Consider the following 115,343-nt stretch of genomic DNA (forward strand, 5'->3'; position numbering starts at 1 on the left):
TTGGCCAGATAACCTTTAAATTAACCTTTGAACAGGATGTTTAGTACAGAGGAGGTACTTAATATGGCACAACAAAACTTTTCTAACGATCCATTTGGCAACAACATGGACGACATTTTTAACCAACTCATGGGCCGCATGAACGGGCTCAACTCTGAAGCTCGCTATTTAGTCAACGGTCGTGAAATGACTCCCGAAGAATTTGCTCAGTATCGGCAAACGGGTAAACTACCGACTAGTAACCAAGCGACGGCCACTGGCCAACGCCCGGCCCAAGCTCAAAAACAAGCCGGCATTTTAGAAAAGCTTGGTCGCAATCTAACCCAAGCAGCTAAAGATGGTTTACTTGACCCAGTCATCGGCAGAAACAAAGAAATTCAAGAGACCGCGGAGATTCTCAGCCGGCGAACAAAAAATAATCCGATCCTTGTTGGTGACGCTGGTGTTGGTAAAACTGCCGTCGTTGAAGGATTAGCCCAAGCGATTGTCAGTGGCGACGTACCAGCAGCCATCAAGGACAAAGAAATATGGTCGATTGACCTGTCTTCACTGGAAGCCGGGACACAATATCGTGGTTCTTTTGAAGAAAATATTCAAAATTTGATTAAAGAAGTTAAGTCCGCTGGTAACGTGATTCTCTTCTTTGACGAAATCCATCAGATTTTGGGCACTGGCTCAACTGGCGGCGAGGATGGTGGCAAAGGTTTAGCTGACATCATCAAACCAGCATTAAGTCGCGGTGAATTGACCGTGATCGGAGCCACAACTCAAGACGAATATCGCAACACCATTATGAAAAATGCAGCCCTAGCACGGCGATTCAACGATGTGACAGTGAACGCACCTAGTGCCGCCGACACCGTCGCCATCTTAAAGGGAATTCGTGACCTCTATCAAAAGCACCACCAGGTTGACTTGCCTGACGATGTCTTACAGGCCGCTGTGGATTATGCAATTCAATATATTCCGCAACGCGCTTTGCCAGATAAAGCCATTGACTTGTTGGATATGACCGCCGCACATTTGGCTGCGCAACATCCCGTCACCGACAAAGTTAGTTTGGAAGCTGAATTAAAGCAAGCCGAAGCTGACAAGCAAAAAGCTGCCGAAGAAGAAGATTTCGAACAAGCCGCCACGGCCAAGGCCAAAGTAGACGACCTGACCAAGCAACTACAGCACGCGGATGGCGAAGCCAAACGACCAGTTGCAACCGTCAATGACGTGGCCGCCTCGGTCGAACGTTTAACTGGCATTCCGGTATCACAAATGGGTGCCAGTGACATTGAACGGTTAAAGACAATTAATGAACGGCTGAAGGGCAAGGTCATTGGTCAAGATGAAGCTGTCGACATGGTGGCCCGAGCAATCCGGAGAAACCGGGCGGGCTTTGACGAAGGCAACCGTCCAATTGGGAGCTTCCTGTTCGTTGGGCCAACCGGTGTCGGGAAGACTGAACTGGCCAAACAATTAGCATTAGATATGTTTGGCAGTAAAGACGCGATCATCCGATTAGACATGAGTGAATACACGGACACGACCGCTGTTTCCAAGTTGATCGGAACGACTGCTGGTTATGTCGGTTATGAAGATAACGCCAACACGCTGACGGAAAAGGTTCGTCGAAACCCATATTCGATTGTTTTGCTCGATGAAATTGAGAAATCTAACCCACAAGTCCTAACCTTATTGTTACAAGTGATGGACGACGGTCGGCTTACTGATGGTCAAGGTAACGTGGTGGACTTCAAAAACACGATCATTATCGCGACTTCCAATGCGGGCTTTGGTCGTGAAAGCCTGACTGATGACGCGAAACATGATGAGACTTTGATGGATAAATTAGCGCCGTTCTTCCGCCCAGAATTCCTGAACCGTTTTAACGGAATCGTGGAATTCAGCCACCTAACTAAAACCGACTTGCATCAAATCGTCGACCTAATGATCGATGACGTCAACCAAACATTGGCTAAGAAAGACATCACCTTAACAGTTACCGAAGCTGCGAAGAATTGGCTGATCGACCAAGGTTATGACGAAGCCATGGGTGCTCGCCCACTACGCCGCGTCATTGAACAGCAGATTCGCGATCAAGTCACTGATTTCTACTTGGATCACTTGGATGCTAAACACCTCGAAGCTGATTTGGTAGATGATCAGATTAAAATTCGTGACTTGGACAACTAGTCTTTTTAATAGCATCGTGTCAAATAGCCTGATTAACTCAAGCCGCCACTTTAGATAATTCAAAAACAAAAGACCACGGAAATGAAACGATTTCCGTGGCCTTTTGTTTTACATATTTTAGAAAATTACTGACGCTTGCGTAAGCCTAAAACGCCTGCTAAACCTGCTAAACTCGCCAAGATCGCTACCTCAATTGCGGCCCAACCTGTCATTTGATCAGCGCTTGTCTGAGGTAATTGCCGCATCGAATGCTTAGCCGCCGACTTTTGCTGAGCGTCCATCTTTGCGTGAGCCATGGTACCTGCTTTAGCAGCCTCCATCATTGACATTTTATTCGTTGACATGGATTGAGCCATGTTTGAAGAACTTTGCGTTGAACTTTGCGATTGCATTTTTGTTGCTTGACTATTACTTGGATTGCCACTAGTTGCCACTGAACCCGTGCCATTAGTGGCTGTCGTACCAGTTTTATCAGCTGAAGAGCCAGCCTGACTATCACTAGGTACAGTTGAAGCGCCATTTAGCGTAATTTGAATTGTCTTCGTTCCAAGAACATTCGTTAAATCTGCTTGACCATTTTTCGAGCCATATATTTTAACGATAGCGTTATAAGTCATCGTCCCATTAGCTTTCAACTGATCCAGCAATGCCTGACCTGATTTGCCTGTTGTATTACCATTTAAATCAACTTCATAGAAAAACTCGTCCGCATTCATTCCGATTGGTAACAAAGCAGCATTCTTATCTGAGCCATTATTTGACCATGGAGCGCCAGCAGCTGAATCCAGCAACAAGCGTGTTAACATGCCGTCGCCACCGAAAGCACTAAATGGAATGACTTGATTAACCCCAGCTGTAAATGGACCTGGGTAATTAGCGGCAGACAGATAACTAGCAGGCACGTCAATCATTGATTTAATGTGATCTGTTAGCCCGTTTAAATTGATGGTCACCGATTTGGTAGCAACCGGTGTTGATGTATCTCCTTTAGCAAATACCTTAACCGTTGCAGCATAGGTTGTCTTTCCATTGTCTTTCAGTTGATTTAATAATGATTGACCAGTCTTTCCAACTGTATTGCCATTTAAATCAACTTCATAGATAAATTCGTCAGCGTTTGCAGAAATTGGCAACAAAGCAGCATTTTTAGCCACTCCATTGTCTGACCATGGTGCGCCATCAGACGAATTCAACAATAATCGAGTCAACATCCCGTCACCACCAAAGGCGTTAAATGGGATTTGCTGGTTTACGCCAGCTGTGAAAGGACCAGGATATTGTGCATTGGCCAAATAACTTGCTGGTACATCAATAGTTGAGCTAATGTTATCGGTCAGAGTCGTCAAATTAACGGCCACTGACTTAGTCGCTGCTGGCGTCGCCAGATTATCTTTGGCAAAGATCTTTACAGTCGCGTTATAAGTCATTTGACCATTCGCTTTTAATTGGTCGAGTAAAGCCTGATTCGTTTTTCCTGTCGTGTTGCCATTTAGGTCAACCTCGTAAGTGTATTGATCCGAACTTGTTTCAATTGGTAACAAAGCGGAATTTTTAGCCACTCCATTGTCTGACCATGGTGCACCATCAGACGAATTCAACAATAATCGGGTCAACATCCCATCACCACCAAAGGCGTTAAATGGGATTTGCTGGTTTACGCCAGCTGTGAAAGGGCCAGGATATTGTGCGTTGGCCAAATAACTTGCTGGCACAGTAACGTTATCTTTAATATTAGTCGTTAATTGAGCAGCAGTTGGCACCGCCGATGTTGCTGCAGTTGCTGTACTTGTCGTTTGAGCTGGTGCCACACTGGCAGGTGAACTAGCTGCAGAAAAAGCTTTGACTGTTGGGGTAGATGAAGTCACATTGGCCGAGGTCGCCCCTACAGTGGCCGTTGATGAAGTAGGTGTTAACGCAACCGCTGCAGCACCAGAAGTTGGCGCTGCCGATGACGGTGTCACGATTTGTGTTTCGGTCACTGATTGCGCATCCGCATGGGCGGTTGTAATCTGACTACCAAATCCAGTATAGAAAGCAGCAACAGCAAGGCTGCTAAATAACCAGGCTTTACCTGCTTTATACATTTTAAAGCGAGTCGAAACGACTTGATTTGTAGACTGAACTTTATTTTTGATCATGAATTTTCCCTCCAGATTTGTGCCAAGACAACATTTTGGAATGATTTACTTCATTGAACAATGAACAGCATAGCAACTAGCTCTAAAGCATCTCTTATTCAATTCTTATTTAGTTCTTAAATCGACACTTACTGAGAAATTATTTAATCTTCCGTGGGATTTGCAAAAATAACCGTGGTTTTATCCTTAACAAAAATTTCCTCTAACCAAATGGACCTGCGAATTTATGATAATTTCGCAGGTCCATTTCAACTTTTAGACACCGTTTGAATAAGCAGCAACCAATATGAGCACAGCTTATTAACTAACTCACTCCTGTTGACTGTGGCAATGAAAAAACAAAAGTGCTGCCTCGATCAAGGATACTCGTTAACGTCACGTCTCCGCCTAATTGGCGAGCTAATTGCCGAGCAATATATAGTCCCAACCCGCTTCCGCCCGTCCGTGGATTGCGCGATTTCTCCACCCGATACAAACGCTTAAACACTTTGTCTTGATCGGCTGGCGCAATGCCAATGCCTTGATCAATAACGGCACAACGCCAAACATCATCTGACTTGGTAACTTTGATCGTTAAATCAGTTCCAACGGGCGAGTAATGGATCGCATTCGTGATTAAATTCTGTAAAACGCGTTCCACGGCTTGCCGATTGGATAGAATTCGTCCTGCATTCGGGTCAAGATCAACCTTTACATGGCGTTGTTCACGATGAAGCTGCGGTTTAAAACTGTCCATGATCATCACTAATAACTGATCGACATAAATCTGATCTGTTTGACGTACAGTTTCTGTTGGCTGATCCATCCAAGCCAGTGCCCGTAGATCATCTGTGAGTCCATTTAAACGTGTCACTTGTTGTTCAATCGAACGAAGATAATCTGATACCTCGCCATCTGACACAACCCCATCTAAAATTGCTTCAGTTTGAGATTGGATAGAGGTTAATGGTGTTTTAATATCGTGGGACAATTGAGCTACCATCGTCGTGCGTTCATCATTAATTTGCTTTAAATCGGCAAAGGTTTGTTGCAGTTGTTCAGCCATTTGATTTAAGTCATTCGCCAATTGACGCAACTCAGCAGGACGTTCAATTGTGGCTGAAGTCGTGAAGTCTTGCTCGGCAATTGCATGTGTTTGACGACTTAACTGACGAATACCACGAAAGGTTGGACGTAACATAATATAACTAACACTCAGCCCGATGATACTCGTGCCGACCATCACCACGACCAATTCAAGGGCTTCTCTACCCGTTAACAGCATACGTTGTACCGCCAACCACGCGATTACCGCTGATAATATGACCGGGGTAAAAAAGGCAATCATCAATACATTACGTAATTTCACGGGCCTGATCCTCCAATCGGTAACCTAATCCCCACACAGTTTTAATTGAGGGTACTGGACGATCGCCAGCGATTTGTTGCAATTTATCCCGCACATCATGCACATGCACATTAAGCGTATTAGCATCGTCAAAATAATCAACTTCCCAGACTTGATGATATAATTCGCTTTTTGAAAAGACACGATTGGGTTCACTCGCCAATAACCACAATAAGTCAAATTCTTTATTAGTTAGGCTCACTGGCGTCTGATACAGCATCGCTGTCCGCTGTTCAAACTGCATAATCAACGGTCCCAACTGAATCCTTGTTTGGTTAGCGCCTCTCCTAATTCGATTCAAAATGTTTTTAACCCGCAAAACCAGTTCACGAGGCGAAAATGGTTTAATTACATAATCATCCGCCCCTAAAGTCAGCGCATACAGCCGATCGCGCTCTTCGGTTTTAGCAGTAATAAATAAAAAGGGCTGTTCAGGCCGATAATCTAAGACCGCCTCCATAAAATCAAAGCCGTCCATTTCGGGCATCATGATATCCGTAATAATCAGGTCAATCATTCGTGATCTCACAATATTTAATGCCGTTTTTCCTTCATTAGCTGTCAAGACTTCGAAACCTTCACGCTCCAGATAACGTTTGGTCACGTCAACAATCGTTGCTTCATCATCAACCACTAAAATGGCACCCTTTACCATAATTTCCTCCGTCGCGTAAATTAGATAAACTGACCATAAACCCCACTTCATCAAAAAGGCAACCAGAAGGGCTTCGTAATGGTAGTAAAAAACCGTTTTGGCATCATCCAGAGCCAAAACGGTAAGAATTTATCCGGTTAAACCACTCTCTAAAATCCTTTTACTGTTCAGATTGGCGCCAGCGCTTTAAACCTTCCAACAGCAACGTTGGTATCAACAAGGCAACAAAGCTGATCAACCACTGTCCTGCTGTTAAACTAGTCAGAGCAAACATTCGTTGGAAGACCGGCACGATCGCAACCGCCAAAACCAGCAGAGCGGCCACGCCCAAAGCGATATTTAGGGAAGGATTACTCTTGATCGCCGCCCAGGTCAACGGTTCCCGTCGTTTGATTGGATAAATGTCGATCATGGAGCCAATCGCCAAGACGATAAATAACATCGTACTCCCGATGATCGCCTGGTTGCCAGCAAGGACAAATCGACCCAGTGCGTAAACCCCCAGTGTTAGCACTGTATAGATGCCAGCTCGCCAAGCCATTCTGCGACCCAGTCCATTGGCAAAGATACTCTGATCATTAGGGATTGGTGGTGCCTGCATCGCTGAGGCCTCACCAGGTTCACGAGCGAGGTAGAACCCAGGAATCCCGTCAGCTAGCACGTTAATCAGCAATAGTTGCTCCGCAATTAACGGGGCACCCCAACCAAACAGCACACTACCAAGCATTAAGAAAATCTGGGCAAAATTGACCCCAACTAAAAACTCAACCGCTTTTAGAATGTTTTGATAGATCGTTCGACCAGAGGCCACCGCGTCGATAATCGTGGCGAAGTTATCATCGGTTAAAATCATATCGGCGGCACCCTTCGCCACCTCAGTACCGGTAATCCCCATCGCGATCCCAACATCAGCCGCTTTTAGTGCAGGCGCGTCGTTAACACCATCGCCCGTCATCGCGACCACTTTGCCTTGAGTCTGCCAGGCATTGACGATACGAATCTTATCTTCTGGAGATACTCGCGCAAATACACTGACTTGATCGACTTTTTCCTGCAACTTGTCATCCGACCACTTGGCCAACTGCGCACCAGTCACCGTCAGGTCTCCTGGTTGATACAACCCAATCTGTTGAGCAATCGCCTGCGCTGTTTCCGGATGGTCACCAGTAATCATCACTGGTTTAATCCCCGCCGCCCGCGCTTTTTCGACAGCCGGCGCAGCTTCTGGTCGCGGCGGATCAATCAGTCCGATAAGTCCGCCAAACGTTAATTCCGTTTCCAACGCAGGTAAGTCATCACCTGGATCTTCATCAAATTGACGATACCCGACGGCTAACACACGCAGCGCATCTTTAGCGAATGCTTGGTGAATTTGGTCTAATTGATCACGTTGGGTGTCACTAAGCGTTATTGGCAATCGATCAAGTGCCCCTTTGACAATGAGTAAATAATGACCAGCCTCATCTTGGTGCAAGGTCGCCATCGATTTAACGTCAGAGGAAAAAGGTCGTTCAGCGACTCGCGGACGAGTTGCTTCTAATTGCCGTCGTGTGAGTTCTTGTTCGGCAAGCAAGCGCACAATGGCTAATTCCGTTGCATCACCGCTTGTCTGTTCGCCAGCTTCGGTTTGTTCAATCGTCGCGTTAGTGGATAGCCCAAAATATTTAATCAGTGCTAGACCACTATCGCTTAATGGCTGGTCGGTGACCGTTTCTGGTGTTTGACCAGGCACCCATAACCGCGTAATTGTCATCTTGTTTTGCGTTAATGTCCCAGTCTTATCAGACGCAATCACGTCCACGCTGCCGATCGTTTCCACAGCGTTCAGTTGGCGAATGATCGCGTTTTTTTTCGCCATCTTTTGCACACCAACCGCTAAACTAATCGTCACGATGACCGGTAATGTTTCTGGCACGGCAGCCACCGCAAGCGAGATGCCCATCATTAGATTATCAGCCGTTGAGCCCAGATTTTGCACCATACTCAGGCCAAAAATCAACGCCCCACCGGCCACGGCCACGCCCGTTAAAATCAAGGCTAACTTTGATAACCGCTTTTGTAACAAAGTTTCATGTGGTTTCGTGGCATTCAATAAATCAGCGATTTCCCCTAACTGGGTTCGCATCCCAATCGCGGTCACTAGCATAATACCAGCGCCACGCGTGACCGAAGTCCCGGAGAAAACGCGATTGATTTGATCACCAACTGATTGAACATCCGCACCATTACCCGTTACGGATTTTTCCACGGCTTCACTTTCACCTGTTAAAATTGCCTCGTCGACGGCTAAAGCGGTCATGGATTCTAAAATACCGTCGGCCGGCACTTGATCACCAGCCTTTAACAAGACAATATCCCCCACGACAATCTCAGCCGCCGGAATTTCTTGCTCACGTCCATCACGACGTACGCGAGCCGTGGGGACACTCATTTGCTTCAAGGCCGCTAACGCACGTTCTGCGCTACGCTCCTGGTACAAGCCAATGACCACGTTTAGTAAAACAATGGCACCAATCACGATCGGTTTGGTCCAACCACCGTCTAACACAACGGCCATGTAAGTCGATAACGCCACGGCAATTAGCAAAATTATCGTCGTAACTTCTGTTAATTGACGACCAATTTTCTGCCATAGACTCGGTGGCCGTTGTTCTTGTAACACGTTTTGACCCTCAGCGGCTTGCCGTTTAGTCACATCTGCTTGGCTAAGCCCAGTTTCAATAAACGTGCGTGAAGCTTGTGTTTGTGCAATCTGGTTCATCGCCTCAGTCCTTTCTGTACTGGCTTCGGTGGAATCGATCGCGACATAACCGCTTGTCATGCACGACTCGTACATCAATTTTAACAATTAATATTATTGTGGTGCAAAGAAAATGCTTATATAAGAAGAGTGAAACGAACTAGGTGATTCTGGGCTAGGCACAGAAATCAGACTTGGGTAGCTCGACAAAACATAGCACACCGTTCCCAACTCGCAATAATCACTCAGGCTGTACGGATTGCTACCTACTTTTCGAAAAATAAAGCTTACGCCTTGACGGTGACTATGCTATAAACAAAAGTGTACTCACGCATCCTCGTGAGCGGTTCAATTTTTAGGAGGTTTTCTTTTGACGCCAACACGCACTTTAAACGTCAACTTGATTCTTGCCATTTTAGCTACTGGGCTGATGTCTTTTGCCGGGGTAGTTGTCGAAACGGCCATGAATATTACTTTTCCTGTATTAATGAAACAATTTGCCATCACTACGGGAACAGTTCAATGGTTAACAACCGGTTATTTGTTAATTGTCGCAACTTTTGTACCAATTTCTGCGTTTCTAAAACAGCGCTTTAAAACGCGCCAACTTTTCCTGACCGCTAATTTACTCTTCTTAAGCGGTCTACTCTTAGATAGCGTCGCGCCAACCTTTTCCTTGTTGTTGACTGGTCGCCTGATCCAAGGGGTGGGGACCGGAATCGCGCTGCCATTGATGTTCAACATCATCTTGGAACAAGCGCCGTTGGATAAGATTGGTTTATTGATGGGAATTGGTACGCTGGTGACTGCTGTTGCACCAGCATTAGGGCCTACATATGGCGGCCTAATTGTCAGCAATTTACAATGGCGTGATATCTTTGTTTTCTTGATTCCCATCTTGCTACTGTCGCTTGTACTTGGCTTAACGGCCATTAAACAAGTCAGTCCGACTAAAAACGTCCGTTTAGATATGATCAGCTGGTTGTTGATTGCCATCGCATTTATCAGTTTGATTTTAGGCATCAGTCAACTAGCCTTAATTACAACGAAGCCATGGTTTACCATCGCTGGTCTCGTGGTCGGTATTTTCACCATTATCGGCTTCTTTTGGCACGTTCAACGGGTCAAGCAACCCTTAATTAATGTGGCTGTCTTCAAACAACCAGTCTTTAATTGGCATCTACTAGGATTCTTTTTGTTGCAGGCCACTTCACTGGGATTGTCCTTTTTATTACCTAATTTTCTTCAACTCGTCAATGATAAGACAGCGTTGGTCGCTGGCTTAATTGTGCTACCGGGTGCCGCCATTGGAGCGTTATTCGCACCTCTTAGCGGTAGTATTTTGGATCACTTTGGTCCTCGTCGCCCCATTTTAACTGGGGCCTTATTACAATTAATTGCCGTCACCGGACTCGCGGTGACCACCATGTCTTTAACCGCTAACCACCTACTATTATGGTACCTAGTCTTTATGTTTGGCACGGGACTGGCCTTTGGCAACATCATGACAACTGGCATCAGCGCGCTATCGGCTAGCCAACAGAGTGACGGCAATGCAATTTATAATACCGTCCAGCAATTCGCTGGCGCGGTGGGAACTGCGATTGCTTCGGCGATTGTCGCGTTAACACAGGCTTCACATCAAGTCAGCTTCACCTACCGAACGCAATTGGGAACCCATCGCGCTTTCATCGTATTGAGTGGGATTTTATTTATTAATTTCATCGTATTAGCCATTGGGCTGCATTTAAATCAACAACAACATACTAAAAAATAAACTAGCCGTAGTAAGAACCATTGCGGTTACTCGGACGTATTTATTGAATTGAAATAAACCCCTTGAATTATCACTAAAAGCTAACTCAAAGGGTCTATTTGCATTAAAAAGGATTTTTAATAATTATTACTGGATGCCATCAATTGCTTTTTTAAGTAATCGTTCCAATTCTTGGCCCTCTGTAGGCGTCAACCCTTGAGTCGCAAAATAATTTGCACGAGTGGCAATATCCTTGATCACCGGATACTGAGATACAGCCTTATCAGTTCCATAAACAGCCGATTTTCGCCGATCACTTGGATCACGTTCAATACGCAGCCAGCCACTAGCAACTAAATGGCGAACGGCTTTAGTTACAATACTTTGTTCGCGATCAATAGCAGCGATCAACTCACGTTGTGACACACCAGGTGTTTCTACCACAATCAAAATATAGTAATAATTACTGTCATTTAAATCTGAAAAATCATGTAGTTCACGATTTAGCCAATCACGAATTGCCCGGTTAAACATTGAAGCCCATTTTTCGATTTTATCCGTCGTTTGTACCATTACCTACGCCTCGCTTGTTCGATAATTCCGTAAATAACCAATGCAGACACAAGTTAAAATCACGGCTGCACCAAGTGTGACACCCATAGCCAATCGATAACCAATAATTAGTTGGCTTGGAATTAAAGATACCATAATGAGCAATGTGTTGGCCGCCGAACCACTAATTTGACGTAGCGCATTGGTCCAGGCAGTACCATACCCAATCTGAGACGGATCCAGGTCCTTTAGTGCTTCCGTCGCCGTAATAGACATAATCATCGAAACACCAATCATCCGCACGACGTAAACAATTGCTAACCAACCTAGCGAGGTTGTCGCAGTCATCATCAAAAACGGGAGCGATGAGACCAACAGAATTCCCAGACCCCATAGCAAAGGTCCGCGAACTCCATGCGTATCATAATATCGGCCAACAAGTGGCGCAGTGATGGCGTTAGCCACGGCCCCAGGCAACATGACTAGTCCAGCCATCAAACTGGAACTATGAACCACATTTTCGACATAAATCGGAATGAGAGCCTCCGTTCCCATTAAAATAGCAAAGATCAGCATAGTCATGAGTATCATGAGGGAAAAACTTGGCTTTTTAAATAGGCTAACATCTAATAGTGGCTTTTTGATACGCACTTGCCGTCTTAAAAAGTCCCAAGTAATAATGAACCCGGCCGACAACATCAAGGCCGCAACGCCAGGATGTTGACCAAAAACGGTCATGCTAGTCAGCATTAACCCAACACCCAACATTGAGCTAACAACCGAACGCGTATCAATATTAACTAGATGCGGTTCAGAATAATTGGGTAGCCAGCGCCAAGCCACCAAAAAGGCTAATACCATAACTGGCAGGATCAAGTAGAAAAGGAATTGCCAGGGGAAACGAGCCATAATCAACCCGCTGAGACTAGGGCCAATCGCTGGTCCTGCTGAAATAACAAGTGAAACATAGCCCATCACTGTTCCACGCCGCTCTGGCGGAAAAATCGTGATCATGCTCGTCATCACAAAAGTCGTAAGCACACCACCAGCCATCGCTTGAATCAGTCGACCAAGGAGTATAACCACAAAGTTAGTCGTCAAGGGACCAATAATCGTTCCTAGTATGAAGACTGCGACAATACTTAAAAATAGTTGCCGACTAGTATATTTTTCTGCAAGATTGGCTGATAAAGGTGTGGTTAACCCAATCATCAATACATACCCTGCCGTGAGCCACTGAGCCAAGTTTAACGAAACATGTAACGTTGTTGCCATAATCGGTAACGCCGTGATCATCAGCGTTTGATTTAAAAGAGCCGTAAAAGCGGTTAGGAGCAAAATTGTCGCCGTTAACAATCGTTGACGTTGTGTCATGATAAAATCTCACTTTCTTTCAAAATAAATGCATATGCATTTAAAATAGCAAGGATCATCGTACATGCACGTGCATATAAAGTCAATGAGATTCTTGAGAAATTTGAAACGTCCTGTTTAACTACAACATTTTCACCACGACTATCCACGAAATATATCTCATTTAATCATGTATGGCGAACACAAAAACACACACCTCTGCTGATACGAGGCGTGTGCCACATCGAAAGTACTATGGTAATTTCATTTAAAGTCGTCCAGTTATTGGCTGGATTCATCCCACCTATTCGGTAAAGTGATCATCAAAGAATGCGAGCGTTGCCGCCTGGGTGTGTGACATAAAGGCTTCACCATGCCGATTGCCAGTGACAAACTGAACGGTTGTTTCAATCTGCTGCTCGGTTAATTCTTGTTGCAAGCGTAGAATACCATCGGTTGGCACGATCTCATCTAACGAATTGGCGATAAACATCGGGCCTGCTGTTTTAGTAATTCGATTCAACAGTGAGGCTTTTTTCAACAAGTCTAAATCGCCGTTTACATAGTTCAACACAAACCATTTGTAATAGGGATCGTTACTACCATCCTGGTTGATGTCTCCAACTGGTGTGCCCGGTACGGGAGCATTTTTATTTGAAGCCACTACATCGGGATGCTTTTCAATCCAAGTATCTAAATCAATAATACCGGACCAAGAAGCGATTGGAATCCCTGTTTGAAGCGATAATTCAATGGCTAGGTTCCCACCGGCAGACATCCCCACCGCGCCAATCTTAGAACGATCAAATTGATAGTCGGACTGCTTAATCCAGTTAAAAACATTTAGAATGTCTTCAACTGGCGCTGGATACAGAACTTTTGGCGCTAATCGATAATTGGGAACGAAGACGATGTAGCCGTGTTTGGCAAAATCAGTCGCCCAATCAGTCTCTTCTTCCTTATAACCCAGCCACCAACCACCACCGTGAATATCGATAATCGCGCGCCGCTGATCGCTGGCTCGACTTGCATCTTGGTACACATCTAGCTGTAAACCATTCTTGGTGTCATAGACAACATCTTTTTCGACTTTAATTTCTGCCACGACAAATGCCTCCCTTGATTAATGCCCGCAGTATACCAGCGTCCTTTAACCAAAGGGTAATGATTGTACTCCGATAAAATTTACCAGGTTTATTTTATCGACTCAGCTGTTCAATGAACTCAAGTCACAACCGATTGGATTGCGACGAGTAAGAAAAATGATATCACACAAAATAACTCAGTTAAGTGTTAATACCACACCACAATCAGTTGTACTAGCCCTGGCTCTCGTTATGAAAATGTTGCGGCGCTGGGTCGGCTAGCTGGTTCAAAGTGACCATATCCGCAGTTTGGATTTCGAAATCCAATTCCGTATTCGCCTCGATATGCGCTAAACTGGTTGCCTTAGGTAGTGGTAAAACCTCGTTTTGAATACAAAAACGTAAGGCGAGTTGTGCCACACTGACACCGTATTTTTGTGCCAATGCGAGCACTGTCTCATTTTTCAACAAGTCACCGGTCGCTAGCGGTGAGTAGGCTTCAACCAATAACTCATTTTCTTTTGCGAACGTTGTGATTTTAGGTTCTGTAAAACCAACATAGTATTGAATCTGATCGACCATCGGTTTGACCGTCGCTTTAGCAAACAAATTTTCTAAATCATGAACGTTAAAGTTCGACACGCCAATCGCTTTAACGCGGCCGCTTTGATACAACGCTTCCATGGCATACCACGCCTCAAGGTTACCCGCGTCATCGCTTTGACCAATCTTAGACCACGGCCATGGTGCATGAATAAGATATAGGTCCAAATAGTCGACATCTAATGCGGCAAACGTCTCTTCGAAGGAGGCCATGACACCATCATAGGTCTTAATATCTGCCGGTAACTTTGATGTGACGAATAAATCTTGTCGATCAAGCTTAGCATCATGAATTGCCCGACCAACGCTAGCTTCATTCTGATAGTTTCGGGCGGTATCAATGTGCCGATACCCCACGGATAGTGCCTCACTGACTGCTTGATAAGCTAACTCACCATCTGGAATTTGCCACGTGCCAAAACCCACTTTGGGAATCTGATGCCCATTACTAAGCGTATAGGTATCCGTTAAAATTGCCATTTTAAACCCTCCACCATTAATTGCGATTGTGTGATGTCATCAAATACATCATTATTAGATATTGTAGTCTTTATTTTCTAAATTTAACGATTCATTTTAATCCAACATCTGCCCTGTCCATCAGCCGATCGTTCAACTAAGCTAAACTTTATTGGTTTATCAACTACGAACCCGTATACTAAAGGCATCATAATTAAGAATCAACGGGAGAGCGCGATGCTAAAAGTCAGTCATTTAACTAAAAAATTCGGCCAAAATCGAGGCGTGCGCGACGAATCATTTACGATTAATGATGGTCACATCATGGGGCTCATCGGGCAAAATGGGGCCGGTAAAACGACCACCTTTCGCATGATTCTCAATCTGTTACCTGCGGATTCAGGATCCGTATCATGGAATGGTCACCCACTGACACCAAGCGATTATGACACAGTGGGATTTCTGCCTGAGGAACGTGGTTTATATACGCGAATGACCATCCAAGAACAAGTGGTATATTTTGCGGCATTGCGTGGACAAGCAGCGGCAATTACCAAACAAAAACTACCGGAATGGATGCGTCGGTTTGACGTCAAAGGTAACTTAACCGACAAAATCAAAGACCTCTCTAAAGGAAATCAACAGAAAGTTCAACTGATTGCGACCCTGATTCACGAGCCAAAACTCATTATTTTGGATGAACCGTTTAGTGGCTTAGATCCGGTTAACGCCCAATTATTGGAAGATAGTATTTTAGAGATGAAACAGCGTGGGGCTTGCATTATTTTTTCTTCTCACGATATGGCTAATGTCGAGCGTGTCAGCGACACGCTGCTCATGTTGCGCAACGGTGAAACGGTGCTTCAGGGCACCCCAGTCAGTATCCGTGAGCAATTCGGCAACACAAGGGTGCGGTTACGCTCGCCACTCACACAAACCCAACTCACTGAATTTCCTGGCGTAACCCACGTCGCTGTTCAAGGCAACGCTTTTTATCTCACGTTGGCTAATGCTGAGGTGGGCAAGCAACTCTTTACGGCAGCGACCGCGGACGGTTACATTCCTGAATTCTCACAGGAGCCGCCCACTTTAGATGAAATCTTCCGGATCGAGGTAGGTGCAGAACATGAATAAATTAATGATTGTTGCTCGGCAAGTCATTCGCAAAAATCTAAAGTCACCTGCTTATATCATTTCGCTATTATTCCCCGTCATTCTGATTGCCATCATTGGCTTGATTGTGTTTATCAACCAACAAACGCAAAAGACGCCACAAATCGCTATCATCAGTGAGAATCAAACGTTTCGCAAAGCATTGATTGAATCTCCGACCCACGGAGACTACCATGTCAAACGACAATTGACCACCCGGTCCGCTGCGGAAAAACAGCTCGCTAATGAGAAATTGGATGGCTATTTAACGGTGACGGTAACTGATAAGAAAGTGTCAGCCACCTATCGTCAGCGCACGAATGGCAGCTCTTTAGAGTCGGCCACCTTGAAAAATAACTTAAATACGTTAAAAATCCGTCAAACAGCCGTCCGTTTGGGCTTAACCGGCCAACAATTACAAGAATTATTTACACCAAGCACTTATCATACCCAGAATGTCACTTATCAAAATGGGCATGTACGCCGTCAACGTTCAAACCAACAGGGTACTAATACTGCCGTTGCTTTTGTGGTCACCTTGTTGATTTACATGTTTATCAATTTGTATGCCAGCATGATTGCTCAAGAAACTGCGACCGAAAAAGGATCGCACATCATGGAAATTTTGGTCAGTTCCGTTAGTCCAGACATTCAATTCTTCGGTAAGATCACGGGTATGCTAGCGTTAATTGTGCTACAAGTCGTGGTCACTGGTTTGGCTAGTCTCGTCGGTATCCAAGTACTCCATCAAAATGTCGGGATGTTGAAGCAATTCTCCTTTAATCAAATTCAGCCCGGGATGATCACTGTCTTAATTGCCTACTTTTTAGTTGGTATCATGCTGTACACTGTGATTGCAGCCATGCTAGGGGCGATGGTTACGCGTCAAGAAGAAGTCGGCCAAGTACTATCGCCATTAACTACCGTTGGCATGATTGCCTATATCGTGTCGTTCATCGCGGTTAACAGCAACAGTTTATTGATTCGAATCGGCTCGTTTATCCCCTTTCTTTCCCAAAGTCTAATGCCGGTGCGCTATGCAGTTGGTAACGCCTCATTAGTTGAGGTGTGGATCAGTATTGGCATTGCTTTTATTGCTTTGATCGGGCTTACTTGGGTCGCCTTACGCGAATATCGCCGTCACGTCTTAGACTACAACACCCGCCGTCGTTGGTTTAACTTCCGACGATCAAGACGCACTTAATTGAATTAGCAGTATTATTAGCCACACAAAAGACCTGCTCGTCATGTGAGCAGGCCTTTTGTGATAGTTTATGAAGCATGAACAATTGGACTTTCAGCTAAAATTTCCCGAACTTCGTCAGTGCTCTTCGTTTCCATTAACTGGTTACGCAAATCAGCTGAGTGAGGCACATTGCGAATATAAATCTTGAAGAAACGTTTGAGTGACGGGAAGCGTGGATTGTCATAACGAGCAGAAAAATCATCAAATAGATCCAGCTGCGTTTCCAATAGCTGAATCAATTCAGCTGTGGAATGCGGTTGCGGATTTGCTTCAAATGCAAATGGATTGGTAAAAATTCCCCGACCGATCATGACGCCATCTAGTCCAGGATGGTCATTGGCTAATTCAGTAGCTTGCGTGCGGTCGGCCACATCACCATTGATGGCAAGAAGCGTTCGTGGCGCAATCTGATCGCGCATTTTGACCAATTCATCAATTAATTCATAATGGGCTGGCACCTTACTCATTTCTTGGCGCGTCCGCAAATGAATCGTCAGCATGGGGATGTCTTGTTCGAGTAAGAAAGGAATCCACGTCCTAAATTCATCGATTTTACTGAAACCCAAACGTGTTTTAACTGAGACCGGTAACCCCGCCGTCTTGGCAGCTGCGATCACCTCTGCGGCAGCCTGTGGGTGTCGGATTAAGTCACTGCCACCATGATTCTTAATTACCGTCGCATCTGGACAGCCTGTGTTGATATCAATAGCCTCGTATCCGCGCTGTTTAACAGCGGCGGCAGCTTTGACGAAGTCCTCACCCTCATCACCCCATAATTGAACAATTGGTGTAGACACTTCATCATCGGCCACGTATAACCGCCCTTGCGCCGAAAATTTTGCTTGTGCATGTGTAATACTCTTAGCATTGACAAACTCCGTATAAAAAACATCGGGAGCACCGGCTTGCGCAACCACCCGTCGAAACACTGCATTAGTCACTGCTTCCATAGGTGCTAACTGTAAAATTGGCCGCTGTTCCTTACGCGCCTGCGCCGCAATCGTCTGCCAGTAGTTTGTTTGAGTCACGAAAAGATCTCCTTACCTTTGTTTAGTAACACCGGGTATCTTACCACGATTTCGGGCAGATATGCACGTGATTACATTGGTATAGTATTGATGAGTTGCTGAGCCTTGGCCACACAAAGTTCAACAAACTTGGCCGTTGTTTGCGAAGGCATTTCTGCTAAACGATAAGCAACACTAAAATCTAGACTCAGTAATGATTCATCAAAGTTAAAAACATTGATCGGTAATTTTTGATCTAATGAGGCGATCATATTTTGAGAAACGATCACACAGCCCAGCTGCTTTAGTGCAAGTTGAATTGCCACGCGTGAATCACTCGCTTCAATCCGCGAATTAACGTGAATACCACTATCATGGAAACGATGATTAACCACTTCTTGGAATCGAGAGTCATCACCTATTGCAATAAAATTTTCACCGTTTAACTGGCTAATCGTTTGAATCGTGGCTGTTCGTTGAAACATTCCGGCTCGATATAAACGTGAATTTTGTGGGACTAATAATGATAATGGCATCACACCCAGTGGTTTAGATTCCAACTGAGGATGATAGATCGTCTTACCAATGAACACATCCAATTGCCCATCTAGTAACATACCTTCAGCTTTAGAAGTGGTCACCTCTCGTAAATCTGTGTGAATTTGCGGATAAACTTGATAAAAGTCGGGCAATAATTGAGGAAGCCAAGTGGCCGCTAAAGGCTGGTTAATCCCAATGCTGATGGATCCAAATTTAAATTCTCCTAATCGGTTCATTTCAGTTAACTTAGCTTGTTGTAACTGTTGTTCTCGCTGTAAATAGGATAGTAGTCGCTCACCTGCATAAGTTAAATGAACCGGGATTCGTTGCCGCTCCACTAATCGAACACCATATTCTTTTTCAGCATTGTTGAGTCGGCGGCTGATGTAAGATTGGCTAACATACAAACTTTGAGCAGCAGCCGTTAACGTATCAAATTGGTTAATCGCAGTCAGAAATTCGGTTAAGCGTTCTGTCATGATCTCATTCCTCCATGGTCTTTAACGCGTTATTCCCATTTTACCGCATTACAAATCATGACAATTTAGTCATGATCATTGACAAGAATTCGAATTTCACTTTTGTTGATAGCGGTTACATAATCGACACAAAGGATTGCTCATTACTTAACTTAGCCTCATTACGCAGAAAGGACCTTTCCTGATGACTGAAAAATTTACCACTCCCACTTGGGATGCAACTTATGACGTGATTGTACTTGGCTTTGGTGGTGCCGGCGCGACTGCCGCTCGATTTGCCGCCGATGCTGGCGCTAAAGTTTTATTGACTGATGCTGCACCTAATGGTCACGAAGGCGGTAACACACGATATTCCGCCCAATTAATTGGTACCGGTACTGATTTTGACGGGCTTAAACGATACTATCAGGCGCTCACCGCACCGATGGATCTTGACGAAGCGATGATTGACACATACGTGCAAGGAATGGTCGACATCCCTGATTATGTTCGCCGTTATTTAGATGTTGCACCGGTAAGCGGCGTTAAAGATCTGGCTCCAGTCGCTCCAATTCCGCTTGAACCCGCCGTGCATGAATATCCAGAATTCCCCGGTGTCCAATCTTATGACTTTACAACTGTCCATAAAGGCCTCTTTGACGCTGCACTTTGGCAAATTTTACGTCAAAAGGTACTAGATCGTTCTGATTCAATCGATGTGTGGTTAAATTCACCAGCTACACATTTAATCCAAGATCCAGAAAGTAAAGTGATTCTGGGTGTCTCAATCGAGCGAAACGGTCAAACACGTTATATTCAAGCTAAAAACGGCGTTGTGCTAGCTGTTGGCGGTTTCGAAAACGATCGTCAGGCGATTCAAGATTATCTAGGGGCAGATCATTTGGCCGTCTTAGGAAGTCTCTACAACAAAGGCGATGGTATTCGGATGGCCGAAGAAGTCGGTGCAGATATGTGGCATATGCATAATTACGAAGCATTGGGCTTTCTTCATGGACTGGCCTTCAAGCCAAAAGCGGGTGAACGAGCTCAATTATTACTTAATCCAGGGGAAGCCATGTACTCTGGCAGTGTCATCACTGTCGCTGACGATGGTAGCCGTTACTTTAAAGAGGACGAACTGAATCGTCATGGCCATATTTATGACCATGGCATGTGGCGCGTCCCACAAACCAATGTCCATCCGCACCTAGTCTTTGATCAGACCCAATTAGCGGATTTTAAGGCAGCTAAAGCCTTACCTTATCCGGCCTTTTTAGATGACCTGATTACGGCTGATTCATTAACCGAGTTAGCAACTAAGATTGAAGCCGATCCTACAATTCTTTCCGAAACAATAACTGACTTTAACACCGCTGCACAAACTGGCCATGACGTCGCCTTCCATCGGAATCCAACGACGATGCGTGCCTTCGGTCAAGGACCGTTTTATGCGGTCGAACTCACTCATGATGTGCTCAACACTCAGGGTGGTCCACGACGTAATGCACAAGCAGAAATCCTTGATGCCAATCGTCAGCCAATTCCACATCTCTACGGCGCTGGCGAATTAGGCGGCATCTCTGCCAATCAGTACCAAGGTGGTGGTAATTTAGCCGAATGCTTGATTTTCGGAAAAATTGCTGGTGAAAATGCCGCAAGGTCAAAATCAGACAGTGTTAACACGGTTGAATCGGCCGATACCGACGCAACCACTGGGGCTAGTCAGCATTCAACAGCGTCGGCAACCAACAATAACGACTTGATTACTGCTCAACTAGATCTTGGTCAGATTTCCCTTGGTCCAGATCAATATTTAGGTACCAGTGATAACGGTATCGGTGGTCAAATTATCGTTCGAATCACCTATAAAGCTGGTCAGTTAATCAATGTCGACGTTGTTTCGCAAAGCGAAACCAGTGAAGTCGGTGGTCGTGCAGTCAAAGAAATGCCGGATCGTATAGTTAGCGCGAATACGTATGAAGTTGACGCTGTATCCGGTGCCTCCGTTACTAGTCATGCGATTAAAGATGCCGTCAAAGATGCCATCGATAAAGCAACAAACACAGTTGCCTAATTGATCCCCTGAGGAGCCTTCTAGTTCTTTAAGAGATAACATAAAAATCAGCCGGCACTAACCAAATTGGCTAGTACCGGCTGATTTTAGTTGCTACTTCTTGCCCACGGCATCTTTCAACCCAGTCAACACATTGATAAACTCCTGTTGAACTGGGTTCGGCATGAATGCTTTGCGAATCACTAATGACATGTTAAAACGTTCGGGCAATGGATCAGTTAATGGCAACGCAACCACATCATCGCTGGGCTGAATGGCATCATCAACGAGTAAGCTCACACCGAGATTGGCACGCACGAGCCCCTTAATCAGCGACAAGACCGGTGTACTATAGACAACATTTGGTGTAAAGCCCGCGTAGTCACTGTACGCTTTAAGGGCTTGGGGATGAACGAATTTGCCAGTCATCGTCACAAAATTATCATTAGCGAGTTGTTCAAACGCAATGGCTGATTGGTCAGCTAACGGATGTTGCTTGCTGACAACAGCTCGAAATGGATGAGCAGCCAGCAACATGCTATCTAAATTAGCTTCATGCATTGGCCGTACTGAACCTAACAACGCGACGTCAATCTTCCCGGCCTCTAGTTCTTTTAACAGTTGATCAGAACCAACCTCCAGCGTTTCCAAATAATGAAGTAAGCCTTTGGAAAATAATTCCCCGGCAATCAGTGGAAACCACATTGTCCCGATAATCGGAGGCATGCCGAAACGAATTGTCGATTGTTCCGCTTGTTCGACTTCCAAGTAGGCCAAGTCTAAATCCTTTAAGATACGTTGTGCTCGTTGATATAAAAGTTGCCCTGCCCGAGTGATGACTAATTTATTATGGGCCCGATCACGCTGAACTAAGGGCGCCCCAAACTCATTTTCCAAACGCTGGATAGCCACTGTAATCGTTGGTTGACTCACCTTAAACTGACTGGCGACCACCGTATAATTTTTTTGCGTCACTAACGCCGAGAAGTAAGCCAAATCACGTGTATTCATGGGGCACCCCTTTGACCAAGCTAATTTTTTAACTAATGTAAGATTACCATATTTTCCAGACTAGCCGTGTTAACGATCCGGAAATTAAAAATCACCTATTTTCCATTTTCGGGAGATAGGTGATTCTCGATTGTTCGGAATAGCTAAACCGTTCGTATTGGTTACCTCAATTCATACCACATGAGGTTACTTTCAGTCGGTATCATCATGGCCTGATCCTAATCTTTAACTTCGTGAATGGCATCGATAACCGTGCCATCTCGATACTCAGCCAATGCCACAACCCGATCTGTAAATTGCAGTGGTTCAGGATGGCCGACTTTATCAGCTGCCATCTGTTGCAATTGTTCAATCGTGTAAACAGGCACACCCGGAATATTAGTTAATGCTTGCTGCAGATCTTGACGTTTAGGATTGATCGCAATCCCATATTCAGTAACCAACACGTCAATCGAGTCGCCCGGCGTAATCACCGTTGTCACATCTGGGACCACGGTCGCAATTCGGCCGCGAACCAGCGGTGCTGAAATAATCGTCAGTTTAGCGGTTGCGGCATCCTGATGTCCGCCAATGGCGCCACGGATCACGCCATCAGAACCCGTCATTACGTTGACGTTGAATTTGGTATCGATTTCTAGCGCACTCAAAATGACCACATCCAATTGATCAACCATGGCCCCCTTATTATCAGGGTCTGCGTACCAAGAGGCGTCAATTTCTTGTTGGTTAGGATTGGTGTGCATCGAGTCGGCCGCACCCTTATCGAAGTCTTGCACATCCATCACTTTGTCGATCAAACCTTCATTTAATAAATCAGTTGTTGGTTTGGTGATTCCGCCTAACGCAAAGGATGCTTTAATTTGATTATCTAACATTGATTGGCGCAAGTAACGAGTTACCGCCAATGCTGCACCGCCAGAACCGGTCTGGAATGAGAAGCCATCTTTGAAGTAGGGTGAATTCACAATAACATTGTTTACCGTTTCGGCAATCTTCAATTCCTTAGGGTCTTTGGTAAACCGCGTCGCACCTGAGCCAATCTTGTCGGGATCACCAACTTTATCAACTTGAACCACATAGTCCACCTGTGTCTGTTTGATCGAAGCCGGTGTGTTCGGATAAGGCATGAGATTATCCGTCAGCAAGACCACCTGATCCGCATATTGAGCATCCATTAACGCATAACCCAAGGAACCAAAGACCGCTTTACCGTCCATCCCATTCGCATTGCCTAATTTATCAGCATTAGGCACCCCGAGAAAGGCCACATCGATCTTAATATCACCGTGTTCAATGGCGCGTGCCCGATCACCGTGAGAACGGAAAATGACCGGGTTCTTCAAACCACCGTGTGACACGAAGTCGCCAAGTGAACCCCGCATTCCCGAACTGGTAATGTTCGTGACCGTTCCGGCCTTAATTGCTTCAATCACCATGTCGTTCATCACACCAGTCAATGACGAGGGAGCCAATGTTAAATTCTTAATCCCGGCATCAATAATCACCCGCATCACTTGGTTAAAGACAAAATCGCCATTACGAAAATGGTGATGAAAAGAGATCGTCATCCCATCTTTAACCGTTGCTTTAACCACGTCTTCAATCGAATCAACTAATTTATCGTCGCCGGTTTGAGCACGAACCTTAGGCGCTACCCGCTGAATTTCTGGATGACCAATCTCAGTCGTCTGGTAAGGTTGATATTGCAATTGCGTCATTAACTCATCTGGTAGGTCACGATTTACATTATTTTTCAAGGTCATTACCCTCCTCATCTACTAAGTGAGATGCTTTTGCCAAGCGCATCACCCGTTGAGCACGCAAAACAACGGGGCGGTCTACCATTTGTCCATTCATCGAGATAACACCAGAACCCTTCAACCGGGCTTCCTCAATCGCGTTAATCACATTACGGGCGTTCTCAATTTCAGCTTGAGTAGGTTGATAGACTTCATTAACCATCGCAATTTGCCGCGGGTTAACCAAGGATTTTCCATCAAAGCCAAGTTGATGAATATAGCGCGTTTCGCGATAGAAACCATCTGTGTCATCCATATTGGTAAAGACCGTGTCAAATGCAGCAATTCCAGCCGCCCGAGCAGCGTGGAGCACCATGTTTCGGGCAAATTCAAGTTCCGCGCCATCCGGATAGCGATGCGTTTTCATGTCCGTGGTGTAATCTTCAGCGGATAAGGCAATTCCAATCATGCGGTCAGATGCAGCAGCAATTTCTGGCGCATTGAGAACTCCCTTGGCACTTTCAATCGCGGCCATCAAATGAGTGGAACCCTCCTCACGACCAAATTCTTTTTCAGCCGCTAAGACATCTTCTTCCAGGCTGGTGATCATTTCAGCCGTTTCAGTCTTCGGCAAGCGAATAACGTCAATACCGGCCTTGACCATTGCACGAACATCATTTTGATAAAATGGTGTATCATCGCCGTTAATCCGCACAACCAGTTCTGCCTCTCCGTAATCTTGACTCTTCAGTGCTTCGTAAACTAAATCGCGAGCAGCGTCTTTTTCTGCTAATGAAACGGCATCTTCTAGATCAAACATGATCGAGTCTGCCCCATAAATCCCCGCATCTTTAACCATCGCGGGATTATTTCCTGGAACAAACATCATCGTTCTTCGTAAGCGTTCTTCTGTCTCCGCCATGTCTATAATACCTCCCAAGCAGGTTGATCCTGAATTGACAGAGCACGTTGTGCCGCCGCGATGGTGCGTGCCTTGATGACACAATCCAGCGCGCCTTTATCAACTGCCTTAACTTTCACATCCGTTAGCTCAAAGGCTTGTAACGTCTGTGTGATCACCTGGCGAATTTGTTTGCCAAATTGTTTTTCAACATCCGACTCTAAGTCAATCTGAATCCCATCATTACCTTTCGAAAGCATGATTTGAATGTCAGAGGATTCCACAGTTCCCGCCAACGCGGTTTGTTTAATTTCCATTAATATTCATTCCTTTCTGAATGCGAGCTTGTAGCTCATCAAGATGTTGCTCAATAAAGGTAAAGGTTGTTGCTGGTACAAACGATCGCACAGACTCAAGCGCATTTTCAGCAATTGCCTGACGCACGGCGGTGGCGGTAATCAGCTCACCACTCGCGGTGTGATTTCGTTCAACCACCTTGACCATCACCGCCGGCGGTAATTCTCGCTGGAGCACTTCATTATAGATGCTCGTCGTATGCGAGCGCGGTTCGCTGCCCACATAACGCGTTGAAATAGCCAGCTCCGGGGCAATCTGCTCACGAAATAAGCGAGCATCTAAAGTTGTCTGGTAGTCGATCTGTTGATCCGGCGTCGGCAAAAAATAAGCCGGAAAAGTGGCGTAGCTGACCATGTAATCACCGCCATTAATCACCTTGACCTTCCTCAAATCAGCAGTACCGGCTTTGACCAACTGAACGCGTTGGTCGGTACTAAATAGGGAAGCATCCGTGTTCACAACAAACACATAGACGAGATCATTTTCCTTAGCCGCTGTTTCGACTAAATAACGATGTCCGTTAGTAAATGGATTAGCGTTCATCACAATGCCAGCAACTTTTTTGGTCTGTTGATCAGCCACCCGCGGGATAGCTGCTAAAAAGTCACTAATACCTGTATCGCCGGTTTCTAACAAAGCGGCTACATCACTGTGAGCTAATTCTTTAAAACCCACATGTTGAAAACTCTGTTGATATTGGCGCTTAGTGAAGACAAATAGATGAAAAATCTGGGCTTGGGCTAAGCGATTGATCAACGCCGAAACAATCGTGTTAAAGCGCGCGCCGTTGGTCTCTCCCTCATTGCAAACGCCCACGTATTTCAAAACGTTACCTGCCGCTGAACCAGTCGCCACTAATCGATTATCTTCATAAATGCCTAAAGTAAAGTCAATTTGAGCCGTTTCGCTAGCATCAAAATCTGTAATGCCTAATGACGTTAAAAATGTCATCCATGTCTGCCGTACTTGTGGATCGTGCAAATGCAGATCCACAACCGTTGCTGCCATCGACGCACCATCTCCTTGCTCATCGTTCAAACAATCACATTAAATCGATAATTCAACATGACATTCAGTGAATTCTACAATCACAGTGTAATTCCTCTATCTAAATTTTGCAAATAATCGTTAATTATTTTTAATTCATAAAAACATTATCGCCTTATTTTTAAAATATACGAATCGACTTGTCATTTGTTAAAACTTGTGATGAAATGTATATAAACGAACAAAAAGCGTGAGGCATAATTTATGGATGACGTAAAACATCGGGCTTTACTGGCTAGCATTGCTCAGGATTATTACCTATCTAAATTACCGATTACCGATCTATCAAAAAAATACCAATTGAGCCGTTATTTACTCAGCAAAGCTTTGGACGAAGCGCTTGCAACGGGGCTGGTTAAAATCAGTATCGATGCACCAGTCTCCCGAAATTTGGAATTAGAATTACAATTCAAACGCCAATTTAAATTGGATCATATGTTTATCCTACGTGATAGCGAATCACCGGATAAGGATTCCGCTAATATCATTGACTTTGCCGCTAGCGAGATTCAAGAATTAATTCACCACAGTCATACAGTTGGGATGACTTGGGGCGGCACCGTTTGGAACATCATTGATCATTTTCAAGCTGAGGTTCAAGAAAATCTCGTCTTTACCCAGTTTATCGGGGATAATTTAAAACTCAACACGGCTGCTAGCACGGTCCCATTGGTCCAAAAAGCAGCCGCTAAATTCGACGCGCATTTTGTCACCATGCCAGCACCACTCTATATCCAAAATGACCAAGTCCGCGAACAATTGACTTCAGAGCCAGCCTTTCAAGAAGCCTTTACAGCCGCTGACCAGCTAGATCTCGTGTTTGCTGGTATTGGTACGTTAGCGTCAATCAATAGTATTCCTGTTTGGAAACAATACTTTGCTGATTTGTTTCCGGACGTCTCCAGTCAAGCCATTGCTGGCGTCTTATTTGGCCGGCCATACGACATTAACGGTCAATTACTTAACAGCCAAGATAAAACGATGGGCCAGTCGATGACCGATTTATTAGCCATTCCACGCCGAGTCGCCATCGTGAAAAGCAAATTCAAGAGCCGTGCACTGTTAGGTGCCTTACGTGGTGGCTTTTTAACGGATATCATCACGAATGAAGCAGTGGCCAATCGGGTGTTATTGGAAGCGACGGAATAAAATTTTATTTTTTAGTACGGGGCATAAGTCGGTAAGCGGAACCACTTGATTTATGCCCTATTTGCGTTGGAAATGCCAGTTAACGTCGGTTTTTGTCTGAGGTTAACTGATATCAAATTGCGAATGATTTTATATACATTTTATCTAAAAAGTAGTATTATTTGTATATAAATTTGAAAGGAGTCAATCATTAATTCAACTCAGCGACATCTTACCTATCTGTTGGACACGGCTAATCTGGCCCCGACCAGCGATTTGATTACCATTTTGACTGGTCTGGGAACCCAAGCCAGTTATATTCGCATTACCCTGTCAAAAATGAAGCAGTCTGGACAGATTACCTCACCGAAACGCGGCTACTATCAATTAGCCGCTGATGATCACACCTATCTGCAGGCGCTGGAAGAAAAGGTTGGTGAAATAAATCAGACTGATTTTCCCTTAACACTTTTTTTAACTAGTTTTGAAGCAAATCAAGCCACCCAGCGACAACAAACAACGACGCTATTGAAGCGTCTAGGGTTTGGTGCCATGGGTAATGGAACCTACTTAGCAATTGGCGACCGCCGATCAGTTGCAAACACCATTGATGCAAGCCATGTACATGCCTTGCTGACGACAACGTTAACGCCTGCCATCACGGTCACTGATCTCAATCAGTGGTGGGATTTAGCTGCTGTCAAAGTTGCTTTGCGAAACCTTGAGCAGCAACTAAATGAAATTTTCCCATCATTAACCATTTCCCTTACCGATAACTTGGCCCTTCTTCATCAGTACTTACAGCTCATTGATTTAGCGGGTAGCTACTATGTCATTGATCCAATGTTACCGAAAAAGTTAGTTGGCGATGATTGGTTAGGTTACCGCGTCTTACGCCGTCTGATTCAATTAGGACATAACATTGTTGCTCAGGCTGACCCTAAAGGACCGTATGCAGCTTATTTTGATTTTGACTTACTGACTCGAAAATTTTAGGAGGCTATTTCATATGCCAATGATCGATATTTATGCGACTCAAGGAACCTTTACCAATCCACAAGAACTCGCTCAGGCTGCTGCAACCTTGATGATGCAGGTCGAACAAGTTCCGTCCATTCCAATGTTCAAAAATAATACGGCTGGATTTGTTCATGAATTGCCTGATAATACATTTGCCAACGCAGCTGGTGACCAAAATTATGTCCGTGTTCAAGTGTTAACTAACCAAGGTGCTTTAGATCGCGACAAACAGTTGGAACTAACCCAGAAGCTGACTGATTTAGTTGCACAATTCGCTAATGATTCCAGTCTTAAAGCGCGGACTTGGGTGTTATTAACCGAAGCAGTCGCTGGCGGTTGGGGGCTAGCCGGTCACGCCTACACCAATGAAGAATTGGTGGCCAAAGCACGTGCTGATATTGCTGAATTGCAAGGTAAATAAACTTCATTTCAAAAAATGGTGACGAGCGTTTTCAACGCTCGTCGCCATTTTTATTATCTTACCTAAATTAAGTAACTTGATTATTTAAATGCTGCGAACGTCTGATCAATCTCCGCATATTCAGCATCTGAAAGCTGTATGTTTAACGCCTGAACGTTGCTTGTTACCTGGGCTGACTTACGGGCACCTGGAATAACGACAGCTACATCTGGATTCGCTAAGTACCACGCTAAGACAACTTGTGCGACTGTTGCTTCATGTTGTTCGGCTAAATTGCGCACGACAGACACCGCCGCCATCATTGATTTAAATTTGGTGGATGTGAACTGCCCGAACTTATCTGCATCCTGATCCGAATATTTCCCGGTCAATAATCCAGAGGCTAATGGGAAATACGGCACAAACGAAATATCTTGCTCGCGAAGGTAAGGGAATAGATCCTGTTCTGGTCCTCGATGAACCAAGCTATAGTTATCTTCCACAATGTCAACCTGACCATCTCGGTTGGCTTCCTTAATTTGGGCCAAGCTAAAGTTCGACACGCCAATCGCGCGGATCTTACCGGCCTGTTTTAATTTAGCCAAGGCGGCCACTGCCTCATCTTTAGGTGTCTGATCATCTGGAAAATGAATGTAAAAGATGTCTAAGTAGTCAGTCTGCAGTCGTTTTAACGCATCGTCCACCGCTTTAGTCAAAAAGTCCGGATTATTATTAGGCTTCAGATCATTTTCCGGATCTTGAGCCGCTTTGGTCGCTAACACGACTTGATCCCGATTATAATTTTTCAACACTGATCCAATAATCTCTTCTGAACGACCTAGACCGTACATATAAGCCGTATCCAGTAGTTGAATACCTTGATCCAAAGCCGTTTTCACCACCGCATCCCCATCTTCATCAACTAAATGCTGAAACAAGTTATGACCACCAACTTTATTCGTCCCTAAACCTAGCTTAGTGGTCGTCACAGAACTTTTCCCAATTGTCACTTTTGCTGCCATTTGGTTATCCTCCTTGTCTATTTACCATCCTAAATTCATCATAGAAGTTTCAAGACGAAAGTAAACCAATCTGTTCACTGCCATGATCAAATAAATGCACTAAACCGAGACTCAGAGCGAAACAAGCCGGGTGATGTCGAGCACTAGCTGAGTCTGACTGGTTGGCGTTCTTTGCCAATTAGGCAGACTGGGCTAGGCACAGACGTCAGGCTGGTGTAGCTCGACAAAGGACTCAGAGCGAAACAAGCTGGGTGTTACCGAGCCTGAGAAGTTGGCGTCCTTTGCCAATTGATCGGGCTGGGATAGGCACAGGTAACAGGCTTATGTAGCTCGACAAGAAAAGAAAAACAAGCCATTTTTTCAAATTCAAAAATGGCTTGTTTAACTGAATCATTAGAGGAAAATTTTTACCACAATCCTAATACTTTGGTCCAGAGTAGACCCCCGCCAAGCCAAACGATAATGTAAAAGACACCTAAGATGGCATTTAGACGCCACCAATCAGACTGTTTGACATAACCGGCCCCGAAAATAACGGTCGCTGGACCACTTGCATAGTGGGTGGTTGAACTAAATAACGGACCACATAAAGCTAACATGATTGCGGCTAACATTGCAGGCACATGCGCTGAAATAGCTACCGCCAACAAAGCCGCATACATCGCACTAACATGCGCGGTCCCACTGGCGAATAAATAATGAGTATAGAAGTAAAACAGGAATAAAACAACGAGTACTAGCAGCCAGCTGACACCATGAAGGGCAACTCCGATTGACTTGGATAACCATGGAATCAATCCCATCGCTGTCAATTGGTTCGCCAAGAAAATCAGAATCGAGAACCACAGTACTGTATTCCAGGCGCCAGTTTCTTTTAAGACATCCTGCACGGATAGAACACCCGTGATTAGTAGGAGCGTCACGGCAATGAAGGCCACCAACGTCGCGTCCAAACCAATGAAGCTAGAAATAACCCAGAGGAATAATGCAAGCACGAAAACACCACACATGATCTTTTCAGCTACGCTCATCGGCCCCATTTCCGCCAGTTCTTTTTCCGCCCACTCCTTTGCATTTGGCGTTTCCTTGACTTCTGGTGGATACAATTTATAGATAATCCATGGCACTGCAATTAAACTGATGATTCCTGGCACCAAGGCGGCCAAGAACCAGCCGACCCAGGTAATGTTAACGTGCGCGGCCTTGGCCATTGCCACAGCAACTAAGTTTGGCGCCATCGCGGTCATAAACATCCCCGACGTGATAATGTCCCCTTGAAATTCTGAGAACATCAAGAAAGAACCAATTTTTCGTTCAGTCCCATCTTTAGGATTTGAGCCAAAAGTAGTCGCCAACGAATCAATGATCGGAAAGACGATTCCCCCGGCACGAGCCGTATTACTTGGGGTTGCCGGTGCAGTGACTAAATCCACACCAATCAGCGCATAAGCGAGTCCAAGTGTCCGTCGACCAAACAAGCGCACGAAATTTAACGCAACTCGCCGACCAAAGCCGGTCTTAATGAAGCCACGAGAAAGAAAGTACGCCATGGCGATTAACCAGACCACATTCGTACCAAAGGCCGTCACGGCTTTTTCCATCGGGACGAGTCCCAACAGAACAGTCAAAGTCATGCCCAGCAAAGCTACCCCAGCGATCGGCAGTGGCTGCGTGATACACCCAACAATTGTCGCGACAAAAATAGCTAATACATGCCAGGCAGCCAGTGAGATTCCCGCTGGACGAACGGGTGCAATGAACCAAATAACTAAGCCAATAATAATCGGCCAAAGAAATTTTTTATAATTTACCTTTTCTAAACCCATAATTATTCCCCTTATTTTTCATCCGTCGGCGCAGTGAACGCTGTCACATCACGATAGCGCACTGTTTCACTTGATAAGGTCGCTAACATCACCCCAACTAGCAAAGATGCCAGACCTAGACCACTTAAGAATAGAAATGCCATGCTCACGCCTCCGTTTGGACTGATTATCGATCGATGTTCGTCATCTTCAGTGGATCGACCCATTCATCAAATTGCGCCGCGGAAACTTTCCCGGACTTCAAGGCCGCCTCGCGCAAAGTGGTCCCAGCCTGATCAGCCTCTTGGGCGATTTTTGCGCTGTCATGATAGCCGATATGTGGCGATAAAGCTGTCACCGTCATCAGGGAATTGTCGACAAGTTCTTGCATTCGTGTTTCATTGACGGTCAATCCATGAATCATCTTGTCTGCAAAGCCAATCATCGTGCCCCGCAACAGTTCTGCCGATTCAAGAAAGGCGTCGATGAGCACCGGTTTGTAAACGTTCATTTCGAAGTTTCCTTGTGAGGAGGCCATCGTCACCACCACATCATTGCCCATCACCCGCACGGCCGCCATCGTAATCGCCTCGGCTTGCGTTGGGTTAACTTTACCTGGCATGATTGAAGAACCTGGTTCATTGGCCGGAATATTTAATTCTGCATAAGCCGCCCGCGGACCACTAGCCAAGAAGCGGACATCATTGGCAATCTTCATTAAATCGGCCGCTAGTGTCTTCATGGCACCATGAACCACATCCAAATTGGAGTGATGCGCCAAACCATAGAATTTATTAGTATCCGCCGTGAAGGATTGTCCGTAAACGTGCTTCATTCGATTAGCAATATCATCGGCAAACCCTGGCGCGGCGTTTAAGCCGGTACCGACAGCCGTTCCACCCATCGCCAGTTCCAATAACGTATGGTCCAAAGACTTCAAATAATCACGGTCATGTTCCAATGCACTGACCCAACCACTGATTTCTTGACCAAACGTCAAGGGTGTCGCGTCTTGCAAATGGGTGCGACCAATCTTAACTGTTCGCCAATACTGATCCTGTTTTACCTTGAGTTCATCGATCAGATGTTGGGCTGCTTCCTCTAAATTGGCAATCGCCACACTTGCCGTAATGTTCATCGCTGTGGGAAAAATATCATTGGAGCTTTGCCCCTTGTTGACATCATCATTAGGTAAAATTTCAATTGTGGGATCTAACTTTGCCGCTTGATGAGCGACGACTTCATTAGTGTTCATGTTCGTTTGCGTGCCAGAACCAGTCTGGTACACTCGCAATGGAAAGTCCTTCCGCAGTTCTTCGTCATCGAGCGCCAATAACGTATCAATCGCACGCACAATCAATTGACCCTTTGCGGCCTCAATTTGGTCCAGTTCTAAGTTCGCTTCCGCAGCGGCTTTTTTGATTTGCAGTAACGCACGAATAATGGCAATCGGCATAAACTGCCCGGTTGGAAAGTTATTCCGGCTTCGTTCTGTCTGTGGTCCCCACAGCGCATCACTAGGAATTTCAACTGGTCCAATCGTATCTTCTTCTACACGAACATCTGACATTAGTAGTACCTCCATTTTATTGTGTGTTTATTAACAATTGCATATAAAAAAACAGGTTTGATCGTTTCTTGATTGTTCAATAGATCACGATATTTTTGTTATGCTTAAGATAGCGCGCGTTTAATCCGATAGTCAAACACTGCAGGACTGATTAAAAACATTAATATCATCACTGTTCGAACCAGACTTATCTATCTGTCGCTAAGTTTTTTAGTCGGACAAGGCGTCAGCCGCAATGGCCTGTAACGACTTGGCTGATGCAACCATTTTGGCTTGCTCCTCCGCAGACAACGGGACTTCTAAGACTTGGGCGACCCCTTGCGCATTAATTACAGCTGGTGTGCCAATGTATAAGTCATGGAGGCCATATTGACCATCGACCGGCGCGCCAATCGGCAGGACGATGTTTTCGTTATGTAGCACCGCGCGACTCAACCGCATCAGACTTGTCGCCACACCATAAAAAGTGGCGCCTTTTAGACCAATGATTGATCCGCCTTTCTTGCGAGTGGCAGTCTCTAAATCCGACAATTGTGCTTGACTAACGCCCTGTTTAGCAGCCACTGTCAGTAAAGGTTGTCCAGCAATCGTCGCTGCTTGGTAGGCTGCAAATTGACCATCACCATGTTCACCTAAGATATAGGCATCCACCGTACGCAAATCGACAGATAAACGGTTCGCCAATGCCACTTGCCATCGACTAGAGTCTAATGAAGTTCCTGAACCAATCACCCGTTCTCGTGGAAAACCTGATAATTTCTGGGTCGCCATCGTTAAAATATCGACTGGATTAGCAGCGACGATGAAAATACCAGCAAACCCACTCTCGACGACCGGGCCGACAATCGTTTTCAAAATACTTAGATTCTTATTAACCAAATCCAAGCGCGTTTCGCCCGGCTTACGCGGTACGCCGGCTGTAATAACCACTAAATCAGCATCAGCCGCATCTTGATAGGAACCCGGATGCACATTCAGTGGCCCAGTTAGCGGTTGAACATCCTCTAAATCTAAGGCATCCCCATTAACATGATCAGTTTGAATATCAACAATGACCAGCTCGTCAGCAATCTGCTGTTGCAACATTGCAAAGGCATATGAGGACCCAACCGCCCCATCGCCGATCAAAACAACTTTTTGATGTTTGGTTTGATTTGCCAAAGTAAACTTCCTTTCCATTCCATAGCTGTGGTTAAATGAATTTATGCACAAAGATAAATCGTAGAATTCACGGATGCGCAATGAACCTCAGTGGAAATGTTGGCAGCGCTAACATTACAACTCTGATGGTATAACCGTAACCGTTACATCAGATTATAGTCAAACAACGCAGTTCCCATTAAAATAATCTATGTGAATATTTTTTCAAACGGTCAAGGCCACCAAAGGGAGTTCGTGACAAAACTAGCATCTAAATTTTGTTTCCAGATAGTTAACATCCGGAACATAAGTCAAGTGACGCCACCAAAAACGACCTGCCAACGATGAATAATCCATCATCATTCGCAGGTCGTCGTTATCTCGGCACTTACTGACTTATGTCTCGCTCTCTTGGATGTTAAGTAATACACAGCCCAATACTTAGGCTAAGTTCCGCTTTAAAAAGGCCACTGTTTCATCGTACACGTCATCTAAATAACCTTTGGCGTGCCGTGAGCCAGTCAAGAACCGACTTGTAGAGGGAATTTGATGCGCGTTCAACGTTTCTGCCAAACTAATTACACCGGAAGTTGGCACAAATTCATTGAGTGAGTTAGCTAAATACATTGGCCCAGTTTGATCCGTCACATGTAAATATGGCGTCGCATCCTTAAATTGATCCGTTCGCCCGTTGAAGTAATTTGTTACGAACCATTTATAGAAGGAGTCATTCGCACCAGTTTGATCAATTTGAGCACTCGCCGCATTAAAATCTTGCGACGTATCCGGTTTAGCAACGACGGCTTCATGATGTTGTAACCAATCCTCAATGTCGATAATTCCAGAAAGTGAGACGATCGGAATCCCAAATTTAATGCCCATCTCAACCGTCATATTGCCACCAGCTGAAGAACCAACCGCAGCAATTTTACTTTTATCGAAGTCATAGTCACTGTGTTGCAGCCAATCGTAAACGTGGTCCATATCTGTCAAAGGATCTGGGTAATAGCCAGCTGGCGTGATTCGATAGTTGGGCACAACCACCAGGAAGCCCTCATTCGCTAATCGTGTCGCCCAATCGGCATCTTTTGCCTTGTCACCGCGGAACCAGCCACCACCGTGAATATCAATAATGCCACCAAGCAACGACTGATCTTCTGGATAATAAACATCTAATTTCAAATCTAAAGCCGTATCATAGACAACATCTGTTGTTTGAGAAATTTTTGCCATTTATCTCACCCATGCTTTCTGATCATTTCATCATCGTGATCCTAATCTAGGCTTAGCCTACCACCAGATGAGCCACGAAGGGTAACAACTTTACTCAAGGAAGTATCGGGTTATCTTTGCGCGAAGCACTTTTTTTCATCACACTAATACCCTTAGGCAGAAAATGCGATTACGACCTGAGTCAGGCACAAGCTTCCTCTCCCCTGCATTTTTTAGCGTAAATGGGTATACTAGACGAGTGAGTAACTAAGTCTTGTAGAAAAGAGAAGAAAATTAGTCATGATTACTTTAAAATCACCCCGTGAAATTGAAGGGATGCGCAAAGCTGGCGCCATTTTAGCCGGCATGCATATTGGTTTACGCGATATCATCAAACCAGGCATTTCTAGTTGGGAAATTGAACGCTATGCGCTCCGTTATTTAGACGACCATCACGCAAAACCAGAGGAAAAGGGCTTCGAGGGCTACGACTACGCAACCTGTGTCAGTGTGAACGAAGAAGTTTGTCACGCGTTCCCAAGAAAAGCGTTACTCCTAAAAAATGGCGATTTAGTTAAAGTCGATACGGTTATTAGCGTCGACGGCTACATGTCTGATTCTTGCTGGGCATTTGCCGTTGGTGACGTCAGTGATGAAGTCAAAAAACTGATGGATGTTACTAAGAAGGGACTCTATCTCGGCATTGATCAAGCTGTGGTTGGCAACCGAATCGGTGATATTGGTTGGGCAATTCAGCATTATGTCGAAGATGAAATGGGCTACGGAGATGTCCGCGAGTACGTCGGCCATGGAATTCAACCCACGATGCATGAAGACCCAATGGTGCCTGCTTATGGTGAACCGGGTAAGGGCCTCCGGTTACGTGAAGGTATGACGATTACCATTGAACCAATGGTCAACATTGGAGATTGGCGATGTGCACCAGTTGCCGATGATGGTTGGACCGTTCGCACGTTGGATGGCAGTTTGAGTTGTCAATATGAACACACGCTCGTTGTCACTAAAGATGGTCCCAAGATTTTAACCAGTCAAGATCCTGAATTTGACGCTAAATACTTATAAAATTTGTCATTTTACGCAATGCACACAAACGCCTTGGTTCACGAATTGATGGAACCAAGGCGTTTACACTAACTAATTTAAGGGGTGCTGGGTCATGTCAAATACTGGACTCAATCTGACCAACATTCAAGTTACGCAATCTCAACAAAATTTATGCCAACAAGGGCAGCAATTGCGTCAACAAGTCCCTTTTGCCCAGTTAGGTCGTTTTATCCCGCAACAACGAGACCCCACCCTGCTCATGTCACGCATCGCTGACATGCTAGTCCCCGAATTATTGCCGGAACGCTACCGGCGGATGGGTGTCTCATCGTTTACTTTTTTTCGGGGCACTGCTGAACTGATGGCCTATGACCTAAATCACCAAGCCAGTACCCACATCCCCGTGGTTATCTCTGGCGATGCCCATCTAGGCAACTTTGGCTTTTTTGCCTCGCCGGAACGCCGCTTAGTATTCGACCTTAACGATTTTGACGAAGCTGGCGTGAACTCGTGGGAACGCGATGTCAAACGGCTACTTGTCAGTGTCATTTTAGCTGGTCAAGAAAATGATTTTTCTGCCAAAAAGATCCACAAAGCGGTTCGTCATGTCGCTAAAAGTTATCGAAAAGGGATTCACTTTAGTTGCCAACGATCAACATTGGCTCGATTCTATCCGGCAAATGATGTGGAGAGCATTTTATCGGCGGCTCCGACCAGCAGCCCAGCTCGTCCACTCATACAAACGTTTATTGATAAAGCCCAGAAGCGTAACTCTGAACAAGTCGTTAACAAGTTCACTTCACTAACCGCCCATGGTCGACGCTTTATCGACAATGCCAAGATTACTCGTCATACCGATGATGACGTCACTCGCCATATCAACGATTATTTGGCGGCCTATCGAACCACGGTACGATCCGACGTGGCATTATTACTGTCACAATATGCGCTAACTGACGTCGCCCGTCACTGTGTCGGCGTCGGCAGCTTTGGCTCACGGTGCTATTTAGTCCTCCTCACCAGTAACGATGGTAGCCATTTAGTCTTACAAATCAAGGAAGCGCTGCCCACGCGCAAAACAGGTGCAGAACGTCAATTGAATCTGAGCGCGACTTTTGAAGAGAGTGAAGGTCAGCGAATTATTGAGTCGCAAAAAATTCTCCAATCTGCTTCCGACCCATTTCTCGGCTACTTTCAAAGTCGTCATCACAGCTTTTATGTTCGTCAATTTCGGGATATGAAAACATCCGTTGATCTGCATAGTCTAAATTGGCAGCAATTTCACCTCTACGCTGAAGCTTGTGGTCGGTTGCTGGCTATCGATCACTGTCAAACACCGACTGCGCCAATGATTGATGGATACATTGATAACGATAAAGCGTTCGATTTAGCGATGGTACAATGGGCAGAAGCTTATGTACCTCAGGTGGAAGCTGATTACGCCGCGTTCTTGCAGGAACATCCTAATCATTAGCCCAGATGTCTCTTTTGCCAGAGTAATTCCATGGTTAGCCAAACCAGTACCACCAACTTTATTTTCAAACGAAAAAGCCATCCCTTGAGATGGCTTTTGTCGAGCTACGTCAGCCTGATCCTTGTGCCTAGCAACTTGCTAGTGCTCAGGCTCAAAGCGGCTGACTGTGCTCTGAGTTATTTGCTGGTATTCATACCAATCAGCAGGTTAGTGCCGATTAAGCAAAACTTGTTTCACGTGAAACACGCATTATTTTTCTGGACTAATCCAAATTTCAAAACTGTGCGGGGTACTCGTCTCACCCTCCGTTGGATCAGTAAACAACTGATCCACCACCCAATCCATCTTCGGGCTATCAAAGTCAATGCGCTTATGTGGTTCGTTATTCTTACTCATTTGTGGCTCACTCCTTCAGTCTTGTCAGAGTTCTAGTCAACAAAAGTAATTATACAGGTTCAAACGACCGTTCGTCAGTAATCGTGCTCAAAGCATGGTAAAACTTTATAATTAGCGATTATGGTCATAAATAATTGATTAAAATGGTTAGGCAAGCGTATGGTAACAGTATGGCAATGCAGATGTTTGAAAGGAGCTGTAATTATGGCAAATAATGACATGCACATTGAGGGGGTCGACTTTGCTAATTTATCCAAAAACGAGTTGAATCTCTTTTTTGCGATTTTGACGCGAATGCACCACTTACGACGGACTTCCGTTGTTTTTAATTATGATGAACTACAATGGCTAACCGATGACACTGACACCGACTTCAACCAGCTACTCACGACTGTCATCGATCATATCAGTCAGACCAGTACGACTTACGATCTGGGTGATGGACCCGTGAAACATGACTTTTTCAGTAAAATTGGTCTAGTTAACGACCAGCAGATTGTCTCGGTTCAACTGAATCCTGATTTTGAATTTTTAGTTCAAATTGACGAGGCTCACTGGAAAAAATAAGTTTGATTATTGATTGCGATTAATATTTAACCTGTTGATTTTGTACCTAAGCGTGCATCAATCAACAGGTTATTTTTTATCAAAAGCAACCAGAATTTGCTTCATAAATTATGTCATAATAAATCCAAAGACAACCTCGGAGGAGGAACTGAAAATTGAGTAAAGAACGCTTAACCGCTTTCACAGATGCAGTTCTTGCCATCGCTATGACTATTTTGGTCTTAGAGCTTAAGCAACCTGAAACAGCAACTTGGGCCGCAATTTGGGCTCTCAGGCAGAGCTTTATTGCTTATTTCATTTCATTTACTGCCTTGCTGGTGATGTGGAATAACCAACATCACATTTTCCAACTTGTTCGTAAAATTAACGGTGGTGTCTTGTGGGCTAACGGATTCATGTTATTTAGTGCATCATTTTTCCCATATGCCAGCAAATTTGTCGATGAGCACTTTAACGCTTTCCCAGCCGAATTTTTCTATGGAATCGTTTTTATTTTGCTATCTATCGGCTACTTCACCTTGGAATGGGCCTTGGTTTTAGCGGATCCAGATAACAAAAAATTGCGTTACGCCATTTCACGTCCTGGTAAAATTACGGCTTACATTTTGATCCCATTGATCGGCATCGGGATCGGCCTTTGGTGGCCGCCAATGATTTTAATCAGTACTTTCTTTGCCATTTTAATCTGGTTTATTCCTGAGCGCCGGGTGGAAGAAGAACTCAATCATCTGGATCATGATTAGACTCACCGTTCAGCCGGGCTAATTGACCAGCAAACTCTGTCTTGTGTTGGGCAATTAGCCGAATTGAACTTTCACTATCATCAACGCGCTCACCGTGTTCACTTTCATCCAAACCAAGATATTCAGCTGCTGGTGTCACCCGCATTGAAATAAACCGCCGCAAGCTGATGACAACCGCTGTACTTGCCACCGCCACTAAAATAACCGTCAACCCAGTGCCTAACAACTGACGGCCAAATAACTGCCACCCACCACCATATAGTAAGCCATTATGCGAAATTACCGGATTGATCTGACGCTTGGCAAAAACACCAGTTAAAAGTGAACCGGTAATGCCGGCGACACCATGACAGCCGAAAGCATCTAACACATCGTCAATCCCAATTTTGGCTTTTAAATAATGAACAAAGCCATAACTTGCTAACGTGGCCAGCATTCCGATCCAAAAGGCCCCAGCCACCGTGACATAACCAGCGGCGGGTGTGATCCCAACCAGACCACACAACGTTCCTGTACAAATTCCGGTAAGCGATACTTTACCACCGCGTAATGACATTTCAAGGATCAGCCAAACAACCATGGCGGTCGCCGTGGCCACGGTTGTCGTTAACATAGCAGTCACAGCCACCTGATTAATGGCTAATGCACTGCCCGCATTGAATCCATACCAACCTATCCATAAGATCGCTGTCCCACACAATACCCACGGTAAATTATACGGCTGCGCCTCATCTGTTGATTGAGTCGTTTTTAGCCGCGGTCCCAGAAAAGCCGACAAGATATAAGCCGTTATCCCGGCATTAATATGGACAACTGTCCCACCAGCAAAATCAAGGACGCCTAGGCGAGCTAACCACCCATGCGTACTCCAGACCAGATGCACCATTGGGTAATACACCAATAAACTCCAGCAGATAATAAAAGCAAGCAGAAAGTTAAAACGAATTCGACCGACCACTGCACCAACAAATAACGCTGGCGTAATGATGGCAAACATCATTTCAAAGAGGAAATATAACCCTTCGGGAATGCCGGTCGCAGTGAGCTTAGTTAAAGAAACACCATGTAGAAAAAAGTGATTGACCCGACCAATTACACCAACAAAGTCGCCGTTAAATGCCAATTCATAGCCCACAGCAATAAATAATATAATTGCAATTCCACAGATAACAAATACCGACAGCATTGTATTCACAACGTTACGTTTGCTGACTAATCCGCCGTAGTAAAAGGCTAATCCCGGCGTCATGAATAACACTAAAATGGTTGCTAAAGCCATAAAGGCCGTATTGGCTGCATTCATCTAACCACCCTTTTCTAATTCTCTCTTTGCCTATGGTTGAGCAGTATAGGAGTCGTTTTACGACCTGTAAAGGCCAATTTTGTAATTGGTATAGGTGAATGTTAGCTTTTATGACACATGTTTAAGCTCATTACTCCTTCATTGGTTGTTAGGTTAGTTTTCCCGCCGAAATGGCTTTAGAAAAACTTATCAAGTTTGTCAAGAAACAAAGTGACTGCTAAATGAGCTATCTGACAAAAAATCCAAAATCAAAGCTTTATTCCCCGCGCCAAGTCGTCCGTTGCGGCTGGATCTCAGGTCAGCCTAACTCAAATGATGCTAAAAAAACGGGATCTGCGCCGTATTCACCTCGCTTACAGCGAAGTTTTCGACGCATATCCCGCCCATAAATCCAATAGATCATCACCGCTTTATCTTGTGTCAATTGCCTGACGCCGACGCCACTGAATCTGTGCGATAAGCCCACACCACCACAGCCAGATTAATTAGCACTAAACCTGTCGTCATTAAAAATACATATCGATAATCTAACACCCCAGCGACTCCAGAAGCCAACATTGGGCCAATCACCGAACCAATTGCTTGTGCGGACTGATTATAGCTAAAGATTCGGCTCACCGCCTCTTGCGGTGTATTGAGTGTCATCACTGTTTGTGTCACTGGCAGTAACGCGGCATCGGAAATTCCGACCAAAAAGCGCAGAATCCCTAGCATCATCACCGTTGTTACAAAGAACATCGGCAAGAAAACACACCCACAAAAGATCAAGCCGGCCACCAAAACCCGTTGCGGTCCAATCCGATCACCCAAAGCTCCTAGGCGTGGCGCAGCAATAAGCGTTGCAATCCCTGGTAAGGCGGCAATTACCCCGCTGGCCAAGGCAATATTTCCTTGAGCGTGCATGAGTTCTTTAACAAATAAACTGATGATCGGGTTAATAGAGGTTGTCGCCCCTTGAATGAGCATTGAAGAGATGATCATCGCCCACACGATCCGGACATGTTTGATCCCAGCAAAAGCACTAGTTTTTGTCCCAGCTGTGCTTGGATCTGCTGGTGTAAAGTCTTCCTTTACAAACAGTCCAGTGACGATTGATGCAATTAACATCAGCAAACCAAAGATGAAAAAAGGAATGCGAAACCCAAATAACCCAGCGATATATCCGCCAATAATCGGCCCAACCAGTTGGCCGCCCACCGCTCCGGTTGTCAACGTGCCCATCGTCTTGCCGCTTTGTTCCATTGGCACCTCACTGGCAATTAGCGCGTAGGCGTTATTAATGTACCCAGAAAATGCCCCCTGAATTAAACGCAGTCCAATTAAAATCCACACGTTAGTTGAAAAACCAGTCAGGGTTGCGGTAATTGTCATCCCCACGGCAGCCCGCATGAGCATTGGTTTGCGACCAGTTCGATCGGCCAATTTACCCCATAACGGCGAAACAACTGCTTGACTTAAAAACGTGACCGAAAAGGCTAGTCCTGCATAAAGTGTTAATTCCCACTTAGGATAGTGACCCATTTGACTAATAAATAACGGCAAAAACGGCAAGCTCATGCTGGCACCTGCACCGGTTACAAAGTTACCGATCCATAGTGCGTACATATTTTTTTGCCATTGTGCCAGTTGCTTGTGTTGCATGTTGTTTGCCACCTATTTTCCATTGATAATCATTACTATACCACGGGGCCCTTGTTCACTAATTCAAACCAACCTCGCCAACAGTTTGGCGGTTGATATAAATTTGCTTGTGAAAATAAATCCGTTTTCTTCATGTGTATTTTGATATGACGGGTTTAAAATGCAAAAAGAATGCGTTTACATTTTTCACAATAAAGTCTATGCTTAACCCATCTTATTCTGAAAGGAAGTTTTACTTGTGACTCAGCAGCACAAATTAAGGACCATTCACGGTTTAGTATTGATTAGCTCATTATTGTTAGTGTTTGTTCTCACCGCCTGTGGCAAGACAGCAGCGACAACAAATGACAAGGTAGCGACCCAAAAAACATGGACGGTCGCCACTTCCGGGACCTTATATCCAACTTCATATCACGAAAGTAAAGGCAGTGCGTTGACCGGATACGACGTTGCCGTTGTTAAGGCCGTTGCTAAAGGACTACATAAACAAGTTAAATTCAAGGAAATGGATGTTGATGGGATGCTAACGGCCGTTAATAACGGCACCGTTCAAATGGCCGCCAACGATTTCGGCATCAGTAAACAGCGTGAGAAGCAGTTTGCACTATCAACCCCTTATAAATATAGCTTTGATAGCATGATTGTACGAAAAGATGACGACTCAGGTATCCATCGTTTTGCTGACCTTAAAGGTAAAAAGGCCGCCGGTGAAGCAGGCACCAATTATCAAAAACTGGCCAGTCAATTGGGTGCTAAACAGGTCAACTACGATAATGTTTCCAATGACGTTTATTTGCGAGATGTCGCTAATGGCCGCACCGATGTGATTTTAAATGACTATTACCTGCAATCCATGGCCTTAAAGGCTTTGCCAAACTTACCATTAACCATCCCGAAGAATCTGTACTTCACCACTCAAGATGATAAAAACGGCACCGGCATTTTGATGAAAAAGAGTAATTCAAAGTTACAAAAAGAAGTTGATCGTGAAATCAAAAAGCTGAAAGCTGATGGCACGATTGCTAAGTTATCTAAAAAATTTTACGGCGGCCAGGATGTCTCTAAACGCCCAACCGTGAAAACAACCTACATCAGGATTAAGTGAGTTCGCTCATGAATCAATTACTATCCTGGCTAACGATCCCCAATTTTTTTAATGCTCATTTTGCTTGGCACGCGTTACCGTTTATTTTGGGCGGACTGCCACTCACCGTTGAGTTAACCGCGGTCAGTTTTACTGGTGCCCTTATTTGGGGGCTCATTTTAACGTTAGGTCAACTCAGTTCTCGGCGGATCATCCATTGGTTAACGCGCACCTACATTTCCTTTATGCGTGGCGTACCTGCCTTGGTGCTGCTATTTATTCTATACTTTGGCCTGCCATACACTGGCATTCAGCTTAATGCCTTCTTAGCGGCAGCAATTGCCTTCATTTTAAACGCCGCGGCCTTCGTTTCAGAAGTTTTTCGCTCAGCGTTTATGGGCGTTGCTGATGGGCAGTGGTCAGCCAGTTATTCATTAGGCTTCTCTTACACCAAAGCGATTCGCTACGTCATCTTACCGCAGGCCTTTCGAATCGCGATTCCTGCACTAGGAAACATCCTTCTAGACATGTTTAAAGGTACTTCGCTCGCGGCCATGGTCACTGTTTCGGAAATGTTCATGCGGGCCAAGATCGAAGGTGGCAAACAATTTGATTACATGACCGTGTATCTGTTAGTTGCCCTCATCTATTGGGCCTGCTGCTCTGGACTCACGGCTGGCCAGGCCTGGCTAGAAAAACGTTTGGCGATCCCGACAAGCAATTAATCGTTGGCGGCCAATACAATATATATCGTGTTTACAATCTAAATAAACGCAGGACGTAAGCCAATCGATGACAGCTTAATGCTGCTCACCTATCAACTTATATCCCGCGTTTATTTGTCTTAAACCAAATTTACTGGTTAATTTTCTGTTTCTCGCCATAATCGTTCAAACGTTTGAACGATCGTTGAGACGGTGAACCCATATTGTTTAACCACTTCAGGTCCTTTGCCACTCATGCCAAATTCATTGACACTAATGTTAGTGCCATGCAGACCCGTGAATTCACCCCAGCCAAAGGCGCTGCCCATTTCAATGGAGATCCGGCGAGATACATCTGGTGGCAACACACTTTCCCGGTATTCAACAGATTGGGCTCGGAATCGCTCCATACTTGGCATGGAGACAACTGCCAAATCATAGGATCGATCTCGCAACTGTGCTTGTGCTTCGATTGCCAAACTAACTTCAGATCCCGTGGCAATTAAGATACCATCAGGTGTCTGACTTTTTGCTGGGGAAATAACGTATGCCCCTTTTTCGACATTAGCCGCACTAGCATAGCTCAATTGAGGTAGTTTCTGCCGTGTCAAAACGAGAACGTTAGGCCGGTCATTAATTTTACTGATCGTTTGCCAGGCTCCCAACGTCTCCGAGGCATCAGCAGGCCGGAATACATTCACATTTGGAATGCTTCGCAAAGCCGCCAATTGTTCAACCGGTTCATGTGTTGGTCCATCTTCCCCAACTGCTAATGAATCGTGGGTAAAAATAAATGTAGTCGGCAATTTTTGAATGGCGGCCAATCGAATTGCGGCCTTCAAATAGTCACTAAAGACGAAAAAGGTGCTACCGAATACGCGACTGCCACCATGTAACATGATCCCGTTAAGCGCAGCGGCCATTCCGAACTCCCGGACACCAAAGAAAATATTACGCCCTTGTGGTGACAGTGCTGTAAAGTCCCCAACGTCGCTTAAAAGTGTCTTGTTTGAGGAGGAAAGATCAGCAGCGCCACCCCAAAAGTTTTCATTGTGTTTGGCGATCTGTTGGATCAAATCTGCGTTGATCACTCGCGTCGCTGTTGGTGTCGCGTATTTTCGTTCGTCAACCGTTACCCCTGTCATGTCTAATGTATTCACAGTTAGCCGCTGCGCTTGGTCAGGAAATCTGGTGGTGAAATCAGTGAACATTGTTTGCCAAGCATTGTACTGTGCCAGTTTATCGGCCATTTCGTCGTGATAAGTTTGATAAATTGAATCTGAAATTTCAAAAGGCTGGGAAGACCAATCATAAAAATGACGCATTTGGGTCAAATTAGCCTCACCAAGTGCGGCACCATGAACTTTATTGGTGCCGGCTTCGGGTGTCCCATAACCAATAACTGTTTTGACTTCGATTAACGTTGGCCGGTCATTTTTCTTGGCACGGATCAAGGCTTGGCTAATTGCCGCCAAATCATTACCATCAAGCACCTCTTCGTAATCCCACTGGGCCGCTTTAAAACGATCACGAACGCTATCAGTCGCACTTAACGCTAACGGGCCATCGAGAGAAACGTCATTAGAATCATACAATACAATCAATTTATTCAAGCGTTTATTCCCGGCCAAATTGATCGCCTCATGACTAATTCCCTCCATGAGATCTCCGTCACCAACGATGGCATAGGTGTAATGGTCAATCACGTTATAACCAGGACGGTTAACCATCGCTGCTAAGTGTTTTTCGGCCATCGCCATCCCAACAGCCATACCCAATCCTTGTCCAAGTGGACCCGTCGTTGCATCAATTCCTGGCGTTTCCGTCACTTCAGGGTGTCCCGGCGTAACCGAGCCAAGTTGACGAAATTGTTGCAAATCAGAAATTTCGACCCCAAAACCATTTAAGTGAAGCAAACTATAAAGCAATGCTGAACCGTGTCCGGCGCTTAAAACAAAGCGATCACGATTTATCCATTTAGGGTCATGCGGATTAAAATTCATTAATTTCTCCCACAGAACATAGGCCATTGGTGCAGCGTCAATCGGTAGTCCTGGGTGTCCACTATTCGCCTTTTCAATCATATCAACACTTAAAAAACGAATCGCATTAACTGCATCTTGATCTGAATCAGTAAAAATCATGATTAACTCTCTTCCTTTCAAAAATGGCCCGGCAAGAGGGACTTTACCGGGTCAATAACGCGAGTGACTATTTAGCAGCGGCTTTATCACGGCCGTTTAAGATCGCGCTAAGGACTAACACGACTGCCAAGAAGCCAAGAATCCCAATAACGATCGCAACCGTACCAAGATGACCGAGATTACCAAGCAAGATTCCTGGTACTAAATAATCTGTATCGGCGAACGTAGACGCTGCCAGTTTCAGCGTGCCCAAAACCGGTAGAATAAAGAGTGGCAACCAACTAATGATCAAACTATTCACGGATGCGCCGATAATTGCACCCCGACGGCCGCCGGTTGCGTTGCCATATATTGCCGCTGCGGCACCACAGAAGAAGTGACCGACCACACCGGGAATAATCACCGTGGTGTGTAATGCGATCATGATAAACATGCTGATTGTCCCAACAATAAAGCTGGTAAAGAAGCCAATTAACACAGCATTAGGTGCATATGGGAAAATAATTGGCACGTCCAAAGCCGGTTTTGAATTTGGAACCAAACGTTGCGCTATTCCCTGGAAAGCTGGCACAATTTCGGCTAAAATCATGCGAACCCCTTGCAGTACGACCACAAAGCCCGCTGCAAATGTTCCTGCCTGAACGAGTGAGTAAACCAAATAATTCGTTCCCGCACTCAACTTTGTTTCGACAAAATGAGGACCCGTGACGATGGCCAATGCCAAATAAACAACACCCATTAACAACGTAATCGACACTGTCGAGTCCCGTAAAAAGCTTAATCCCTTAGGCATCTCGATGTCTTCGGTACTTTTTTCTTTATTACCAAACCACTGTCCCATCAGGCCAGCCGTTGCATAACCGATGTTCCCAGTGTGCCCCATAGCAACCTGATCACCACCGGTGATTTTTCGCATGAAGGGTTGACATAAAGCTGGGGTGACTGTTAATAATGTCCCTTCAAATATGCCGCCTAGCAGAATCGTTTGCCACCCAGTACCTAACTTGGCGCTTACTAAAATCACAGCTGTCAGACAAGACATGTACAGCATTGCCTGGCCCGTTAAAAAGATGTACTTAAAGCGTGTGAACCGGGCAAGCAAAATATTTACGATCATACCGACCAACATAACTAGCGCCGTTGTTGAACCGTATTTCACTAGCGCAATGGCCACCACGGCTTCATTGCTTGGTACAACCCCTTGAACGTGGAGTGCAAACTGAAACATCTTAGCAAATGGTGTCAAAGAGGCACTTAAGATGCCAGCACCGCCTGTCAGGACTAAGAATCCTGCAAAGGTTTTGATTGTTCCTTGAACCACTTCTGTTGTTTTTTTCTTTTGTAATAACAAGCCTAGCATCGCAATCAATGCCACCAGAATTGCTGGTTGCGTCGCGATGGAGACGAATAAGTTCAGTACACTTTTCATAATTAATTTTCCCCACTAATCATGTTGGATCTGATTACGATCCAACACATCATTGACGTGATCTGTTGTTTCCTTTTTATCGATTAAGCTCTTCAACAAAACAACACGGTCTTTTGGAATACTACTCAAAGCATCGGCCAATGTCGATTCAACAAAAAAGTAATCAGCAGCGTCGGCAGTAGCACTACCGACATCTGAATGATCAACGGTAATGTTGTTTGCATCTACATCAACGTTTTCATCTTTTAAAATTTGCTGGACGTTCATTTGAACCATAAAGCTGCTACCAAGACCGCTTTGGCACACTGCTAGAATTTTCATTTTGATTCCTCCGTTGTGTCGTCGATAGTTGCAATGACTTTGATCAAATCATCAACCGACGTGGCTGTTTTCAAAGCATTAAGTGCTGTCTCATTAGTTAATAACATCATCAATTGTCGAATAACTTGCAAATGACTCTGATTATCAACCGCTGATAAGACAAACCAGAGTGTGACCGGATGATCCGCATTAACTAAATTGACCGACTCCGTTGTTTTGAGTAGTGCCAAAGAAATTCTATTCGACCCATTTTCAGGCCGAGTATGAGCTAACGCCACATGATCACCGATGTTAATGTAAGGGCCCTCTTCATCAACAACCTTGATCATGGCATCGACATATTTAGTCGTGACACTATTGTTTTCAACCAACGGCTTCGCAGCCAATCCAATGGCCTCCTGCCAGGTTAATGCCTCTCCAGAAATCAACTGAATTGTCTCTCGATTTAATAAATCGCTGAGCATTCCTTCGCCTCCAATAATTGATGGTGCACTTATCGTATCATTGATGAAAACGCTAACAAGTGCAATACTTACACTATTGATAGTGCAATTTATTCACCACAAAAGTAACGTTAGCTTGGGGAGATCGTGACAAATGATTAACTATACAAAAATTAAACACGGCAATGACCTTTTGAACTTTCTTATCGAGCAAAGCGACTATGCCACAATTGATGATTTAAAAGTTCAATTGAATCTATCGCGAAGAGGCGTCTTTTACGTTTTAAAACGCGTTAATGAAGCACTACTTGCAGATGATTTAGAACCTGTCACCAATATTCTAGGAGCCGGATATTACATTCAAAGTGAAACCAAAAAATCGTTGCTTGAGCACTTCTCAGATGCTCAAGCAACGATTGATCAACTATCGAAACATCAACGCTGCCAACTAATTATTTGGGAACTGATTAATCATCAAGCGCTCTCGTTAACTCACTTGGCGGCACGCTTTAATGTTTCAAAACACACGGTGATCTCTGACCTAAGACAGGTCCGGCAAACTTTAGCCACTCATCGCTTAGAAATTGTTCAAGGTACCACTGGGAAGTTTCTTGCTGGTTCGGAAATCACCCAACGAAATTGGGTTTTAGAAGCCTTGAACGATCGAAGCTCCATTCTATATAGTCAAATTGATATTAATCCGTCACGATTAATTGCAATTAACACAGAAATTCATAAATTAGAAAAAATAACCGGCAACTATTTCACCGATGATGCTTTATCCACACTCGATGAGTTTATTCTGTGGTTTTTAGATCGCATCAAGGATCCACAAAATCAACTACCAGATTCACCGTCGAGAAGAACTACCGTTGATTCCTCATCAATCGACTGGTCCATTAACTTTCTTGCCGCTAATGATGTCCAAAATTATAGCGAGGCTTATTTTCTGGGTCGCATTATTAACACGAGTCAATTTTACCGCGTGAATAAAACTGACGGCCTAATACAAAGAATTTTCCCGATTGCGCGCGAGATAATCGACCGATTCAATGCTGCCTCCAGCGCCAGCATTTCCCCTGATAAGCTTGAATTAACCTTATCCACTCATCTATTATCAGCTTTTTATCGGTCTAAATTTATGATTCCTTATCATCACCCGAACTTAGAGCAAATCACTGAAGGGTACCAAGAACTATTTTCTTTCACCAAATATGCAATTCGCCCATTTGAAAAATTTATTAATGGCCAACTTAGTGATGATGAAATCGCCTTAATTGCGCTCTATTTTGGTGGTGAACTCCGATCAATTGAAAATGAGCAAACTGTTCAAACGGATGTTTTAGTGGTCTGTTCAAGCGGTATTGGTACCTCATATATTCTACAACAGCAGTTAACCCAACGATTTCCAAACATTGCCTTCTCACAACCACTCAGTGTTTTCCAATTTAAAAATCACGACTTGGATCATATCAAACTCATTATTAGTACCATCAAATTGACCGTCCCTCTAGAAATTCCGGTAGTAACCGTATCTCCGCTGCCGAACCACCGCGATTGGGAAACGATCGGTAAGGCTCTAGTCAACGCTCATTTATCAGATATCAACTTTAATGAAGCCCGAATAAATGCTTTACTCGATATCATCAGTAACTACGCGCGAATCGAAGACTTTGATGGCCTAACGGGCGCACTGCATGGTTATCTTAATCAATCCAAACATCCACACCAAGCTGAAACTGATGAAACATTAAGCAGTCTGCAGCGCCTGCTGCCAACAGCCCACATTAAATATTCAACTGATGTTTTGTCTTGGCAGCAGGGTGTCAAAATTGCGCTTAGTCCCTTACTACATGATGGCCTTATCCATCCCCATTATTTAGAGCAAGTGATTAATCTAACTCAAAAAAACGGGCCCTATATGGTGCTAGGTGATGGTATTATGTTAGCTCATGCCACACAGAATGATGGTGTCAACGATTTAGGAATGAGTCTACTGCTTTGTCAGCATCCAATGACGATTCAAATTGAAGGTCATACCCCTGCGAAAAAGATTCAACTAATCATTGGTCTAGCACCAGTTGATGCAACATCACATCTGGCCGCACTTTCGCAGCTGCTTCAGAAAATTCAAGACGTGGCTTGGGTTAAGGCAATTAAAGCGACTCACTCAGTGGCCGAAATAAGTCATTTACTCGAAGTCGCCCAGATATAATCGGTTGCAGACTTTTGCACACAACACGTGCTTTTTGGAGTAAAATGTAACAGTTCTCACAAGTCATCACCACGCCCGTTTAGAGGCCTTAAAGGAGTTTGCATACATGAAAAAAGCGCTGATCTGGGGTAGCCTGTTAGTCGTTCTGGTTGTGACATTAGCTGGTTGTTCGTCGAAGCCCAAAACCAAGGCTAAACCAATGGTTAAAAATCCATACGAGAAAAGTGAAATGATCATGGGAACAATTTGTACCTTATCAATTTACGATAAGGGCAAAAAAGATGTGATCAATAAAGGTTTTAAAGAAATTCACCATATGGACGATGAATCAACGTTAACCCGAGGTGGTTCCCAGCTAGACAAAATTAACGATAATGCTGGGATCAAACCAGTTCGAGTACCCGATGATTTCTATCCGATGGTTAAAAAGGCCCTATCCGTTTCCGAGAATTCTGAAGGTAGTTTTGACATGGCCATTGGTGCCGTTACCAATTTATGGAAAATTGGTCTACCTGGTGCACGCGTTCCAGCGCAGTCAGAGATTGACGCTGCTTTACCCCTCGTTGATTATCATGATGTTCAACTTAACGATAAGGAGCAGACCGTTTATTTAACGAAAAAAGGGATGCGCCTTGACTTTGGTGGAATCGCCAAGGGCTATATCGCCGATCAAGTCAAAAAAGTCTTTAAGAAGAATGGTGTCACTTCCGCCATCATCAATCTTGGCGGCAATATCATTGTCATGGGTCACTCGCCAGAAGGTCACAATAAGCCGTGGACGGTTGGCATTCAAAACCCGGTTAAGCCTCGTGGCGATGCGGTTGGCACCATTAAAGAAAGTGACATGTCGATCGTGACGGCTGGAACCTACGAACAATATTTGATGTCTGGCGGCCATAAATACATTTATCTTTTTGATGCCAAGACCGGTTATCCTTATGAAAATAATTTAGCTAGTGTGACTATTGTTTCAAAGAAATCCATTGATGGAGATGCCCTATCAAATGCCGCTTTTGATAAGGGCTTAACCGGTGGGCTAGCGTATATGAATCAGAAGCAAGGCATACAAGCCATTTTCATCACGAACGAAAAGAAAATTTATGTAACTGATGGCCTAAAAAAACGGTTCAAGCTTGATGCCAGCACTGGCTACACGATGGGCAACTGACCAAATACTCATTAGCAACAAGCAGCATTTGAGACAAAGCTAAACAGTAAATTTCACTTTCCAACCAAAAACAAACGCTCAAAGTCAAAATTGGACCGCTTAAAAACGAGCTTCGCATGAATTCATCATCATGCGAAGCTCGTTTTTATGGCATCACTGCCTACTTATAGTCACGCAACGCTTTTAATTTCATATTTTAAGACTGCTTAATGTATTCAAACACTTGTTGACCAGCCTGGCGACCAAAGATTACGGTCTCAGCAATCGAGTTTCCGCCAATCCGGTTGTTTCCATGAAGACCGCCAACGACTTCCCCGCCGGCAAATAATCCAGTGATAACTTGACCGTTCTCATCAAGAACCTGTGTCTTATGGTTCGCCCTTACGCCACCCATTGTGTAGTGAACCGCTGGTGCAATGTGAATCGCGAAGAATGGTCCTTCGGTAATTTGTCGGTCCATCCCCGTCGTTCGTGACCATTGAGGATCCTCATTTTCATCCACAGCCGCATTCCAAGTGGCGACCGTGTCAGCCAATTGCTCGCTAGGAATTTCTAACGACTGCGCTAATTCAGTCAAACTATCGCCAGTGACCACTAAACCAATACTATCGTAGAATTCAATTGCCTTGACTCGGTCACGAATGCCTTGATCAAAGATCAAATAAGCGCTGTGCGCTGGCAATGCAGTTATGGCATTAGAAACGACTTTTCGCGTATCTAATTCATTGACAAAACGTTGTCCCGCTGCATTAACTAAGATCGCCCCTTCACCACGAACGGCTTCACCAATTAAAAAGGCATGGGGATTATCTTGCTGGACAGTGGGGTGCACCTGAATTTGGTCCATCTGCACAAGCGCCGCGCCTGCCGCCTGAGCCAACTTCAGGCCGTCACCAGTTGCGCCAGGTTGATTGGTTGTCTTGTAACCCTTCAAATCCGGACGGTAAGTTTCGATCATTGATTCGTTCGCACCAAACCCGCCCGTGGCCAAAATAACAGCGCCTGCATTAATCTGCGTTTGCGCGCCATCTGGTAAAGTAACCGTCACCCCATTGACAGTGTCAGCCTCATCTTTATTCAAACGAGTCACCGTCACTTCAGTAAAGAGTGGTAATTGCTGATCCTGAATTTGCTTGAGCAACTCGGTCACGAGAAATCCACCAATCGGCGCCATGCTCGCGGGGCGATGGGTCCGCATCTTACTCATTCCCCCAGTAATGGTAATATCTTCAAGCCGAATTCCATGATCAGCTAACCAATCAATGGCGAGTGCAGCATGTGTACTGAAATACTGGAGTAGATCTGGATCATTGAGATTGCCGCCGCCCTTGAGGGTCTCGTCATAAAATTCTTCATAACTATCGACAACTCCATGATGTAATTGAACGTTTGTCTCAGCTGCATTCATTCCGGACGAGGCCCGCGTTGTGTTGCCGCCAATTTTAGCCATTTTCTCTAAAATGACGGGCTTTAATCCCAGTTCGTGCGCCTGTAAAGCGCTAACCAAGCCAGTACTGCCAGAGCCGATGATCACCACATCATAATGTGATTGCAATGTGTCAATACTGCTTGGTTGAAACTGAAATTTTTCGGCCATGAGATTACCCCTTTTCACTTTTGCTTCAGCATATTTGTGCTTTAATTCACTTATTGTAATTGACGGCGTATCACCGTTCACACCCCACATCATACTGATTGACCCCGGCTATAGTCAAACGGTTGTGAAACAATTACTTTTATTTATAACTCACGACCTCAACAACCCTCTTACTCGGTTGTCGGCTCTTTTTTAACCACCATCACGTTTGCCGTGGCTCGATTGACGACATACCCAGTAACTGACCCTAAGACAGCCTGACTGAAAGCATCTAATCCAGTTGCTCCAATCACAATCAGATCAATTTGATGTGCTTGTGGATAATCAATCGCAATCGTTTTTTTAACGTTGCCTTGAACCAAATGATTTTCCACATTGCTGACGCCTTTTTCTGATAACTGAACGACCTTGGCCTCTAGATAGCGTTTGCCTTCCATAATCATATTGTTATCAAACCCTTTAACGGCTTCACTCACGTCGACTGCAGCTGATGCAAATGCTGGATTGTAGACCCGGATTAAGTGCAGGCGGCTGTCAAATTGCTGGGCGATGTCGGCAGCAACGGACAATGCTTGTTCAGAATTTTCGGACCCATCTAAAGGAACTAAAATTTGTTGTGGTTTGAAAGTCATCATCGTTTCCTCCAATCGTCTTTGTATGCGTTTCCATCATCAATATACTTTATTTTTAGATCAGATACCAAATCTTTCATTCGTTAGACTAGTTTTAACTAAATATGCGATAATGGAAGCGATTTCAAATAAAAGATTAGGAAGATTTTACGATGGAGTTTTCACCTTACTTAACGTTTCATGGTCAAGCCAATGCAGCGCAACACTTTTATCAACAAATTTTAGGCGGTTCGCTCATTGTCCAGACAGCTGGGCAATTGTTTGGCGAAGCCAGCGAAAAAAACGCTGATTTGGTTGTTCACAGTGTCTTAACGGTAAATGAACATTTCAAAATTTCAGCCTTGGATGTCATTCCAGGCGCCCCAGAAGTTCAACCTGGTCAAACTGTCTCAATGGGTCTTCACTTTGATGCTCTCGAAGCGGCCAACGAACTCTTCAGTCAATTAGCAACGCACGGCCACGTCATCATTGCCTTTACAGTCAAAGAATGGGGTGGCTCATTCGGAGTTGTCGACGATCAGTTCGGCGTTCGTTGGAATATTGATGCTTAAAAAACCACCGTCGCGATAAAGCCGAGACGGTGGTTTTTAAAACTTCAAATTGCCTGACTAATATAGTTCACTTACTTGCTTTTGAACAAACTCATGATTTAAGAATTCGTCATAATTCGTTTCGGCACGTTCAACAATCCCTCGGTCACTGACTTCAATTAGATGATCGGCGATTGTGGAAATAAATTCATGGTCATGGGACGTAAACACCACGGCACCTTTGAAGGCAATGAGACTGTCGTTCAAAGCGGTAATAGATTCCAAATCTAGATGGTTGGTGGGATCGTCCATCAACAAGACATTGGCTCGGCTCAACATCATTTTTGATAACATGGCCCGAACCTTTTCCCCACCTGACAAGACATTAACTTCCCGCAACACATCTTCTCCGGAAAATAACATTTTGCCTAGGAAGCCGCGAAGAAAGGTGTTGTCATCCTCACCTTTTGGTGCATATTGACGCAACCAATCTAAAATTGTTAAATGGCTATCCGCAAATTCACTATTGATGTCCTTGGGCAAATACGTTCTCGTGGTCGTCTGTCCCCAGGTCACTGTCCCTGTATCTGGTAATATTTCCCCGGAAATAATCTGCATCAATGTCGTCGTGGCCAAATCTGAACGACTTAATAACGCTGTTTTTTCATTTGGACGGAGTGTAAATGTAATCTGATCCAGTACTTTCACCCCGTCGATGGTCTTTGATACACCGTCTACTCGTAGCAGATCATTACCAATCTCCCGATCTGGCGTAAATTGGATGAAGGGATATTTTCGTGACGACGGTTTGATGTCATCTAGTGTAATCTTATCTAATTGCTTCTTCCGTGAAGTCGCCTGTTTGGACTTCGAAGCATTTGCACTGAAACGAGCAATGAAATCTTGTAGTTCCTTAATCTGCTCTTCTTTTTTCTGGTTGGCACTGTTCCGCAGTTTTGTTGCTAAGGCGCTACTTTCCATCCAAAAGTCGTAATTTCCAACGAACAATGTGATTTTACCAAAATCCACATCACACATGTGCGTACATACTTGATTTAAAAAATGGCGGTCATGAGAAACCACAATCACCGTATTCTGATAGTCTGCCAAAAAGTTTTCTAACCAACTGATCGACTGAACATCCAGACCATTTGTCGGTTCATCTAACAATAGAATATCAGGGTTACCGAATAACGCTTGGCCTAGGAGTACTTTAACCTTTTGCGGTTCGGTCAGCTCACTCATTTTTTGTTGATGCATGGCTTCATTAATGCCGAGTGCCTGCAACAGCTGATTAGCCTCAACCTCCGCGTTCCATCCATCCAGTTCTGCAAACTCTGCTTCTAATTCCGCCGCCTGCATCCCATCCTCATCGCTAAAATCAGCTTTGGCATACAAGGCCTCTTTTTCGCTCATGATCTCATATAACCGTTGATGACCACGAATAACGGTATTCATCACCGTTTCATCCTCAAAGGCAAAGTGGTTTTGGTTTAAACTGCTCATTCGTTCATTAGGCCCAAGGCTAACGGTCCCGGTTGTCGGCTTGAGCTCACCTTCAATGATCTTTAGGAAGGTGGACTTGCCAGCACCGTTTGCCCCGATCACGCCATAACAATTGCCCGGTGTAAATTTTAGATTAATATCACTATAGAGTTTATGAGTGCCAAACTGCATACTGACGTCGTTAACTGTTAACATAACTACCTCGTCTCTTTAATAAAAACCAGCCGCGCTAAACATCCGCACGGTTGGTTCTCTAACTGATGTTTACTTGTCGTCTTAGCCTATCATACTTTTGACTTTACGTCATCAGCGCGAGAGCAAAGCATAGTCAGCTTCATTAAGCCTCATTCAACTTCTTCAGTCGCATCACTTTGACGGTGATAGAATGCCATGACGCTTCTGGCTATGGGTTGCGCTATGAAACCTTCGACAATAAACGCAATTGTGAAATTACGTGGCCAGATTTGAAAGAAGTGATGAATCGGGGTCATCGTGATCTGTCGTGTGCCAATCCATGTACCGAGAACAGTTAAAAATAGGGACATCAAGAACACTTGGCACATGGCCCGAATTAGCATCGTCGCCTTAAATGGTGTGCCTGGTTCCAAAATCAAGTTTGCCAGCTGGCCACTCGGTTTATCTGTTAAGAAGACTAGCGCAATGACAAATAACCACAAGAGTGGAATTTGCTGTAGAACTCCCAGCCAATGACTCATTGAAAATCCAATCTCTAAACCGGTGATGAGCGGAGCGATGATGTTTACCGATAGAACTGAAATCACTAACATAAATAACGCTGTTTCTTTAAAACTGTGTGGTAACCGTTGTTGAAATTCCAAAATACAGACCTCATTCCTTAAATTTTAAGCAAAAAAATTCAGCACAAGGAGAGAGAAATCCTTGTGCTGAACCATTATACGCACGCTTATTAGGGTTTAAATGTACCATAATTTTGCGAGCCTTCGCTAGTGAAAATTCAATTTTTACCAAACCGGGTCAACTATTGCTGGTTGGCTGTTTGGACGATCGAAGTGAGATAATTGTTGGTATCAACTAGGGTTGCTCCAGACACAACATCCGCTTTTTTACCTTTGTTGTCGTTAACCGTGTTCGTTAAATCACTCGCTGTTTTACCCGCAGCAAATTGATCGATCGCCTTAATCGACTTCATCCGTGATTGAGTTGATTTAGCTTCTTTCTTCATCAGTGCTGAGTAGCCCTTATCATTGGCCTGCTTGGAAATAAGCATCTGACCACTCTTGTAACCTTCTTTACCAAACTTCGCGTTACTATTGGGTACACCAGTGAAGTCTTTGCTTCCTTTTTTAACAAATTGGAATTCGTCAATGCTCGTTGCGGCAATCTTGTCGCCACTCATCGCCACAGTAGTGACAGCAAATGCCTGTTTACCATGCGGCGCCGTGTCCATCTGCTTCAAAACAACGTTGTCATCATCTACTGTGGTCCCTTTAGTGGTATAACCTTTTTTGGCTGCATTAGCAATTGCTTTAACATAGCCATTCGTGCTGGCCAATGTGGCCCCTGAAATCACTTTCTTTTGCATGGCTTTATTTTTCTTGGTGGCACTTAGCAACTGACTAGCAGTTTTGCCTTTAACATAGTTTTCAATAGCTGTCATTGAATCAGCACGAGATTTAGTTGCTTTAGCGTTCGTCTTCATCAGATCAGAGTAGGCGGCATCGTTCGCATTCTTTGAAATTAGCATTTGTCCGCTCTTATAACCCTTGCCAAAGTCGCTATTGCTATTCGGTACACCTGTAAAGCCTTTACTACCCTTCTTCACAAACTGAAATTCATCAATTTTGGCAGCTAAGATTTTATCGCCCTTCATGGCCACCGTCGTTACAGCAAATGATTCGTTGTTATGTGGCGACCCCTCAAGTTGTTTCAGGACAACCTGATTGTTATCATCTGCATTAACTCCCGTCGTTGGAATCAAAAACAAGGAACTACCCATTGTTACTGCCGCTGCTAAAGCTGCTGCTTTCATACCTAGCCTTGCCATAATAAAACTCCCCTCATTTGTGAAAACAATTTCAAATTTAATACGAGTTCATTTTATCATCACAGGTTCGTTTTTCCTAGTCTTTTTGTAAGCGCTTACTAAAGCGAAGTCAGCAAGGATGGATCACAATTTCACCAAAGCAACGACTCGATCTCTTAGTTGCATATAAATTACTAGTAATCTATTATTAAAACGTCCCTGAAGCTACCAAACGATCTTGTTCCAGCAAGGAGATTTTAAGCATGACGGATTACTTTCAACAATTGCGTCAATCGATCCATACTTTGAACCAAACGCAAGATCAGTTCAAAGAGCACTTCTGGCAAACTGCCATGAATGAATTTAAAGACCAATTACCAGCTGCGACAATTGTAGAACTTGAACATTTGCATCTCAATCATTCAGAAATGCAACTGCTCGGTTATATTGACCAAGCCCCCGATCAAACACTAGCCTATCAAGTCTTAGTCACCCAGATTGATTTTTCCCAAGGGTTACTTTCTAGATACATCAAACGTTTAGAGACGGCGGGACTAATTAACCGATTTCATCCGGATGATAACAAAAAAGCCGTCTTCATTCGGATCACGGCACGTGGCCATTTGATTGCACCCCTTCATACGCAGATGCATGAGGCGGAACGGCAACGTTATCAGACCGTTTTAGCTCAATTTAACGAAGATCAACTTCAAATAGCGGTTAATGTCTTGTCAGCGATGGCTGACGTCAATCTATCCGACAGACAATCTTAATTGTTTTCAGCACCCAATCTAAATGTTCGCATTTTACTGATTAATTCTCCATAATGGGGGCACTAAGCATTATAGGAGGTTCATGATGACGACAATTTATGATTTTAAAGAAACCGAATTGAGCGGCCAACCGCTTGATCTTTCGGCCTATCGTGGCAAAGTTGTTTTAATTGTGAATACAGCAAGCAAATGTGGACTAGCCCCCCAATTAAAAGGGTTGGAAAAGCTATACCAAGATTATCAAGACCAGGGCTTGGTTGTGCTCGGTTTACCTTCAAATCAATTTCATCAGGAGTTAGCAGACGCTTCTGACATCAACGACTTTTGCCAAGTTCATTACGGGGTCACGTTTCCAATGACGCAAAAGATCCAGGTCAACGGTGACCAGACCGATCCGCTATTCGTTTATTTAAAGCAAGCTTCAGGTCATGGTCGAATCAAATGGAACTATACCAAATTTTTAATTGGTCGTGATGGTCACCTCATTAAACGATTTGCGCCAACCACGACCCCGGAAAATATGGAAGACAGTATTATCAACGCATTAGAGACCAATAAATAAAGCGATTTCCCTAAAAAGGAAATCGCTTTTTGATTGACTAGTCATGAAAGCTAATTCATTGCAATGGAAAACTGATCCGCGGCTCGTTGATCAACGGGCGTTACGCGTTGACGTAAAATTGTTTGCCACTGTGTATCTGGTAAGGTGGTGATGTCATTTAGATAGAGTTCTCGATGAGCGCCTTCTGTCTCGTCGATTGCAAATGGACTCTCCGTAACAAATGCCTTTAATTGTTGTACGGTGGTCGCATCAGGCAGACCAACATGTCCAATTTGCGCCTCTAGTCCTTCCTCAAACCGACCATATTTAATCTGTCCCACCACCGAATCGCTTTGTGCTAATTGATCAATGGCCTGTTCAACAGCCGCTGCTGGCATGAAGTTCGGATGTTTCATCAGCATCTGGTAGTCTCCATGAGGTTCACCAACGTTGCCTACCCAGCTAACATTCAGCGGATAGTGAACATAGTTACGGAAATCATTAATTTCGATATGATGCTGTGGTGCTTCGGTTAAATACTGTCCCAATGCTAGCATCGCTTTGGCTTGTGTCATGAACGCTTTACTATGTTCATCGCCTGTTCCTGACAACATAATATAATTCCGTTCGCCTAATTGGACGACAGATCCTTGCGTGACATCATGAGTATATTCTTCGGTTTCCATCTTTGACCAATCAAATAAAAACGCCATGTCGACATCTCCTCACACTCTTGATGAGGTCAATGTAACACATGACGTTTTTTTAACGTTGAAATAGTCCTTATAACATTCATCATCTTGCGATAGTTTCACGTGAAACACACTCAATAAGTACGAATTCGTGGCGGTTTGTAGTTTTCTATAAACGACCAAATTTCTGGCAGTGAATCAGAGAACAACAATTTATCCCGATCAGTTTGTGTTAAAAAGCCAGCAGCCACCATCTGATCAAACATGACCTTTAACGGGTCATAGAACCCGTCAACATTATAAAAAATGCACGGATTTTGGTTGGCACCAATTCTTGTCCATGAATATGCTTCTGAAATTTCCTCTAACGTACCTGGTCCACCCGGCAATGCAATACATGCCTCAGCTTGAGCCATCATCTGCTGTTTACGCTGTGTCATGCTTTCAACGATCGTCAGTTCAGTTAAATTAGTCGCTGCCGCCCCGCGCTTAAACAGCGCCTCGGGCATAATGCCATGAACACTTCCCCCATCAGCTAAGACCACCGCTGCCAAGCTACCCATTAGGCCAACTCGCCCGCCACCATAGACTAAATTTAGCTGATGATCGACCAGCCAATGGCCTAGTTTTTGTGTTGCCGCTTGATACACTAACTTGTTACCAGTGGAAGCCCCACAATACACTGCGACATATTTCATAATGTCTATTCCGCCTTCATTTAGTTATAAAAAAACTATCCGCCGCATAACGACAGATAGCTTTCTTGTTGAGTTAGTCTTTAGTCTCGGCCTCGGCGGCTAGATCTTTAGGATCAATTGACTTCAACCGATCCGCTAAGTCAAACATTGCCGTCCGAGAGCTAACATAGGTCTGATCATCAAACCCCAACAAGCTCTGGCAGTCCGTGACCTGTGAATAAACTTCATCACGCTTTGATTTAGCCATTGGTGTTAGACGGACGATCACTTGCCGTTCGTCAATCTTTGAACGGGTCCGTTTTACCCAGCCATTTTGTTCCAACCGCCGTAATAGTGGTGTTAAAGTACCACTATCAAGGTTCAAGCGAGACCCAATTTCATTCACCGTAAGCTTATCATGTTCCCACAAAGCGCAGAGCGCGATGTACTGGGGAAAGGTTAAATTATATGGCTTTAACGTTTCAATATAAAAGTGGTTGAATAATTTATTTGCGTTATAAACTGCCACACAGAGTTGTTCATCAATTAAGCGTGGCTTGACTTCTGGATTCGATGCCATTTTCGTGCCTCCGTATTTACTTGAGTACAATTTACTGAGTACTACTGTAATAGCTATACGTTAGCACATTCAGTCACTAAAAAGCCAGTCTTCTGACTAATCTGAAATCGTTCTAAGGAACAAGTTGTAAAATTCTGTCATGCCTTGTTATTAAAGGGTTTTCAGCCAATTAAAGATCGCAATAGAACCTTCAATTCCATTCTTAATTGTCAAAAAATGGGACCTAAGTCATGTGACTGCACTTGCCGACTTAGATCCCAGTTATATCACTATTTAATGTACGTATATTTGTAGTTCCATTGAGTCCCTGCCGTATTATGAATAATGCCATGCACATTCTTTTGCTGCAGATAAGCATAATTGGCTTGATACAGAGGTGTAAAACTTTGTACTTCATTGAGTCGCTGACTCGCACTCACCAAATCTTGCCAACGGCGATCTGGGGTATTCGCATCAGCTCCTTCCGCGCGACTAATCAGTTCATCGTACGTTTTATCTGACCATTTACCATAGTTATAGGCGGTGTTACTCTGGGGAATTTGCAGGAAAGTGATGGGGTCATTAAAATCACCACCCCAACCGGACAGGCTTACGTCAAAATCACCTTTTTGCCCCTGTTGGTTCGCTGCTTTGCTTGGAATAGATCGAATATTTAGCGTGAAGTTTGGTAACGTTTTTTCCAGTTGGCTCTTCAAGTATTGGGTCACCACGCTGCTTGAGGCATCGTCATCAGCAGCTAGGAGGGTCAAATGGACTTGCTTCTCACCAATTTCTTTCAATCCAGCTGCAAACTTTCTTCTGGCTAGGCTCGGATTATAAGTGACAGTGTCTGGAACTGCTTGTTCATCAGCAAAGTCACGTCCATTTTTCGGATCATGAGCTAGCCCACCTGGGACAAAACCAGTTGGTACCCGCGACCCGTCGCCTAACACCTTCTCCGTCAATTGTGGTCGATTAATGGCTAATGCAACGGCTTGACGAATATTTTGATTATTCGTGGCTTTATTATTAGTTTCATCCGGGTCATGAAAATTCCACTTCAAGTAATTGATTAAGGAATAGGGATACTCTTTGAATAATGAACTATTCCGATAATTCTTGACCTGTTGATTCGACAGCAACGTTAAGCTCAACTTTTTTTGCTGAAAGATTTCAACGCCGGTGGTCGGATTGCCAAGCACCTGATAGGTAATCTTATGCAGCCTAACCGCTTTTCTGTCCCAGTATTGATTGTTTTTAACAAATTGCCAGTGATTACCAGTGCCATTCCAGTTAACTAATTTAAACGGTCCGCTATAAGCCATGTACTGAGCCTTAGTTGCGTACTTTTTACCGTATTTCTCAACGACCCGTTGATTCTGCGGGGCAAACAACGGATAGGCCATCAATAGCTTGAAATATGCAATCGGCCGGTCAAGTTGCACAACTACGGTCTGAGAATTCGGCGCGCTAATGCCCAATTTTTTTGGCGATATCCGCCCTTGATTAACAGCAGTCGCATTTTTTATCCCATCAAACAAATAGGCGTATTGTGACTTGGTCGCCGGCGTTAAGGTTCGCCGCCACGAATAAACGAAGTCCTTCGCTGTTAAAGCATCTCCGTTGCTCCACTTCAAACCGGGGCGCAGGTGAAATGTGTACATTTTACCATCCGAACTTACTTGAACCGATTTTGCTAATCCTGGTGTGAGTTTCCCTTGTTTGCCTAATCGATAGAAACTTTCATAAATATTCCCGGTTTGACCGTAACCCGTCGCCTTCGCTAAATCAATCGTGTCCAATGGCGCTTGTGCTGCTAATCGTAAGGTTTGTTGATCACTGGCACTAGTCTTTTTTTGACCACAAGCAGTTAATACAAGCGTCAATAAACCGAAGATGGCTACTATCAGAAGCGTGCGTGTTTTAAATGGTTGTCTTCTCATCTTATTTTTCCCCTCTAGACGTTCTTGAAATTCAAGTGTGGGCGCTAGTCATTAAAATGAAGACAACAAAAAACGGCCTTTGCCCACACGCGGACAAAAGCCGTTACACAATTTTTCACTGAATTTATCGACGAAAGTAATTTAATCATCGTTAATCATTGAAAAATTCCATCGTGTTAACAGACCTGGTTTGCCGCGATTATGATCGTTTGGCTTGATAAACAGGTGTAACAACAACAGAATTGTGACAATGACATCATGATTAAACACTCCTTTCAAAAATTAAACTGCTTCAAAGTTAACATGTGCATAGCGTACCCGATTACTCATTATTCGTCAATTAAAATCTCATCTAGCGTTTCGACGGTCATTCCGTTTAACCTACACTAAGTTAATAATCCCCATAATGACTGGTACCACGATAATAAATAACGTGGAAGTCGCGACGACGATGTTAGTCGCAAATTTAACATCACTGTGATAAGTATTAGCTAGAATAGGCAATACTGCCAATGCCGGTGTTGCTGATTGAATAATCAACGTCTTTTGAAATACACCGACCATCGGAACTCCGGCATGTAACCCAACAAAGATGATCAGCGCCATAATAATTGGCGATAACACGAAACGACCAAGTAACGTCAAAATGACATGACCATCAAATGACATATTTTTCAAACCAAAATTACGCAACATAATGCCGATATAAATCAAGGACAGTGGCGTCACCAGTCCACCAATGGCGGTTAACGTAGTGGTAATAAAACTTGGTAAACTAGTTGCTGCTTGTGGCCAGAAAAAGATAAATGGCAATGCGACGATAAAGCCCCATAGTGGCACTGGTAATAAGTGATGCCAATCAAATTGGGCTTTTTTACCACTAGTGGTTGGATCATCAGCGGCGATAATCCACACCCCAACGGTCCAGATGACGACGGTGTTCACAATATAATAAACCAAAAGATACGGTACCGAGGGTTGACCGAATAAGGCCACATTCAATGGCAAGCCAATAAAGACCGTGTTTGCCCCGTTCATTGCCGTCATCATTAAACCCCGCCGCCCCTTGGGTACTCGGAACAGCCGCGTTAAAAACCAGGCCAATACATAGCCAATGACAACCGCTAGGATAACGTACAGCAAACCAGTTGACAGTGTAGCCAGCTGTGCCGGTTTAAAACGTTCGAGCATCGCCATGAAGATGGAAGCCGGCAATCCGATGTTCATAATTACCTTTGATAACGCGCCGGAAAACTTGTCATCAAACCAGCCACGTCCTTGCGCCCAATAACCGACTGCAATCATTAATACAATCGATAAAACACTCTGAATCGACGTCCAAAATACTGCCATTTCCAATCACTTTCGTTTCTATATAAATTTTGTCGGCCTTGTGAGTTCACAATTTCTTGACTTGATTATGTTAACACGAAAACGCTTTAAATACTTAAAAACAGACTCCCTATTTTTAATAAAATAAAACATCTGTTTTAGAAACGTCAATTTTCCCGCAATTTATTTGAAAACTAGTAAACTTTGCCCGCTCAATGTTTAAGGCGGCTCATTAAACGGCAATTTTGTGAAAAGTGTTAATTATGTATGAAAGCGTTTTTATGAAAGCTACACGACTGTAACGGTTCGTATCCATTGATATTATTGACTTTGTGAATGTTTAAAAACCCTATTGATAATTGTAAGTATAGAAGTTATAGTTTACTTGTGAATGAGTTACTTAATGTTCGCACAATTTTTGAAAGAAGGTTCTTCAGTTATGGCTGAACGTAGTTATGATTTTTTGATGCCAAGTGTCAACTTCTTTGGCCCTGGTGTGATTAGTAAAATTGGTGAACGTGCTAAGATGTTGGGAATGAAAAAGCCCGTCATCGTCACTGATAAATTCCTAGAGGGTTTAAAAGATGGTGCCGTTGAACAAACTTTGACTTCCCTGAAAGAAGCTGGGGTGGACTACGTCGTTTACAACGGCGTAGAACCTAACCCTAAAATCCGTAACATCCAAGAAGTAAAGAAGTTATTCGAAGAATCCGGTGCTGACTCCATTATTACGGTCGGTGGTGGTTCTGCTCACGACACCGGTAAAGGCGCTGGGATTATCTTAACGAACGGCGACGACATCACTAAGTTGGCTGGTATCGAAACGCTTGACAATGCACTGCCTCCATTGATTGCTGTCAACACGACTGCCGGCACTGGTTCAGAACTGACCCGTCACGCGGTAATCACTAACGAAGAAACTCACTTGAAGTTTGTTGTGGTTTCTTGGCGCAACATTCCATTGGTTTCCTTCAACGATCCTAGTTTGATGTTGGATGTGCCAAAGGGCTTAACGGCTGCTACAGGGATGGACGCTTTCGTACAAGCAATCGAACCTTACGTTTCAGTGGATCACAACCCGATCACAGACTCACAATGTATTGAAGCAATCAAGTTGATCGAAACTTCCTTGCGTGAAGCCGTCGCTAACGGTCACAACCTAGAAGCTCGGACCAAGATGGTTGAAGCAGAAATGCTCGCCGGTATGGCCTTCAACAATGCTAACTTAGGTTACGTCCACGCCATGGCTCACCAACTCGGTGGTCAATACGACGCGCCACACGGTGTCTGCTGTGCCCTATTATTGCCATATGTTGAACAATACAACATCATCGCTGACCCAGAGCGGTTTGCTGAATTAGCTGAAATTATGGGTGAAAATACAGAAGGTCTGTCCACTCGTGACGCCGCCGAATTATCCATCAAAGCCATGAAGCAAATGTCACAAGATGTTGGTATTCCAAAGTCAATCAAGGAAATCGGTGCTAAACCAGAAGACTTTGAATTGATGGCTGAAAATGCTTTGAAAGATGGTAACGCCTTCTCCAACCCTCGTAAAGGGACCAAGGAAGACATTATCAAGATCTTCCAAGCTGCTTATGATGCAGAATAAGGATTGAAACCAAAAAATCACTCAGAAGATTGGCTCATGCAATTTTGCAGGGCCGATCTTTTTGAATCTAAGAACATATCAGGTAGAAAATCAGTTCAAAACAAACTACTACTGCCGATTGCAGTTGGCCAATTTGCGGCCATTAATTAAGTGCCGTTGGTCCTGAAGAACCACAAAAATCCGCTAAGCAACCTCGTTCAAGAGGTCTGCTTAGCGGATTTTTGCTTGTTGCTAGTTCATTTACACATTACCACAGATACTCAACCGGATTCTTAATCAGCCGGTTATAAACGTCACGAACGATGGCCATCTGTTCATCCGTTAATGCTGGTGCATCCGATGCACTAACATTACGCGCAATTTGGCCTGGGTTGGAAGCACCGGGAATCACGGTTGTTACCGCATCAAACATCAAGATCCACCGCAATGCCGTTTGAGCTAACTGCTCCGTCCCCAAACGTTGCTTGAGCTCATCAGCAGCTTTAACGCCAGTCAGATAATCTACACCAGAGAATGTTTCACCCTTATCAAAGGCGGATCCATCGCGATTATAGGAACGATGATCTTCAGCACCAAATTTCGTTTCAGCCGAATATTTCCCGGACAATAATCCAGAGGCCAGTGGCACTCGTGCTAAAATACCCACATTTTTAGCTTGTGCTAACTTGAAAAATAAATCGGCCGGCTTTAATCGAAACATGTTGAAGATAATTTCAACAGTCGAGATATCATAATCTAATGCTTTGATCGCTTCTTCGGTCTTCTCAACACTGACACCATAATTGCGAATTTTACCGATTTGTTTGAGACGATCCAGTTCAAACCAAACCTCCGGATTGTAATAGACTGCTGTCGGCGGACAGTGCAGCAACACATTATCAAGCGCATCTACTTGCAGGTTTTGTAAACTTGCGTCGACAAAGGCATCAATATTGGCCGGCGTATAGCCAGCTGCCACATGGGGATCGAGCTTACGGCCAATTTTGGTTGAAACGTGCACTTTGTCCGTCTTCCCTTTTAAAAAGGTCCCAATGGCCTTTTCGCTAAGTCCATCTTGATAAATATCCGCCGTATCAAAGAAATTAACCCCAGCATCATAAGCCGCCGCTAACGTTGCTTGGGCATCCTGTTCATCAAAAGGGGCGCCCCACTTACCGCCCAGTTGCCACGTACCTAACGAAACGTCACTAATTTTAAATCCTGTTTTTCCTAATGTACGATATTTCATCAAAAGCTCCTTTTATAATTCCTGCTTCTATCGTTAATGCTATTTCTCAAAAGTAGTCTCGTCTTTATTGACAACCTTGTCCATCCTAACAAGCTAATTTATTGCAAACAAGTACGCACCTTGAGGTAACTACGAAATGTTAAAGCAACCCGACTTGTGTTTTATGAATAAGTTTAATAATATTAATATATAAGAAGCGATGGCTATTATGGTTAAAATCAAAAGATTCATTCTGGCATTGGTCTGGATTATCGCAATTCTGGAACTAATTCTCTTTTTGGCTCAAAACGCAACTTTTATCCCGGTTGCCTCCACCTTCTTCATGGCAACTTGTGTCACGATTCTTTTTAAGACTTCCGATTCGGTTTAAATGTCATGATCTAAAAACAATTTAACCGACCTGCTATCAACCAGTTTATTCCTTGAGTTAAGGCAATTCGCCGACGGTAACTCAAGGAATTTTTTAGTGCCGTTCTTTACCCCACAGCTGACCCAACTGGCTGTTATCTCACCACTTTGGACCATGCGAAAGATAGCCCAACAGCTCACTCATTTTGGCCACCGGAACATCCTCTCCTGCGAGCAACCAGCTTTTCCATATGGAAAACGTGCCAAGACTGATCCAAGACCAAAATTACGTTATCACCACTCTGCTGGGGATCATTTAATGGTCTGGATGACCAAAAATCATCCGCAAATTTACCGTTTCATCATAGGCCGTTTAGTTAAGCATGTTTTAAAGCAGACTAATCAATAATTGACACACAAAAACCAAGCATGCGCTCCTGTACCCACGAGCTCATGCTTGGTTTATTTGAATCGAAACAATTCACCTTAACACTCTGATTCAAGCGGATGTTTCACATGAAACATTTCGCTTACATCGCCTTTAATCCAAAACTTCGCGACTCCAACACCGTCAACAAGGCGGCCACTGTATCTAAAGCTGTGAAGAGTGGGACCGCATTTTCAATTGCGGCTTGGCGAATTTGTTGACCATCTAACTGAGTGCGTTGACTAGGTTGGGTAGTGTTAATCACCATTTGTAAATCACCATGGTGTAAAGCGGTCACCGGATTGTCTGCCGAGTCAGCTACTTTACCAAGGCGCTGGATCGTTAACCCAGCATCGGTGAGAGCTTGGGCAGTTCCGGCAGTGGCAACCAGCTCGTACCCCAACTCGTTAAAACGTTGCGCTAATTCAATCGCCGCCGGTTTATCCGGATCTGCCACTGTAAACAAAATCTTGCCCGTCGTTGGAATATGAATTTTTGCTGCTTCAAAGGCTTTATACAGGGCTTTGTCAAAGGTAGTATCCGCCCCCCATAACTTCACCAGTTGATTTCATTTCTGGCCCCAATAATGAATCAACCGCTGGCAGCTTCGTGAATGAGAAAACGGGCGCTTTCACAAATACTTGTTGTGCTTGAGGTAATACCCCGGTTGTAAAGCCCATTTCTGCTAACCGTTCACCCATCATCACTCGCGTTGCTAACTGAGCAATCGGCGTGTGCGTGACTTTAGAGATAAACGGTACGGTTCGCGATGCCCGTGGATTCACTTCGATGACGTACGCGCGATTTTGGTGAATCACAAACTGAACGTTCATCACCCCACGAATGTGTAACGCTTTAGCTAGTGCGATGGCCGCATCTGCCATTGCCGCTTGCACTACTGGACTCAACTGTTGGGCTGGATAAACGGCCATCGAGTCACCCGAATGCACACCAGCTCGCTCAATGTGTTCCATAATGCCAGGAATGACAACCGTTTCACCGTCAGATAGCACGTCTAGCTCCGCTTCTGATCCAGTCAGATACGAGTCAATTAAGACCGGGTGATCCTGAGATACCTTGACTGCCCGACCCATGTAATCCGTGAGTTCACTGGCATTTGTGACAATTTCCATGGCGCGACCACCAAGCACATATGACGGCCGCACTAAGACGGGATACCCGATCTGGGCGGCGGCTTGCAGCGCCCCCGTCACCGTAGTCGCTGTTTGCCCCAATGGTTGCGGCAAAGCCAGTTGCTTAATCACTTGGTCGAAGTCTTCCCGATCCTCTGCCCGATTTAAATCGGTGACGCTAGTGCCCAAGATATTAACGCCTCGTTTGGCTAACGGTGCCGCCAGATTAATGGCTGTCTGCCCACCAAACTGAACAATCACACCTACCGGCTGTTCCAAATCAATCACATTTAGCACATCTTCAACCGTCAGTGGCTCAAAGTAAAGCTTATCTGAGACAGAAAAATCCGTTGAAACAGTCTCTAGATTGGAGTTCATGACAATTGCTTCATAACCAGCGGCTTGTAAAGCTTTGACCGCATGGACGGTCGCATAGTCAAACTCTACCCCCTGGCCAATCCGAATTGGACCCGAACCGAGCACCAACACGGAGGGTTTAGTAGAAACCTTTGCTTCATTGACTTGCTCGTAAGTCCCATAGTAATACGGCGTTTGTGAAACAAACTCGCCAGCAGCCGTATCGACCATCTTATAAACTGGTTTAATACCTGCCGACAATCGTTGTTGACGCACCGCTAGCGCTGTCTTCTGCCACAAACGAGCAATGGTTTTGTCAGCGACGCCATTTTGTTTAGCCTCTTTTAGGATGGTTAAATCATTTGGATGTTGCTGCAGCGCGGTTTCTAAGGCAACCAGGTGAGCTAACTTGTCCAAGAAAAAAACATCAATACCCGTTTGTTCATGCAACGTTTCAATCGTTTGACCGCGTCGTAATAATTCCAGTAATTGGAACAAGCGATCATCGCGCGCTGGCATCAAACCCTGCAGTAAATCATCGTTACTAACCGAAACATAATCAGGAGTCGCGCCTAATTCTAATGAGCGAATCGCTTTATTCAGTGCCTCTTCTAGGTTCCGCCCAATGGCCATCACCTCGCCAGTGGCCTTCATCTGGGTGCCAAGATGTCGGTCCGCTGTTGGAAATTTATCAAACGGCCAACGAGGAATTTTAACCACGACGTAATCCAAGGCCGGTTCAAACGCGGCCGTTGTACTACCAGTTACTGGATTAGTTACTTCGGCTAGTGTCAGCCCAACAGCGATTTTAGCCGCCATCTTAGCAATCGGATACCCAGTGGCCTTCGAAGCTAAGGCCGATGAGCGAGAAACCCGCGGATTCACTTCAATAATGTCGTAGTGAAAACTGTTGGGATCCAGAGCCATTTGGATATTGACACCACCTTCAATGTTTAACGCTCGGATAATCTTCAAGGCGGCATCACGCATCATTTGATAATCACGGTCAGATAATGTTTGGACTGGAGCGACGACCAGTGAATCGCCGGTGTGAATGCCTACCGGATCAATATTTTCCATTGAGGCAACAATCAACGCCGTATCTTGTGCATCGCGCATCACTTCAAACTCGATTTCTTTAAAACCGGCGATTGAACGTTCAATTAACACTTGTGTCACTGGCGATAAACTCAACCCATTAGCCGTAATTTCGCGTAATTGTGCTTCCGTCTGGGCAATTCCGCCACCGGTGCCACCCAAGGTGTAGGCAGGTCGCACGATCACCGGGTAGCCGATTTCGTTAGCAAAATGCACCGCCGCCGCAACAGTCGTCGCAATCGTTGACTCTGGGACGGGTTCACCCAATTTTTTCATCAAAGCTTTAAATTGTTCCCGATCTTCTGCTGCTTCAATGGCTGACAAGGGTGTGCCTAATAACTCGATGTTTAATTCTGCTAAAATACCGGATTCCGACAGCTCTTTAGCTAAATTCAAGCCCGTCTGTCCACCTAACGTGGGTAAAATCGCATCAGGGTGTTCACGTCGTAAAATACGCATTAAAAATTCAGCCGTCAGTGGTTCGATGTACACTCGATCAGCGACCTCCTGATCAGTCATAATTGTCGCTGGATTAGAATTAACCAACACCACCTCGTAACCTTCCTCACGTAAGGCCATGGTCGCCTGCGTACCTGAATAGTCGAATTCTGCTGCTTGACCAATCACAATTGGACCGGAACCGATGACGAGAATTTTGTGCAAGTCTATCCGTTTAGGCATGTAATTGCTCCTTTTCTTTGACTACGCTGGCAAGAAAGTCATCAAATAATGCGCTAGCATCGTGAGGACCAGGTGTGGCATCGGGATGAAATTGCACTGAGAACGCCGGTCGATTTCTTAACCGCAATCCCTCAACTGTGTGATCGTTAATTTCTTCATGTGTAACGACTAGCTCGGTACCAGCCAGTGACGCTTGAGCTACCGCATAACCATGATTTTGTGCCGTAAATGCCAACTGTCCGTCCAGCAATCGTTTAACCGCATGATTGAAGCCACGGTGCCCAAATTTCATTTTGTATGTTTCTGCACCATTAGCTAACGCAAACAACTGATGTCCTAGGCAAATGCCCATCAGTGGTAATTGGGCCTGCAAACGACGAATCAACGGTAGACTAGTTAACATTGAGGTCGGATCACCTGGCCCATTAGACAATAAAACGCCATCTGGCCTATCGGCGAGCACTCTTTCAGCAATAACATCCGCTGGATAAACCGTCACTTTTACGCCACGACGAACAAGCGCATCTACAATAGATGCTTTCGTGCCAAAATCAATCACTGCAATCGTCAAATCGGTGGTTATTGTCGACTGATTCGGTGATAAAACTGGTTGGTGAGTGGCGACTTGATTCCTCGGCAAAGACAGCGACTGTAACTGGCTTTTAATCGCCGGTGTAACTTCATCTACCAGCATGGCTTTCATACTACCTTGGTCCCGTAATTCTTTAGTTAAAGCCCGCGTATCAATATCTGTTAACCCCGGCAAACCGTGTTCCGCTGCCCAAGCTGGTAACGTCGCCGACATTCGCCAGTTACTGGGCCGATGCGCAAGTTCGTGGACAATCACTGCACTAGCACTCGGTGTGGGTGCCTCATTATCATCGGCACAGATACCATAATTGCCAATCAACGGATAGGTAAAGACCAGAATCTGTCCAATATAGGACGGATCCGTGATTGACTCTTGATAGCCGGTCATCCCAGTATTAAAGACTAACTCGCCGGCAACACTGGTCGTCGCTCCAAAAGCGGTTCCCGTATAAACTGATCCATTCTCCAAAATCAAATGCCGTTGCATCGCGTCCTCCTAATCTGCTCGATAAACTAGCTTTCCATCAACAATAGTTGCCACCGTCATCCCGTAAACGATTTCATCAATAAACGGTGTATTCATGCCTTTAGACGCGAACTCGTCCGTTTGAATAGGATGGGCATGTTCTAAATCAAATAACGCTAAGTCAGCTTGTTGCCCCACCTGAATCGTTGTTGGTGCCGTTAAGTTAAAAGCCTTTACTGGTGCTTGATTTAACCAACGTTGGACTTGAGCTAATGTTGCAATGCCGGGACGCACCAAATGGGTATATAGCAACGGAAAGCATGTTTCTAATCCAGTGATACCAAAGGCTGCCGATATTAAATCCCCTGCTTTATCCGCTACCGTATGAGGAGCATGATCTGTCGCTACCATGTCGATGGTGCCATCCAATAATCCCGCCACTACGGCTGCGCGATCAGTTGGCGTGCGTAATGGCGGATTCATTTTTAAGTTCACATCTTTTCGAGCGTGAATCGCAGTCGTGTCTAGTAGCAAATGATGTGGTGTCACTTCTGCAGTGACGTGAACCCCATGCAGTTTAGCTAACCGCACGAGTTCCACGCTGCCCTTGGTCGACAAATGTGCCACGTGATAATGGGCACCGGTCGCTTGCGCTAATACCAAGTCCCTAGCTAATTGACTCGTTTCGGCCAAGGGGTCAATCCCAGCAACCCGCAATTGATCAGCAATGGATTGATCAACGACGCCATGGCCCATTAAGTCGTTATCTTCAAGATGAGCTGATAGCACACGTTTAGCTTTTACCGCCGCTTTCATAGCTGCTAGCATCGTGGCTGCAGATTGAACGCCTTTACCATCATTTGAAAAGGCGACCGCACCAGCCTGCGCGAGACCAACCAAGTCGTTAATGGATTGATCGGTTAGTTCAGCAGAAACCGCTGCGTATTGTTCGATGTGAACCAGCCCTTTTTCATGATTATGAATTACCATCTCGTGGAGTGTCGCTGCCGTATTTGGTACTGGCTGCACATTGGGCATTGCTAACACCGTCGTAAAACCGCCGCGTGCCGCTGCCTTAGAACCAGTGGTAATGGTTTCCTTGTCCGTTTGTCCTGGGTCACGAAAATGGACGTGAACATCAACCAAACCAGGCATAACCAGTGCCCCCCGTGCATCGATAACTTCGTCTCCAGATACTGCCAGTGACGAACCAATAGCCGCGATCCGTTCATCTTCAATTAAGATATCGATTAATTGCCCAGGCTGTTCGACCATCTGAGCATGCTTAATTAGTAGTCGTGTCATGTTAATCCTCCATCAGCATTGTTAGCATGGCCATTCGTGCAAAGACACCGTTTGTCATCTGTTTAAAAATACGTGATTTGGGGGCTTCAACTAAGTCACTAGTCATTTCAACGCCGCGATTAACGGGAGCGGGGTGCATGATGATCGCTCGATCCTTTAAATGATCATAACGAGCATTTGTTAACCCAAATTGACGATGATAATCCGCCTGATCAAAGTGCTCGTTGCTTAAGGCGGTCATCCGTTCATGTTGGACCCGCAATAGCATGACAATATCGACATCGGCTAACTGATCATCCAAGTCAACATACTGACCAAATTGGTCGAAGTCACTGGTATACCATGCTAACGGGCCACTGAAGGTGACGCTTGCACCAAGCCGTTGTAAGATCTCTGCATTAGAACGAGCAACTCGCGAATGAGCTAAGTCACCGACAATTCGCACCTTAAGTCCTCGAATATGCCCGAATTCTTGTTGAATCGTCATCAAATCCAGTAGGCTTTGCGAGGGATGCTGCCCAGAACCATCACCAGCGTTGATTAGTTTCGGCAACAACGGCGACTGTTCCACCAGCAACGGTTGGTACCACTCTGTCTGGGCATGACGGATCACGGCAACTTCAACACCAATGGCTCCCAGGGTCTTCAGCGTGTCTGAAAAGCTTTCCCCTTTTGCCGTTGAACTAGTTGCTGGATTGACAAAAATACGCTGCCAGCCTAAGCGAAGTTCTGCCATCTGAAAGCTGGTTTGTGTTCGCGTGGAATTTTCGAAAAATAAGTTTGCTACATAATGGGGTTCCCGTGCAATTGGACGGACCCCTGTCTGATAATCCAAAGCGAGTTGAATTAATCGAGTTAGTTGCTCATCCGTTAAATCATTGAGATTTGTTAAGTGATCCATCCTCGCACTCCTTTTGACCAAAATCAGCGCCACAATAAAATGCCTTCAGAAAATTCCGAGAATTCTCTAAAGGCATTTGCTTTAACAATTAAGTTCAGTGAGGCAACTTCAGCAATTTTGCTGGACTAAGCCCCCGCACATGCGCCTTTTAAGTCTCTCGGACTTAATTAAAGGTCAATTTGATTGAAATAAGTGTATCACTTAGTCGGTAGAAAACAAGTAATTTTTAACAATTAGTCAGCAAAAAGCGAACTTCAACGAACATTATTTTTAAATAAGTTGGAAAACACATATAAATACGAATTATAATTTAAATACATAACTCTTAATTCGTATTTTTTCATCCAACCACCCCTTAAAGTGTAAACTCAGTCTAAATGAGGAGGTTTTAAAGATGAAAATTGGTGGCAGCTTGAACGAGTACTATCGAAGCGTACGGCTATTCTCAGCATTATCTGTTTAGCACGCTTTCTAATCCCTGGCTGTGTTCATTTTTTGATCGTAACTGTACCGGAGGCATTGCTTAACATTATGAAGGGGCTCAATGATGGTTGGCAAAATGGCCATTAACAATTATTCCCCAGGAAATAGCGGCCCCTATAATTCATGTTGATATTCAATACGACTCTGCCCATTGGCAAGAGCAATCACTTTCAACTGATCCGGAATCTGTTCTTGTAATTCGGTGACATGACTAATGATCCCAATCATTCGGTTCTGACCTTCGATACTCTGTAACGCTTCCATGGCCATCTGTAGGGCTTCTTCATCCAGCGATCCGAACCCTTCATCCACAAATAATGCTTCCATCGCAATCCCGCCAGACTCACGCTGGATCACTTCTCCAAGGGCTAAAGCCAACGATAATGCTGCGATAAAACTCTCACCGCCGGATAATGTATGAACACTGCGAACCTTACCAGCTTGATCATCAAAAACATCAATCTCCAGCCCGGTATCGGTCGCATGGGAGCCAGCATTAGGATCTAACCGAAATTGATAGCGGCCACCCGTTAAACGGCCTAAGCGACCGTTGGCGACTTGTAGCACTTTTTGCAGATAAGTCTGCAAGATATACCGCTCTAAGCTCAGTTTCAAATCGCCCTTCCCGTTGGCAGTATTAGCCAATTGTGTCATGTCGACCAATTGCTGTTGAGCGGCCTGATGCTCGGCTAATGTCTGGGTGATTTTGTCTGCCACTTGCTGATTTTGTTTGACGACCTGTTCATATTCATAATAAGCCTGCTGTGCCTCATCACGTTGCTCGGTTTGACGGCGTTGTGTCTCAGTCAATTGCGCGAGGTCAGGTAGGCTTTGGTCACCAATTTGCTGAGCCAGCGTCACCAACTGACTTTTAACCGAAGTTTCCTCATCTAAATAAGCCTGATACTGCTGTTTTAAGGTGCCTAAGGTCGAAATTTCTTCCGCCAAGGCGGCAAACTTAATTTCGGTCATCTTTTCATCTTCACTAACCAATGCCTGTTTGAATGTGGTTATCGCGATCGTTTGCTCATTTTCTTGTGAATTCAAATCCATCGTGAGTGAATCGTGATTGGCTTGTAACCGAGTTACAGCTTGTTGCGCACTATTTTGAGCTGCTTGTAATGCCTGTTGATCCTTCAAAAATGCTGCACTAGCTGCCTCAAGTTGGGTCATATGCCGGTCAAGTGCCGTTAAATCAGCAAATCGTTCAGGGAGCGATTGTTTTCGATCTCCCAACTGTGCCTGTAAGCGAACCAGCTGCTGCGCTTGAGTTTGCGCCTTTTCCTGCAGCTCAGTCAAAGCGGATTGCAGCTGTTCAACAAGTTGCTTTTCGCTGGCTAAGGTGGTCTCAGTGGACCCTTTCTCTGCAAGCGCCTGACTTAATTGTGTCTGTACTTGGGTTAACTGGTCAAGTTGCTGCTTCAACCAAGCGACTACTTGATCAACTGTCATGGGACTTGAAACGGTCTGATTAGCCGCAACGTCAGCTAGCCACCGTTGTGTAGTGGTCTGCAGCTCAGCTTGAGCTTGCTGCCAATGATCGGTCTGGGTTTCAAGCTCGGCTGTTAAACTTGCCACTGCCGATAAAGCCACTTGTCGTTGCTGTTCGGCCTGTTTCACCTCAGCTTCAGTAATCGCAGTTTCGGTTAAAACGGCCACTTTAGGATGGTCGGTAGCCCCACACACAGGACACGGCTCACCGGGAACTAGCTTGGCGCTCAGTCGTTTGATTTGAGTGACTGTCCAAGCGTGATCAGCATTTTGATAAGCCTTTTCCGCTCCGGTTTGTACCTGCTTGGCATGTGCCAAACGCTGCCGTAATTCATCAAGATGCTGTTGTTGAGCAGACACCGCTTGTTGGTGTTGTTCAAGCGTGGCCCATTGTTGCTGCCACATTGTGACCTGCTGCCGTTTGGCTTGCACCGTCGTTAATTCGTTGCTTTGCTCGTTAAGTTGGTTCAACATCTGCGATAATCGTGTCACCTGTTGTTGTGCTTCGGTTAACTGACGTTGTCGTTTGGCGACAGCAGTGGTCGTTGCCTCAGTTAAAACTTGTTGTGTCTTGACTTGATCGCTTAACGATCGAACTTGCTCATACAGTGGGCGGACGGAAGCTAATTGCGTTAATTCCTGTTGCCGCGTTTGTTCTTCGCCTTGACGAGCTTTCATTTCAGCTAATTTTGCGGTGGCTTCAGTTAATTTCGTCGTGCTTGCCGTCAAATCAGCATTGGTGGTCGCCAATCGCTGTCGCGTCTGTTCGACGAGTTGGGCTGTTTCTCGCCGTTTGTTTTGCAATGGAACCACCGTTGTCGCCCAATCAATCCGAGCGATTCTATTGGCTAGATCAGCCATCATCGGTGCCTGTTGGGCTAAACTTGCCTGGTGCTGACTAGCACGCTCACGTGCTGTCATTAACGTTTGCAAACTTTCAGCTGCTTTCAGCGTTGCCACAGTTTTGGCAAGCTGCGATTGACTCAACTCTAAGGCAGCTTTTCGTTGCTGCAACGCCGGGGTCATCTGCTCAATCTGCCTCGTTAAGACCGTCAAAACATCCTGAACGGGCGCATCCTTTGCTGGTGCTGATTCGGTGACCCATTCAATCATCTGTGTCATGGTAGTCAGTTTTGTGCTCTGCTCACTAGCGGCCTGTTTCATTTCTCGCAAACGGTCGTTTAACTGATTAGCCCACCGCGCGTACAGATCTGTACCAAATAAATCCGCTAATAAAGCTTGTTTTTCATTACTGTTAGCTGCTAAAAATTGCCGAAATTGTCCCTGTGGCAATAAAACAATTTGGGTAAACTGCGCAGGTGTTAAATGTAGGAGATCATATAATTTGGCTTCGACCGTATTTTTCTTAGTCCAGCTTTGTTCTTTACCGTTGTGGTCTGTGACAGTTAGATCAACACTCGCATTTTGGATTGTCGTGCCGGTGCCCCTTTTTTTGGCCACAGTTTGCTTTGGTGATCGTGTAATCACATATTGTTGATGCTGATGTTCAAAGATTAAGGTAACTGCTGTCGGTTCACTATCTGCGGCAAAATCGGATCGCATCGCTTCCGGATCGCGATCACCGCCAGAAGACTGGCCGAATAAAGCAAAGCACATCGCGTCAAAAATCGTTGTCTTACCACTACCCGTTTTCCCACTAATGAGAAAGAGTGGAACTTCATTGAAATCTTCAAAGTCAACAACTTGGTCGCGATACGGGCCAAAATTAACTAAATGCAATTGTAAGGGTCGCATCTTTATTCCTCCCCATCTTGGGCAGCACTTAAACTAGCTTTGGCCCACGCCAATTGCTGCTTATTTAGTTTCATGTCATTAACCTGTTCAAAAAAATGCTCGAATAACGTCAATGGGTCAAGTTCTGGATCAATGGTCACGACAGTCGGCAAATCCTCATACCCATTCAATCGCTCCAAACTAACAATATGTGGATAAACAGCTCGTAGCTGATTCATAACATCTGGAATAATCGCGCGATCTGTTAACGTGATACCATAGTAAGCATCACGATCCAAAGTGTTGTAATACGTATCATCAGTCAAATGAGCAAACGAATCCGTCAATGTCACCACCTCCCGAAATGGCTTGATGGGGATGTAGATTGGTTCGGATTTGTCAGTGTCAACAAGCCAAACCCCTTTTTGTTCACCAGCTTCTGACAATGAAAACTTCACTGGTGAGCCACTGTACCGAATTTTCGGTTGGTTTAACGCGTGATGGTTATGCAGATGGCCTAAGGCAACATAGTCAAAGGGCGCCAAAATATCTAATGGCACTGCATTCAAGCCGCCTACAACGACGCGCGTTTCAGAGTCCGTTTGACTACTACCCGCCGCAAAAAAGTGCGCCACAAGTATGTGCTTCTTGCTGGCATCAAAAGCGGCAACTTGCTTCTTGACGATCAAACGCATGGCTTGTTCAACCGTTCGCAGCTGATCATCACCAAAGTAGTTGCGCGCCTGCCAAGGTTCAAAATATGGCAATAAGAAAAATTGCGTGTCCCCTAACTCGATTGGGGTAAAAGCACCAGCTAACTCCGTATTTAAATAGTACTGCGTATTGGCGTACCACTCACTGCCCACATGTAGTCGTGTCGCACTATCGTGATTGCCGCTGATCGCTAATAGTGGCAGCTGATGGTGCAAATTCAAATCAACCAGCATCCGATTTAATTCCGCCACGTTAGCTTCACTTGGCAGTGCGCGATCATATAAATCACCAGCGATCACAATCGCATCTACGGCTTGATCCTTGGCGATCGTTAAAATCTGTTGATACGCATCCGCCTGCTCCTCCACCAGATCAAACCCATGTAGCTTTTTACCAATGTGCCAATCCGCCGTGTGTAAAAATTTCATCTTTCAACCTCGTCTAAGCATTAGGATCGCTATTGGATCTAAGTTTACACCATGTTTTTTAGAAAAAACGATCCGCAAGCCGACCAAAAAGCCGACGCACAAAATTTGCGTCGGCTTTTGCATGATCGTTCACTTTATTTGTGCGTCAGTGGAATTAACATTTCTCCACTAACCGAAGTGGCTTGCTGGTCAGTCATCACCGCGGTGTTAGGGCCACCAACATAAGCGTAATCTGTCAGCGTCGGTAACACTTTTCCAAAAGCAAGACCTTCAAGGGTATTAAACAAACTCATTTGATCTGGTGCGGTCGCCGTCACCACTAAGTAATCCCCCGCTGGAAACTGAATCGCCCGCAAGTCGGCATTATCAACCTGTACATCTGCTGCCGTCTGACGCCCAGCATAATAATGAAATTCGTTATTGATGGCTTCGTTCACCGCAAATACTTTCTCATTAATTGCCGTCTGCCCCAAGGCGACGAAAGCCGCTTGGTCGCCCACCTGTTGCCAAAAAGCGGCTTTTTGTGCCCCTAGTTGTGCATATTCGCCCGATAAAATGGTTCCTAAACCTAAAACAGTGAATGCTGGTTTTGTCTCAATTTTAAAATCTGCCATCTTTTCCATACCTCCATTACTTGAATATCATTATAATAGTGGTTAATCATGTCAAAAAATGACACCTTTTGAATTCTTTTAAGAAAGTGACGCAAACAGATGAATAAAACTAGCCGCATTAATACCATGATGCGCTACATCAACAATCGACAATTCTTTACCATTCGCGAATTGACCGAAGCCTTCAATATCTCACGCAGTACCGCGATTCGCGATTTGCGAGAAATCAGTGAGTTAGGTATGCCATTGACTGCGCAGGCTGGTCGTGAAGGCGGCTACTCGGTCTTACATAACCAACTTTTACCGGCAGTCCAATTCAATCAAGAGGAATTAAAAGCCATCTTCGTTAGCTTTATGGCGTCAACCAATAATCAACTCCCTTATTTGCAAAACCGTAAAAGTTTAACTGAGAAATTACTAGCCATCGCCTCGCAAAGCCAGCAAGATGAACTATTGGCCCTACAGGATCTATTGCCTTTCAGTAACCTGACCGCTAATCATGAAACAATACTGGAATTAACTGACTTTGCGCCGACAATGCTAGTAACACTCCTTAATGCCGCCCTAGTTAGTCGTCAACAACTCCTCAACCGCAAATCCCAGATGCAACCCATCGATTGCTTCATCGATCATTTCTTTATTCAAGCCGATCAATGGCAAGTCTTAGTTCTCAATCTAGGAAATGAACATCCGTTGACGATTCCGATTAATCAAATTACGCGAGTCACTGTACCGTCTAACCTCAATGCTAATCTAACTGTGCAACACGTTCATGCACTCATTAAACAGCACGAACCACAACCCAATGTTCAAGTAACCTTAGGGCCTCACGCAGTCGTCAAATACAAGCGACTAAGTGATCAAACTGGCCACATTAACTATTTAGATCCGTTTCAGCAATCGGCTACTTTGACCACCTTTGTCGCATTAACTGATCCTAGCGCGATCCAAGAATTTTGCGAATGGCTACTTTATCTTGGAACAGATGCCATCCCAACTCGTTTACCAGCCATTTTAAAATCAGCCTTGCGCACCCAGCTCACTAAATTTCAACAGAATGTTCATTAACGCCGTGGCCAGGTGAGCCGATATTGCGCTAACACCGTCGGAATCTCTGCGGCAATTTTGACACATGCCAATGGATCACCAAAGGTGGCCGCGCCGACCTGCACCGCACTGGCTCCCGCCAGCATCATTTCAACCGCATCCTGACCATTCATCACTCCACCGACCCCGACAATTGGTAAATCAAGGACTTCATGAACTTGGTGAATCATCCGAATCGCTAGCGGATGAATGGCTTGGCCAGACAAACCACCTGTACCATAAGCCAAATGGGGCTTTTGGGTGGCTAAATCAATTTCCATTCCCATTAGTGTATTAATCATCACCAATCCAGCTGCACCACCAGCAGAGGCCGCTTGAGCAATTGGAACAATGTCTGTCACATTAGGTGTCAATTTGACAAACACTGGTTTGGCAACTGCTTGCACGACACGCTGGGTCAACTCACGGACAGTTTGTGGATCAGTACCAAAGGCCATTCCTTCATTAGCCACATTGGGACAAGAAATATTCACTTCGATAAATGCCACATTCGCCGCACTGGCCAGTTGTTTGGCAACATCCACATACTCCGCAATATCAGCGCCGGCCACGCTGCCGCCGATTGGCAAATTTGGATAGTTAGTTGCCAGCCACGGAAGTTTTTCGTGCATGACAACATCAATCCCAGGATTCTTTAACCCAACTGCATTGAGCCAACCGGCAGAAGTTTGAGCAGTGGTTGGCCACGGATTACCCGTTCGTGGTGCACGGGTCGTTGATTTAATGACCAAGGCGCCAAGTTGATTTAGGTCGAAATGCTGACTCATTTCTTCGCCGTAACCAGCTGTTCCACTGGCAGCCATAACTGGATTACGTAATGAAACACCTGCTAATTCAATGCCCGTTTGCAACATATGTTAGTCCTCCTCCGCTTGACTTACATTAACAGCCGGTCGCCAATGCCATGGATTCTGATGCCAAGCTTTAGCAGAGGCTAAGGCTGTCGCCGATAAAACAGTATGTTGCTGCAGATACTTTAAGAGTTGTGGATAGGTAATTACTGGTGCCAGTGGCAGTTGTTGCTCCGCAAAATTGGTGGTCGCATCAGGTAAGGCGTAACTGAAAACCGCCGCTACGCCAAGGACCTTTGCACCAGTGGCTTCAACAGGCGCCACCGTCTTCAAGACACTACCACCAGTTGAAATCAAATCGTCAATCAGCACAACTTGATCATCCGCCGTTAGGGTTCCTTCAATTTGTTTACCAGCACCATGATCCTTGGCTTTTGCACGGATGTAGACGAGTGGTAAGTTGAGGACGTCGGCTACCCAAGCTGCATGAGGGATGCCTGCAGTCGCCACCCCGCCAATCGCGGTAACTGTTGGATAGTGTTTTTGAATCAGCATCACTAGCCCGGCGACAATGTGATGCCGCAACCGGGGCTCACTAATTGTCATTCGTAAATCAGTATAAATGGGCGACAACATCCCACTTGCATAACGATATGGCTTCGTTGGCGTTACACTAACCGCGTTTATTTTGAGTAATTCACTGATAATTTGAGCTTGCAATGATTCATTCATGACTGGTCCACTCCTTTACAATTTGTCGATAAGCAACCGCCGGATTAAGCGCTTGTGTAATTGGTCGCCCAACTACGATGGCACTACTGCCAGCTTGTGCTGCCTGCGCTGGGGTCATCACCCGCTGTTGGTCGCCTGCACTAGTTCCCACCGGCCGAACACCTGGCGTGACAAGGAGAAAGCTGGCAGGTAAAGTCGCTCGTAAAGCCGCAACTTCTTGTGGAGAACAGATCACCCCAGCCGCACCACTTTTAGCGGCTAACCGAGCCAAACTCACAACCTGATCGGACATGGATAAGCTGACATGTTGTTCATTGGCCAACATCGCTGGTGAAATCGAGGTTAATTCCGTCACCGCTAATAATTTAGGTGGTTCTACACCAGCTTGCTTCGCGCCAGCGGCTAACCCATTAACAGCGGCTTTGATCATCGTTTGACCACCGAGAGCGTGCACCGTCAGATATTGAACGTTGAGTTTCCCCAGTTGAAACGCCGCTTTTTCAACGGTATTGGGAATATCATGTAACTTGAGATCCAGAAAAATGGGATATCCCTGTTGCTGTAACCAAGTAATTACCTCAACACCAGCCGCATAAAACAATTCCATTCCCACTTTGATGGTCGGCTTATCTTGTGAATCCAACTGCTGTACGATTTGCTTTGCTGCCACCAGATTTGTGACATCTAGCGCTACCATGACTGATCCCAACACTACCCTCATTTCCGCCGCTTGGACACAAGACCTCAGGTTGAAACAAACTGATGATGGTTTGTTTTGCTCGACAAAGAACTCAGAGCGAAGCCAGCTAGGGTGTTACCGAGCACTAGCGGAGCCTGCGCAGTTGGCGTTACTTGCCAATTGATCGGGCTGGGCTAGGCACAGGTAACAAGCTGGTGTAGCTCGACAAAAAACCAATGGTCTTCTGCCCGGCTAACCGTTCAGTCTCCCATTGGTGTCATAATCATGGATGATGATCAAGCTAGCTTTTCAAACTCACAGGATTGAATTAAAGCGGCATGTATTTGATTGATTTAATCATACTGAAGTTTTGGGTTCTGTCAACGCTAATTATTTTGATCACAACGAAAAAACTTATTTAGTTGATAAATAGCAAGCTTAATTTGGGGCAAAACGGAGTAAATGCTTCTTCTTCACCGATCAAAATCAATTTTTGTTCGGTTTTACGCACCATCGATTTGACAATTTATGATTGCAATTGTCCTTTCTGCGTGGCATGATAAACGACAAGAAAAATAACGAATGCCTGTGAGCATTCATTTTGGAGGGTACAACCATGAGTCAAATTTCGCTTGAATCAACAGCTGCAATATCAAATCAGCAACGCTGGACTTTAGCATCCACCAGTGCTGGATTTGCCTTAGAGAACATGGATGTGATGTTACTCTCCTTTGCCCTTAGTTCCATCATCGCTGACCTGCACTTATCAGCAGGTCAAGCTGGCTTGATTTCTTCCATCACTAATGTGGGCATGTTAGTGGGTGGTCTCATATTCGGATTAATTGGTGATCGTTATGGCAGGGTGAAAACCTTCTCATATACGATCTTTATTTTTGCCTTCGCGACGACGGCAATGGCGTTTGCCAACTCAATCAACTTAATTTACCTGTGTCGTTTTCTGACTGGTATCGGTGCCGGCGGTGAATACGGTGTTGGCATCGCATTAATTTCAGAACGCTTCGCCAGCAACCAAATTGGTCGAAAAACTTCTGTGGCCGCGATTGGTGGGCAGATTGGAGCTGTGTTTGCTGCAATTTTAGCTGCGATCATCTTACCACGTTTAGGTTGGCACGCCCTCTTCTTAATCGGCTTAATTCCTGTTGGGTTAACTTACTTTGTACGGCGTCATGTGCATGAAACGCCAGCCTTCATTCAAGCCCACCAAACTAAGTCGACGACCCACTTCACAATCGCGCCATTGTTCAACTCACCACGCATCGCTTATCAAACTATTGCTTTAACCGTAATGTCAGTGGTTCAAATTGCCGGCTACTTTGGCTTAATGAATTGGCTACCAGCAATTATGCAAAAACAGTTGCATGTTTCCGTAGCTGGCTCTTCCATTTGGATGTTAGCGACGATCGGCGGCATGGTTATTGGTATGATGACATTCGGTCAAATTTTGGATCACTTTGGTCCCCAAGTTGCTTTTGGCCTCTTTTTAACCGGTGCAGCGCTGTCTGTCTATATTTTTACACTAGCTACTAATATTGCGACCATGCTGTTAGCTGGCGCTCTGATTGGTTTCTTTTCAAATGGCATGTTCGGAGGCTATGGTGCCGTGATTAGCCACCTCTACCCAACCGATGTGCGTTCCACCGCTAATAACGTGATTGTAAATATCGGTCGGGCCATCGGGGGCTTCTCATCATTGGCAATTGGTGTGTTAATGGAACACTTCTCCGTCAATGTCGTCATGATGTGCTTAGCCGGCATGTACCTCGTGAGCTTAGCCGTTATGTTAACCATTCCGACACTTCGTCATTTCAAACAAGGCAGGGCGGTAGCAAAAAGATTAAGGTTTCACGTGAAACAAGACTCTACCAAATCATTTCATTAGAAAACAGGGCCTTCTCAAATTGAGAGGGCCCTGTTTCTTACTGATTGCCGTTTTTTAAAACTTTATTCCATATTGCTGTGCGTATTAGCAGCAGATCCGTTCGATACATGATCACGTTGACTCAGCTTAAGGCAAAGCACATCAAGCGTAATGTGCACACTTTGGTCAAATAGCGTACTCAATAGTTGAATCGATTTAACGCCATCGCCCGCTTTAGTTGCGCCTGGTACAACGATTGTCGCATCAGCTAATTCACCCAACGGAGAATCAGCACGGCTCGTCACACCAACAATCGTCACACCGTCTGCCTTGGCCTTTTCAGTCAATTCGACAATACTACTCGTCTTACCAGAACCTGAAACAGACACTAGCACATCACCAGGTTGAATCGACGGGGTAATGGTTTCCCCAATCACATAAACAGTGTAGCCAATGTGCATCAAGCGCATCGCAAAGCCCTTAGCCATCAACCCTGACCGGCCGGCACCTAGGACAAAGATACGCTTATCCTTCGTAATCAGTTTTTCAGCTTGGTCAATTTGCGTCTCATCAACTAGACTCATCACTTCATTAATTTCTTTCATAACTGGTTCAATTAATGTCATTTGATCACCTCCATAAATTCTTTAGCAGCAGCTACTGGATCATCGGCACCGGCAATCTTGCCACCAACAATGGCAGTTTCAACAATTCCTTGTTCAGCCAGCTTGGCAGCCTGACTTACATCAATACCGCCAGCCACGGCAATATGTTCGACATTGGGAAAAGCAGCGTGGAATTGTGCCACTGATGCCACTGCATCAAAGTTGCCCCCCGTATCTTTTGAGTGATGAAGACCAAAAATGGCGTGGTTAAGGTGGGTCAACCGGGCGATCTGGTCATCAGAAACCTCAAGTAAATCAATAAACGTCTGTCGACCTAACTTTTCAGATAACGCGTACACCTGCTCAATCGTATCAATTGAAGCACTCGCCATCACAGTCAAGATATCTGCCGGCAGCTCAAATCCCTTAGTAAACTCATAAACGCCCTCGTCAATCGTCTTCAGATCAATCAATAATTCCGATTGCGTTAAGGCCACGCCACGTTCATTTAGTGTCTGTAAACCAAAATCCTTTGGAATCGATGTCCCTAATTCTACGATATCGACCACACCATCCAATGCGTGTGCCAAATGGACTGCTTGATCTAGTGATACCCGATCAATCGCCGCTTGTAATTTCATGCGTCTTCCTTAACTCCTTCCTTGGCATAAAACGAAGCCAAACCTGCCGGATCAGGGTAACCATCATTGTCGCCGGGTGTTTGTACCTGAAGCGCCCCGACAGCATTTCCACGTAAGATAGCAGACTTCATTGGCTTGCCTTCCAATAGGGCCGTAATAACGCCGAGGGCAAAGCCATCGCCTGCACCAACCGTGTCGACCACATGATCCACCTTAAATCCATCAACCGTATAGCTTTCACCATCAGCCGTTTTGACAAAGGCTCCGTTTGCCCCGACTTTCACAATCACTGTCTGAGTGCGTGCACCCTTTAAGTAAAAATCAGCAATTGCTTCTGGGTCATCGCTGCCCATTAATATCTTACCTTCTTCCACACCAGGAAGCACGATATTAGCTGATCCAGCGAGCTCATTGATTGTTTTGATCATCGTCTCTTGGTCTTCCCACAAAGATGGCCGCAAATTAGGATCAAACGTAACGAGAATGTCTTTAGCCACCAATCGATCCATTAACCGTCGAAACGATTGGCGTGAAGTTAATGACAAAGCAGGAAAAATACCTGACATATGGGCGATTTTCACATCACTCAAATCAACATCATCAATCACAGCCTCTTTGAGGTTAGCCGCTGCCGAATTTGTTCGGTAGTTAAAGGTCTTGGGATCTCCTTTTGAAACCAATTGTTTGAGCTGATGACCCGTCCAATGGTTGGGATCTTGAGAAATATAGCGGGCCCCGACCTGATGATCAGAAATCGTCTTAATCACGTAATCGCCCATTGGATCAGTCCCAACTTGAGAAATATAATCCACCGAATGACCGAGACGTTTAACTCCGATGGCAACATTCAATTCAGCGCCACCCAAGATCTTCTTGTAATTGATTGTATCTGCTAATGAGGCGTCCATATCAGTTGAGGCAAACGTCACAACGGGTTCGCCAATTGTAATCACATCACTCATGTGTTGTTAACTCCTTATCATTTTCGCTTAGCCAAAGAAATAAAAGACGAGTAATTCATTAATAATCGAAACCGCCCACATAATCGGAATCCCGTGTTTGAGGAAATCCTTTGACTGAACTTTCATGTAATCTAGACCCCAAACATTCCATGATTGGGTAATATCCGTCGAAACCGCCATCAACGTTGGTACATACAATAACGGTAATAGAAAGGCATCGTTAAACAAACCTGTTCCTGACAACACCGCTGCGGTTGCTGCACCAGCACCCCAGACATGCAATGGTCCTCTAAACAGCGCCAATGGTGCTAAAACACCCAACGCTAACGCCAAAATCAAGTGGTTGCTTGGCAAAATGGCCTCAAACAGCGGCTTAAAGCGAACGGCGTTAATTGAGGCCGCGCCGCTAAACATGATCAGTGCCATCAAGAACATGATTAAACCAGCGATATCGCCGATGGCTTGTTTAATTGAACTATCCAAAAAGCTGACGAATTTTTTGTATGACTTGGCATTTCCGGTGATAAAAATTGCTAATAACGTCGACAAAGTTAAGGCCGGAATGGCATCCCACTTGAACAACATATTCATCAACACCGGGATGATCGGGATCACAAACGCTAATTTGGGAACAGCTTTGACTTCAGCAGCATCGTTATTCTCCGCTCCAATGGCTCGTAAGTTAGCTTCTGCTTGGCTAGGATTAATTTTCTTGCGGTTCCAAATCAGGAAAATCACTACGGCGATTAACTGAATGGCAGCGGCGATACACCCAAAGACGAGGTATTTACCGCCATATTCTGCTTTAGGGAAAAAGGCTTTGATCTGGTTAAAAAGTACCACGTTAATGTACATCGGTGCACCGATGGCCAACGAAAATGCTGACAAAGCAATATCTCTTGGCATCCCAACCGAGAGCATGATTGGCAACAAAATAACCCCGATCGCAATCACAGAACCAACCCCATAGGCACTAACGAAGATAAAGGCGGTTACCAGAATCACAAGAATCGCCGCTAACAAGGGACGTTTCTTACCAACTTTGTTTGTCTCTTGGGAAATAGCCGGCGCAATGCCACTATCCACCAAGACACGCCCAAACCAAGAACCAAAGACAATATAGATAATTGTTGGACCGTACTTTAATGCTGGTTCAGCAAAGACCTTCTGAATTGCGGTATTGAACGGGACCAATCCAATGACAGACCATAAAATGGCCATCACGAAGAACCCGATCATTAAGTTGCCGCCCTTTAGGATGTAATAAATAAATCCACCAAAGGTGACCAATAATAAAATGGCAATAATTGTTGATGTCATCAGCTCTCACCTACTTCAGTTCGTAATAATGCTAATTGCTGTTTAATTGCTTCATCTGATTTCATGGGAAATTCTAGGGCAAATGGAACGTTACTTGGCATGATTTTCAAAAGTGCTCGCCAGTCGTAAAGGCCGGTATCTAAATCGTCAGTCGTCACCAAACTACCATCAACTTCGGCTGTATTTTTCAAATGAATATAATGGATAAATGGTGCTAAGGCTTCTGCACTCGCCGTTGCGTCTCCGTGAGTAAATGCCCAATTACCTAAGTCATATACATATCCAAGACTAGTCAACCCCGCTTCATGAGCAGCAGTCAGAAATGTCGTAATGGCTGATACAGTACCTGATACTGGCGTTTGATCATTTTCAACGTTTAGTTCGATCTGGTCGAGTGGCAACTCAGCAAAGGCCGTTGTCAAATCGCCGGTAAAACGGTCAAAATGACCGGTATTAAATTTGATTTTCGAAATCCCCATCGTTTGGCCTTCAGCAAAGTAATCCGGTAGTTTAGGATTAACGGTGCCGTCATCCAAAAACAATTGATCAGGCACACTAAGATTGACGATCAGTCCATGAGCCTTGGCCTTTTCGCCAACCTGTGGTAGTTCTGTTGCTAAATCTGTAAAGTATTCTCGTCGAACTTCAATGCCATCCGCGCCCAGTGCTGCCACGCGATCGACTAGATCAACCTGCGAAACGCCGCGTTTAACATCTTGTTCAAATACCCACGTATTTAAAATGACTGTCATATTCGATTCCCTCCAAGATAATTGTAATTAATGATCCAAAGATGGTGTAAACCAGCTAAAGCTTGGTAAACGTTTGCCAATACTTTCGAAGGCTATGGTAAACGCTTTCCCAAATAAACGCAAGCTTTAAATTTCGAGTCTCAAGGCGCCATTCGTGAATTTTATTACGTCATCGGCTAAAATGTCGGTAAACGTTTGCCAAAAAGACTGAAATATATCGTTTTCATTTGTCTTCCATTTTGAAACTTAGAATTCACAAGTGAATCGAAAAAAATTAACTTTCGGTTAGCCGTTGCCAAATACACGCTTTGTCCACTATAGTTAAGAAAACTAACCTTAAGAGGTAACACGAATGGCGCAAAAAAAAGCCGCAACGATGAAAAACGTTGCCGCACTGGCGAATGTGTCAATTGCAACTGTCTCACGGTTCTTAAATGGCAATCTAGACCGCATGTCCAAAACAACGGCTAGCCACATTCAAGATGCGATTAACCAATTAAATTATGTGCCTAATTCTGCCGCCCGCCAAATGATCACACATTCGAGTAATATGGTGGCTGTGGTGGTCGCCAATATTGATGACTATTTCTCGACCGAGCTATTCAAGGGCGTTAGCGATATTCTTGAAGCTAATCACTATACCGGTGTACTATTTGATACCAATTCAAACCGGCAACGCGAAGCTGACTTAATTAAAACTGTGAATGAGCACACGTATGACGGCCTGATTCTTCAGCCTTTCACTAATGACGTGGTTCAAGTTCAAAATCTAATGCGCCGCAACATTCCTGTCGTCATCGTGGACCGAGAGTTGGAACGATCACCGTGGACACAGGTTGTTACCGATAATTTTGCCGTTGCTCAGAAAGCGACCCGTTATTTTTATTCCCGTGGCTATACCCACGTGGTTGTCCTGACTTCTAAAATTGGTCAAGCATCCACTCGCCGGGAACGCTACGCAGGCATCAAGTCAGTGGCTGCCAACGTCGATGTTCTAGAAGTATCGGAAGAATCTTACAATCATACTCAAATACACCAGCAGCTCGTTGAATTAATCGCCAATTCTACTGAAAAGACGCTGGTCTTTGCCCTCAAGGAACGTTGGTTATTAGAATTTATTCCGAGTCTCATTTTTCAGGGCTATCTCGATAATGAGCATGCCACGGCCACGGCCTTTTCTGATACAGCCACGGCCAAAGATATTGAACCACGCCTCAAACTCATTTCACAAAACCCCTATTTAATGGGTGCCAGCGCCGCAGAAGTGTTAGTCGACACACTGACCGGTAAGGACGATCATCCGCAGGGTAAATTAGTGATTCCGGCGCATTTAAAGTAAATTAAATCACGATCAATCCAACGACCTGGTTCCGCCTCTCTTTCAGCAAAACAGTTTTACGTGAAACAAAATAAATAGTTTTAAAAGTCCTCGGCGACTTTGAATTCACATGAGGGATTCAAAGTCGCCAAGGACTTTTTTTGATCTTATTAAAACCTACCGTTATCCTGAAAATCATCTTTAACAGTAATAACGTTAAAATTTCAGGTTCTTTTTACCAAGCAGGCAGCGTATTGCCCTTATAGTACTTTTGAATGTTCTTCTTAGTCGCTTCTGTCTGATACGCCTTAACAATTTTCTTATACGTGGCGTTATTCTTATCCTTCTTTAAAGTCGAGACAACGTTGATGTACTGCCCACCCGTCTTTAAATGCTCTGCGTAGAGTGCCTGCTTCAGTGACAATTTTGCTGCCGAAGCATAATTGCCGTTAACAACGGCAGCATCGGCACTCGTTAATGATCGTGCAGTTTGGGCCGCATCCACAGTGGTAATCTTTAGGTTCAAGCGATTCTTGATAATATTCTTAGGCGTGGCCAAATTCGTCTTATTTAATTTAATTAGTCCGGCACGCTGCAATAAAATCAAAGCGCGTTCTTCGTTGGCCGCATCATTCGGAATTGCGATCTGTGCGCCTTGCTTCAAGTCAGCCAATTTCTTCGCTTTCGATGAATACAACGCTAACGGCTGAAAATAAGTGTTGCCAATCGCCACAATGTTCGTCTTGTGGGCTTGATTCCACTGACGTTGAAAATTGTAACTTTGAAATGCATTGATATCGATACTATGATCGCTCAGCGCCGCGTTAGGTTGAGTATAGTCGGTAAAATTAACCACTTTCAAAGTAATGTGGTCTTTTTTGGCCAGTGTCTTAGCGACATCTTTCCAGATGGACGCATCCTCATCACCGACCACCCCGACTTTGACTGTTTTAGCCTGGTTAGCGCCGCACCCGGCCAAGGTAAACAATAGAATTCCCAACACACTGATGAAACTCAATAATTTCCATTTCTTCTTCATACCAAATATCCTCCTTTGATCACAATCCCTCAAAATGACTTAGGGCCTACGTCAGCGAACGTTAGCATAGACAACCGGCCGCGTGGTTCAACGAAAAAAGCGCTCCTTAAAGAAATCCCTTTAAGAAGCGCTACCGCACGTTACCATTCTAATTTCACTGAAATTCACACTCCAGTGCTCACTAACCGCTAAACCAGCCGGTGTGCGAATTAAAGGTCGCCACCCATCACAATTTCACCAATGCTCAATCGTGCCGATCACAGGCCATCTTCATTGAACGTCAGTCTCCTCATTTCACCACGCCTGAGGCTCGCTAAATACTGGCAAATCCAACTACTCTCCTGATCAGATCGTTTTACTATTCGAATAGACGTAATATACGACGTTTATAATTAAAAGTCAATGAGAATCCATCGCAGGTTAGTTTTGCGCCTGATAAAAGCTAGTTACTAATGAAAATACTTGTTGAGGCGCCTCCAAGGGCAACCAGTGACCAGCATCAGTAGTCTTAAACGTAAACCCACCACTAATGTATTTCTTAGAAGCCACCATTTGACTTTCACTTAAATACAGGTCATTCGAGCCATAAATACCAAGTACAGGAACTGGTGTCGGTTGGATTTTAGGCGCATTAGCGGCCGGTTTTAAGTTAGCACGATGCAGGTTTAACGCTGCTGTAAATCGTCCTGGCCGCCGCAAATCACGCAACCAGTTCACATCTAATTCAGGATTTTCTTGCGTAAAGACCCTGAAAGCAGCCCAATCGTTCTGAGAGAACATTTGCTCTGCCATTCCCTCAAATTGAAAAGCCATCGTATACCATCCCTTCATCCTCTGTTCGAAGCCTCCGTCTAAGGCATAAGCATATGGATGGCCCACACTCAAAGCAACATAAGTCGAAAATTCTTGCGGGAAAAAGCTGACTAGCATCCAACCAATGTTGGCCCCCCAATCATGAGCAATCAACTTTATCGGATCAGTAATCGATAACCGGTTCTTTAGTTCTAATAGATCTTGCATAATCATCTTGATCTGATAATTCTTCACACCATTCAGTAATTCAGATTCGCCAAAGCCTCTTAAATCAGGGGCAATTACGCGATACCCATTCTTTACAAATAATGGAATTAGATGCCGCCATACATCTGCGGAGTCTGGAAATCCGTGTAACAACATTATCGGTTCTCCGTGACCCTCGTCATAATAAGCCAGTTTTACTGAAGTAAGTTGGATAAATTTCCGTTGCATTTTAAATACCCTCCCTTTTTGTGAAGAGTATAGCGACTAATTTTTCCTACTGGCAATGACTCAAAAGTCAGTTTTTGTTCCTGACCAATTTTTTAAACTATTTTTGGTGAACGTAATTAGCATGTCAAATTGATGAATCAAATCTTGCTCATCTTGATCGAAATCGTTTAAAATCCACTTTTTAATCACGCCGTGCCAACCATTGGCATAAAAGTCAGCATAAAAAGTAACGGCTGTACGCTGTGGATCAACGGATAGTTCTTGGAAGAGCTTGATAAATAACTGATGCATGTGTTCAGAAAATAATTGATCCCATAAATTAGCATCCTCTATAATTGCGTGTTTATAAAAGTTGCCGCGCTGACGATAGGTTCGAAAAAGCGCTAATGATTGAGCCTGCCAGTTATCCATCGTTGTTCGCTGCGAGCCAAAATATTGTGTCAAATCATTTTCATAAACGGTTGCCAATAGCTCGTATTTGTCGTCAAAATAGTAATAGAATAATTTTCGCTGATTCCCCATGGCGGCGCACAGATGACTTATCCGTGTTTTTGAGAATCCGCTTTCGGTGACTAATTGAATGAACTGAGTCCTAATTTTTTCTCTTGTTTCCACGCTTTTCACGTTCCTCCGATCGCATTAAAACCTAAAATGGCATTATCCCCACCAACATAGAGATAATGCCATTCAATACTGAAACCGACTACGAATTAGTTATCAATGACCAGTTCAGTTTATCATTACCCGCTCTAAAATTCGGGCAATTTGGTCTGATCGGGCCAATTCAAAACGAGTCGTTTCCAACTCATTAAATTGTTGAACCAGCAACAACGCCTCCAGGTAAACGGTTAATTGACGCTTTAAGTAACGTTGATTTGCTTCATCGGCCGGCTTGGCATTGCCACCTAGTACCGCTAACGCAAATTTAGTCGGATCAACTTGGATTTTATCGTGATCACTGTGCATGTTCTGGCGCTCCTTCAATCGTTGGTTGTGCGTTCGATTCGTCAGTCATAACCTCAGAAGTTGTTGCCTGCTGGTTCTTTTGTAACCTCTCCTCCAACTGACGCATTACTTTTTCGTGTTCTGATTCATTTAACTTAACTTTGAAGAAGAAAATAACTGCCGCAATGACCAGCAAAATCATCGGAACATAAAACATAAATGTGTTGAAACGTTGGACACCAGCGGCACTGATGTCGCTTGGTTTTGCATTACCGGTCATGCCAACGACGACGGCCACGATCCCCACAACCCCGTTCGAAAAGGCGCCGGCTAATTTATCAATTAATGGTCGCACGGATAATGTCACCGACTCATTGCGTGAGCCACTCTTCAGCTGCCCATATTCCACACTATCGGTAATTGCCATCAAGGTTGCTAAGAAAATGAGTGGATACGGGAAGAATAATAAAGCAACGGCCGTCAAAACTAGGGGCAGGTTGGCTCCAGCGAAAACAAAGAGCACATAACCGATCAACATCATCCCAATACCACCGATATAAATTGCTTTACGGTGAATCGCTAATTCTAAGCTTGGGAAAAGTGCGACAGAGATGACGCCTAAAATACACGTAATCACCCCAACCCATGTGTAAGCGGTGACGTCACCCAAACGATAACGGAAGTAATACATAATCAGTGAGTTCGTCACCACGTAACTAAACGCAAATAAGAAATATGATAATGCAATCCACAATAATTGATCGTTACGACCGATGACTTTGAAAACTTCAGAAAACTTCGTGTGTTTAACATTAGCGCGAATCAAGTTGTGTTGTTCATTGGTGTTCAATACCGTCAGCAAGGCCCCACCGGCACATAAAAGGGCCACTACAATCGCATAACCTAGCCAACCAGCTTGAGTCTGTTGACCATTTTTGGCACCGGAAAACAGCTTGGAAAACAGTGCGATCGTTGGTGTGATAATGACAATCACCCCTTGCGCACCAAGGGTTGAACCAAAACGACCAGCGGTACCAAAACGCGTCCGTTCCTTGCTTTCAATACTTAATGCTGGCAGCATTGACCAAAACGCAATATCACTGAAGGAATAAAAAATATCCAAAATTAAAAATGTGATTCCGAATAAAACCAAGTAAAACATCGGATTACTGGTTGCTAAGCCACCATAATCAGAAAAGATTAAGATTAAACCAATGGAGGCGATGACTGATCCCAACAAGATCCACGGCTTGAATTTACCAAAGCGGGTCTGGGTATTGTCGACGACCCCGCCGATAATCGGATCAAACATAATTTCGCCGATCCGAATACAGACAATTAAAGTCGTCACGATGCCCACCATCGCTGCGTCACCTTTGTTCGTAAACAACTGACTCGTTACAAACATCATAAAATAAATACTTAGCGTATTATAAAACGCATCATGACCAAATGCGCCGACCGCATAAGACACAAACTTTTTCACAAGAATTTCCTCCTGGTACCACAATGGGATAAGCGTCCTCATCACCTGTGTGTATTTAGTGATAAGCACAATCACCTAATCTCGTAATTAAATTAAGCAATTTTACAAAACTGCATTTCGTTTCTGCCATATTATAAATGTAACCGATTTCATTTTGCAACCCATTTTCGGGAAAACGTGTATTAGCTCACCTATGAACAAAAGCAATAACATTGGCATTACCAGACGCGCCAAATAGCGTCTTGTCCTCCTTTTACGTCCCAGTACTATTGGACTTTATTCCTTGGAATATCCGAAAAAAAGTCGATCTTGTGAAATTTAATTTATTGGCCGTCAATCAGTTCCATCAAAATCCTATGTGTTTTCATGTATTTCCACTACTGACGACTGATTCCACACCAAACCAGTCAAGTGAGCTTATGGCTAGCGAAAGAGAGAGCACCTTCCAAAGTACGGAAGATGCTCTCTCAATTCGGCGTTATGGCTCACGCTCGTGTGTCACTCATTATTAAATTGTGCCAAGCGCGGCTTTAATTAATGGTATTGCAGCACCCGTAGACACTGGACGAGCCCGCACGATTCCTAATTGGACATAATCGTGATCTTCTGGAAAAGCGGTAATCTGGCGAATTCGTTGATTGATCGTAGTCAAAACGCTGGGATCAAGATATCTAACCAAATCTCCGGCTAACACAATTCGATTATCAACAAACATATGGAGATTGTTGATGACTTCAGCCAGATCATCCAAGTATTGTTGCCAACGTACACTTGCAGCAGGTTCACCGGTTGCAACTTGGTGCATAAACGCTTGGATCGTCTCACCTGGCTGAAGCAACGCGCTTAAAGCACTGTACGTTTCTAGACACCCTTTTCGACCACAGTAACATTGTTTACCAGTCTGTGAATTCAAAGTAATGTGTTCCATTGTCCCGCTGCGACCGTTTTGACCTGTATATATATTATCGTCAATCACGATAGCCGTTCCTAAATGCTCACCAATTGACAGATAAACTGCATCCCGGTGATCCTCCGACAAAGTTTGCTCCGCCAGCGCAACGCAATCCGCATCATGATATAGGGTAACCGGCAAGCCAATGACCTGCTCAAACTGTTGACTGGTCAGCCCTGTACAGTTCAGTATTTTCCCGTAAAGAACCGTCTTTCCATCAGGCGAAATCAACCCTTGAACCCCAATTCCAATCCCAACAACCTTTGATCGATCAACTTTTTGATCGACGAGAAATTGTTGAATCCAGCTGGCCAATTGATTGAAATAAGCATCAGTAATGCCAAATTTGATTGGCAGCCGCGTCGTCCCCAAATCCTCATACAGGATATTTAGTAGCGTCAGGGTCACATGATCTGAAAAAATCTCTAACCCGAGTGCAAAACGATGTTCCCGATTAGGTGAGTACACGACCGCTCGTCGGCCAACCTGTGAAGAAAACTTTCCATCAGTTACGATCAACTCATCAGCTAGTAGTTGATGTAAGGTCTGCGTCACTGTCGGCAGACTAAGTTGCATTTGTCGGGCAATTTCTTGTTTAGATATTTTTTTTGAGTTGTAAATCAGCTGGTACATGGCTGCTGAATGCGGTGTACCAGTGGTAATGGCATCTGTCATATTGTCCCCTCACTCCGTTTTCACTACTCAAAAACTACCATTATGAAAAAATAAAAGCAATTTTAGAAAACGGTTTCAAAAAAGTGTTGACATCTTCCAGCTAACGATTTACATTGTTGGTGTATTAAATAAAGTGATTTTGTAAAACTATTTGAATTAAATATCCAATTAGTCCAATGTTACTTTTAAAATCGTTTACCTGAGGAGGATAAACATGGGTATTTTAGATCGTATGGCACTCACCGATAAGAAAATTTACGTTACCGGTGGCGCTCAAGGCCTGGGTAAAGCCATGGCAACTGGGTTAGCTGAAGCAGGAGCTGATGTCGCTATTGTTGATATCAACGGTGACAAGGCGCAAACGACAGCGACTGAAATTGCTGAAGCAACTGGCCGTAAAGCAATTGCAGTAAAGGCTGATGTAACTGACCCTGATGAAGTTCAAGGGATGGTCGACACGGTTGTTTCACAATTAGGCGGTTTAGACGCGGCCTTTAACAACGCCGGGATGTGTTTAAATATTCCTGCCGAAGAAATGTCGTATCAAGACTGGTTAAAAGTCGTTAACTTGAACTTAAACGCTGTCTTCCTTTGCTCGACTGCTGCTGGTCGCTACATGATTAAGCAAGGTAAAGGCTCAATTGTTAATACGGCTTCAATGTCAGCTCACATTGTTAACCGTCCACAACCACAAGTCTCTTATAACGCGACTAAAGCCGGCGTTATTCAAATGTCTAAATCACTGGCCATTGAATGGGCTAAAAAAGGCGTGCGGGTTAACACCATCAGTCCTGGTTACATGGGAACTGATCTAACTTTGAGTTCACCTGATCTCAAGCCACTGATCAAGACGTGGAATGACTGGGCACCATTAGGTCGTTTGGGTCGTCCAGATGAATTACAAGGAATTGCTGTTTATCTAGCTGGTGACACTAGCAGCTTCTCAACTGGGGACGACTACCTGGTTGACGGCGCCTTCACTGCTTGGTAAACCTAAGTTAATCGTTACTGAGGCGAGTTATTGCGGCTGCAATAATCCGCCTCTGTCTATCCTTAACAGTCAGAAAGGACGTCGACCCATGAATTATTTAATTGGGACTGATATTGGAACCTCAGGGACTAAAAGTATCTTAATGGATACGGAAGGCCACTTGATTGCACAAGATTTGGAAGAATACGATGTCTTAACGCCTAAACCACTTTGGGCAGAACAATGGCCTGATGTCTGGGTTAAAGGAGTAAAGGATTCAATTCGCGCCGTCGTTAAGGCAGCTAAGTTAAACCCTGAAGATATCAAAGGAATTGGAATTAGCGGTTTGTATGGGGGCTCCGGTGTGCCACTTGACGAGCATATGAAGCCCGTTCGTCCGGATCTAATCTGGATGGATCGTCGTGCGCAAGCCGAAACAGACTGGGTAAAGTCACACATTAGCCCAGAACGTTTAACAGAAATCACCGGTAATGATGTTGCCGATCCTTACTACGGCTACACCAAAATTCTCTGGATTAAGAATCACGAACCAGAAAATTGGCAAAAAATTCGTTTATTCTTGCCACCGAATAACTATGCAATTTATGAATTAACTGGTCAAATTTCAATTGACCATTCTGCCGCCGGTAATCTAGGTGGGTTGTATGACATTAACACCAACACTTGGTCACAAGAGATGTTGGATGCAATGGGAATTCCCGCCAGCATGATGCCTGATTCAATCGTTGACTCAACTACCATCGTCGGTGGTCTCACTGCTGAAGCAGCAGCTGATCTGGGCTTAAAACCTGGCACACCAATCGTTCCTGGCGGTGTCGACGTTGGCGCTGCTAACATCGGCATGGGCGTCTTCGAACCTGGTCGTTACGTGGCCGCAATTGGTTCTTCAATGAACGCTGCGCTAGTGAGTGAAACACCGATTAAAGGCCAAGGACTGATCGTTTGGCCATATCCTTATGATTCCAAGCATCTCGTCTATAACTTCTCCGGTTCAGCAACTGCTGGTGCCATTACGAAGTGGTTCCGCAACAATTTAGGTGAAAAAGAAGTCCAAGATCAAGCAGCCGGTGGTGTAAACGCCTATGTCGCATTGGATGAGCTTTCAAAAGATATCTCGGTCGGTAGCGATGGCTTGATCGTTCTGCCTTACTTTATGGGTGAACGTGCACCTGTATGGAATTCAGATGCTAAAGGATTAATCTTTGGTCTCTCACTCGTTCATACCAAAGCTCACTTATATCATGCTTTCCAAGAAGCCGTTTGTTATGCCTTGCGTCACAGTATCGAAAGTACTGGTCGCGATCTAGGTGACTATATCGTCATTGCAGGTGGCGTAACTAATTCCAAACGGTGGGTACAGATGTTTGCCGATGTCACCGGCTACGCGGTTCGCACCCCCATTGAAGATGCTGAAGCCAACTTAGGCGATGTTATGTTGGCTGGTCTAGGAACGGATACCCTAACCGTCGATGACGTGCAAAAATGGCAAGTTCTTGGGCCCAAGGTTGAGCCAGACCCTAAACGTCACGAAGCTTACAATAAATATTATGCATTGTATCGCAAGCTGTATCAAGATCTCGAAGGCGACATGCACACGCTGACTGAGATCACGACTGAAACAGATGCTTTGCTGAAACCACAATCGGTTAATTAGTTGTTGTCTAGGTCAAATAGCTTTCGCACACATTCCTAGTTGACCCTAGTTAAGACATAAATTTTAATCAATCCAGCTTAAAAACACACCCGTTATCGGTAAATTTTCACTGATAACGGGTGTGTTCGTTCTTTTAGTGGTTTAATTAAGCTAATCGTTACACTTCTTTCAGGAGGTCAGACAAGCAGTGGTTAAACAAGGTCACTACGCAAAAAGTAGTCGTCAAAAGCGATTACGTCATTTAAACCAGCGCCTTACCAAGCAAAATAGTCGGACAATACCCGATACCCAACTGAGCGACTTTCTAGCAGTTCGTTGGCACTTAACTCATCACCAGCCAGCTGTCATCGAACAGACGATGCTACATTTCTTACGCACCTGGCTTGAACAAACTACTCAACAATCAACCTTGCCTTGGAATCTAACGGTCGCAACCAAAGCAACCTTAGCTCAATTTAACCGCACTGTCCCTTGGCAATTCTACTTAGTGTTAGATCAGCAATGGGCGCATTTTCAAGCATTCATTCAAAAGGAACTTCCTGCCGTACCATTAAGCGAGCGACGGCGAGTGTCTAAATTACTCACGGCGTCTAAATGGCATCAACAATTAGCCCAACAATTAGCCGTTAATAACTTATTATTATTATTTAATGGTGACCAACAACGCTTGGCAAATGTGACTCAAACGCAAATTGAACAATTGACCAACAGTTTACTGACTGACGATCAGGTGAATTGGTCACAAGTGACAGCACTGTTTGCTGGAACGCCGTTTGCCATTCCGGTTGATGCCGATGCAGAGAGCAAAAGTTGGCTTAAATCGTTGATGTCACTGGCTAGTTAATCTTTGGCCAACATCAGATGAGCGAACTGTTCTCCACTCATCCACGAAAAGACTTGCTTAATCGCGGTTGTATCAAACGTTTGTGCTAAATCGTTAAACGTCATCTTCGTCCCCACTAATTGCTCCTCGGCCGCCGATAAATCCGCCACTTCAGTGAAAAAATCGCCAAAAATCATCGCCCGTGTAAGTCGGTTCTGGTCTACCTCAAAATTAATTGCGACGGTGCCCTGATCATAGTGATGGCGTACATAATTGCTAAAGTGCGGTTGCCGACCGTAATTCCATAAATCATTACCGTACCGTTCGGCTTTAATCGCCATAATCTGTGTCCACTGTTCATCAGTAAAGCTAATGGTCGGAATTGGATCGCCGAGTTTCACGTGAAACACTTGTGCGAGGAATCGTTGTCGAAAGTCACCCGCACTTAAATCTTGTTGAGTAACCGGTAATAACGACTTAATGTCGGTGATCCGGCTCGCTACTGAATGGAAACCTTTTGATTCGAACTTGGAACGTAATGGCGTCAACAATTGACTCGCCATTGTCGGATTACAATTGACTCGCCATTGTCGGATTGGCTTTAAAAATAATCGTGCCACCAACACTGAAACGTTGTCCGACTTGAAAACCAGCCATCCCGGACACTTTTCGTTCAGCGATCGTTACATCGTTGCGGCCGGTTAATGCTACATTCGGTAAGCCAAGGTCAGTTAATGTTTGAATGAGTGGCTGTGCATAATGAGCAAAATTCAATCTAAAACCCATACTAGCAGCCTCCACAATATTAAAAGTATACACAAAACTACCTTCGTCCATATAGACGGCCCCGCCACCTGATGAACGACGGATCAGTTCGACACCGGCATCACGCAAAGCGGTTAAATTAACTTCCGTGTAAGCGTCCTGCAGGCGACCAATGACCACCGCCGGGCGATTAGTCGCTAACAGCAACGTATCTTCACTAAAAGGATTTTGCTGTGCTAAATAAGAAGTAATTGCCTCGACATCTGCGGCACTAGTTAATGCTTTACCTTGATACGTCAAATCGATTAATTTCATAGGTCCACCCTCACCTTATTGACAATCCAACTGATCGTTGTCTTCATTGTAAGCCAATCCATGAACATCTCACATTAAATCAATGTCGCAGCATGCTGAATCATTGTAAGGAGAAAAATATGTTAGCAACTGAACGACAAGCCTGGCGTTTTTTTAATCACGGTTTACTGACGACGGCACCTACGGCAATGGCCGTTACCCAGCAAAGTGTTGGTATCCAAGGACAGGCCCAGCGGATGGCCGAACTTAACCTTGCCCTCCGCAGCCCTACATTAACCCAGGCCGATTTGCAGACTGCCTACGCTAATCAAGCACTTGTCCGTTCCTGGGGTCAACGCTGGACAGTTCACTTGATGACGCCAGCTGATTGGAATCTGGTGATCAACGCTCGGGCTAGCGAACATCTCCCCAATAATTACTACCTCGGCCGGCGCGAAGCTGTTTTGCGCGCAGTCACTGAGATCAGCACTATCCTGGTTGAACAGCCAATGATTGATCGACCGACGACCTTAGCCATTCTGGCTCGCCACAAGCTGAACGCTGAGGATTTATACGCCGTGTTACAAACATTAACTGCGACGGGCGTCGGTTACCTAGATGCTGGGATGCCTACGCAAAAATTTCATTTTATTGCCGCCGGTGAACACTATCAACCCCTCGCGCAATCCAGTGCGATCAAGCAACTAATTCTCCGCTATCTTGATGGATTTGCACCAGCAACCATCCAAGATTTTGCCAAGTGGTCTGGCATTAAAAATCAGCAAGATTCGTCCAATTTGGCAAGCCATGTTACCTGAACTTACCCGTGTTTCACTAAATGGCACCGATTATTTTAGCCACCATGCAGTCTCATCGGCAAAACTCGCCGCGTGGATGGAACAAATGACCTGTAGCGTTATCATTGCTGCTCGTTTTGATTCCTTAATGACCGGCTACGTAAACAAAGATTGGCTTATGGATACTGAATCATGTGGTCCAAAAACGGACTCTTGATGGCCCCTGTGATTATTCATGGTCGTGTTGTCGGTAAATGGGAAATAGCCGTTACCAAAACATCGGTCAGTTTTACCGTCCAATCTTGGCAAACCATCCATCAAACTGAACGACAACAGCTTGAACAACGTTTTGCTGTCATCGCGAATTTTTTAGCCAGACAATTGCACGAAATCAACTACGAGAAAATTTGAACAATCAATCAGGTAAAAGAGCGTCAAAAAGGAACCTCATCTGAAGGTTCCTTTTTGCTGCTGATTTACGCTGGATATTGTTTCAAAAAAGCGCGAATCACACGCCAAACTGCCGGATCCTTGGTTGATAATCCAACCGGTAAATACTGTTGTAAGTCTTGTTGAATAAACCCTTCATTCAAGCGGAACCATTCATCCTCATCGACTGCATCCTGAAATGTATTGTGATAATATGGATCGTCAATATTTAACAACGCATCGCGAATGCTTGTTTTTTGTTGAGCCGAAAGTGCCATGACAACCCCCTAAGTGCTTGATGACATTACTCTCCTTAAAGACATCCTAACATCGTTTATCTGATCATGACAAAGGAACTCAGGCTGGTGGAGCTCGACAAATACAAATCAGAGCGAAACAAGCCGGGTGATGTCGAGCACTAGCTGAAGCTGACTAGTTGGCTCTCTTTGCCAATTAGGCTGGCTGGGCTAGGCACAGACATCAGGACTGTGTAACTCGACAAAGAACCCAGGGCAACTAATGCCTAGTAAATTTTAACCGCAGCAAGCGCATGGCGTTGGCGATTACGACCAAAATACTCAGTTCATGTACGAGCATGCCACTGGCCATGTTGATCTTGCCCAGGCTCAGGCCAATCATCAATAGCACAACCGTGCCAATGGCGATCACGATGTTTTCAGTGGTATTTAATACTGTTCGTTTAGATAAATATTGCGCGTCAGCTAATTTGCTAAACTTGCCATCCGTCAACACGACGTCAGATGTTTCAATCGCTGTATCGGTGCCACTTCCCATCGCGATCCCAACATTAGCTAACGTCAACGCTGGGCTATCATTAATGCCGTCACCAACAAAAAGGGTCTGGTGCCCAGCCGTTGTTTGAGCAGTGAGGTAGGCCGCCTTTTGTTCAGGCAACATCTGTGCTTGAACATTGTCGATGCCTAACTGATCGGCAACTGTCTGCGCCGTCACTTGATCATCACCAGTCACCATTGTGAGCTTGCGAATACCCCGGCGTTTTAATAAACGTAATGTTGCGGCAACGTCAGGCCGAACAGCATCTTTAATCCCCAGTAACACCATCAGTTGTTGATCAACAAGCATCAAAACAACTGTCTCGCCTTGTTCGCGCATGTGCGCTAAATCATGTCGTTGTTGTGGCGTTAACTTCACCTGGCCAGTAAGAATCCGCGGGCTGCCGACGACAATGGTCTGACCCTCAAATTCAGCGGTAACGCCGACACCGGCAACCGTTGTGACTGACAAGGGTTGTTTAGGAATTTTGATCCCGCGTTTGTTGACATCGTTTAAAATCGCTTGGGCCAGTGGATGTGTCGTTTGTGCTTCCATCGCTGCCAATAAACCTAACCAACGATCATCTTCACCATAGAACCGCCGATCGACAACATCTGGATGGCCAATTGTTAAGGTACCCGTCTTATCAAACAAAGCAGTGTCCACTTTAGCAAGGGCATTCATAACCGTACCACCCTTCAGCAAGATGCCTGCTTGCGCGCCACGGCCAATCCCAGCAACATTAGATACCGGTGCACCAATCACTAAAGCACCAGGACAAGCTAAGACTAAAATCGTAATCGCCAAACGAAGATCCTGGAAAATCACGAAAACGAAGATCGCAATAATCAGCACCAACGGCGTGTAATATTGCGCAAATCGATCGATAAAACGGGCCACTGGCGCTTTGGTGTCCTGTGCTTCTTCGACTAATTCGATGATCTTACTAAATGTTGAGTCCTCACCAGACTTCGTCGCCGTCATGGTGAATGCCGTTTGCTCATTCATCGTGCCCATGTACACAGGATCGCCAACGTATTTAACAGCTGGTACAGATTCACCGGTGATCATCGCCTCGTTAATGGCTGTTGTCCCTGTTGAAACAGCCCCATCAACTGGCACTTGATCACCTGGGCGGACCAGCAGCTGATCACCTGGGTCAATCTCATCTACTTCAACTTTCTCCGTCTCGCCATCAGCCACTAGTTTTACAGCCGTCGTCGGCGCCATTTGCGTCAACGATTTTATCGCTCGTCGCGTTTTATTAAGCGTTCGTTGTTCCAAATAGGTACCGAACACAAATAGAAAAGTGACCATGGCGGCTTCTTCCAGTTCTCCGATCAAGAAAGCGCCGACGACCGCAATACTCACAAGTAATTCAATACTAATGGTTCGCGCTTGCAATGCACCGATCGCTTTTAATACTGTGGGTAATCCTGCAACAATACTCGTCACGATAAATAAAACGGTGGTTAACTGCGCCATGTGCAAGATATACTGACTAATTAAGCCGGCGATTAAGGTAACCGCTGCAATGGCCGTCAGAGTCGTCCAATTCTGGTTCATCCACCGTTGAACTTTACTCATGATCGTCATCCTCATCTTCGTCCCCAACCAAACCAGCTAATCCCCACCGCCCTAGGCGTGCTTGTAACTGCTGTCTAGTTGAAATTAATTGCCGTTGCACGGTTACTAAAGTGTGTTCAAGTAACGGCTGTTCATCGCGCTGCGCTAATTTCACACCACGATCGATAAACATTAATTGCGTCTGCACATCGGCCACTAGTTGCTCAAACATTGCTTGTACTGCAAGATATTTGTCCTCACCATGAGTTTCAACCATGGCGTATTCACTTAATTCAGCGAGCGCCGAAGCTGGCTTACCACCCTCAGCCAGCACGGCTTGGCCCAAGGAATCAATTTGCTGTTCAGCAACAGTATGGATGTTGCTTAAAAATTTTTGGTCAGCTAAAACATTTTCCCCAGTGATATACCAACCAAATTGCCGAATTTTCATTGATTCCATTACCAGATTAGCGATAATGTGGTCAGTCATCGCGGCGGCTGTCGGATGGTGGTGATCATAATTAGCTTGTGTTTGTTCTGTCTGATACAAATCTCCAATTGATGTCATGGTCTGCCTCCTATGCTGATACCTTTACCCCTTTAACGTCGTAACCAAGTCGTTCAATCGTCTCGGTTAAGCTCGCCTCAGAGACGCTACCGTCCGTCGTAACTTTGACTTTACTAGCGTTGAAGAGCACCTTGACCATTTCAACGCCAGACACACGGCCAACCGCTTTTTCAATTTTTGTTAAACAACTGGGACAGGTTAATGCATCTAATGCCACGACCATTTTCATGTTAATGATCCCCCTTTTAATTGAATGATTTAAGCATAAGGGCTGGTGGCAAGCCACAACTTGACGAGGATCAAGTTGTGACAATTTATTTATGGCATAATGAAGTTAATCAATTCTATAGGAAGGCAGGTAGTGAGTTATGACGGTCGTTTCGCCACACCATTGCGCGCAACTTGTGCCAATTTTTAAGACCCTTTCAACCCAACAACTTCAATTAATCGATCAGATCGTTCATCATCACCACTTTGCGACTGGCGATTTTCTCTATCAAGAAGGCGATCCAACGACGGCATTGACAATTGTTGCCAGTGGTCAAGCCAAAGCCTTCCAAACAACCGTGGCAGGTAAAGAACATCTCCTTTACTTGTTACAAACTGGCGATATTGATGGTGAAGCAGCCCTCTTCAGCGACGACAGGCACTATTCAGTCTCTGCCCAAGCGCTGACGCCAACGGCGGTTTGCTCAATTGAACGTCGTGAATTTCAGAACCTCTTACTAAAATACCCGCCAATCAATCTTCAAGTTTTAAAGGCTTTGGGGCATAAACTGCTAGGCGTTGAAACACGAGCAACCAAGGCGAATACGGCCTCCGTTGCTGACCGACTAGCAGACTATCTCACTGAAACAGCGGCCTCATTAGATACCAATCAATTTCAGTTACCGCTCAAGCAAAAAGACTTAGCGACTTTTATCGGCACCACCCCAGAGACAGTCAGTCGTTTGCTGGCCCAACTCGTTAAAGCCGGCGCTATTAGTCGCCCGAAAACTAACCAAATCAAAATTATCGACGCAGATAAATTGTTGTTAGAATAATCAGCCAATCACTTGATCCAAGACCAGCCATTTATTCCCCAGGAAATAACACCCGGCCTTAAATTCTAAATGAGCCCAAAAAAGAGCATCGCTAAAACGATGCTCTTTTTGCATTCAAATGAAACTTATTTAATAACTTGGGCTAATGCTGCGGCAACCTTTGCCTTGTCCGCTTCAACCAAGGCAACTCGACTCGCGATCACATTCGTATCCATTGTGATTTCACGGGTTAAGCCTGGTGTCGGCAATTTTGGTTCGAAAAAGGCCTTAAATTCAGCCAATCGAGCTGGTGTATGAAACACACCGGCAATGACCGTAATGTACGTCGAAAACTCCATATCACCGCCAACAGTATCTTCAAGCCATTGCCAATCTTGCCGAATCCAATCCCACGCTGCCTGTTCGCCGGCCTGATTTGCCAAAACACCGCGGAACCAACCGCGCAAATCCTGAGGCTTGATCGTATCGGCATCTTCAAAATGACTAATGAGTGCCCCAATCAGTGTCTGATCCTTAGTGCTGGTTAGTGCAGACATCAAATCTAGCTTGTAACTAGCATCTGGTGTTGATTTGTAAGCTGCTAGCAATTGATCAAAGAGCGCTGAGGAACCGAAATGCTGGACTTCATTTCTTAAAATATAAACACGCGTATCAGCCGGTAAGCTGGCAAGATCGCTTTGATGACTGCTAAATAAATCATGAGCAGCACTGATCGCCGTTGGATCTTCGGCATAGAGCGTCGCGTTTAACACGTATGGTCGAGTTAATTGGTCATCGTTTGATTCATTCGCCACCGGTAACCAGCCCAAACGCTTAACTTGGTCAGCGCTCAATTGGTCGAAGAGTGTCTTTAACGACCGTTCTTCAACTGAGTCAGGTGTCACAAACTTTTTGAGGTTATTGGCAACCGTGTATAAAGCCGCATTTACCACCGCTGAATGACTTGCCGAAAATTGAGTTAATAACGGAATCACCTCGGCGTAGGAGAGCTGTTGCCCTTCCGCTAGTAGACGCAGATTTTGAAGTAAGGCCAACTGATCAATCGCTGGAAGCGTCTCAACGTTAGCTAAAATATCTTTCATCAACGTATCATCATATTTGACGATAAAATGTGAACTATTCCCTAAGTTCAACCGGAATGGCACATTGGCTGTCGCTCGCAATGATTCGTAATCACCTAAGACAAGTTGTTGCTCGCTCATAATCGTCGGTGCGGCCTCATAGTTACTATTAAGTGGAATCTGCCATTGCCGGCCAACTTCTTGACCATCGCCAATAAAGAATTGTTGTTGTGATAACGTTAACTGACCATCAATAACGCCAGCGGTAACCACAGGATAGCCAGGTTGTTCGAGCCATGAATTCATAATTGACCCGATATCCATTCCCGAAGCTTCACCCAAGGCAGCCCATAAATCAGCCCCCGTCGCATTGCCAAAATGATGGGCAGCAAAGTAGTTCTTCAAGCCAACACGTAAGGCATCGTCGCCGACTAGCGCCCGCATCATCACAAGCATCCGTGCACCTTTTGCGTAAACGATGGCGGCATCAAAGAGCGCATCGATTTCTGCCGGATTATTAACCTGCACGTGGACAGATTGCACGCCATCCGTTGCATCACGTTGTAGCGCAGCGGGCACATCCGATGTTTGGAACATTTCCCAGACATGCCAGTCCGGTTCCAAATGATCCACCGCAACATACTCCATCATGTTAGCAAAACTTTCATTTAACCATAGATCATCCCACCACTGCATCGTCACTAAATCACCAAACCATTGGTGAGCCAATTCGTGGGCAATGACCGTTGCCACTAATTGCTTCATATCCAAAGCGGTATTTTCAGGATCAAGCAACAAGTAGGCTTCTCGGTAGGTCACTAACCCCCAGTTTTCCATCGCACCAGCCGAAAAATCAGGCAGTGCCAATTGCCAGGAATGTGGTAACGGATAAGGCGTTTGATAAAAGTCTTCATAGAATTCAATCGAACGTTTGGCAATATCAAGCGCAAAATCCAATTCATGTGGTTGATGCGCTTTAGTGGCAAACACGCCGACTTGAACACCACTCTTAGTAGTCGTCTGCTTACTTTGCAAATCACCAAAGGCAAAGGCCACTAGATAAGTCGACATTCTAACCGTCTCATCAAAGTAGTGAATGCCATTTTCAACGTGATTTTCTGGCATATTGCTCAAGACAATTTCGCCCGGTTGCTCATCAAATTTGATTGCCAAAGCAAAGGTTGCCTTGGCTTCTGGTTCATCAATTGACGGAAACGCTTGACGCGCGAATGTCGTTTCAAACTGAGTCCCAATAATCTGCTTCTTAACGCCATCTACTTCGTAATAAGATGGGTAAATGCCCATCATTGAATCAGTCAATTTAGCCGTATAGTCGATGGTTAAGGTTACATCACCGTTGCTAGGTAACGTGATCCGAATCGCTTCATTTTCGTCATCCACAGTGAACGGAACGGTTTGCCCATCTGCTTGGACTTGACTGATTGCTAATCCTTTTTGATGCACATTGATCGCTGTCGTGGTCGCCTGACCCGTAATCTTGGTCTGTCCACTAAATGACTTAGTCTCTCGATTGATGTCTAGATAAAGATCATAATGCGATGGTTGAAATGCTTGATAAAAACGCGCTAACTCTGCCATAGAATTCTCCTCGTTTTGTTAGATTAAAGCCATTATACGCTAAAAAAGGCTAACCTTAAGAATTAACAACCAAATGTCATGACAAACTTTACCGTAAAGGCTGATCTTCACGAAGACGCCCCGTGTTACGGCGCACCAATAAGAAATTAATCAGCACTAAAATTGACGTTGAAATGAACACGCCAGAATAGCCCGCAAAATTGGTGACTGTCGATCCGATCAGGGGGCCAATGACGTTGCCGGTCGCTTGAAAGCTTTGATTCCAACTAAAGACCTGCCCCATCGTATCCGCAGATGAATACTTTGCCATAATCGTTTGCACACTCGGAATTAGCGTGGCATCTGAAATGCCAATCAATAACCGTAATCCACCTAATTCCCAGACATTGCGGACAAATGCCATGGGGAGAAAGACTAACATCGAAAAAAGTAACCCAACCGTTAGAATCCAGTGGGTACCGATTCGATCACCTAAGGCGCCAAAACGAGGTGCAGCAATGATGGTTGCGACACCGTTGATTGCTTCAATGACACCGGCTGCGATTGCCACGTGACCGCCACCATGCATTAATTGCTTGACGTATAAACTCAAAATCGGCTCAATTGAGTTGTTCGACGCCTGAATAATAAGCGTCGTGATAAACATCCCCAAAATAATCCGCCGATTATCGAGGGATTTAAAAAAGTTTCCCCGTTGCTGCAACTGCGCTTTGGTCACTGGAACAAAATGTTCCTTAACAAAAAACAAGACCAAAAAGAACGCCGCCAGCATCATAATACCGGTCACCGCAAAGGTATACCGATAGCCGACAAAATCAGCAATGACGCCTCCGACTAGCGGACCAATTAACGTGCCAGAAACATTACCCGTTGTTAAGGTGCCTAAAGCCTGTCCGCTTTTCTCTCGCGGAACTGATGTGGCAATTAAGGCGTTGGCATTACTGATAAAACCAGAAAAAGCACCTTGTAACAAGCGTAATCCGATTAGTTCATACACATTAGTGACAAAACCAATCGATCCAATAACCACCGCCATTCCCAAGGAAGCGCGTAGCAGCATTAATTTACGTCCATGTGTGTCAGCCAGGCGGCCCCAGAGCGGAGACACCAGTGCCTTTACAATAAATGGTGCGGCAAAAGCAATCCCGCTCCAAAAAGCATTTTGTCCACTGGTGAAATGACCCAATGTACCGATGTATAACGCGATAAAGGGACCAATGCTGCTAAACCCAATGCCCACCATAAAATTGCCAAACCACAAGACACGCAAATTACTGCGCCACTCCGCAACTGGGGTTATATTCGATTCATTCATTTGCTGCCTCCCCAGCCCATTAAGTTCGCTTTTCTCAGCTCGGGGACAACTCCTCATCAAAGCATGTGCCCACCCTCGCTCAGCCAACTTTACTTCAATTTTTTCGCCAAGCTAGCTTAAATCAAGCCAGCCAATTCTAACAAAGGACGATTATAACACCGGACGTCAAATAGCACTTTTGTCCTAGGCAAAACTTAAATCCATTGTTAGCTCAACTCATCAACCAACCGTTTCACGTGAAACGTTAATGATGCACATAAAAAATGGATCTTGCTAAACGACGCAAGGTCCAAGGTAAACACGGTTATATTGTTGTCTCATGGCTAGCCAACTGGCGAACACGTTGGTCGATGCCATCACGTACGTTTCGAAAAACGGCCATAATTTGATCATCAGTACCTGTCGCCTGTGCTGGATCAATAAAGTCCCAATGCTCATGTTTAACTGATATTGGCAATCTTGGACATCGATCACGAGCATCTCCACACAACGTCACAACCAAATCGCATTGTTGTAAATAAGCTAAATCGATCTGCTTGGAAACTGCGTGCGAAATATCAATATCTCGCTCAGCCATAACTTGGACTGCTCGTGGATTTAAACCATGCACCTCAATACCGGCGCTGTCCACTCGCCACTTGGGTAAATATTGATGAGCAAAGCCTTCTGCCATTTGACTCCGACAAGAATTTCCTGTACATAGAAAGTAAACTTGTGGCATATAATCTCGCCTCCGGTTTCGTGTTCAATCTACCTAATCATGCGCGTGCAACCACTGATCTAACACTTGAATAAAGGCGTCGTGCTGATCTAACAAAGCTAAGTGACGACTATTAGCAAATAGATGCCATTTGGCATTAGGAATATGATCGGCTACCGACTTCGCAATTAACGGTGTACATAAATCATCCGTACCACTGGTAACTAGGGTTGGCACGTGAATTTTAGCCAACTGATCGGTCAGTTCAAAGTCACTAATCGTCCCGTTCTCTGTAAATTCATTAGGCCCTTCAGCAATTAGGCTCGCCCGTTGGCCATTTGTCGGTCGCCGTAACGGTTCAGGTGAATTTTCATCAGGATCATCCCAACAATAGCGTTCCATATAACGATCATTGGCCGCTAAATATTTAGGTCCGGTGAAATCACCTGTTCGTTCCGCTTCAGCAATGGCCTGACGATCTTCGTAACTTAGATAAGAAATGAGCCGATGCTGTTCTTGCGTCCACAGCTTAATTGAAGCCGGTGAGCCATCGATCATCACACTTTTGACACCAGCCGGGTCAAATTGCGTTAAGTAGTACATTTCGAGCATGCCACCCCAGGACTGACCCAGTAAATGAACCTGATCAAGGTGTAGATATTCACGTAAGGCAATTAATTCAGCCACCCACGTTTCTTTCACATAGATCGCCGGATCTTCTGGCAAAGAAGATTTCCCACAGCCAACCTGATCATACATAATTAATTGACGTCCCGTTTTAGCATACTCGTCTAGTAATTCAAAATAGTTATGCGACGACCCTGGCCCACCATGAATTAATAACAAGGGCGCTAATCCCGCTTGGCTTTCACCAACAATTCGATAATAGGTTTGATAACCTCTAAATGGCATGTATCCTTCGATAATTTTCATCATTTATTGCCTCACTCACTTAACCAGCCCGACTAACACAAATTCAACTTATACCTTGGTTTGATAAGGATAGTGCACCATATTAGGAACTTGGTCCCAATCTACTGGATAACCAGCCCCATGTGCACAAAAAACGGAGTCTGGGGTATTAGGTAGATCAGCCTTAGGATCGTAATGCCGATCCAATACCACCTGGTCGGCGGCCTGACACGGTTGATACCCAGCCACTGAACATTCAAATTCACCTTGACCACGTGTGTAACCTTGAACTTCTTTAGCATAATCTTGCATATTGGCCACCGGTGCCCCACCAGTCAATATACTTCCATTACTCCCGGCCAAAGGCGCATCAAAATGACCATGCATGAGTTCAATATCCGTCATTGCCCGCCCAATTTGATCTTCTGGAACCACTAATCGAAATGAATACCAAGGCTCCAACAAATCGCAATCACCATTGGCTCGAAGCATCATCAAGCCTTGCCGCACCGCTCGCCAGGCTGCTTGGCGAAAATCACCGCCAACGGAGTGAACATTGCTGGCTCGACCACCAATTAGTGTGATTTTAACATCTGTCAACGGCGCGCCGATTAAAACTCCAATATGTTCCTTCGAACGTAAGGCCGTCAGCACCTGATGTTGCCAATTTTTATCCAAAACTTCCAATGAACAATTTGAAGCAACGATCAAGCCACTTCCTGCCGGTAATGGTTCGAGCCGTAAATGAACTTCCGCATAGTGACGTAGTGGCTCAAAGTGCCCCACGCCCTCTACCGCTCGCGTAATCGTCTCACGATACATGATCTGTCCTTGCGTAAAATTCACGGGTAAATGGATCATTTCTTGCAACCGCTCTTGCAAAATTTCTAACTGAACTTGCCCCATGATCTGCACCCGAAGTTCTTGCAGTTCACTCGACCAAGTCACATGCAAGTTGGCATCTTCATCAGCCAATTGGTTTAAAGCTGGCAAATAAACATGGGGATCTCGCTCCTGTAGATCAATCGCATAAGTCATCACCGGTTGAATGACCATTTTGGCCGCGTCCTGACTGTCACCTAATCCTTGACCTGGATAGCTGCTCGTTAATCCAGTTACAGCGATCACTTCACCTGCCTTAGCCTCTTGAACAGTCGTGAATTTTGCGCCATTGTATTGGCGCAGTTGATTGGCTTTCTCATCAGGTAATAACAGCTGTTTAGCGGACAAGGTGCCACCGGTGACACGAATCCAAGAGAGCCGTTCTCCCTGTACATCGTGAGAAACTTTAAAAACACGTGCACTAAATTTTGGTTGAGGTTCACGCTCCTGCGTCCAATCATTTAAACCAGTCAACAATTCATCAAGACCCGCCAATTTTAGTGCTGAGCCAAAATAGCAAGGAAAGATTTTCCGCTGTTGAATCAGCTGTCTAACCTGTTGGTCACTCAAAGTTTCGTTCGCCAAATAGTCAGCTAACACAGTTTCGTCCTGAACCGCTATTTCTTCTCTGATTGCCTCTGATAAAGGTGTGGCAAATGCCACACACCCGGCTGATAAGTTCGTTTTCAACGTGGCTAATAATGCATCTGCATCGACACCGGGTGCATCCATTTTATTGATGAAGATAAAGGTTGGCACATGATAGCGGTCAAGCAGTCGCCACAAAGTTCGCGTATGTCCTTGAATCCCCTCAGTCGCTGAAATAACTAAGACGGCGTAATCCAAAACGGACAATACCTGCTCTGTTTGGGCAGCGAAATCAACATGTCCCGGTGTATCTAGCAAGGTTAGACTTAAATTTTGAAATGCTAAACTGGCTTGATGAGTATTGATTGTAATACCGCGCTGTTTCTCTAATGCATCTGGATCTAAAAAGGCGCTTCCTTTATCCACACGACCGAGAGCTCTTATTTCGCCAGCTCGATAAAGTAACCCTTCTGACAAGGTTGTTTTACCTGCATCAACATGGGCCACAATCCCGGCCACAATTTTCTTCATGCGCATTTCTCCTCAAAACCACAACTGACTTACTATCTATTAGTCATCATACACGGATTCTTCGTTTATTCCCCGGGAAATTTA

Annotated in this window: 99 protein-coding genes and 1 pseudogene; 29 read left to right on the forward strand and 71 right to left on the reverse strand. The window is 44.8% G+C overall.

Going from position 1 to position 115,343, the window contains the following annotated elements; genetic code table 11:
• Positions 1 to 63 precede the first annotated feature (63 nt).
• Positions 64 to 2,184 (forward strand): ATP-dependent Clp protease ATP-binding subunit, encoded by a 2,121-nt coding sequence (locus AC27FN_RS04850; RefSeq protein ID WP_487166886.1) that lies wholly within the window; start codon positions 64 to 66, stop codon positions 2,182 to 2,184.
• A 125-nt stretch (positions 2,185 to 2,309) separates the two neighbouring features.
• On the opposite strand, the gene AC27FN_RS04855 is transcribed toward AC27FN_RS04850, so the two are convergent.
• The 4 genes from AC27FN_RS04855 to AC27FN_RS04870 all read right to left on the reverse strand — a co-directional run bounded on the left by AC27FN_RS04855 (position 2,310) and on the right by AC27FN_RS04870 (position 9,125).
• Positions 2,310 to 4,322, reverse strand: coding sequence for an SSURE domain-containing protein (locus AC27FN_RS04855; RefSeq protein WP_487166887.1), 2,013 nt, complete (start codon positions 4,320 to 4,322; stop codon positions 2,310 to 2,312).
• Between the two features lie 304 nt (positions 4,323 to 4,626).
• Positions 4,627 to 5,670 carry a sensor histidine kinase gene (locus tag AC27FN_RS04860; protein ID WP_487166888.1) on the reverse strand — a complete coding sequence of 348 codons (1,044 nt, stop codon included), beginning with the start codon at positions 5,668 to 5,670 and terminating at the stop codon, positions 4,627 to 4,629.
• On the reverse strand, positions 5,657 to 6,364 hold the full coding sequence (locus AC27FN_RS04865) for a response regulator transcription factor (RefSeq protein WP_487167057.1): 708 nt from the start codon (positions 6,362 to 6,364) through the stop codon (positions 5,657 to 5,659). Before AC27FN_RS04865 ends, AC27FN_RS04860 begins: the two co-directional genes overlap by 14 nt.
• A 160-nt stretch (positions 6,365 to 6,524) precedes the next feature.
• Positions 6,525 to 9,125, reverse strand: a complete 2,601-nt coding sequence (locus AC27FN_RS04870; RefSeq protein WP_487167058.1) for a cation-translocating P-type ATPase — start codon at positions 9,123 to 9,125, stop codon at positions 6,525 to 6,527.
• 349 nt (positions 9,126 to 9,474) lie between these two features.
• On the opposite strand from AC27FN_RS04870, the gene AC27FN_RS04875 reads away from it, so the two are divergent.
• Positions 9,475 to 10,881 carry a DHA2 family efflux MFS transporter permease subunit gene (locus tag AC27FN_RS04875; RefSeq protein WP_487166889.1) on the forward strand — a complete coding sequence of 469 codons (1,407 nt, stop codon included), beginning with the start codon at positions 9,475 to 9,477 and terminating at the stop codon, positions 10,879 to 10,881.
• Between the two features lie 126 nt (positions 10,882 to 11,007).
• Here the strand turns inward: AC27FN_RS04875 and AC27FN_RS04880 are convergent, their stop codons facing one another.
• The 4 genes from AC27FN_RS04880 to AC27FN_RS04895 all read right to left on the reverse strand — a co-directional run bounded on the left by AC27FN_RS04880 (position 11,008) and on the right by AC27FN_RS04895 (position 14,933).
• Entirely contained in the window at positions 11,008 to 11,433 is a 426-nt protein-coding gene (locus AC27FN_RS04880) for a MarR family winged helix-turn-helix transcriptional regulator (RefSeq protein WP_487166890.1), read from the reverse strand.
• A gap of 3 nt (positions 11,434 to 11,436) precedes the next feature.
• On the reverse strand, positions 11,437 to 12,786 hold the full coding sequence (locus AC27FN_RS04885) for an MFS transporter (protein WP_487166891.1): 1,350 nt from the start codon (positions 12,784 to 12,786) through the stop codon (positions 11,437 to 11,439).
• A 283-nt stretch (positions 12,787 to 13,069) separates the two neighbouring features.
• Positions 13,070 to 13,870, reverse strand: coding sequence for an alpha/beta hydrolase (locus AC27FN_RS04890; RefSeq protein WP_487166892.1), 801 nt, complete (start codon positions 13,868 to 13,870; stop codon positions 13,070 to 13,072).
• A gap of 214 nt (positions 13,871 to 14,084) precedes the next feature.
• A complete protein-coding gene (locus AC27FN_RS04895) occupies positions 14,085 to 14,933 on the reverse strand; it encodes an aldo/keto reductase (protein ID WP_487166893.1) in 849 nt (282 codons plus the stop codon).
• A 216-nt stretch (positions 14,934 to 15,149) separates the two neighbouring features.
• On the opposite strand from AC27FN_RS04895, the gene AC27FN_RS04900 reads away from it, so the two are divergent.
• Both AC27FN_RS04900 and AC27FN_RS04905 read left to right on the forward strand, forming a co-directional pair.
• Positions 15,150 to 16,046 carry an ABC transporter ATP-binding protein gene (locus AC27FN_RS04900; RefSeq protein WP_487166894.1) on the forward strand — a complete coding sequence of 299 codons (897 nt, stop codon included), beginning with the start codon at positions 15,150 to 15,152 and terminating at the stop codon, positions 16,044 to 16,046.
• Positions 16,039 to 17,268: an ABC transporter permease gene (locus AC27FN_RS04905; RefSeq protein ID WP_487166895.1), complete on the forward strand. Its 1,230-nt coding sequence runs from the start codon at positions 16,039 to 16,041 to the stop codon at positions 17,266 to 17,268. The genes AC27FN_RS04900 and AC27FN_RS04905 overlap by 8 nt, the downstream gene beginning before the upstream one ends.
• Positions 17,269 to 17,336: 68 nt before the next feature.
• On the opposite strand, the gene AC27FN_RS04910 is transcribed toward AC27FN_RS04905, so the two are convergent.
• Both AC27FN_RS04910 and AC27FN_RS04915 read right to left on the reverse strand, forming a co-directional pair.
• Positions 17,337 to 18,338 carry a tRNA dihydrouridine synthase gene (locus AC27FN_RS04910; RefSeq protein ID WP_487166896.1) on the reverse strand — a complete coding sequence of 334 codons (1,002 nt, stop codon included), beginning with the start codon at positions 18,336 to 18,338 and terminating at the stop codon, positions 17,337 to 17,339.
• Positions 18,339 to 18,409: 71 nt separating this feature from the next.
• Positions 18,410 to 19,336, reverse strand: coding sequence for a LysR family transcriptional regulator (locus AC27FN_RS04915; protein ID WP_487166897.1), 927 nt, complete (start codon positions 19,334 to 19,336; stop codon positions 18,410 to 18,412).
• 184 nt (positions 19,337 to 19,520) lie between these two features.
• On the opposite strand from AC27FN_RS04915, the gene AC27FN_RS04920 reads away from it, so the two are divergent.
• A complete protein-coding gene (locus tag AC27FN_RS04920; RefSeq protein WP_487166898.1) occupies positions 19,521 to 21,389 on the forward strand; it encodes an FAD-binding protein in 1,869 nt (622 codons plus the stop codon).
• Positions 21,390 to 21,482: 93 nt separating this feature from the next.
• On the opposite strand, the gene AC27FN_RS04925 is transcribed toward AC27FN_RS04920, so the two are convergent.
• The 5 genes from AC27FN_RS04925 to citC all read right to left on the reverse strand — a co-directional run bounded on the left by AC27FN_RS04925 (position 21,483) and on the right by citC (position 26,384).
• Positions 21,483 to 22,379 carry a LysR family transcriptional regulator gene (locus tag AC27FN_RS04925; protein ID WP_487166899.1) on the reverse strand — a complete coding sequence of 299 codons (897 nt, stop codon included), beginning with the start codon at positions 22,377 to 22,379 and terminating at the stop codon, positions 21,483 to 21,485.
• A 218-nt stretch (positions 22,380 to 22,597) separates the two neighbouring features.
• The gene (gene citF / locus AC27FN_RS04930) at positions 22,598 to 24,136 is read right to left on the reverse strand and encodes a citrate lyase subunit alpha (protein WP_487166900.1); all 1,539 of its coding nucleotides are present in this window, start codon (positions 24,134 to 24,136) and stop codon (positions 22,598 to 22,600) included.
• A complete protein-coding gene (citE, locus tag AC27FN_RS04935; RefSeq protein WP_487166901.1) occupies positions 24,126 to 25,040 on the reverse strand; it encodes a citrate (pro-3S)-lyase subunit beta in 915 nt (304 codons plus the stop codon). Before citE ends, citF begins: the two co-directional genes overlap by 11 nt.
• Before the next feature lie 2 nt (positions 25,041 to 25,042).
• Complete coding sequence (gene citD / locus AC27FN_RS04940; RefSeq protein ID WP_487166902.1) at positions 25,043 to 25,336, reverse strand: citrate lyase acyl carrier protein; 294 nt, start codon at positions 25,334 to 25,336, stop codon at positions 25,043 to 25,045.
• A complete protein-coding gene (citC, locus tag AC27FN_RS04945) occupies positions 25,326 to 26,384 on the reverse strand; it encodes a [citrate (pro-3S)-lyase] ligase (protein ID WP_487166903.1) in 1,059 nt (352 codons plus the stop codon). The genes citD and citC overlap by 11 nt, the downstream gene beginning before the upstream one ends.
• 243 nt (positions 26,385 to 26,627) lie before the next feature.
• Here citC and AC27FN_RS04950 point away from each other — a divergent pair, with 243 nt between their 5' ends.
• The 3 genes from AC27FN_RS04950 (at position 26,628) to AC27FN_RS04960 (ending at position 28,992) form a co-directional block, all read left to right on the forward strand.
• Positions 26,628 to 27,572 (forward strand): sugar-binding transcriptional regulator, encoded by a 945-nt coding sequence (locus AC27FN_RS04950; RefSeq protein WP_487166904.1) that lies wholly within the window; start codon positions 26,628 to 26,630, stop codon positions 27,570 to 27,572.
• A gap of 222 nt (positions 27,573 to 27,794) precedes the next feature.
• On the forward strand, positions 27,795 to 28,547 hold the full coding sequence (locus AC27FN_RS04955) for a PaaX family transcriptional regulator C-terminal domain-containing protein (protein WP_487166905.1): 753 nt from the start codon (positions 27,795 to 27,797) through the stop codon (positions 28,545 to 28,547).
• A 13-nt stretch (positions 28,548 to 28,560) separates the two neighbouring features.
• Complete coding sequence (locus tag AC27FN_RS04960) at positions 28,561 to 28,992, forward strand: tautomerase family protein (RefSeq protein ID WP_487166906.1); 432 nt, start codon at positions 28,561 to 28,563, stop codon at positions 28,990 to 28,992.
• A gap of 80 nt (positions 28,993 to 29,072) precedes the next feature.
• On the opposite strand, the gene AC27FN_RS04965 is transcribed toward AC27FN_RS04960, so the two are convergent.
• The 6 genes from AC27FN_RS04965 to AC27FN_RS04990 form a co-directional block, all read right to left on the reverse strand.
• Positions 29,073 to 29,993, reverse strand: a complete 921-nt coding sequence (locus AC27FN_RS04965) for an aldo/keto reductase (RefSeq protein ID WP_487166907.1) — start codon at positions 29,991 to 29,993, stop codon at positions 29,073 to 29,075.
• A 407-nt stretch (positions 29,994 to 30,400) separates the two neighbouring features.
• Positions 30,401 to 31,819 carry an anion permease gene (locus AC27FN_RS04970; protein WP_487166908.1) on the reverse strand — a complete coding sequence of 473 codons (1,419 nt, stop codon included), beginning with the start codon at positions 31,817 to 31,819 and terminating at the stop codon, positions 30,401 to 30,403.
• 11 nt (positions 31,820 to 31,830) lie between these two features.
• The gene (locus AC27FN_RS04975; RefSeq protein WP_487166909.1) at positions 31,831 to 31,962 is read right to left on the reverse strand and encodes a hypothetical protein; all 132 of its coding nucleotides are present in this window, start codon (positions 31,960 to 31,962) and stop codon (positions 31,831 to 31,833) included.
• Positions 31,963 to 31,985: 23 nt separating this feature from the next.
• Entirely contained in the window at positions 31,986 to 33,368 is a 1,383-nt protein-coding gene (locus tag AC27FN_RS04980) for a class II fumarate hydratase (protein WP_487166910.1), read from the reverse strand.
• A gap of 210 nt (positions 33,369 to 33,578) precedes the next feature.
• On the reverse strand, positions 33,579 to 34,529 hold the full coding sequence (locus tag AC27FN_RS04985; RefSeq protein WP_487166911.1) for an L-lactate dehydrogenase: 951 nt from the start codon (positions 34,527 to 34,529) through the stop codon (positions 33,579 to 33,581).
• 420 nt (positions 34,530 to 34,949) lie between these two features.
• A complete protein-coding gene (locus AC27FN_RS04990) occupies positions 34,950 to 35,741 on the reverse strand; it encodes an alpha/beta hydrolase (RefSeq protein ID WP_487166912.1) in 792 nt (263 codons plus the stop codon).
• Positions 35,742 to 36,020: 279 nt separating this feature from the next.
• Here AC27FN_RS04990 and map point away from each other — a divergent pair, with 279 nt between their 5' ends.
• Together map and AC27FN_RS05000 are read left to right on the forward strand one after the other, a co-directional pair.
• Entirely contained in the window at positions 36,021 to 36,803 is a 783-nt protein-coding gene (map, locus tag AC27FN_RS04995; RefSeq protein ID WP_487166913.1) for a type I methionyl aminopeptidase, read from the forward strand.
• Between the two features lie 94 nt (positions 36,804 to 36,897).
• The gene (locus AC27FN_RS05000) at positions 36,898 to 38,259 is read left to right on the forward strand and encodes a DUF2252 domain-containing protein (RefSeq protein WP_487166914.1); all 1,362 of its coding nucleotides are present in this window, start codon (positions 36,898 to 36,900) and stop codon (positions 38,257 to 38,259) included.
• 249 nt (positions 38,260 to 38,508) lie between these two features.
• On the opposite strand, the gene AC27FN_RS05005 is transcribed toward AC27FN_RS05000, so the two are convergent.
• Positions 38,509 to 38,655, reverse strand: coding sequence for a hypothetical protein (locus AC27FN_RS05005; protein WP_487166915.1), 147 nt, complete (start codon positions 38,653 to 38,655; stop codon positions 38,509 to 38,511).
• 204 nt (positions 38,656 to 38,859) lie between these two features.
• Between AC27FN_RS05005 and AC27FN_RS05010 the strand changes: the two genes are divergently transcribed.
• Entirely contained in the window at positions 38,860 to 39,222 is a 363-nt protein-coding gene (locus AC27FN_RS05010; RefSeq protein ID WP_487166916.1) for a RepB family plasmid replication initiator protein, read from the forward strand.
• Between the two features lie 155 nt (positions 39,223 to 39,377).
• A complete protein-coding gene (locus AC27FN_RS05015; RefSeq protein WP_487166917.1) occupies positions 39,378 to 39,965 on the forward strand; it encodes a TMEM175 family protein in 588 nt (195 codons plus the stop codon).
• Here the strand turns inward: AC27FN_RS05015 and AC27FN_RS05020 are convergent.
• Positions 39,943 to 41,268, reverse strand: coding sequence for an ammonium transporter (locus tag AC27FN_RS05020; RefSeq protein WP_487166918.1), 1,326 nt, complete (start codon positions 41,266 to 41,268; stop codon positions 39,943 to 39,945). The two genes, AC27FN_RS05015 and AC27FN_RS05020, sit on opposite strands and share 23 nt — an antisense overlap.
• Positions 41,269 to 41,688: 420 nt before the next feature.
• A complete protein-coding gene (locus tag AC27FN_RS05025) occupies positions 41,689 to 42,909 on the reverse strand; it encodes an MFS transporter (RefSeq protein WP_487166919.1) in 1,221 nt (406 codons plus the stop codon).
• Positions 42,910 to 43,147: 238 nt separating this feature from the next.
• Between AC27FN_RS05025 and AC27FN_RS05030 the strand changes: the two genes are divergently transcribed.
• Positions 43,148 to 44,014 (forward strand): transporter substrate-binding domain-containing protein, encoded by an 867-nt coding sequence (locus AC27FN_RS05030; RefSeq protein WP_487166920.1) that lies wholly within the window; start codon positions 43,148 to 43,150, stop codon positions 44,012 to 44,014.
• Positions 44,015 to 44,022: 8 nt separating this feature from the next.
• Complete coding sequence (locus tag AC27FN_RS05035) at positions 44,023 to 44,718, forward strand: amino acid ABC transporter permease (protein WP_487166921.1); 696 nt, start codon at positions 44,023 to 44,025, stop codon at positions 44,716 to 44,718.
• Between the two features lie 137 nt (positions 44,719 to 44,855).
• On the opposite strand, the gene tkt is transcribed toward AC27FN_RS05035, so the two are convergent.
• The 4 genes from tkt to AC27FN_RS05055 all read right to left on the reverse strand — a co-directional run bounded on the left by tkt (position 44,856) and on the right by AC27FN_RS05055 (position 49,055).
• Positions 44,856 to 46,841 carry a transketolase gene (gene tkt, locus AC27FN_RS05040; RefSeq protein WP_487166922.1) on the reverse strand — a complete coding sequence of 662 codons (1,986 nt, stop codon included), beginning with the start codon at positions 46,839 to 46,841 and terminating at the stop codon, positions 44,856 to 44,858.
• A 67-nt stretch (positions 46,842 to 46,908) separates the two neighbouring features.
• Complete coding sequence (gene ulaA / locus AC27FN_RS05045) at positions 46,909 to 48,270, reverse strand: PTS ascorbate transporter subunit IIC (protein WP_487166923.1); 1,362 nt, start codon at positions 48,268 to 48,270, stop codon at positions 46,909 to 46,911.
• Positions 48,271 to 48,285: 15 nt separating this feature from the next.
• Positions 48,286 to 48,591 (reverse strand): PTS sugar transporter subunit IIB, encoded by a 306-nt coding sequence (locus AC27FN_RS05050; RefSeq protein ID WP_487166924.1) that lies wholly within the window; start codon positions 48,589 to 48,591, stop codon positions 48,286 to 48,288.
• Positions 48,588 to 49,055 (reverse strand): PTS sugar transporter subunit IIA, encoded by a 468-nt coding sequence (locus AC27FN_RS05055; protein ID WP_487166925.1) that lies wholly within the window; start codon positions 49,053 to 49,055, stop codon positions 48,588 to 48,590. Before AC27FN_RS05055 ends, AC27FN_RS05050 begins: the two co-directional genes overlap by 4 nt.
• 133 nt (positions 49,056 to 49,188) lie before the next feature.
• Between AC27FN_RS05055 and AC27FN_RS05060 the strand changes: the two genes are divergently transcribed.
• Together AC27FN_RS05060 and AC27FN_RS05065 are read left to right on the forward strand one after the other, a co-directional pair.
• Complete coding sequence (locus AC27FN_RS05060) at positions 49,189 to 51,249, forward strand: BglG family transcription antiterminator (protein WP_487166926.1); 2,061 nt, start codon at positions 49,189 to 49,191, stop codon at positions 51,247 to 51,249.
• Positions 51,250 to 51,355: 106 nt separating this feature from the next.
• Complete coding sequence (locus AC27FN_RS05065) at positions 51,356 to 52,417, forward strand: FAD:protein FMN transferase (RefSeq protein ID WP_487166927.1); 1,062 nt, start codon at positions 51,356 to 51,358, stop codon at positions 52,415 to 52,417.
• Positions 52,418 to 52,613: 196 nt separating this feature from the next.
• Here the strand turns inward: AC27FN_RS05065 and AC27FN_RS05070 are convergent, their stop codons facing one another.
• Both AC27FN_RS05070 and AC27FN_RS05075 read right to left on the reverse strand, forming a co-directional pair.
• Positions 52,614 to 54,014, reverse strand: coding sequence for a flavocytochrome c (locus AC27FN_RS05070; RefSeq protein WP_487166928.1), 1,401 nt, complete (start codon positions 54,012 to 54,014; stop codon positions 52,614 to 52,616).
• 170 nt (positions 54,015 to 54,184) lie between these two features.
• Positions 54,185 to 54,649, reverse strand: a complete 465-nt coding sequence (locus tag AC27FN_RS05075; RefSeq protein ID WP_487166929.1) for a universal stress protein — start codon at positions 54,647 to 54,649, stop codon at positions 54,185 to 54,187.
• A gap of 149 nt (positions 54,650 to 54,798) precedes the next feature.
• Between AC27FN_RS05075 and AC27FN_RS05080 the strand changes: the two genes are divergently transcribed.
• A complete protein-coding gene (locus AC27FN_RS05080) occupies positions 54,799 to 55,197 on the forward strand; it encodes a VOC family protein (RefSeq protein ID WP_487166930.1) in 399 nt (132 codons plus the stop codon).
• 57 nt (positions 55,198 to 55,254) lie between these two features.
• Here the strand turns inward: AC27FN_RS05080 and AC27FN_RS05085 are convergent, their stop codons facing one another.
• The 3 genes from AC27FN_RS05085 to AC27FN_RS05095 form a co-directional block, all read right to left on the reverse strand.
• A complete protein-coding gene (locus AC27FN_RS05085) occupies positions 55,255 to 56,877 on the reverse strand; it encodes an ABC-F family ATP-binding cassette domain-containing protein (protein WP_487166931.1) in 1,623 nt (540 codons plus the stop codon).
• Between the two features lie 149 nt (positions 56,878 to 57,026).
• On the reverse strand, positions 57,027 to 57,521 hold the full coding sequence (locus tag AC27FN_RS05090) for a DUF2798 domain-containing protein (RefSeq protein ID WP_487166932.1): 495 nt from the start codon (positions 57,519 to 57,521) through the stop codon (positions 57,027 to 57,029).
• Positions 57,522 to 57,682: 161 nt separating this feature from the next.
• On the reverse strand, positions 57,683 to 58,708 hold the full coding sequence (locus tag AC27FN_RS05095; RefSeq protein ID WP_487166933.1) for a hypothetical protein: 1,026 nt from the start codon (positions 58,706 to 58,708) through the stop codon (positions 57,683 to 57,685).
• Between the two features lie 242 nt (positions 58,709 to 58,950).
• On the opposite strand from AC27FN_RS05095, the gene AC27FN_RS05100 reads away from it, so the two are divergent.
• The gene (locus tag AC27FN_RS05100; RefSeq protein WP_487166934.1) at positions 58,951 to 59,460 is read left to right on the forward strand and encodes a MarR family transcriptional regulator; all 510 of its coding nucleotides are present in this window, start codon (positions 58,951 to 58,953) and stop codon (positions 59,458 to 59,460) included.
• A gap of 82 nt (positions 59,461 to 59,542) precedes the next feature.
• Positions 59,543 to 60,022, forward strand: a complete 480-nt coding sequence (locus AC27FN_RS05105) for a glutathione peroxidase (protein ID WP_487166935.1) — start codon at positions 59,543 to 59,545, stop codon at positions 60,020 to 60,022.
• Between the two features lie 50 nt (positions 60,023 to 60,072).
• On the opposite strand, the gene AC27FN_RS05110 is transcribed toward AC27FN_RS05105, so the two are convergent.
• The 5 genes from AC27FN_RS05110 to AC27FN_RS05130 all read right to left on the reverse strand — a co-directional run bounded on the left by AC27FN_RS05110 (position 60,073) and on the right by AC27FN_RS05130 (position 65,225).
• Entirely contained in the window at positions 60,073 to 60,714 is a 642-nt protein-coding gene (locus tag AC27FN_RS05110) for a hypothetical protein (protein ID WP_487166936.1), read from the reverse strand.
• Between the two features lie 113 nt (positions 60,715 to 60,827).
• Positions 60,828 to 61,391: an LOG family protein gene (locus AC27FN_RS05115; RefSeq protein WP_487166937.1), complete on the reverse strand. Its 564-nt coding sequence runs from the start codon at positions 61,389 to 61,391 to the stop codon at positions 60,828 to 60,830.
• Between the two features lie 73 nt (positions 61,392 to 61,464).
• Positions 61,465 to 61,950, reverse strand: a complete 486-nt coding sequence (locus AC27FN_RS05120; RefSeq protein WP_487166938.1) for a MarR family winged helix-turn-helix transcriptional regulator — start codon at positions 61,948 to 61,950, stop codon at positions 61,465 to 61,467.
• 269 nt (positions 61,951 to 62,219) lie between these two features.
• On the reverse strand, positions 62,220 to 63,872 hold the full coding sequence (locus AC27FN_RS05125) for a peptide ABC transporter substrate-binding protein (RefSeq protein ID WP_487166939.1): 1,653 nt from the start codon (positions 63,870 to 63,872) through the stop codon (positions 62,220 to 62,222).
• A gap of 381 nt (positions 63,873 to 64,253) precedes the next feature.
• Positions 64,254 to 65,225: an AEC family transporter gene (locus AC27FN_RS05130; protein ID WP_487166940.1), complete on the reverse strand. Its 972-nt coding sequence runs from the start codon at positions 65,223 to 65,225 to the stop codon at positions 64,254 to 64,256.
• Positions 65,226 to 65,643: 418 nt separating this feature from the next.
• Between AC27FN_RS05130 and AC27FN_RS05135 the strand changes: the two genes are divergently transcribed.
• On the forward strand, positions 65,644 to 66,816 hold the full coding sequence (locus AC27FN_RS05135) for an iron-containing alcohol dehydrogenase (RefSeq protein WP_487166941.1): 1,173 nt from the start codon (positions 65,644 to 65,646) through the stop codon (positions 66,814 to 66,816).
• Between the two features lie 247 nt (positions 66,817 to 67,063).
• Here the strand turns inward: AC27FN_RS05135 and AC27FN_RS05140 are convergent, their stop codons facing one another.
• The 8 genes and pseudogenes from AC27FN_RS05140 to AC27FN_RS05175 form a co-directional block, all read right to left on the reverse strand.
• Positions 67,064 to 68,044 (reverse strand): aldo/keto reductase, encoded by a 981-nt coding sequence (locus tag AC27FN_RS05140; protein WP_487166942.1) that lies wholly within the window; start codon positions 68,042 to 68,044, stop codon positions 67,064 to 67,066.
• Positions 68,045 to 68,922: 878 nt separating this feature from the next.
• Positions 68,923 to 72,088 (reverse strand): annotated as a pseudogene (carB, locus tag AC27FN_RS05145) (carbamoyl-phosphate synthase large subunit).
• A complete protein-coding gene (locus tag AC27FN_RS05150) occupies positions 72,081 to 73,166 on the reverse strand; it encodes a carbamoyl phosphate synthase small subunit (RefSeq protein WP_487166943.1) in 1,086 nt (361 codons plus the stop codon). The pseudogene carB and the gene AC27FN_RS05150 overlap by 8 nt, the downstream one beginning before the upstream one ends.
• Positions 73,167 to 73,175: 9 nt before the next feature.
• Positions 73,176 to 74,450, reverse strand: coding sequence for a dihydroorotase (locus tag AC27FN_RS05155; RefSeq protein ID WP_487166944.1), 1,275 nt, complete (start codon positions 74,448 to 74,450; stop codon positions 73,176 to 73,178).
• 1 nt (position 74,451) lies between these two features.
• Entirely contained in the window at positions 74,452 to 75,351 is a 900-nt protein-coding gene (locus tag AC27FN_RS05160; protein ID WP_487166945.1) for an aspartate carbamoyltransferase catalytic subunit, read from the reverse strand.
• 597 nt (positions 75,352 to 75,948) lie between these two features.
• Positions 75,949 to 79,080, reverse strand: a complete 3,132-nt coding sequence (locus AC27FN_RS05165; protein ID WP_487166946.1) for an AAA family ATPase — start codon at positions 79,078 to 79,080, stop codon at positions 75,949 to 75,951.
• 2 nt (positions 79,081 to 79,082) lie between these two features.
• On the reverse strand, positions 79,083 to 80,201 hold the full coding sequence (locus AC27FN_RS05170; RefSeq protein ID WP_487166947.1) for an exonuclease SbcCD subunit D: 1,119 nt from the start codon (positions 80,199 to 80,201) through the stop codon (positions 79,083 to 79,085).
• 134 nt (positions 80,202 to 80,335) lie between these two features.
• A complete protein-coding gene (locus AC27FN_RS05175) occupies positions 80,336 to 80,815 on the reverse strand; it encodes a GyrI-like domain-containing protein (protein ID WP_487166948.1) in 480 nt (159 codons plus the stop codon).
• A gap of 99 nt (positions 80,816 to 80,914) precedes the next feature.
• Between AC27FN_RS05175 and AC27FN_RS05180 the strand changes: the two genes are divergently transcribed.
• The gene (locus AC27FN_RS05180) at positions 80,915 to 81,883 is read left to right on the forward strand and encodes a helix-turn-helix transcriptional regulator (RefSeq protein ID WP_487166949.1); all 969 of its coding nucleotides are present in this window, start codon (positions 80,915 to 80,917) and stop codon (positions 81,881 to 81,883) included.
• Here the strand turns inward: AC27FN_RS05180 and AC27FN_RS05185 are convergent.
• From AC27FN_RS05185 to pyrF, 3 genes are read right to left on the reverse strand one after another with little or no spacing between them, the layout of a single operon-like run.
• Positions 81,880 to 82,776, reverse strand: coding sequence for a dihydroorotate dehydrogenase (locus AC27FN_RS05185; protein ID WP_487166950.1), 897 nt, complete (start codon positions 82,774 to 82,776; stop codon positions 81,880 to 81,882). The two genes, AC27FN_RS05180 and AC27FN_RS05185, sit on opposite strands and share 4 nt — an antisense overlap.
• A 3-nt stretch (positions 82,777 to 82,779) precedes the next feature.
• Entirely contained in the window at positions 82,780 to 83,445 is a 666-nt protein-coding gene (pyrE, locus tag AC27FN_RS05190) for an orotate phosphoribosyltransferase (protein ID WP_487166951.1), read from the reverse strand.
• Positions 83,438 to 84,154 (reverse strand): orotidine-5'-phosphate decarboxylase, encoded by a 717-nt coding sequence (gene pyrF / locus AC27FN_RS05195; RefSeq protein WP_487166952.1) that lies wholly within the window; start codon positions 84,152 to 84,154, stop codon positions 83,438 to 83,440. The genes pyrE and pyrF overlap by 8 nt, the downstream gene beginning before the upstream one ends.
• 586 nt (positions 84,155 to 84,740) lie before the next feature.
• On the opposite strand from pyrF, the gene AC27FN_RS05200 reads away from it, so the two are divergent.
• Positions 84,741 to 86,024 (forward strand): MFS transporter, encoded by a 1,284-nt coding sequence (locus AC27FN_RS05200; protein WP_487166953.1) that lies wholly within the window; start codon positions 84,741 to 84,743, stop codon positions 86,022 to 86,024.
• A gap of 62 nt (positions 86,025 to 86,086) precedes the next feature.
• On the opposite strand, the gene hxlB is transcribed toward AC27FN_RS05200, so the two are convergent.
• Genes hxlB through AC27FN_RS05225 form a run of 5 tightly spaced genes read right to left on the reverse strand, consistent with a single transcriptional unit; the run spans position 86,087 to position 90,283 of the window.
• A complete protein-coding gene (gene hxlB / locus AC27FN_RS05205) occupies positions 86,087 to 86,629 on the reverse strand; it encodes a 6-phospho-3-hexuloisomerase (protein ID WP_487166954.1) in 543 nt (180 codons plus the stop codon).
• Positions 86,626 to 87,249 carry an orotidine 5'-phosphate decarboxylase / HUMPS family protein gene (locus tag AC27FN_RS05210; protein WP_487166955.1) on the reverse strand — a complete coding sequence of 208 codons (624 nt, stop codon included), beginning with the start codon at positions 87,247 to 87,249 and terminating at the stop codon, positions 86,626 to 86,628. Before AC27FN_RS05210 ends, hxlB begins: the two co-directional genes overlap by 4 nt.
• Entirely contained in the window at positions 87,246 to 88,211 is a 966-nt protein-coding gene (locus tag AC27FN_RS05215) for a sugar kinase (protein ID WP_487166956.1), read from the reverse strand. The genes AC27FN_RS05210 and AC27FN_RS05215 overlap by 4 nt, the downstream gene beginning before the upstream one ends.
• Before the next feature lie 27 nt (positions 88,212 to 88,238).
• Positions 88,239 to 89,531 carry a gluconate:proton symporter gene (locus AC27FN_RS05220; protein ID WP_487166957.1) on the reverse strand — a complete coding sequence of 431 codons (1,293 nt, stop codon included), beginning with the start codon at positions 89,529 to 89,531 and terminating at the stop codon, positions 88,239 to 88,241.
• A complete protein-coding gene (locus AC27FN_RS05225; RefSeq protein WP_487166958.1) occupies positions 89,531 to 90,283 on the reverse strand; it encodes a sugar phosphate isomerase/epimerase family protein in 753 nt (250 codons plus the stop codon). Before AC27FN_RS05225 ends, AC27FN_RS05220 begins: the two co-directional genes overlap by 1 nt.
• 352 nt (positions 90,284 to 90,635) lie before the next feature.
• On the opposite strand from AC27FN_RS05225, the gene AC27FN_RS05230 reads away from it, so the two are divergent.
• A complete protein-coding gene (locus AC27FN_RS05230; RefSeq protein WP_487166959.1) occupies positions 90,636 to 91,622 on the forward strand; it encodes a LacI family DNA-binding transcriptional regulator in 987 nt (328 codons plus the stop codon).
• Between the two features lie 214 nt (positions 91,623 to 91,836).
• Here AC27FN_RS05230 and AC27FN_RS05235 read toward each other — a convergent pair whose 3' ends face one another.
• From AC27FN_RS05235 to AC27FN_RS05260, 6 genes are all read right to left on the reverse strand, one after another.
• Positions 91,837 to 92,640: a MetQ/NlpA family ABC transporter substrate-binding protein gene (locus tag AC27FN_RS05235; protein WP_487166960.1), complete on the reverse strand. Its 804-nt coding sequence runs from the start codon at positions 92,638 to 92,640 to the stop codon at positions 91,837 to 91,839.
• Between the two features lie 420 nt (positions 92,641 to 93,060).
• On the reverse strand, positions 93,061 to 93,888 hold the full coding sequence (locus AC27FN_RS05240; RefSeq protein WP_487166961.1) for an alpha/beta fold hydrolase: 828 nt from the start codon (positions 93,886 to 93,888) through the stop codon (positions 93,061 to 93,063).
• Between the two features lie 60 nt (positions 93,889 to 93,948).
• Complete coding sequence (locus AC27FN_RS05245; RefSeq protein WP_487166962.1) at positions 93,949 to 94,503, reverse strand: TetR/AcrR family transcriptional regulator; 555 nt, start codon at positions 94,501 to 94,503, stop codon at positions 93,949 to 93,951.
• A 114-nt stretch (positions 94,504 to 94,617) separates the two neighbouring features.
• The gene (locus AC27FN_RS05250) at positions 94,618 to 94,854 is read right to left on the reverse strand and encodes a hypothetical protein (protein ID WP_487166963.1); all 237 of its coding nucleotides are present in this window, start codon (positions 94,852 to 94,854) and stop codon (positions 94,618 to 94,620) included.
• Complete coding sequence (locus tag AC27FN_RS05255) at positions 94,844 to 96,319, reverse strand: glycoside-pentoside-hexuronide (GPH):cation symporter (RefSeq protein ID WP_487166964.1); 1,476 nt, start codon at positions 96,317 to 96,319, stop codon at positions 94,844 to 94,846. The genes AC27FN_RS05250 and AC27FN_RS05255 overlap by 11 nt, the downstream gene beginning before the upstream one ends.
• Before the next feature lie 508 nt (positions 96,320 to 96,827).
• On the reverse strand, positions 96,828 to 97,946 hold the full coding sequence (locus AC27FN_RS05260) for an ROK family transcriptional regulator (RefSeq protein ID WP_487166965.1): 1,119 nt from the start codon (positions 97,944 to 97,946) through the stop codon (positions 96,828 to 96,830).
• Positions 97,947 to 98,160: 214 nt separating this feature from the next.
• On the opposite strand from AC27FN_RS05260, the gene AC27FN_RS05265 reads away from it, so the two are divergent.
• The 3 genes from AC27FN_RS05265 (at position 98,161) to AC27FN_RS05275 (ending at position 101,435) form a co-directional block, all read left to right on the forward strand.
• On the forward strand, positions 98,161 to 98,937 hold the full coding sequence (locus AC27FN_RS05265; protein ID WP_487166966.1) for an SDR family oxidoreductase: 777 nt from the start codon (positions 98,161 to 98,163) through the stop codon (positions 98,935 to 98,937).
• An 88-nt stretch (positions 98,938 to 99,025) separates the two neighbouring features.
• Positions 99,026 to 100,591 (forward strand): FGGY-family carbohydrate kinase, encoded by a 1,566-nt coding sequence (locus AC27FN_RS05270; RefSeq protein ID WP_487166967.1) that lies wholly within the window; start codon positions 99,026 to 99,028, stop codon positions 100,589 to 100,591.
• A 187-nt stretch (positions 100,592 to 100,778) separates the two neighbouring features.
• The gene (locus AC27FN_RS05275) at positions 100,779 to 101,435 is read left to right on the forward strand and encodes a hypothetical protein (protein WP_487166968.1); all 657 of its coding nucleotides are present in this window, start codon (positions 100,779 to 100,781) and stop codon (positions 101,433 to 101,435) included.
• Here the strand turns inward: AC27FN_RS05275 and AC27FN_RS05280 are convergent.
• Positions 101,432 to 101,962, reverse strand: a complete 531-nt coding sequence (locus AC27FN_RS05280; RefSeq protein WP_487166969.1) for a lipoate protein ligase C-terminal domain-containing protein — start codon at positions 101,960 to 101,962, stop codon at positions 101,432 to 101,434. The two genes, AC27FN_RS05275 and AC27FN_RS05280, sit on opposite strands and share 4 nt — an antisense overlap.
• A 22-nt stretch (positions 101,963 to 101,984) precedes the next feature.
• Entirely contained in the window at positions 101,985 to 102,494 is a 510-nt protein-coding gene (locus tag AC27FN_RS05285) for a lipoate--protein ligase family protein (RefSeq protein ID WP_487166970.1), read from the reverse strand.
• Between the two features lie 119 nt (positions 102,495 to 102,613).
• On the opposite strand from AC27FN_RS05285, the gene AC27FN_RS05290 reads away from it, so the two are divergent.
• Both AC27FN_RS05290 and AC27FN_RS05295 read left to right on the forward strand, forming a co-directional pair.
• On the forward strand, positions 102,614 to 103,291 hold the full coding sequence (locus AC27FN_RS05290; RefSeq protein ID WP_487166971.1) for a DNA glycosylase AlkZ-like family protein: 678 nt from the start codon (positions 102,614 to 102,616) through the stop codon (positions 103,289 to 103,291).
• A 171-nt stretch (positions 103,292 to 103,462) separates the two neighbouring features.
• Positions 103,463 to 103,681 (forward strand): DNA glycosylase AlkZ-like family protein, encoded by a 219-nt coding sequence (locus AC27FN_RS05295; protein WP_487166972.1) that lies wholly within the window; start codon positions 103,463 to 103,465, stop codon positions 103,679 to 103,681.
• 65 nt (positions 103,682 to 103,746) lie between these two features.
• On the opposite strand, the gene AC27FN_RS05300 is transcribed toward AC27FN_RS05295, so the two are convergent.
• From AC27FN_RS05300 to AC27FN_RS05315, 4 genes are all read right to left on the reverse strand, one after another.
• Positions 103,747 to 103,977, reverse strand: coding sequence for a hypothetical protein (locus AC27FN_RS05300; RefSeq protein WP_487166973.1), 231 nt, complete (start codon positions 103,975 to 103,977; stop codon positions 103,747 to 103,749).
• A 238-nt stretch (positions 103,978 to 104,215) separates the two neighbouring features.
• On the reverse strand, positions 104,216 to 106,081 hold the full coding sequence (locus tag AC27FN_RS05305) for a heavy metal translocating P-type ATPase (RefSeq protein ID WP_487166974.1): 1,866 nt from the start codon (positions 106,079 to 106,081) through the stop codon (positions 104,216 to 104,218).
• The gene (locus AC27FN_RS05310) at positions 106,074 to 106,628 is read right to left on the reverse strand and encodes a ferritin-like domain-containing protein (protein WP_487166975.1); all 555 of its coding nucleotides are present in this window, start codon (positions 106,626 to 106,628) and stop codon (positions 106,074 to 106,076) included. The genes AC27FN_RS05305 and AC27FN_RS05310 overlap by 8 nt, the downstream gene beginning before the upstream one ends.
• 10 nt (positions 106,629 to 106,638) lie before the next feature.
• Positions 106,639 to 106,857, reverse strand: a complete 219-nt coding sequence (locus tag AC27FN_RS05315; RefSeq protein ID WP_487166976.1) for a heavy-metal-associated domain-containing protein — start codon at positions 106,855 to 106,857, stop codon at positions 106,639 to 106,641.
• A gap of 139 nt (positions 106,858 to 106,996) precedes the next feature.
• On the opposite strand from AC27FN_RS05315, the gene AC27FN_RS05320 reads away from it, so the two are divergent.
• The gene (locus AC27FN_RS05320; RefSeq protein WP_487166977.1) at positions 106,997 to 107,671 is read left to right on the forward strand and encodes a Crp/Fnr family transcriptional regulator; all 675 of its coding nucleotides are present in this window, start codon (positions 106,997 to 106,999) and stop codon (positions 107,669 to 107,671) included.
• A 125-nt stretch (positions 107,672 to 107,796) separates the two neighbouring features.
• Here AC27FN_RS05320 and AC27FN_RS05325 read toward each other — a convergent pair whose 3' ends face one another.
• The 5 genes from AC27FN_RS05325 to AC27FN_RS05345 all read right to left on the reverse strand — a co-directional run bounded on the left by AC27FN_RS05325 (position 107,797) and on the right by AC27FN_RS05345 (position 115,259).
• A complete protein-coding gene (locus AC27FN_RS05325; protein WP_487166978.1) occupies positions 107,797 to 110,331 on the reverse strand; it encodes a M1 family metallopeptidase in 2,535 nt (844 codons plus the stop codon).
• Positions 110,332 to 110,419: 88 nt separating this feature from the next.
• The gene (locus AC27FN_RS05330; protein WP_487166979.1) at positions 110,420 to 111,646 is read right to left on the reverse strand and encodes a multidrug efflux MFS transporter; all 1,227 of its coding nucleotides are present in this window, start codon (positions 111,644 to 111,646) and stop codon (positions 110,420 to 110,422) included.
• Positions 111,647 to 111,950: 304 nt separating this feature from the next.
• On the reverse strand, positions 111,951 to 112,367 hold the full coding sequence (arsC, locus tag AC27FN_RS05335) for an arsenate reductase (thioredoxin) (protein ID WP_487166980.1): 417 nt from the start codon (positions 112,365 to 112,367) through the stop codon (positions 111,951 to 111,953).
• A 33-nt stretch (positions 112,368 to 112,400) separates the two neighbouring features.
• Positions 112,401 to 113,279, reverse strand: coding sequence for a proline iminopeptidase (pepI, locus tag AC27FN_RS05340; RefSeq protein WP_487167059.1), 879 nt, complete (start codon positions 113,277 to 113,279; stop codon positions 112,401 to 112,403).
• A 48-nt stretch (positions 113,280 to 113,327) separates the two neighbouring features.
• Entirely contained in the window at positions 113,328 to 115,259 is a 1,932-nt protein-coding gene (locus AC27FN_RS05345) for a GTP-binding protein (RefSeq protein ID WP_487166981.1), read from the reverse strand.
• Between the last annotated feature and the right edge of the window lie 84 nt (positions 115,260 to 115,343).

It is taken from the genome of Furfurilactobacillus sp. W61-4 (assembly GCF_057545565.1).

Excerpts from the sequence above, each read along its gene's own strand:
- AC27FN_RS05300 (WP_487166973.1), bottom strand. The coding sequence starts at position 103,977 with ATGGCACTTTCGGCTCAACAAAAAACAAGCATTCGCGATGCGTTGTTA.
- AC27FN_RS05320 (WP_487166977.1), top strand. The coding sequence starts at position 106,997 with ATGACGGTCGTTTCGCCACACCATTGCGCGCAACTTGTGCCAATTTTT.
- AC27FN_RS05125 (WP_487166939.1), bottom strand. The coding sequence starts at position 63,872 with ATGAGAAGACAACCATTTAAAACACGCACGCTTCTGATAGTAGCCATC.
- AC27FN_RS04965 (WP_487166907.1), bottom strand. The coding sequence starts at position 29,993 with ATGGCAGCAAAAGTGACAATTGGGAAAAGTTCTGTGACGACCACTAAG.
- AC27FN_RS05070 (WP_487166928.1), bottom strand. The coding sequence starts at position 54,014 with ATGGCCGAAAAATTTCAGTTTCAACCAAGCAGTATTGACACATTGCAA.
- pyrE (WP_487166951.1), bottom strand. The coding sequence starts at position 83,445 with ATGAATGAATCATTGCAAGCTCAAATTATCAGTGAATTACTCAAAATA.
- AC27FN_RS05220 (WP_487166957.1), bottom strand. The coding sequence starts at position 89,531 with ATGACATCAACAATTATTGCCATTTTATTATTGGTCACCTTTGGTGGA.
- AC27FN_RS05150 (WP_487166943.1), bottom strand. The coding sequence starts at position 73,166 with ATGCAACGGCATTTGATTTTGGAGAATGGATCAGTTTATACGGGAACC.
- AC27FN_RS05115 (WP_487166937.1), bottom strand. The coding sequence starts at position 61,391 with ATGAAATATGTCGCAGTGTATTGTGGGGCTTCCACTGGTAACAAGTTA.
- AC27FN_RS05230 (WP_487166959.1), top strand. The coding sequence starts at position 90,636 with ATGGCGCAAAAAAAAGCCGCAACGATGAAAAACGTTGCCGCACTGGCG.
- AC27FN_RS05210 (WP_487166955.1), bottom strand. The coding sequence starts at position 87,249 with ATGAAATTACAAGCGGCGATTGATCGGGTATCACTAGATCAAGCAGTC.
- AC27FN_RS05325 (WP_487166978.1), bottom strand. The coding sequence starts at position 110,331 with ATGGCAGAGTTAGCGCGTTTTTATCAAGCATTTCAACCATCGCATTAT.
- AC27FN_RS05285 (WP_487166970.1), bottom strand. The coding sequence starts at position 102,494 with ATGAAATTAATCGATTTGACGTATCAAGGTAAAGCATTAACTAGTGCC.
- AC27FN_RS05165 (WP_487166946.1), bottom strand. The coding sequence starts at position 79,080 with ATGCGACCCTTACAATTGCATTTAGTTAATTTTGGCCCGTATCGCGAC.
- AC27FN_RS05060 (WP_487166926.1), top strand. The coding sequence starts at position 49,189 with ATGATTAACTATACAAAAATTAAACACGGCAATGACCTTTTGAACTTT.
- hxlB (WP_487166954.1), bottom strand. The coding sequence starts at position 86,629 with ATGACATTAATTGAACCAGTTATGAAAGAAATTAATGAAGTGATGAGT.
- AC27FN_RS05025 (WP_487166919.1), bottom strand. The coding sequence starts at position 42,909 with ATGCAACACAAGCAACTGGCACAATGGCAAAAAAATATGTACGCACTA.
- citC (WP_487166903.1), bottom strand. The coding sequence starts at position 26,384 with ATGGCAGCAACGGTTGTGGATCTGCATTTGCACGATCCACAAGTACGG.
- AC27FN_RS05315 (WP_487166976.1), bottom strand. The coding sequence starts at position 106,857 with ATGAAAATGGTCGTGGCATTAGATGCATTAACCTGTCCCAGTTGTTTA.
- AC27FN_RS04975 (WP_487166909.1), bottom strand. The coding sequence starts at position 31,962 with ATGGCATTTCTATTCTTAAGTGGTCTAGGTCTGGCATCTTTGCTAGTT.
- pepI (WP_487167059.1), bottom strand. The coding sequence starts at position 113,279 with ATGAAAATTATCGAAGGATACATGCCATTTAGAGGTTATCAAACCTAT.
- AC27FN_RS05185 (WP_487166950.1), bottom strand. The coding sequence starts at position 82,776 with ATGTTGCAAACGGGCATTGAATTAGCAGGTGTTTCATTACGTAATCCA.
- AC27FN_RS05100 (WP_487166934.1), top strand. The coding sequence starts at position 58,951 with ATGACGGATTACTTTCAACAATTGCGTCAATCGATCCATACTTTGAAC.
- AC27FN_RS05035 (WP_487166921.1), top strand. The coding sequence starts at position 44,023 with ATGAATCAATTACTATCCTGGCTAACGATCCCCAATTTTTTTAATGCT.
- AC27FN_RS04970 (WP_487166908.1), bottom strand. The coding sequence starts at position 31,819 with ATGGGTTTAGAAAAGGTAAATTATAAAAAATTTCTTTGGCCGATTATT.
- AC27FN_RS05110 (WP_487166936.1), bottom strand. The coding sequence starts at position 60,714 with ATGGCGTTTTTATTTGATTGGTCAAAGATGGAAACCGAAGAATATACT.
- AC27FN_RS05270 (WP_487166967.1), top strand. The coding sequence starts at position 99,026 with ATGAATTATTTAATTGGGACTGATATTGGAACCTCAGGGACTAAAAGT.
- citE (WP_487166901.1), bottom strand. The coding sequence starts at position 25,040 with ATGGCGGAGACAGAAGAACGCTTACGAAGAACGATGATGTTTGTTCCA.
- AC27FN_RS05330 (WP_487166979.1), bottom strand. The coding sequence starts at position 111,646 with ATGAATGAATCGAATATAACCCCAGTTGCGGAGTGGCGCAGTAATTTG.
- AC27FN_RS05095 (WP_487166933.1), bottom strand. The coding sequence starts at position 58,708 with ATGGCAAGGCTAGGTATGAAAGCAGCAGCTTTAGCAGCGGCAGTAACA.
- AC27FN_RS05240 (WP_487166961.1), bottom strand. The coding sequence starts at position 93,888 with ATGCAACGGAAATTTATCCAACTTACTTCAGTAAAACTGGCTTATTAT.
- AC27FN_RS05065 (WP_487166927.1), top strand. The coding sequence starts at position 51,356 with ATGAAAAAAGCGCTGATCTGGGGTAGCCTGTTAGTCGTTCTGGTTGTG.
- tkt (WP_487166922.1), bottom strand. The coding sequence starts at position 46,841 with ATGATTTTTACTGATTCAGATCAAGATGCAGTTAATGCGATTCGTTTT.
- AC27FN_RS05075 (WP_487166929.1), bottom strand. The coding sequence starts at position 54,649 with ATGATGACTTTCAAACCACAACAAATTTTAGTTCCTTTAGATGGGTCC.
- AC27FN_RS05200 (WP_487166953.1), top strand. The coding sequence starts at position 84,741 with ATGAGTCAAATTTCGCTTGAATCAACAGCTGCAATATCAAATCAGCAA.
- AC27FN_RS04900 (WP_487166894.1), top strand. The coding sequence starts at position 15,150 with ATGCTAAAAGTCAGTCATTTAACTAAAAAATTCGGCCAAAATCGAGGC.
- AC27FN_RS05155 (WP_487166944.1), bottom strand. The coding sequence starts at position 74,450 with ATGACACGACTACTAATTAAGCATGCTCAGATGGTCGAACAGCCTGGG.
- AC27FN_RS04850 (WP_487166886.1), top strand. The coding sequence starts at position 64 with ATGGCACAACAAAACTTTTCTAACGATCCATTTGGCAACAACATGGAC.
- AC27FN_RS05140 (WP_487166942.1), bottom strand. The coding sequence starts at position 68,044 with ATGAAATATCGTACATTAGGAAAAACAGGATTTAAAATTAGTGACGTT.
- AC27FN_RS05170 (WP_487166947.1), bottom strand. The coding sequence starts at position 80,201 with ATGAAATTTTTACACACGGCGGATTGGCACATTGGTAAAAAGCTACAT.
- AC27FN_RS05175 (WP_487166948.1), bottom strand. The coding sequence starts at position 80,815 with ATGGCAGATTTTAAAATTGAGACAAAACCAGCATTCACTGTTTTAGGT.
- AC27FN_RS05005 (WP_487166915.1), bottom strand. The coding sequence starts at position 38,655 with ATGAGTAAGAATAACGAACCACATAAGCGCATTGACTTTGATAGCCCG.
- AC27FN_RS05345 (WP_487166981.1), bottom strand. The coding sequence starts at position 115,259 with ATGAAGAAAATTGTGGCCGGGATTGTGGCCCATGTTGATGCAGGTAAA.
- AC27FN_RS05295 (WP_487166972.1), top strand. The coding sequence starts at position 103,463 with ATGTGGTCCAAAAACGGACTCTTGATGGCCCCTGTGATTATTCATGGT.
- AC27FN_RS05215 (WP_487166956.1), bottom strand. The coding sequence starts at position 88,211 with ATGAGTGATGTGATTACAATTGGCGAACCCGTTGTGACGTTTGCCTCA.
- AC27FN_RS05120 (WP_487166938.1), bottom strand. The coding sequence starts at position 61,950 with ATGGCATCGAATCCAGAAGTCAAGCCACGCTTAATTGATGAACAACTC.
- citD (WP_487166902.1), bottom strand. The coding sequence starts at position 25,336 with ATGGAAATTAAACAAACCGCGTTGGCGGGAACTGTGGAATCCTCTGAC.
- AC27FN_RS04895 (WP_487166893.1), bottom strand. The coding sequence starts at position 14,933 with ATGGCAATTTTAACGGATACCTATACGCTTAGTAATGGGCATCAGATT.
- AC27FN_RS05080 (WP_487166930.1), top strand. The coding sequence starts at position 54,799 with ATGGAGTTTTCACCTTACTTAACGTTTCATGGTCAAGCCAATGCAGCG.
- AC27FN_RS04925 (WP_487166899.1), bottom strand. The coding sequence starts at position 22,379 with ATGAATACACGTGATTTGGCTTACTTCTCGGCGTTAGTGACGCAAAAA.
- AC27FN_RS05000 (WP_487166914.1), top strand. The coding sequence starts at position 36,898 with ATGTCAAATACTGGACTCAATCTGACCAACATTCAAGTTACGCAATCT.
- AC27FN_RS05135 (WP_487166941.1), top strand. The coding sequence starts at position 65,644 with ATGGCTGAACGTAGTTATGATTTTTTGATGCCAAGTGTCAACTTCTTT.
- AC27FN_RS04870 (WP_487167058.1), bottom strand. The coding sequence starts at position 9,125 with ATGAACCAGATTGCACAAACACAAGCTTCACGCACGTTTATTGAAACT.
- AC27FN_RS05265 (WP_487166966.1), top strand. The coding sequence starts at position 98,161 with ATGGGTATTTTAGATCGTATGGCACTCACCGATAAGAAAATTTACGTT.
- AC27FN_RS05290 (WP_487166971.1), top strand. The coding sequence starts at position 102,614 with ATGTTAGCAACTGAACGACAAGCCTGGCGTTTTTTTAATCACGGTTTA.
- AC27FN_RS04960 (WP_487166906.1), top strand. The coding sequence starts at position 28,561 with ATGCCAATGATCGATATTTATGCGACTCAAGGAACCTTTACCAATCCA.
- ulaA (WP_487166923.1), bottom strand. The coding sequence starts at position 48,270 with ATGAAAAGTGTACTGAACTTATTCGTCTCCATCGCGACGCAACCAGCA.
- AC27FN_RS04920 (WP_487166898.1), top strand. The coding sequence starts at position 19,521 with ATGACTGAAAAATTTACCACTCCCACTTGGGATGCAACTTATGACGTG.
- AC27FN_RS04885 (WP_487166891.1), bottom strand. The coding sequence starts at position 12,786 with ATGACACAACGTCAACGATTGTTAACGGCGACAATTTTGCTCCTAACC.
- AC27FN_RS04950 (WP_487166904.1), top strand. The coding sequence starts at position 26,628 with ATGGATGACGTAAAACATCGGGCTTTACTGGCTAGCATTGCTCAGGAT.
- AC27FN_RS05260 (WP_487166965.1), bottom strand. The coding sequence starts at position 97,946 with ATGACAGATGCCATTACCACTGGTACACCGCATTCAGCAGCCATGTAC.
- AC27FN_RS04980 (WP_487166910.1), bottom strand. The coding sequence starts at position 33,368 with ATGTCAGATGTTCGTGTAGAAGAAGATACGATTGGACCAGTTGAAATT.
- map (WP_487166913.1), top strand. The coding sequence starts at position 36,021 with ATGATTACTTTAAAATCACCCCGTGAAATTGAAGGGATGCGCAAAGCT.
- AC27FN_RS04915 (WP_487166897.1), bottom strand. The coding sequence starts at position 19,336 with ATGACAGAACGCTTAACCGAATTTCTGACTGCGATTAACCAATTTGAT.
- AC27FN_RS05250 (WP_487166963.1), bottom strand. The coding sequence starts at position 94,854 with ATGCACAGTGATCACGATAAAATCCAAGTTGATCCGACTAAATTTGCG.
- AC27FN_RS05305 (WP_487166974.1), bottom strand. The coding sequence starts at position 106,081 with ATGAGTAAAGTTCAACGGTGGATGAACCAGAATTGGACGACTCTGACG.
- AC27FN_RS05010 (WP_487166916.1), top strand. The coding sequence starts at position 38,860 with ATGGCAAATAATGACATGCACATTGAGGGGGTCGACTTTGCTAATTTA.
- AC27FN_RS05310 (WP_487166975.1), bottom strand. The coding sequence starts at position 106,628 with ATGACATCAATTGGAGATTTGTATCAGACAGAACAAACACAAGCTAAT.
- AC27FN_RS04855 (WP_487166887.1), bottom strand. The coding sequence starts at position 4,322 with ATGATCAAAAATAAAGTTCAGTCTACAAATCAAGTCGTTTCGACTCGC.
- AC27FN_RS04880 (WP_487166890.1), bottom strand. The coding sequence starts at position 11,433 with ATGGTACAAACGACGGATAAAATCGAAAAATGGGCTTCAATGTTTAAC.
- AC27FN_RS05085 (WP_487166931.1), bottom strand. The coding sequence starts at position 56,877 with ATGTTAACAGTTAACGACGTCAGTATGCAGTTTGGCACTCATAAACTC.
- AC27FN_RS05130 (WP_487166940.1), bottom strand. The coding sequence starts at position 65,225 with ATGGCAGTATTTTGGACGTCGATTCAGAGTGTTTTATCGATTGTATTA.
- arsC (WP_487166980.1), bottom strand. The coding sequence starts at position 112,367 with ATGCCACAAGTTTACTTTCTATGTACAGGAAATTCTTGTCGGAGTCAA.
- AC27FN_RS05020 (WP_487166918.1), bottom strand. The coding sequence starts at position 41,268 with ATGAATGCAGCCAATACGGCCTTTATGGCTTTAGCAACCATTTTAGTG.
- AC27FN_RS05105 (WP_487166935.1), top strand. The coding sequence starts at position 59,543 with ATGATGACGACAATTTATGATTTTAAAGAAACCGAATTGAGCGGCCAA.
- AC27FN_RS05235 (WP_487166960.1), bottom strand. The coding sequence starts at position 92,640 with ATGAAGAAGAAATGGAAATTATTGAGTTTCATCAGTGTGTTGGGAATT.
- AC27FN_RS05050 (WP_487166924.1), bottom strand. The coding sequence starts at position 48,591 with ATGAAAATTCTAGCAGTGTGCCAAAGCGGTCTTGGTAGCAGCTTTATG.
- AC27FN_RS05160 (WP_487166945.1), bottom strand. The coding sequence starts at position 75,351 with ATGGATCACTTAACAAATCTCAATGATTTAACGGATGAGCAACTAACT.
- AC27FN_RS04990 (WP_487166912.1), bottom strand. The coding sequence starts at position 35,741 with ATGGCAAAAATTTCTCAAACAACAGATGTTGTCTATGATACGGCTTTA.
- AC27FN_RS05225 (WP_487166958.1), bottom strand. The coding sequence starts at position 90,283 with ATGACAGTCATTTTAAATACGTGGGTATTTGAACAAGATGTTAAACGC.
- AC27FN_RS05055 (WP_487166925.1), bottom strand. The coding sequence starts at position 49,055 with ATGCTCAGCGATTTATTAAATCGAGAGACAATTCAGTTGATTTCTGGA.
- AC27FN_RS05180 (WP_487166949.1), top strand. The coding sequence starts at position 80,915 with ATGAATAAAACTAGCCGCATTAATACCATGATGCGCTACATCAACAAT.
- AC27FN_RS04865 (WP_487167057.1), bottom strand. The coding sequence starts at position 6,364 with ATGGTAAAGGGTGCCATTTTAGTGGTTGATGATGAAGCAACGATTGTT.
- AC27FN_RS04905 (WP_487166895.1), top strand. The coding sequence starts at position 16,039 with ATGAATAAATTAATGATTGTTGCTCGGCAAGTCATTCGCAAAAATCTA.